Raw genomic sequence first — 111,335 nt, 5'->3', positions numbered from 1 at the left:
ATCGCGATTTCTTCCAGCGTTTCCAGGCAGTCGCCGACAAAGCCGGGGCAGACGACGTCCACCTTGGCGGTTTTAGCCTTGCCCAGCTCCGCCAGCACTTCGCTGGTATACGGTTTCAGCCATTCGGTGCGGCCGAAGCGGCTTTGAAAACTGATGACGTATTGATCCGCCCGCAGCTGAAGCGCTTCCGCCAGCAGTCGCCCGGTTTTCTGGCATTCGCAATGGTATGGGTCACCCTTGTCGCGGGTGAAGCGCGGCACGCCGTGGAAACTCATCACCAGCTTGTCCGGCTGTTGCCCGTATTGCAAGTGCAGGCGTATCCGGGCGGCCAGCGCGGCGATATAGCCGGGATCGTCGTGGAAGTGCCGCACCGTGCGCACGTCAGGCATATTGCGCAGCCGGGTCAGCGCGCGGAAGGCTTCGTCCAGGGCGGTGCCGCTGGAGGAGGCGGCGTATTGCGGATACAGCGGCAGCAGCAGCAGCCTCTCCACGCCTTGTTCCCGCATCTTGCCGATCACGCTTTCGATGGATGGATTGCCGTAACGCATCGCGTAGTCGACCACCAGGTCGCGCATGCCCATTTCGCCCAACTGCCCCTTCAACAGCTTGGCCTGGCTACGGGTGTGGGTCAGCAGCGGCGAGCCTTCCTTGGTCCAGATGCTGGCGTATTTTCGGGCCGACTGTTTGGGGCGGGTGTTCAGAATGATGCCGTTGAGGATCAGCCACCAGGGCAGGCGCGGAATCTCGATCACGCGCGGATCGGATAGAAATTGCTTGAGGTAGGGCCGCAGCGCCTGGGCGGTGGGCGCGTCCGGCGTGCCCAGGTTGATCAGCAGCACGCCGGTCTTGGGCGTGTAGTCGTGGCGGAACGCGGGTTCGGGCAGATAGCGGGGCATGGCCATCCTTTATTATGGGAAAGCGGGCGCCGCGGCAACGGCGCCCGTGGAGGTCTCAGTCTTCTCTGGCCGGCGCCAGCACGGTGCGGTTGCCGTTGCTTTCCATCGAGGATACCAGGCCGGCGGCCTCCATCTGCTCGATCAGACGGGCCGCCCGGTTGTAGCCGATGCGCAGGTGGCGCTGGACCGAGGAAATCGACGCCTTGCGGGTTTTCACCACGATGGCGACGGCTTCGTCGTACAGCGGGTCGGATTCGCCGTCCGATTCGCCGTCCAGGCCGCCGGAACTGGCGTTGTCGTCGCCGTCGGCCTGTCCGGTGAGGATGCCTTCGACGTAGTTCGGCTCGCCGGTGGTTTTCAGGAATTCCACCACGTGGTGCACTTCCTCGTCGGAGACGAAGGCGCCGTGTACGCGGTTGGGGTAGCCGGTGCCCGGCGGCAGGTACAGCATATCGCCCTGGCCCAGCAGCGCTTCCGCGCCCATCTGGTCCAGAATGGTGCGGCTGTCGATCTTGCTGGATACCTGGAAGGCGATCCGTGTCGGGATGTTGGCCTTGATCAGGCCTGTGATCACGTCCACCGACGGACGCTGGGTGGCCAGGATAAGGTGGATGCCGGCGGCGCGGGCCTTTTGCGCCAGGCGGGCGATCAGTTCCTCGATCTTCTTGCCGGCCACCATCATCAGGTCGGCGAGCTCGTCTATCACCACCACCACCAGCGGCAGGGTGTCCAGCGGCTCCGGCGTTTCCGGCGTCAGGCTGAACGGGTTGGGGATCTTCTCGCCGGCCTTGTCGGCGTCCTTGATCTTTTGGTTGAAACCGGCCAGGTTGCGCACGCCTAGCTTGGACATCAGCTTGTAGCGGCGCTCCATCTCGCCCACGCACCAGTTCAACGCGTTGGCGGCCTGCTTCATGTCGGTGACCACCGGGGCCAGCAGGTGCGGAATGCCTTCATACACCGACAGTTCCAGCATTTTCGGGTCCACCATGATCAGCCGCACTTCCTGCGGCGTCGCCTTGTACAGCAGCGACAGGATCATCGCGTTGATCGCCACCGATTTGCCGGAGCCGGTGGTGCCGGCCACCAGCACGTGCGGCATCTTGGCCAGGTCGGCCGACACGGGCTGGCCGGCGATGTCCTTGCCCAGCGCCATGGTCAGGCGCGAGGCCATGTTCTGGTAGCCGTCCGAGCCGATGATCTCGGTCAGCTTCACGATCTGGCGCTTGGGATTGGGCAGCTCCAGGCCCATGTAGGTCTTGCCCGGAATGGTTTCCACCACGCGGATGGAAACCAGCGACAACGCGCGCGCCAGGTCCTTCATCAGGTTGACGATCTGGGCGCCCTTGACGCCGACCGCGGGCTCGATCTCGTAGCGGGTGATCACCGGGCCGGGATAGGCGGCGATCACCTTGACGTCCACGCCGAAGTCGGCCAGCTTGCGCTCGATCAGCCTGGATGTGTATTCCACCGTTTCCTGCGACACCGTTTCCAGCAGCTCCTTGGGCGTGTCCAGCAGGCTCAGGCCGGGCAGGGCGGCGTCCTTGGGATCGGCGAACAGCGACTGCTGAACCGGCTTCTGGGCCTTGGCCGAGACCGGCACTTCCAGCACCGGCGGCTCGATGCGCACCGGTGCGGTTTCCTCGATCTTCTTCTTGGCGACCGACACCTTTTCCTCGCGCTTCTGCGCGGTTTCCTTGCCGATCTCGCGGTCCTTCTTCGCCTGCCAGCTCTGCCACAGGCCGACCACGCCTTCCTCCAGCCACGTGCCGATGCGCTCCATCAGATTGAGCCAGGACAGGCCGGTGAACAGCGAGAAGCCGATGGCGGACAGCACGCCCAACAGCAGGTAGGAGCCGGACAGGCCCAGGCCGTGGGCGATGCCCTTGCCGATGAAGTGGCCGAACATGCCGCCGGCGTCCAGCGGCAGCTTCAGCGCCTTGCCGTCCAGCACGATGGCTTCGAAGCTGGAGCTGGATACCAGCAACAGCACGAAGCCGCCTACGGCGGCGGCGGTGATGGGATTGAACTTGAAGCCCAGGCTTTCGATGCGGCGGTAGCCCCAGCCTATCGCCACCAGGCAGAACACCACCAGCCACCAGGTGGAAAAGCCGAACACGTACAGCAGCATGTCCGACAGCCAGGCCCCGAACGCGCCGCCGTAATTGCGGACGGTGGGGTCGGAGGAACTGTGCGACCAAGAGGAGTCGAGCGGGGAGTAGCTGGCAAGCACCAGTACAAGGTAGACGGCCGCCACCGCCATCAGCAGCCACCATGCTTCGCGAAGCAGGGAGACCAGCTGAGGCGGCAGCGGCGTCTGGTTGTTCTTGACTACGGCTTTGCGCTTGAAAAATCGCATTTTTTTCATATTTGGCTATGACAGCTGATGATTATAGCCTGATGCGAAGCTTTTCACCTTACCGAGGATACAGCGCGCCCAGCACGCGAGGCCCCTGCGCGCCGGTGACGGAGGGCAAGTTGCCGGCTTGGCGATGGTCGAAACGCCATCCTAGCCAGGCGAAGGCGATCGCCTCGATCAGCTGAGCGGGCAGTCCCAGCGCTTCGATCGCGCTCACCTGCTGCCCAGGCAGCAAGCGGGATATCTCGGCTATCAGCGCGCCGTTGCGGGCGCCGCCGCCGCAGGCGTAGACCGCCTGGTTGCCGGGGCAGTGCTCGAGAATGGAGTCGGCGATGCCGCGGGCGCTGAAGGCCAGCAAGGTGGCTTGCACATCTTGGGCAGAAGGCGCGGACGATAGCGCGGCCAGCTTTCCGGCCAGCCATTCGTTGTCGAACAGGTCGCGGCCGGTGCTTTTGGGCGGCGGCTGCGTCAGATAAGGCTCGGCCAGCATCGCGGCCAGCAATGGCGCGTGGACCGCGCCGCCGGCGGCCCAGCGGCCGTCGTCGTCGAAGGGTTGGCCGGTGTGGCGCAGGCACCAGGCATCCATCAGCATATTGCCGGGTCCGCAGTCGAAGCCGATCGCCTCTTGGCCGGCATGAAGCCGGGCGATGTTGCTGATGCCGCCGATATTGAGGATCACCCGTTTTTCGTCCGGGTTCGAGAAAGCGCTTTGCTGGAACGCGGGCACCAGCGGCGCGCCATGGCCGCCGGCGGCGACGTCGCGGCTGCGGAAGTCGGCGATCACGTCGATGCGGGACAGTTCGGCCAGTTTGGCCATATTGCCGATCTGAACCGTGTAGCCGTCGTGCGGCGCGTGGCGAACGGTCTGGCCGTGGCAGGCGATGGCGCGGATGTCGTTTGGATGGCGGTCCGACTTTGCCAGCAATTCGCTGGCGGCCTGGGCGTAGATCTCGGCCAGCCGGTTGGCCAGCGTTTCCGCGCGGTGCAGTTCGTCGTGGCCGCGCGGCTGCAGCGCCAGCACGGCGCTCTTCACATCCGCAGGATAGGGCACGACATGGTCGGCCAGCGGCTGGGGCCGGCCGGCGTCGTCAAAGCGCACCAGCACGGCGTCTACGCCGTCCAGGCTGGTGCCGGACATCATTCCAATGTATAGGTCAGTCATCAATCGATCTGGGCAACGTTGACCGGGATGTTCTGCAGCAGGTCGAGCCGCGCGCTCAGCACCTGTTTCTTGGCGTCGAACTGCGCGAGCTGGGTCTTGCTCAGGCCCGGAGTGGGCAGGGCGTTGGTGGCCGGGTCCACTGGCTGGTCGTTGACCCGCACCTCGAAGTGCAGGTGGGCGCCGGTGGAGCGGCCCGTGCTTCCAACATAGCCTATCACATCGCCGGCCTTTACCTTGCCGCCGGCCTGGATGCCCTTGCCGAAGCCGCGCATATGGGCGTACAGCGTGGTCAGCTTGGCGTTGTGGCGTATCATCACCACGTTGCCGTAGCCGTTCTCGCGCGCCACTTTGACCAGGTCGCCGTCGGCCGGCGCCACGATGGGCGTGCCGGCGCTGGCGGCGTAGTCGATGCCGGAATGCATGCGCAGCGAACGCAGGATGGGATGCATGCGCAGGCCGAAACCCGAGCTGATGCGGGCGCCGGCCACCGGCTGGCGGCTGAAGCCCTTCTTGACCGGCTTGCCTTCGCTGTCGTAGTAGGCGCCGCTTTCGCTGTCATGGGCGAAATAGAACGCTTGGTGCAGCTTGCCGGCGCGTTCGATAGACACCGCCAGCAGGTTGCCGCTGGCGATGGAGCTGCCGGCGTAGACCATGGTCTCGTAGACCAGGTTGATGCGATCACCGGGCTTCAGGCTGGACAGTTCGAACTGGTCGGAGAAAACTTCGGACAACTGGTTGCGGATGTCGGCTGGCACGCGGGCGGTGGCCAGCTCGGCGGCGGCGCCGCGCTTCAGCGTGATCGAGCGTACGGTTTCCACGCTCTCAGCGGCCACCGGATCGGCGCTGGCCTGCCATTTGCCGTCGCGCTTCTCCAGCGCCACCAGCAGTTGCTCGCCGTTGTCGTCGTCTTGCAGGAAGCGCAGGCCGAACAGCTCGCCGGCGTCGTTGGTCTGCACCGTCAGCGTGGCGCCGACTTTCAGCTTGAGCAGATCCTTGGCCACCGGGCTGGTATACAGGAAGGCGCGGGCTTCGTTGTCGCGGACGCCCAGGCGGTTCAGTACCCGGGCCACGGTGTCGCCGCGCTTGACCGCTTCGTCGCGCCAGTAGCGGGTCTGGCTATCGGCGAAATGGAATTCCGGCAGCGCCAGCCGTTCGATCACTTGTTGCTGCCTAACCTGCTCGGGCAGGGTTTCCTTGGCGCCGTTGGCCACGGCGAAGGCGGTGGCCGTGCCCAGCAGCGGCAGGCAGGCGGCGATGCCGAGCCAGCTCAGGTGGTGGTTGACCAGCCGGCTGGCGCACTTTTGCGGGATGTGTAGCAGTTTGCGATAATCCATCACTTTTCCGGGCAGGCGCCGCCTGCCTATGCAAAATATTGATCCGATTCCAGCGCATGCATGCGCCAAAATCATGTTTGGTAGGCGGCTCGCGCGATAGTTCCGGCAAAAGACGTCAGTGTGCCGCAGAATGATGCTCGAGCCAAATGACCAGCGGCCAAAATGGCCGCCATCCCCAACCCATCTGGCAAGAATATGAAATTAACCCTGTTGTTACCCGGCCTATGCTGGCTGGACGCCCATGACGGCGCGGAGGTCGGCAAGGGGCTGAGTGTGCCGGCGTTGCAACAATTGCTGGGCAAGGGTGTGCTGCAGCGGCGCGAGCAGAGCCACGCCGAATGCCTGGGCCGGCTGTGGGGCGCCGCGCCGGCCGGTTTGGCGCGGATAGCCGCCGCCGAAGCCGGCCTGGACGCCGAAAGTGGCGACTGGCTGTTCGCCGATCCGGTGCATTTGAGGGTGGATCGCGACCGGGCATTGCTGGCCGATGTGGGCGTGATGCAGGTGAGCCAGGACGAAGCCGTCAAGCTGACGGATGCCTTGAGCCGACACTTCGGCGAAGATGGCCTGAGTTTCCACCCGGCGGCGCCGGGGCGCTGGCTGTTGCGATCCGACAAGCCGCTGCATGCGCGCTTCACGCCACTGTGGGACGTGGTGGGCGAAGACATCAACCGCCATCTGCCGCAGGGCGACGACGGCCTGGCCTGGAGCCGGATGCTGAACGAGCTGCAAATGCTGCTGTACACCCACCCAGCTAACGACGAGCGCGAAATGCGCGGCGAGCTGGCCGTCAACAGCGTGTGGCTGTGGGGAGAGGGCGAGCCCGGCGCCTGGCGCGCTCCCGCGGCCAGACTGCTGGCCGATGACGAGGCGCTGCGCTTGCTGGCGGAGCGATCGGGCATGGGCATCGACGCCGCGCCGTTCGCCTTTGGCGGCCTGGAGCCTGGCGATGATTGCCTGCTGGCGCTGGACGCGCTGCAGGCGGCCGCGCAATACCGCGACGCCTGGGGCTGGCGCGAGACGCTGGAGCGGATGGAGCGCGACTGGTTCGCACCCATGCTGTCCGCGCTGCGCCGGGGCCGGCTGGAGCAACTGACGCTGATCGCCACCGGCCCGGCCGGCTTCGAGCTCACGCTGAAGCCATCGGACTTGTGGAAGTTCTGGAAACGCGCGCTGCCGCTGGCGGCGCTGTACTAGAAGAAAACATGTCGCAAATCGTCACTCGAGAAGTGCCCGCCGAACTGCAGCACAAGCTGCTTGGCCAAGGGCTGACTCCGCTGCAGGCGCGGCTGTACGCCGCCCGCGGCATCGCCGACAGCGAAGAGCTGGATTACGGTCTGAAAGGCCTGCTGCCGTATCAAAACCTGAAGAACGCCGAAGCGATGGCCTGCCGCCTGGCCGACGCCATCGCCGCCAAGCAGCGCCTGCTGGTGGTGGCCGACTACGACGCCGACGGCGCCACCGCCTGCGCGGTGGCGGTTAAGGGCCTGTCGATGCTGGGCGCCACCATCGGCTTCATCGTGCCCAACCGTTTCGAATACGGCTACGGCCTGACGCCGGAGATCGTCGAACTGGCGGCGCAGAAGCGGCCTGACATCATCGTCACAGTCGACAACGGCATCGCCAGCGTGGCCGGGGTGGACGCCGCCAAGGCGCGCGGCATCGAGGTGCTGGTGACCGACCACCACCTGCCGGGCGACACCTTGCCGGATGCCTTGATCGTCAATCCCAACCAGCCCGGCTGCGAATTTCCGTCCAAGAATCTGGCCGGCGTCGGCGTGATGTTCTACGTGCTGATGGCCCTGCGGGTGGAAATGCGCCGGCGCGGCGTGTTCGACGAGCAGACCCAGCCCAATCTGGGCGTGCTGCTGGATCTGGTGGCCTTGGGCACGGTGGCCGACGTGGTGCGGCTGGACCGCAACAACCGCACCCTGGTGGAGAACGGCCTGAAACGGATGCGGGCCGGGCGGATGGCGCCGGGCATCGCCGCCTTGTTCCGCGTCGCGGGCCGCGCCCACTATAAAGCCAACACTTTCGATCTGGGCTTCACGCTGGGTCCGCGGCTGAATGCCGCCGGCCGGCTGGACGACATGAGCCTGGGCATCGCCTGCCTGTTGGCGAGCAATGAAGAGCAGGCGGTGCGGCTGGCGCAGGAGCTGGACAAGCTCAACCGCGAGCGGCGCGGCATCGAGGCCGGCATGCAGGACGAGGCGCTGGCGGCATTGTCCGGCATCGACGCCGGCAACCGCTACACGCTGACCCTGTACCGCGACGACTGGCACCAGGGCGTAGTGGGGATTGTGGCTTCCCGGTTGAAGGAGCGTTTCCACCGACCCGTCATCGTATTCGCGCCTGGCGACGAGGGCGAGATCAAGGGCTCCGGCCGCTCGATTCCCGGTTTTCACCTGCGTGACGCGCTGGACCTGGTCTACAAGCGCCACCCGGGCCTGATCTTGAAGTTTGGCGGCCACGCGATGGCGGCCGGCCTGAGCTTGGATGAAAGCCGCTTCGCGGAGTTTCAGCAAGCATTCGAGGCGGTGGCGCGCGAGCTGATGGATGAGAAGCAACTGACCCGGATGATAGAAACCGACGGTAGCCTGCCGGCGCGGGACGTCAATCTGCAGTTGGCCGAGACGCTGGCGGCCGAGGTATGGGGGCAGGGCTTCCCAGTGCCGTACTTCCACGACCAGTTCATGGTGGTCAACCAGAAACTGGTGGGCGACAAGCACCTGAAGCTGCGCCTGGCGCGCGAGGGCTGCGAATTCGACGCCATGCTGTTCAACCACGCCGACTGGCTGCCGGACCGCATCCAGGCGGTGTATCAGCTGATCGCCAATGAATGGCAGGGGCGCAAAGAGCTGCAAGTGTATCTGCAGCATTGGGCGGCCGCTTGAGCGGCAAGTTGAGCGGCAAGGACGGGACCGCGCTGGCTAAATTGCTGGTCCTGACCGGCGGGCCCGGCGCGGGCAAGACGTCATTGCTGGAGACGCTGCAAACCATGGGCTACCCGGCGCTGGACGAAGCGGGGCGGGCCATCATCCAGGACCAGCAGCGGATAGGCGGAAACGCGCTGCCGTGGGTGGACCCGGGCGCGTTCGCCGAACAGATGCTGGGCTGGGACATGCGCAATTTCCGCATGGCCGAGCGGGAGGCTGGGCCGGTGTTTCTGGATCGGGGTATTCCGGACATCATCGGGTATCTCGAGCTGACCGGGCTGCAGGTTCCCGCTCACTTGGAGAAGGCCGCTAGCGTTTTTCGTTACGATCAAGTGTTTCTATTGAGGCCTTGGCTGGAGATTTTCGCGCAGGACAGCGAGCGCCGGCAGAGCCTGGAAGAGGCGGTGCGCACCTGTGAGGCGATGGAGCGTGTTTATGCCCGCCTGGGATATCCATTGACGGAAGTGCCGCAGGGCACGCTGGAGCAACGGGCGGCTTTTGTAATCAATCAGCTGGGCGACTAGCGCGGCTGGCGCGATGGGGTGTTTCGATGGAAATGTTGGTGATCGGCCTGCTGCTGGGCCTGTTGGGCGGCGGCGCCGCGGCTTGGGCAGCGCGCGGAAGAAGCGTCAGGGAATTGGATGCGTTGCGGCAACAGACTGCGGGATTGCAGGCGCAGCTGGATGCGCTGCGGCCGCAGCTGGAAGAAGCGAGAGGTCGGGAGCAGGAGGCGAACAGGGCTTTGCAGGCGCAAAGCCAGCAATTGGCCGACAGCCAGACCCAGCTGGGCGCTTATGTCGCCCGCGCCCAGCGTGTGCCGGAGCTGGAAGGGCAGCTGCAGGAGCGCGGCCAGCAGCTGGATGGATTGCAGCTGGAGCTGCGCCGGCTATCGTCGCAGCTGGCGGCCAGCGAGGAGCAGGGGCGCTTGCTGGACGCCTTGCAGCAACGCAGCCAGAAGCAGGGCGAGGACATCGTGCGCCTGAGCGCGCGCGAGCAGGAACTGGCCACGCAACTGGACAATGAGCGCCGCCAGAGCCAGGAAAAGCTGGCCTTGCTGATGGAAGCGCGCCAGACGTTGTCGGACCAGTTCAAGGCGCTGGCCGGCGACATTCTGGAAGAAAAATCCAAGCGCTTCACTGAGCAGAACCAGCAAAACCTGGGCACGCTGCTGAATCCGCTGCACGAGCGCATCCAGAACTTCGGCAAGCTGGTGCAGGACACTTACGACAAGGACAGCAAGGAGCGGTTGACGCTGGAGACCGAGCTCAAGCGCCTGCAGGAGCTGAACACCCGCCTGGGCGACGACGCCGTGGCGCTGACCAACGCCCTGACCGGCGCCAGCAGCAAGGCGCAGGGCACCTGGGGCGAAATGGTGTTGGAAAAAGTGCTGGAAACCTCCGGCCTGACCAAGGACCGCGAGTACCGGGTGCAGGTGTCCGATACGCTGGAAACCGACGACGGCGGCAAGCGCTATCAGCCGGACGTGGTGATAGACCTGCCAGAAGGCAAGCAGCTGGTGGTGGATTCCAAGGTGTCGCTGAATGCCTATGTCCGCTACACGGCGGCGGAAGACGACGCGGCGCGCGAGGCCGAGCTGAAAGGCCATATCGCCGCCATCCGCGCCCACATCCGCTCGCTGTCGGAAAAGCGCTATCAGGATCTGTACAAGCTGAACACGCTTGATTTCGTGTTCATGTTCATCCCGGTGGAGCCGGCCTATCTGTTGGCGGTGCAGCACGACATGAGCCTGTTCAACGAGGCTTTCGAACGCCGCATCATGATCGTCGGCCCCAGCACGCTGCTGGCCACGCTGCGCACCGTCGCCAGCATCTGGCGCTACGAATACCAGAACCAGAACGCGCAGGAGATCGCGCGGCAGGGCGGGGCGATGTACGACAAGTTCGCCGGCTTTGTCGCCAATATGGAGAAGCTGGGCAAGCAGCTGGATACCAGCCGCGACACCTTCTCCGACGCGATGAAACAGCTGTCCAGCGGCCGCGGCAACTTGATGACCAGCGCGGAGAAGCTGCGCAAGTTGGGCATACGCAACAACAAGCAGCTATCGACCCAGTTGCGGCTGGAAAGCGGCGAGGACGCCGAGGAAGAGCCGGTAGAGGAGTGATAGAGGGGCAGGGCGGCGGCATCGAACACGTTGCAATGCCGCCTTGTAGGTCTGATTTTCAGAAACAGCCGACGATCGCCCACGCGAAAATCCCATACAGGCCGCCAACCATCACCAGCGCCCGGCCGTCTACCGCGCCGCGCCGGAAATTCAACCAGAGAAAAGCGACAGCCAGCGCCGTGATCGCGCCGGCGACAAGCAGCGGGCCATCAAACAGCCAGGGGGTGAACATCAGCCCCAGCGCGCTGGGAATGGTGGCTTGGATCATCATCGCGCCGGAAATGTTGGCCAACGCCAGCCGTTCCTTCCCTTGGCGCACCCAGATCAGCGCATTCATGATTTCCGGCAGTTCAGTCGCAACCGGGCTGAGCAACAAGGCAGTCAAATGCGGGGACCAGCCCATGGCTAGGCCAATCGCCTCGAGTTGGGCCACGAAGAGATGGGAAGCCAGGCCAATGACGCTCAAAGCCAGCAGAGTCTGGAGACAGGGCCAGGTCAGCGAGGTTTCGCCAGCGGAAGGGCGGATTTTCAACGGCTCCAGGTCTTCCTCGTCCGCGGCGGTTTCCGCGTCCCGTATCTCACGCCAGACATAAACGACGTAAGCAGCCAAGAACGCCAAGCCAAGCCAGGGCTTGATGGAAAAGGCAAACAAGCCCAATCCCACCTTCAGCGCGAACACGCCGAAGAAAACAGCCTGATCCCGGCTGAGGCTGGCATGATCCGCCTGTGTTCGCCCGGAGGCGCGCCCCAGTCGTTTTCGGTTCAAGAGAAGGGCTAGCCCGACAACGGCGTAAGCGAGGGTGGCCAGAACCAACGGCCCGCCCATCGCCGCGCCGACGCCAAGACTTTTCTGTTCAGGCGTGTTGCCGAATGCCACGGCCATCAGCGTTACCGCGCATTCCGGCAGCGCGGTCCCGAATGCCGCGAGCACCGAACCGATCGCCGTAGCGCCCAAATTCAAGCGGCGGCCAAGCCATTCGACGCCGTTGACGAAATACTCGCAGGCGATATAGATCGCGCCGGCGGACAGAAAGAACAGAACAAGCGTGACAAACATGAAAGCAATCCGGCCGGGCAAGCGAATACCGATGGCGCGCAATGCGGCTTGCCCGGCTGGCAAACGCATCGCGGCCAAAGGTCTTGCCTGACCTGTCTTGCTCAAGTGACGCAAAGACAGAGCCGCCCGCACCATGAGGCATGCGGCCTCAAGTTTGTTGACGCGGGCTGTCCAGACTGGCCGGAAATGGCTACTCCCCAATGACTGAGGGAGAAATGCTACCAGCTTCCTCGCTTATGATCCGCAATGAGATTGTTTGGTGGCTGTTACATTGAGGTAGTTTCATGGGTACTTATAAGTTCGCATAATCTATATTATGTAAAATCCTGACGACACCCCCGATGGTACGATTTGATGAATGGATGCAAATTCGCGAATACAGGCGCACAGCGCAGCGCAGCTCGCAACCGAGCAAGCAGACCTAATTGAACGGTTGATGACCGAGCGAGATTTCTACCGTGAGAACTACCACAGACAAGCGCGATGCGAGTAGACTAAAAATCCATTTTGAATAAAGGGGCTGGCATGAAGAAGCGGATGGCAATTCCACTCGCACTGATTGCAGCAAGTACGCAAGCAGCCGTAATCGAATGCAAAGTGAACGACACTCAATCCATCTATACGACAGCGCAGTTCTGCCCCATGGGAACAACCTACAGGCGAATGATGCTAAACGTAGACGATCCGAACATAGCCGCCCTAAAAGCACAAGGAGAGAGCCGGCGCCCTGCTCCACCTCCATCGCCTTCATGCGAACAGCTGCGAAACCAGCGCAACTACTACGACCTCGCTCTAGAGCCAAACAGCCCGTATCACGTAGACCAGCCACTAACCAAGCGGCAGCAAGTCATTAACCAAATGACAGAACAAGGTTGCAGAATCTAGCCCTCGCCGGGCAGGCGTCCCCGGGATCACCCGGGGCGATTACAGGGTGCATGGCCGTAGGGAGTCAAGCCCCGGCCGCCGCGCTTAGCGCGGTCTCCCGAGCCGGGTCTTGACTCCCTGTAAATGTGGTATCTAACGAAAAATGAGGGTAGGTGAAAATGAATGAAACATGTGAGTTTGAAGCAGATTTCAATGATAACTATGTCGCATTTTGCGATATTCTTGGGTTCGCAAGTAGAGTATCCAATGAGTTTGAATCTACACATAATTCCTAATCAGCAGTTAGAAATTTATGGTTTTACGTGCTATTTCAAAATTTTATGTTGCGAGGAGCTATAAGCAAAGGTAAGCATTGGGAGAAAAGCCAGGGAAGGAATTTATTTGTTGTTAGCGAAGCTTTAATTCGTGCCGTAAGAATAGAACAAATGATTGGCATTCCCGCAATTGTCATGTCTGATGACATGGTGATTGAAGATGAGTCGAGCAACAGGCCACTCTGATTGAGGGGCTGATGTAGGCAAAATACATCATTGTCATAAATTTCTTGATTCCAGGCCAACCAATATCATGCTCAGCTTCTTTGTGATCTCTATCATCCTCGCCGGTGCCGCTGCTCTCGTGCTGAGGCCGGGAAAGCCCAAGACAGCGAAAAGGATTCAAAGAGAACAAAAAATCCAGCCTCAAGAGCCTGAGCCACAAGAGGTAGAAAAAACAAACAACTATGGCTCAGCTCGATTTGTACTAAAGCGCCCCACTATCCTGACGCCCCGCGAAATTGAATGCTATCGGCGACTAGCCCTCAGCCTTAGTCCCAATTTTCTAGTTTTCCCGCAAGTTGCGTTCAGCCAGATACTAGACACCAAGGGAGGAAGCTGGCGGCAACGAGAGTGGCTGCGCAGGACCATGAACCAAAAAGTTGCTGACTTCCTCATTTGCAAGAGTGATCTGACCATGATCGCGGTCATAGAGCTGGACGATAGCAGTCACATAGGAAAAGAGGAAAAGGACAAGATGCGGGATGCTGTTATTCGGCAAGTCGGTTTGATGCCGCTGCGCATTCCAGAGACTCCGTCTCAGGAATTGCTTGATCGCTACGCAAGTGTTTTGTCCAAAATGTACCTGCCTAGCACCGCCTCGGATGTACAAAATCAAAGACTAAAGCCAGCGGAAAAAATCTCAAATTGAGAAAAGATGGGTAATGTCAGTTACCCGTCTAGGCCGGAGCCTGTGGCGTGGAGCTTTACGGCGGCTGCGATGTCACCACATCACCGGATTGCCCAAGCACTTGAAGGACATCTTCTCCAAGATGGCCCAGCTTGCCTCGTCTTCCGTCCACTCGAGCGGAACGGCAAGGGCATGAACCGTTCCGTCCTTGTCGCGTGTAGTCAAATACGCCCGATACCCTAAACGATCTAGCTCTGCTTCCTCAGCCACGACCCGGTGCTGCTTATCAGACGCGCCGCCGACGAAGTCAACGATCAAACCCAGCATGGCGGCCACCTTCCGTGAGGACATACCCCAAATCTAGCGTTGCTGAAAGCATAAGGATGTACGAGGAAATACTTACGAAAGACCTGCTAAAGAAGGTTTTTTGCTTTCAAATCACCGATCGGTGTTGCGCCAGGATCTTTATATTGGCCGGCCTTGAAGGACAAGCGAACCCGATTGTTTTAGAAAGCAAGCATCTTTGTCTCTGCTTGTCCGACTCGTTCATCTAGTCGTTGCGCCAAAAGCGTCCGGAGACCTTCCGGCTCAAGATGCCTGCACCACTCCCTGGCGGTGACGGCGTCGTTATAGTCGCCCAAGGCCTGCAGCAAACCGCGTAACTTGCTCAAAAAATGCTTGTGGGCGCCATCCAGCTCCAGGTCTGAAAAGAACTCTATGGCGTAGCGCAGTTTTTTACCTTGCTTGCGTAGTTCGTGCAGTTGCTCGGCGGAATGTCCTTTTTGTTTCCATAGTTTGCGCATGTCCGCCCGCTGGCGTTTCAGCGTGTGGCTGGCGAATTGCGGCAGATTGTCGAGATGCGAGGGCGACAGGCTGTCGAGGCCATCCAGCATGCGGCTTGGAAGCGTGCGCCAGCGGCGGGAGGCCAACGCTACGCGGCAGGCCGCCCGGCCATCCCGCCGGGCGGCGTTCAGGGCGGCCAGGGCGGGTTTCATCGTTTCGCTGGATAGGCCGACCTGAATGGCCGGCAATGTTTCCAGCGCCAGAACATCCAGATCGCGCGCTTTGCCGAATATGCCCGCCAACCATTTCAGGTCGCCGGATATGGTTTTCCACCTCCGGCCGCGAACTAGCGGCGCAAAGGTTTTGAGAGCGGTTCTCAGCCGCCGGATGGCCACCCTGCCCTGATGGATAGGCTCGGCGTCATCCCCTTCGCAAATGCTTGGCGTGTTGGCCATGAGTTGGCGCAAGCACTCAAGAACGATGCGTTTCAGCGCCGCCGCGCAGCTCATTGCGGGGCGCAAGCGCGGGATGCGCGCCTGGGTGCGGCTGCGCACCGAGCAGGGAAATGGACGCTGTTGTCGTGCGGAGTGTTTTTTTGCCATGCGCATGTCTCGATTGATCGGCGATGCAGGTATTCATGACGGAGCTTGCGCCCCCAGGAGGCGCTTCCTGTCCTCATTTTGATTCATGAGTAATTTTCACGGCATTGCAATTCTTCGCTGGCGGCTACATGGCCGCGCGGCCGAAAACAATGCTTAAAACCATAAGAATAATCCCGCAACTGTACTAATTGACAGTCATGATGATTGGCATTGCCTGTCAGCGGTTTACTCTGGATTTGTCGCTATGTTCATATGGTTTTGATATGGATTGGCTTGTATTGGAATGTTGCAATACATGAAAATGCAAGCAAATCTAAATTGTACCTTGAACCTGAATGAATTTGATTGCAACCGGCAAGGCGCTGCCAAGCCAGCTCGTCACCGCTGATGACCTCGATATGAAGCTTGGCTGCCGCCGCGGCCAAAGTTTGAAAAAAAGCGGCGTCCACACCCGGCATTTTGCCGGCGATCACGAATCCCAAAGCCAACTTGGCGCCCGCGCGCTGAAGGATGCGCTGGACCGCGCGGAAATAAGCGTATCCGGCATCGATCTGCTGATCGGCGCTTGCGGCATTCCCGAGCAGGCCTTGCCTGGCACCGCCAGTTTCATCGCCCATGCGGCCGGCTTGCCCGCCGGTTTGCCCGCCTTCGATGTCAACGCCAGCTGCCTCAGCTTTCTGTCCGCGCTGCAAGTGGCGGACAGCCTGCTGCTCTCCGGCGCGTATCGTCGCATCGCCATCGTCTCGGCCGATCTGGCCTCGCGCGGGCTGGACTGGGCCAATCCGGAGGCCTCGCTTATTTTCGGCGACGGCGCGGCGGCCGCCATCGTCGAGCGCGGCGCGCCAGACCGCGGCTTGCGGACTTTCAAGCTGTCCACCTATCCGGAAGGCCGCAATTTCTGCGAGATTCGCGCCGGCGGCACCCAGCGCAACCCGCGCCGGGGCGTCGTCGAAGGCGATTTCCTGTTCGACATGAACGGCAAGGCCGTTTTCAAGCTGGCGTCGCGGCTGATGCCGGATTTTCTGGATGCGTTGATGGACGCCACTCCGGGGGGGCTGGACAGCATAGACTGCGTGGTGCCGCACCAGGCCAGCCACCTGGGCATGCAGCATATGGCCAAGCGGCTGGGCATCGCCGCCGGCCGCATCGTCGACATCTACGCCTCGCACGGCAACCAGGTGGCGGCCTCCCTGCCCACCGCCCTGCATGAGGCTTTTGTCGACGGCCGCGCCCGCGCCGGCAAGCGCCTGTTGATGGTGGGCACGGCGGCGGGATTGAATCTGGGCGGGTTGGTATGGGACCTGTGACGCGGGTGCTGGTCACCGGCGCTACGGGCGGCCTGGGGCGCAATGCTGTCGCTTACCTGTTGGACAAGGGCTGCGCGGTGCGCGCCACCGGCCGCAATCGGCAGGCGGGCATCGAGCTGACGGGCCTGGGCGCGGAATTCGTCGCGCTGGACCTGGCTGCCGCCGCCGAAGGCCAGTTGGAAGGCCTGCTGGAGGGCGTGGACGCGGTATGGCACTGCGCCGCCCTTTCCGCGCCTTGGGGCCGGGACGCCGATTTCGTCGCCGCCAACGTTCATGCTACCGACAAGCTGCTGAAAGCCGCTGGGCAATCGCGCGCCAGCCGCTTCATCCACATTTCCACGCCGGCGCTGTATTTCGACTTCCGCCATCGTTACGACGTGCCAGAGGTGTTCCGCCCGCGCCGCTTCGTCAACGCCTACGCCCGCACCAAGGCGCAGGCCGAAGAAAAGGTGCTTGAGGCTGCGCGCGCCTATCCCGCGCTGCGGACCACGATCTTGCGGCCGCGCGCCATTTTCGGCGAGCACGACCAGGTGTTGATGCCCAGGCTGGCGCGCATGCTGAGCCAACGCGGCGGACGCCTGCCGCTGCCGCGCGGCGGCGCGGTGACGCTGGATCTGACCTATGTCGGCAATGTGGTCCACGCGATGTGGCTGGCCACGATGCATCCCAGCCTTGCCAGCGGCCAGGCATTCAACATCACCAATCAGCAGCCGGCCGTGCTGCGCGATGTGCTGACGCGGGTGTTCGCCCAGGAATTGGGCCGGCCCTTGCGCATCGTCAGTCTGCCCTACCCCTTGCTGCGCGCGGCCAGCCGCCTCGCGCAGCTGTGGGCCGCGCTCACGGGCAAGGAGCCGGCATTGACGCCTTACAGCCTGGGCGCGATCCATTTCGACATGACGTTGGACAATACCCGCGCGCGCGATGTGCTGGGTTACCTGCCGCCGTACAGTCTGGACCAGGGCCTGGCGCGCACGGCGAACTGGCTGAGGGAGCATGGGCATGGCTAGCGTCACCGCGTTCAGCGTTGGGCATTGCACCCATCCGGCCTGCATGGCGCTGAAAGGCGCGGGGCTGGCTAGCCGCTGCTTCCCTTCGCGCGCCTATTTGATCGAAACCCGGGATCGCCTATTGCTGTGGGATACCGGTTATTCCGAGCATTTTTTCGATGCCAGCCGCCGCGGCGCCTATCGGCTGTACCCGATGGTGACGCCGGTGCATTTCGACAGCGCCCGATCGCTGCGCGAGCAGCTGCGCGGGCGCGGCATAAGCCCAAACGATATACACACATTATTGTTGTCGCACTTCCACGCCGACCATATCGCCGGCCTGCGGGACTTTCCCCAGGCCCGGGTCATGGCCTCGGAGCAAGGCTGGCGCGCGGTGCGCGGCCTGAGCGGGCTGGCCGCGGTGCGACAGGCCTTTCTGCCTGGCCTGCTGCCGGCCGATATGGAGAACCGCCTGTCCTTTATCGAGGGGCTTCCCTTGCAGGCGCTGCCCGCCGAGCTGGCGCCGTTCCGCCATGGCCGCGATGTCAGCGGCAGCGGCGAAGTGTTTGTGGTGGATCTGCCGGGACATGCGGCGGGGCACTTGGGCGCTTTCGTGCTGGGCGATTCAGGCTGGACGCTGCTGGCGTCGGACGCGGCCTGGGCGCAAGAAGGCTACCGGGAGTTGCGCGGCCCGTCCGAGCTGTCTTTCCTGGTGCAGCATAGCCGCCGCGCTTATTACGACACGCTGGCCAGACTGCACGCGCTGCACCGGGGCGGCCGCGTGGAGATCTTGCTGACGCACCAGGAGGCCGACACCGCATGCTGAGACTGATCCGCATCCTAACCGCGTACTGGCGGACGAGGCGGCTGGGCTTTCGCGACCGAGCGGCGCTGGAGCGCCATCAGGCCCGGCAGATGGGGCGCTTTCTGGCTGGGTTGCGCCGGCGCAGCCCCTATTTCGCCAAGCTGGGCGCCCTGCCCTTCGCGCAATGGCCGCGGATGGACAAGGCCGCGATGCTCGAGCATTTCGACGATATGAACACCGCGGGACTGAAGCTGGCCGACGTGATGGACACCGCATTGCGCGCCGAGCGCAGCCGCGACTTTTCCGCCACGTTGAACGGCCATACGGTTGGCCTGTCGTCTGGCACGTCCGGCCAACGCGGCGCTTTTGTCGTCAGCAAGGGCGAGCAAGCGCAATGGGCCGGCATCATGCTGGCCAAGGCGTTGCCTGATGGCTTGCTGGCCGGCGAGAAAGTGGCGCTGTTCCTGCGCGCCAACAGCAATCTCTACGGCGCGGTGCGCAGCCGCTGGCTGACTTTCCGTTTTTTCGACCTGTTCCAGCCGTTGGACGGGCATTTGCCGCCGCTTGACGCTTACGCGCCCACCATTTTGCTGGCGCCGGCCCAGGTGTTGCGCGCGCTGGCGCTGGCGCAGCTGGACGGACGGCTGCGACTGTCGCCCAAGCGGGCGTACTCGATCGCCGAGGTGCTGGAGCCGCAGGATCGCGCGGTGATCGAGCAGGTTTTCGGCTGCGTGCACGAAATCTACCAGGCGACCGAGGGCTTTCTGGCCAGCAGCTGCGAATACGGCACGCTGCATATGAACGAGGAGTACATCCATGTCGAGCCCGAATGGCTGGATGAGGAAAAACGTCGTTTCGTGCCGGTGATCACCGACTTCAGCCGCCGCACCCAGCCCATCGTCCGCTACCGGCTCAACGACGTGCTGCAGGCGCGCGCCGAGCCCTGTCCGTGCGGATGCGCGGCGATGGCGCTGGACGCGGTGGAGGGCCGCTGCGACGACATGCTGCGGCTGCCGGGCCGCGATGGCGGTGAACTGACGGTGTTCGCCGACGTGATGGGCCGCGCGCTGGCGACCGCTTTGCCGCTTGAGGCCGATTACCGGCTGCGCCAAACCGGGCCGGCCGAACTGGCGCTGGACGCCGAGGTGCCGGCGGCGGCATTGCCGGCCATCCGCCATCGCCTGGAGCGGACGCTGGCGGGCCTGGGCGTGGACGCCGAGTCGTTGCGGTGGACGCTGTCGGACCGCGTGCCGGCGATGGATGCCACCCGCAAGCGCAGGCGCATCGTCAGGGAGCTGGCATGAGGCGCGCGCTGGACTGGCTGCCGCCCAGGCTGCGCCACATGCTGCTGGGCTGGGCATCGGTAGGCTGCGCTTACTCGCTGGGCAGTTTGTGGCCACGGCGCGCGATCGTCCTGCCCGAGCTGGCCGTGGATCGCTGGATTCCTTTCAATCCGGCGGCGATCTGGCTGTACGCGTCGTTTTTCCTGATCGTGCCCGCGGCCTATTTATTCACCAGCCCGGGGCGGCTGCTCTGGCTGCAGCGCGCGATGCAGTGGTGCGCGCTGGCGGCGGGCGCGGCGTTCCTATTGTGGCCGACCACGCTGGCGTATCCGCCCATCGCCGGCGACGGGGGACATGCCGAGGCGCTGCGCTTCTTCCTGCGCTTCGATACGCCGCACAACTGCCTGCCCTCCTTGCACGGCGCGCTGACCGCGCTTGCCGCCTGGGCCTTGTGGGATGGCGTCCGGCGTTGGCGATCCTGGCTGGCGCTGGCATGGGCGCTGGCGATTCTGTTCTCCGTGATCCAGCTGCGCCGCCATCTGTTCATCGACTTGTCCTCCGGCGTGGCGCTGGGGCTGCTCTGCGGTCTGCTGGCGGCGCGGCCGGTCACTGTTCCCCCCCTTTCTTATCGACGCACATGAACGTATTCGCCCTCACCTTCACCGTCATGCTGGCTGTCGTGCTGCTGGAGCTGCTCGCCCTGCGCCATTGGCGCCGCGAGGCCATCCCCTGGCGCGAAATCATCTTCAACCTCAACTCCGGCCACATCGTGATGTGGGTGTTTCGCGGCGTGGAGGTGGCTGGCTTCGGCTTGTTGCTGCAATACGCCAACCTGCATTTGGTGGACCGGCTGCCGGTGTTCTGGCAGTGGGTATTCGCCTTCGTCGCCTGGGACCTGAGCTTTTACTGCATGCATCGCGCCCACCACACCTGGCGCATCTTCTGGGCGGTGCACGTGGTGCATCACCAGGGCGAGCATTTCAGCCTGTCGCTGGGTATCCGCAACTCCTGGTATTCGTCGCTGACCTCGTTTCTATTCGTCGCGCCGCTGGCGGTGCTGGGCCTGCCGCTGGAGATGTTCGTCGCCGCGTCGTCCTTCCATTACGCGGTGCAGCTGTACAACCACAATGCCTTCGTCGGCAAGAGCGGCTGGCTGGACCGGGTGCTGGTGACGCCGTCCAATCATCGCGTCCACCACGCCACTCATCCGGTGTACCTGAACAAGAATTTCGGCGGCACCTTTCTGATCTGGGACAAGCTGTTCGGCAGCTATCAGCCCGAGCGCGACGACATCCCGCTGCATTATGGCGTGAACGGGGCTTCGCCCGGCTACAACCCGTTCTGGGCCAGCAACCAGGGGCTGCAAGCCTGGTTCCGGCGCCGTTTCGCTCCGTCCGGGCAGCGCGCGATGCGGATGCCCGCCGCCTACATCGCCACCGGCGGGATTTTGCTGTTCGGCATGGTGATTTATTACGTGGAGCGGGTGGCCGGCTGGGACGCCATCGGCCAATGGAGCGTATTCGCCTGCCTGGTGGCCGGCACCATCGCCATCGGCGGCATGTCGGATGAGCGGCGCTGGGGCTGGCTGGGTTGGCTGGCGCTGACATTGGCGATGCCGGCGCTGTGCGCCGGCATGTTCGGCATGCGCGACGGCTGGGCATTGGCCTTGCTGGCGTTGTTGCTTGTCCATGGCCTGGCCGGGTTGCGCCTAAGGGAGGCTGCATGGGCAAACTGAGATTCCAGTCGTCGGCAAAGCTGCCGTTCCGCATCGACCTGCAGCGCGCCGCCCAGGCTTATCTGGCCGAACGCGGCGACCATCGCCACGCAGATTGGCGCGTGGGGCTGAAAGGCGCGGCGCTGGCGGCGCTCAGCCTGGTTTGTTATGCGCTGGCTTTGCGCGCGACGACGGCGTGGTCGTTCGCGCCGCCCTACATCGCAGCCATCGTCATGGCGATGCTGCTGGCGATGAACACCTTGCACGACGCCGCCCACGGCGCCCTGTTCCGCAACGCAAGGCTCAACCGCTGGCTGACCCGCGCCACCAGCCTGCCGATGGGCATAGACGCCGACATCTGGACCCGGCGGCATGTGCATCTGCACCATACCTACCCCAATGTCGACGGCTATGACCTGGACATCGAGCCCAACCCGTTCCTGCGGCAGACGCCATTCCAGGATTGGGCCCCGCAATTTCGCTTCCAGCATCGCTACTGGCCGCTGGTGGCGGCCTTATCCCTGCCCTATCTGTGCTGGTATGGCGATTGGCTGGACCTGCTGGGCAAGAGCAAATTGCGGCAATACGACAATCAGCCCGTTCCAGTCGGTGGATTCTTGCTGAGCAAGCTGGGGCACCTGGTTTTGTTGCTGGGTTTGCCTTGGTATTGCCTGCCTGGCGACGTCATCGGCTGGGGAGGCTTGCTGCTGTGCTACTTGGCCGGCCTGATGGTGGCTTCCTGCATTTTGGTAGCGATGATCCTGGGCACCCACTGGGCCGAAGTGGAGTTTTTCCGCCCCGAAGGCACGGAAATGCCGCACACCTGGCATGAGCACCAGTTCCTGACCTGCTGCGACTGGCAGCCCAGGCCGCGGGCGTTGGGGCATTTGCTGGGCGGCTTGCATCTGCACCTCACCCACCACCTGTTCCCGGCCTACAGCCATCGCCACTATCCGGCGCTGGCCCGAATCGTCGAAGAGCAGGCGCGCCGACATGGCCTGCCCTATCGCCGCATCGGCTATCAGGGGCTCTGGCGCGCGCAGCAGAACTTCTTGCGGGGAATGGGACGACGGCCAGGTTAAGCCGGCACGTGCAGAAAAACTAACGCCCGCAGCTCGTCGCGGGCGTTTCGTCTTCCAGCGCTGGGGGCCTTATGCGGCCGGCCCCTCGCGGTAGAACAATTTGGCGAAAATTCGCCACTTCCCATCCACCTGCATCAGGTTCAGGTAATCGACCATGATGTTGTCGAACAGCCGCAGCCTGACCTTGGCCAGTGCCATGGTGTCGGATAGCTGGTCCACCATGACCACCTGATCCTGCCGAGGGTGGCCGCCGGCCTGCGGAGATTGCCGGCCGGCGACCATCTGCCGGTACTCTGCGAAGGAGCGCCGGATGGTGGCGCCGTCCTGCTGCGAGTACAGCATGCAGTCAGGGTGGAACACGCGATCGAACAGATCCAGGTCCTGGTTCTGCAGGACATCGAAATAATCGTTCAGGAAAGCCTGAATATTTTGCTGTGCCATTTCACTTGCCTCGATTGAGCCGGTCCGTCGTGGACCGGATGGGCAAATCATAGCCAGCGCCGAGCAGGCGATGTGTGGCTTATTTTCCGTCTTCAAGTTAGTTTTTTTAACATGCGAAACCGATGCCGGCGCTCATAATGAGGAAAGTCAAGCGCCGGACGGACTGGCAAGGAGACGAATATGGGCATGGCACTTCCCCCGTTGTCGGCGTTGCGCGCCTTCGTCGCGGTGGCCCGGCTGGGCTCGGTGGTGGCGGCTGCCGAAGAGCTGCACGTCACGCATGGCGCGGTCAGCCACCAGTTGCGCTCGCTGGAGGAATATCTGGGCGTGGCGTTGCTCAACCGCAAGGGGCGCCGCACCAGCCTTACCGAAGAAGGCCGCATCTACGCCTACCAGATTCGGCAGGCGCTGGACAATGTCTCCCTTATCAGCGACAGGCTGAGGAAAAGGGGCGGCGCGCAACGGCTGCGGGTGTCCGTGCTGCCCTCCTTCGCCACACACTGGCTGGTTCCGCGACTGGGTGACTGGTTGCGGCATCACCCCGATCTTGGGCTAAGCCTGGATGCGTCGATGGCGTTTGCCGACTTCGAGCCGGAGGCGCTGGATTGCGCGATACGCTTTGGACATGGCGACTGGCCCGACGTGCATGCCAGGCGGTTGATGGGCGACAGTTTGCTGCTGGTGGCATCGCCCCGATTGTTTCCGGAAGGCGTCCCTTCGCTGGCTCGGGCGCTGGAAGCGCCCATCCTGCAGGCCAGCGAAAGCTGGGAAAGCTGGTTGGCGGGAGCGGAAGGCTGCCTCCCGCCACTCTCTCCGCCAGCGCTGGAGTTCACCGACTCCACGCAGATGCTGGAAGCCGCGCGCCGAGGCCTGGGCGTGGCGCTGACCCGCCGCTCCATTGCCGACGCGTTGCTCCGTCGCGGCGAACTGGTCCTGGCCAGCGAGCGGGAAGCCGCCCACTCATCCGCCTATTATCTGGTCTGGCCGCACCGCAGCCATGGATCGCCCCGGCTGGCGCGATTTCTGGATTGGCTGCTGTCGCAGGCGGAGGATTTCCAACGGAGCCTGCCAGGGCAGGCTCCGCCCGCCTCATCCCCTTAGCCGCGGCTGCCGTGAGGATGCGGCGCCAACAGCCGGCTCAGACGGTTCAACAGCATGCGTCCGGTGGCGTGCGCCATGCAACCCAGCGTGATCGGCACCAGCGTCAGCAAACCATGACCTTTGGTATAGCCGGGGTTGCTGTGGATGTAGAACTGGGCCGCCGAGTTGGGGCTGGCCTGCCACAGCTTGCGGTCGCCCTCGTTGTCCCGCGTCTGCCAGCCCACATGGACCACGCCCGGCTTGTCCGGGTCCACCGGCTTGAGGCCGAACAGCCGCGCCAGCTGGCCGATCACGCCGCCGTAATCCAGCTCCGAGGATTGCTGCGCGCTGGGCCATACCCGGGTGGCGTACTTGTCCAGCAGCATATAGCTGGATGGATGCACCAAAGCGCCCAGATAATAAATCCTGCGGCCAGGACGGGTCAGGCGGTAAGCCAGCACCTGGCGGCAAACGAATGGCGCGTTGCGGTTTTTGCCGCGGTAGGCGCGCATCAGCCCCGCCTCCATCCGGATCACGGTGGATTGTCGCCCTTCCAGGTTTTGTTCGAAGAAATGGATCGCGCAATAACCGACCGATTGTCCCTGCGCGTTCTTATGAATCAGAATGCGCGTTTCGTTGGCTTTGGAATATACGACATAGCTGGCGAAATCCTCCTTGCTGACGCCGTCGAATATATCACAATGCACCAGATATAACTCATCCACCAGTTTTTCCCTGTCGGGCGCATCCATCAAGGCCGGCGCAACGACAACGGATTTTCCCATTTCAGACATGTTAGCCCCTATTTTATTTGAATGGAAAATATCACTTTCACTGCTAATAACATGAAATTTATTGCAATAAAATGGCAAATATTCGCTGCAAATATTAATTCAAACGTTTGAGTGACTGAAATAGGAAAAAAGGCCAGTCAAAGACTGGCCTAGTTATATTTTTATGGGTTTAATTTTATTGATGAAAATCTGAGAGGATATATTTTCTAGGCTGAAACCATTTTGCGGATGAAATAGCCTTTCATTCTCTGGGCCGGCTTGGCGGCCGCAATGGTCAACGCTTCCAGCCCCACCGCCGCTTGGCCGGTCAGGTTGATCCAGCCCTCGTCGGTGACGGCCAGCGTATCGGAATGGCGGTAGCCTCCCTCATTCGCCAGATAGATGCCCGGCTCTATCGATACCACCATGCCGGCCTGCAATACATCGGCGCTGCCCTGCGCCAGCCAGGGCGCTTCGTGATTGCCCAAGCCCAGGCCATGGCCGCAGCGGTGCAGCCGCAAGCGCCAATCGCCGAAGCTCCGGTCTTGCAGGAAATCGTTGACCCTTTCGTCGATCTCGCCGCAGGCGACGCCAGGCCTCAGCATGGACATCGCCAGACTGCGCGCTTCGCCCATCAGCTGGAAACGCTCGCGCTGGGCGGCGGTGGGCGCGCGGGTGAAGAAGGTGCGTTCGCATTCGGCGGTGTAGCCGTCCAGGCGTACGACGGAAATCACCACGTGGGGGCCATCCTTCAGCCGTTGCGACAACTGCGGAATCGCATGCGGCTGCGCGCTCAGCGGCGCCGGCCAGGGCGCAAGCAGCACCCGGGTGCACAGCGGGTCGAAATCCGGCTCCTCGCGGATGATCCGCCGCAGCAGCTGCTGGCCGGTGGCATAGCCCTCCGCTACGGACACGCCGTCGTAAACGCCGCGCAGCAGCTGGTTCACGCCATCCGCCGCGTAGCGTCCGGCGCGAGCCAGCTTGGCGATCTCCCATGGAGATTTGACCATCCGTATCCGGTCCAGCGCGTCGTCGGCGCGGCCGCCCAGCGATTGCATGAATTCGGCGTGGTGCAGCGGCGTGGCGGGATCGAAGGCGAAGCGGTCGCAAAGCAGCGGAATCAGCGCGTCCTCCCAGCGCTGCCCCGCCGGCGCCGGGTACTCGCGGTAGCTGTGAACATCTTCTTCCGCGACATTCCAGGCCTGCTTCAGGTGCGCATGCTCAAGCTGGGGCACCAGCAGCTTGCGCTTGCCGCTGGCGGCGTCCAGCATCAGGAAGAACGGGCGCTCCAACGGTTCGTAACTGATGCCCGACAGGTAGTAGATGCTCTCCGTGCCGCTGGCCACATATTGCTGGATGCCGGCCTCCAGCAGGCGGTTGCGCAACAGTTGGTCGCGGCGCGCCATCTCCTGCTGGCGTGGCTGTTCGAAATGCGCCATATCGTCCCCCTCCCATTTCTGGATTTGAGATATCAATATGACATAAATCAAATATCATTTCCGTCTGTTATGCATGTCGAACGCCGACTGCGCCTTGCAACTGGTCGAATTGCTTCCATAGCAGCGCGGCCACCGCCAGACCCAGCACCAGATTGACTAGCGGCATCGCCAGCCAGACGCCGTCTAGCCCCATGGCCATCGGCAGCAATGCCAAGGCGGGCAGCAGCAGCACGGTTTTGCTTATGGTCACGCCCAGCGCCAGCCGGGTCAGCGCCATGGCTTGCAAGGCTGTCGCGCCGACGATGACCAGCCCATCCAGCGGCATGGCCAGCAGATGCAGGCGCAGCGCGCGGCTGCCGGCTTCTATCAGTTCGCTGCTGCCGTCGCTGTACCAGCCGGCGATCCAGGCGGGAAACAGCTGGACCGCCGCCCATGCGGCCACGCCGATGGCCAGACCCACTTTCAATCCATGCAGCAAAGCCGCGCGCGCCCGTTCGGGCTGACCTGCGCCGATGGCGTGCCCCAGCAGCGGCTGCATGCCCACCGCCAGGCCGTGGATCACCAGCGTGAACAGCGACTCGCTATAGCCCGCTACCGCATAGGCGGCCACGCTCAGGTCGTCGCCCCACACCAGCAGCTGGCGGTTGTGCGCGAACAGCAGCAGCGCCAGGTTGAGCTCCATCAGCAGGCTGGGGGCGCCCAGCGCCAGGATGGGCCACAAGCCCTGCCAGTCCGGCCGCAGCCGCCCCAGCTGGATGCGCAGCGCCGCGCGCGGGCTGAAAAAATACGCCAGGGCAAGAAGCAGCACCACGGCCTCGGCCAGCAGCGTGCCGACGGCCGCGCCGGCCAGGCCCTTGCCCATCACGCCGACGAACAAATAATCCAGGCCGATGTTCAGCAGCGCGCCCAGCGTCATCAAAGCGGTGGACAGCTTGGGCCGTCCGTCGTTGCGCACTAGGTAGGTCAGGAGCATCGGCCCCATGGTCAGGCCGGCGCCGGACAGCATCAGCAGCAGATAGCCGCGCGCCTGTTCCGCCACCTGAGGCTGGACATCGGCCTTCAGCCAGGACAGCAGCATATCGATATTGGGCAGGCCCAGCGCGGGGATCAGCGCGCTCAGCAAAATCAGCAGCGCCAGCGCCGCCAGCAAGGTGCCGCGCGCGGCGCGCATGTCGCCGGCGCCTTGCTGGATCGCGATCCGGGTGGCGGCGCCCATGCTGATCATCGCGCCCAGGCCCACCTGCAGCATCACCAGCGGATAGGCGAGGTTGATCGCGGCCAAGCCGTGGCTGCCTACGTAGTGGCCGACGAAAATGCCGTCTATCACCGCATACAGGCCGGTTACCAGCATGCCGGCGATGGAGGGGATGGCGTAGCGCCAGAACAGCGTGGAGACGGGAAGCGTGTCCAGATCACGGATGTGGGTATTGGTATTCTGCATGGCGTCGTTACAGTAAAGAGCGATGAGGAATGGCCATTCTAGCATTTAATTAATCACGCATGATTGATTAAATAATGACACAATGTGACGGACAATGACATGAAAGAAGAGACGGATGGCCCGCAAAACCAAGGAAGACTCGCAGAAAACCCGGGACGCGATACTGGATGGCGCGGAGCGGGTGTTTCTGGACAAAGGCATCGCCAACGCCACCATGGCCGAGATCGCCGATGCGGCGATGGTGTCGCGCGGCGCGGTGTATGGGCATTACGACAACAAGATGGAAGTGTGCCAGGCGATGATAGACCGCGCGTTCGCGCTGGACGCGCTGCGCTTCCCCTCTCAAGGCGAATCCGCCGGCGATACGCTGCTGGCGGCCGGCGTTTACTACCTGGCCCAGTTCCTGGAGCCGGGTTCGCCGCAGCGGGTGTACCAGATCCTGTATCAGAAGTGCGAGCAGATCGAGGAAAACCGCAGCGTGCTGCGGCGACGCGAACTGGCGGACCGCTTGACCACGCACTACGCGCGCAGACAGCTGCGGCGGGCCATCGCCCAGAACGAGCTGCCCGCGTCGCTGGACATCGGGCTGGCGGCGGACTATCTGGTCTGCCTGTTCCTGGGCTTGTACGAGCTGCTGGAGGCCAGTCCCGATGCCCTACCCCGCTGCGAACGGATCTTGCGCGGCGCGCTGCAGGGGCTGCCGCACGCGGCCAGCATCATGCGCCGGCCGCCGCTACTCGACATGGCGCCGGAAACGCCATAGCGCCAGACTCAGCGTGGCCACGGCGATCAGCCACAGCGGCAGCAGCCACGGCCAGGCGTCGGCGAAGCCATAGTCTTTCAGGAACACTCCCTTCAGGATGGGGATGAAGTAGCTGAGCGGATTGATCCGCGCCAGCCATTGCAGCGCGTCCGGCATGTTCTCGATCGGCGACACGTAGCCCGACAGGATCACCGCCGGCACCATGAAGGAAAACACGCCCAGAAACGCCTGTTGCTGGGTTCGGCAGATCGACGAAATGAACAAGCCTACGCCCGCCAGCGCCAAACCGTAGCTGGCCATGCTGATCAGCAGCAGCGCGATGGAGCCGCCAAAGGGCACTTGGTAAATCCAGGCAGCGGCGATGGCGATCAACCCTCCCTGCAGCAAAGCCACCAGCACGCCCGGCACTGCCTTGCCCGCCATCACATAGGCCGGCGTAAGCGGCGACACCAGCAGTTGGTCGTAAGTGCCCTCCTCGCGCTCCCGCGCCACCGACAAGGCGGTGACGATCAGGCAGCCTATGGTGGTGATGATGGCCACTAGGCTGGGCAGCACGTGCCACTGGAACTCCAGATTGGGGTTGTACAGATTGCGCACCGACAGTTGCGGCCCCGGGCCGGCGCGCTCCTGTTGGTAAGCGGCGACCACTTGCCCGATATAGGCGCTGGCGATCTGCCCGCTGTTGGAGCGGCGGCCATCCACGATCACCTGCAGCGCGGCCGGCCGGCCGGCGGCCAGCGAGCGCGAAAAATCCTGCGGAAACACCACCGCCAGCAGCGCGCACTGCCGGTCGATGCAGTCTCGCAGCTCATCGTAGCTGCGCATCGGCGCCACATGGTCGAAAGTGGCGCTGGCCGCCAGCCGCTTCACCAGCTCTTGCGAGGCCGCGCCGGCATCCTGGTTGTACACCGCCAGGCTGGCGTGCTTGACCTCCAGCGTGGCGGCGAAGGGGAATACCACCAGTTGCAGCAGCACCGGCACCACCAGCAACAGACGCCCCTGGCGATTGCCTGCCAGCGCCTGCAGTTCCTTGATGATCAGCCACAGCAATCGTTGCCACATGGCTTCAGTCCAGCGTGCGGCGGGTTTTGCGCACGGTCTGCCCCAGCCAGAACGCGCCCAGCAGGATCAGGCTGGCGGCGTTGAACCACAGCAGCGATGGAATCACCCCGGCCTGGAACAGCGTCTGCAGCGTGCTGGCGAAATAACGCGCCGGCAGGATGCGCGTTAGCCATTGCAGCGGCGCCGGCATGCTGGAAATCTCGAACACGAAGCCGGACAGCATCAGCGCCGGCAGGTAGCCGGCGGTCAACGCGGCCTGGGCGGCGTCGAACTGGGTGCGCATCACCGTGGACAGGAACAGGCCCATGCCCAGCGCGTTGGCTAGGAACAGCGAGGACATCAGCCACAGCAGCCACAGCGGCCCGCGGAACGGCACCCGCATCACGAACACGGCGACGATCAGGCATAGCAGCATGGCTGCGATGCCCAGCGCGTAATACGGCAATATCTTGGACAGCAGCAGCTCGGCGCGGCTCACCGGCGTGGCCAGCAAAGCTTCCATCGTGCCCCTCTCCCATTCCCGCGCCACCACCAGCGAGGACAACAGCGCGCCGACGATGGTCATCACGATGGCGATGGTGCCGGGTACCAGGAAATTGGGGCTCTCAGCGCTGGGGTTGAACCAGAAGCGCTGGCGGATATCGATGGCTGGCGTGATGGCTTGGGCGCGCTCGTCGCCTTCGGCCTGTTGCCAGCGCAGCCAGGCGCCCTGGACATAGGCGGCGACGAAGTTGGCGGTGTTCGGCTCCGCGCCGTCAGTCAGCAATTGAACCGTTCCCCGCCCGGCGATCCAGTCGCGGGAAAACCCCTCCCGAATCACCACCGCGCCGCGTATCTTGCCATGGGCCAGTTTTTCCTCCATTTCCGGACGGGAGCGCAGCGGCTGCACGTCCAGCGCCGGCGTCGCGTACAGCGTCGCGGCCAGCCGTTGCGCGGCGCCGCCGCCATCCTCGCGCAGCAAACCCAGCCGGATGTGGGCGGAGTCCAGATTCACCGCGTATCCCAGGATGAACAACAGCGCCACCGGCAGGATGAAGGCGATCAGGATGCTGCTGGGGTCGCGGACGATCTGATAGCTCTCCTTGCGGCACAGCGCGGCCAGGCGGCGCAGGTTCATCGGTCGGCCTCCTCCACCAGCTGGATGAAGGCATCCTCCATCGTCGGATCGGTCAAGGCCGCGCTCTCCACGCGGCGTTTGAGCGCGTCCGGCGTATCCAGCGCCAGCAGCCGGCCGCGATAGACCAGCGCGATGCGGTCGCAGTATTCAGCCTCGTCCATGAAATGGGTGGTCACCAGCACGGTGACGCCCTTTTCCGCCAAACCGTTGATGTGAGTCCAGAACTCCCGGCGAGTGACCGGATCGACGCCGGAGGTGGGTTCGTCCAGAAACAGCAGCGGCGGCTCATGCATCACCGCGCAGGCCAGCGCCAGCCGTTGCTTGAAGCCCAGCGGCAGCTCGCCGGCCGGGCTGTCCATGTGCGGCCCCAGGCCGAATACCCGCTCCATCTGCGCCACCTTGTCGCGCTGCGCCTTACCCGCCAGGCCGTAGACGCCGGAGAAGAACATCAGATTGCGCCGCACCGTCAGCTGCGCGTACAGCGAAAACTTCTGCGCCATATAGCCCAGCTGCTGGCGGGCGGCGCTGGGGCTGGCTTTCAAGTCCAGCCCCATGACCAGCGCCTGCCCCTCGCTGGGCTTGAGCAGGCCGCACTCCATCTTGAAGGTGGTGGACTTGCCGGCGCCATTCGGCCCCAGCAGGCCGAACACCTCGCCGCGGCGCACCGCGAAGCTGATGTCGTCGGCGGCGCGGAAGTCGCCGAAGCGCTTGCTCAGCCGCCGGGCCTCGATCACCGCTTCGTCGCCGCGGCGCGGCAGGTCGGGCATCACTTCCGCCAGCGCCGAGTCTCCGCCCGGGCCGCCGCCCAGCAAGCTGATGAACGCGTCCTCAAGCCTGGGCCGGGCGGGCTGCAGTCTGGCATCCGTGCCCGCCTCCGCCGCGGCCAGGTCGGGCCAGCGATTTTCGTCGCGCAGCAACAGGCGCAGGCTGTGGCCCTGTATCGTGCCGTCCATCAGCTCCGGTTGGCGCAACAGGCGCTGCAGCAGACGCCGGCGGTTGCCCGCGATGCCGGCCAGTTGCAGGCAGCGCCCGGCCAGCGGCGCGGTCAGTTCGGCGGGCGGCCCGCCGGCGCGGATCCGGCCGCCGGCCATCAGGTAGACCCTGTCGCAGGATTCCGCCTCGTCGAGGTAGGCGGTGCTGAGCAGCACGGTGATGCCGTCAGTCGACAGCGCGCGGATCAGCTTCCACAACTCGCGCCGGGAGATGGGGTCGACGCCGACGCCGGGCTCGTCCAGCAGCAAGGCGCGCGGCCTGCCCAGCAGCGAGCAGGCCAGGCCCAGCTTCTGCTTCATGCCGCCGGACAGCTTGCCGGCGTGGCGGCCCGTGAACGGCGCGAGGTCGGTCAGCGCCAGCAGGCGCGCGAAGTCCCGCTCGCGCTCGGCGATGGGCACTTCCCGCAAATCGGCGTACAGATCCAGGTTTTCCTGCACGGTCAGATCTTCGTACAGGCCGAACTTCTGCGGCATATAGCCTATGCTCCGCCGCAGCGCGTCCCTATCGGCGACGGGGTTCAGCCCAGCCACGCTCGCCTCCCCCGCGCTGGGCGTCAGCAGGCCGGCCAGCATGCGCAGCAACGTGGTCTTGCCGGCGCCGTCCGGCCCCACCAATCCGGCCACGCAGCCGGGCGGGATGTCCAGATCCACGCCGGACACCGCATCCGCCGCCGCGCCGGGAAAACGTTTGCCCAGGCCCGCGGCGCGGATGGCGGCGCTCACTGCGCCAGCCTCACCATCACCGGCATGCCCTGGCTGAGCGCGGCGTCGGCATCCCCGACCACCACGCGTATCCGATAGACCAGCGCTGTGCGCAGATCGGGCGTCTCCACCGACTTGGGCGTGAACTCGGCAGTCGGGGACACGAAACCCACCACGCCGCGATAGGTCTTGTCCGGGCGGCTGTCGCTGGATACGCGCACTTCGGTTCCGGCGGCGAACTTACCTAGCTGGGCTTCGCCCACATAGGCGCGGACCCATACCGGCTGGCGCAGCGACAGCGTGAACGCCGGGGTGCCGGCCTGGACCATGCTGCCGGCCTCCACCGCGCGGGCGAGGATGATGCCGGCGCTGGGGGATTGCAGGCTGGCGTCTTTCAGGGCCAGCCGCGCGGAGGCGACGCTGGCCCGGGCCTGTTTCAATTGGGCGTCGGATTCGGCGATCTCCTCGGGCCGAAAACCGGCGACCAGCGCTTTCAGCTGCTGGGCGGCGGCGTCGCGCTGGGCGAGCGACTGATCGCGCTGCGAGCGGGCGGCCTCCAGCAATTGCCGGCTGCTGCCGCCAGCCGGCACCAGATCACGCTGGCGCCGGTATTCGCTCTCGGACTGGATCGCGGCGGCCTGGACCGCCTCCAGCCTGGCGCGCGCCTGGGCGATGTCTTCGCTGCGGTTGCCCTTGCGCATCAGCGCGTTGCGCGCCGCCAACGCGGCCTCGTTGGCCAGGGCGGCGTTTAGGCTGTTCTTCAGCGGCTCCACGTCCAGCCGCGCCAGGATCTGCCCCGGCTGTACGCTGTCGCCTTCGTCCGCCTGGACGGAAGCCAGCCGGCCGGAAACGCGGAAGGCCAGCGCCACTTCGCGAATGTCGACGTTGCCGTACAGCGTGCCCTGGCGAGCGGCCTCGGCCTCCCGCTGGTAAAGGTAATAGCCCCCGGCCAGCGCGGTCGCCAGCAACAGCGCCGCGGGCGCCATCCATTTTTTCATTCCGTCCCCTGTTCCGGCCGGCGGCAGGCGCATCCGCCATTCGGCCTCGCCGCCCAAGCAGTCAGGATGCGGCGGCTACCCGATAGCATACCCGCGCGGAGCCGCCGCGCATGGCATTCCGCGCGCGATCCGGAAGCCGGAACGATTTCCGGGGCGCGGATGCAACAGCTAGAGCGCGCGCGACATCAGGAAACCCGCCCCGAACCACAGCAGCACCGTCATGATGGGTTCGGCCATTTTGGGGCGCAGCAGCATCAGCGGCGCCCGGAAACGCACCCGGATCGGCCACAGCAGCGGAATGCCGGCGGGCGTCAGCCAATCGCCCACCAAGTGGGAGGCGTAGCCGACGCACAAGCCCAGCACCATGGGCATCGCATGGCCCAGCCGCACGTCCCAGCCATGCAGGCAGGCGGCGCTGGCGTAAAACACGCCGACCACCGCCAGCAGGCTATGAGTGATGCCGCGATGGCCGAACAGATAGGCGATGGGGCGGGAAAGAAAGGGAATGCGCCGGCCGAGCCAGCTCTGGGGGTGGTCGATGTCCGGCAGCAGCGAGCCGGCCAGTCCGCCGGCCAGCAGCAGCACCGCCATCATGGCGGGCAAGTGCAGGATCAGCGCCGCGGACACCGCGCAGAACGCGCCGAATGCGACGTGGGTGGCCACCATCATGGCGCCACCCCGCCGCGGAAATTGTCAGTCATTATTGTTGTTGCCTTTGCGGCCTGTTGCTTCGTTGTTCTGCCGCGCGCTTGCGCGGGGCGCACATGCTACTGCAGTCCCGCGGCGGAAGCAAAAGCGGCCATCTGAAAAGCCCAGTCTGAGCCGTTGCGGCAAGGCAGGCTGCGCGAAATCCGTCAGTAAGGCAGGAACAGACCGTCCGCCGAGGAATTGGTTGCTGAAAATCGACGGTCTAGAATGAATTCAGCGGCCTGGACGCCGCGTGGAGTGTCGATGCTCGTGTTCCCGCCCGCCATCTCGTGGCGCAATCTGGCTCGTTTCGCCCTATTGGCGCTTGCCGCCGCCGCGGCCCAGGCGGGCGAGCCCTACCAGATCACCTGGGTGCTGTCCGACTGGGCGCCGAACTTCATCATTCGCGACGGGAAGCCCACCACCGGCCAGAACGACATTTATCTCAAGCTGATCATCGCGCGCTGGCCGGAGGCCGAGCATAGTTTCATGGTGATGAGCACCGCGCGCAGCACGCTGGAGCTTCAGCGCGGCAGCCAGTTATGCAGGATGAACCTGATTCCGACGCCGGAGCGGGAGAAGTACGCCTTTTTCACGCTGACCCACATGCAGTTGCCGCTGCGGCTGGTGATCCGCAAGGAGGCGGCGGCGCAAGCGCCGCTGAACGAGGCGGGAGATGCGGTGCTGGACAAGCTGATCCGCAAGCCCGGGCTGCGCGGCATCACCGCCGCCGGTAGAAGCTACACCGCTGAAATCGACCGCCTGCTGGCGGAGCGCAAGGGCGGATCGAACGTCAGGGAGATTCCCAATCTCCCGTCCAACGACGGCTTGTTCAAACTGCTGGAATTGGGGCGCGCCGACTACACGCTGGATTACGAACCCAACTTCAAATACCGGGATGAACAGAGCCGGGAGCACCCGCTGACCAGCCTGCCTATCGCTGGCGCGGCGCTGATTCCGGTGGGCATCGCCTGCCCGCGCACCCGCTGGGGCAGGATGGCCGTGATGAAGATAGACCAGCTGCTTAGCGAAATCGTTGCCGATCCTGCCTACCGACAGGCGCAGGACCGCTGGCTGTCTGCCGAATCCGCTCAGCGCTACCGCGCCGAGCTGGACCGTTTCTACCGCCAGCGCGCGCGGGCTGCCGACCCCGCGCGTTACTCGCTGGCCAGGCCCTGAGCGTCACACCTGGAATTGCGCGACCGATAGCCTGAGGTTGCCGGTCACTTCGTCTATCCGCTGTATGCTTTCCGACGCCTGGGTAGCGGCGACCGCGTTGCCGGACGCCACCTGCGCGATCTGTTCGACGTGGCGGGCGATGTCCTGGCTGGCGGTGCCCTGCTCTTGCAGCGCGTGCGAGATGTCGTTGACCACCTGCACCACCTGGCTGGCGCTGCCGCGGATCTGCTGGATCAGCTCGCCGCCCTGCTCCGCCAGCTCCAGGCCGGTTTTCACCTTGGCCACCGTATCGCTCATATTCCTGCGCGACAGGTCGGAGCTGGCCTGGATCTCCGCGATCATGTCCGCCGTCTGCTCGGTGGCCTTGGCCGTGCGCTCCGACAATTTGCGCACCTCGTCAGCCACCACCGCGAAGCCGCGGCCGGTTTCGCCGGCGCGCGCCGCCTCGATCGCGGCGTTCAGCGCCAGCAGATTGGTCTGATCGGCGATGTCCTTGATTACCTGCATGATGTTGGAGATGGTGGAGGTCTTGCTGGCCAGCTCGGAAATGGCGGCCTCGGTCAGGTCCACGGTGGCGCTGATGCCTTGCATTTCCTCCACCGCGCGCGCGATCACCTGGCTGCCGGCTTCGGACAGGTGGCCGGAGTCCTGCGATACCGCGCGGGCGTCGGACGCGTGCTGGGCGATATGGTTGATGCTGACGGTCAGCTGCTCCACCGAGGCCGCCATCGCCGCGGCGCCTTCGCTCTGCCCCTGGGAGTTGCCGGCCACCATGCGCGCGCCGTCCACCACGTCGGCGTTCAGACGGCCCAGCTCTTCGGCGTCGCGCATGATGTCGCCCACCAACTGGCGAAGCTGCCCCTGCATTTCCCGGATATGGGCCAGCAGGCTGTCCTGATGACCGGCGCCCACCAGTATTTCCCGGTCAAGCTTGCCGGCGGCGATCTCGCGCACGATGTCGGCGGCTTCGGACGGCTCCGTGCCCAATTCCCGCATCACGCTGCGATACACCCACCAGCCAAGCGACAGGCTTACCGCCATGAACAGCAGCACCTGCGCGCCCACGCTCAGCAGCTGCCGCGTCAACGTGGCGTTGATGTCGTCTAGGTAGAGGCCGGTGCCCACGACCCAGCCCCAGCGCGGCGTGCTTTGGAAATAGGCGAGCTTGGGCTGGGGCGAGCTGGCGCCCGGCTTGTCCCATACGTAGTTGACAAAGCCCTTGCCGCCGCCGCTGCGCATGGTTTGTTCGAACAGCGCGCCGATATTGGCGCCGGCGCCGTCCTTGACGCTATGCATGTCTTTGCCGACCAGCTTGGGATTCATGCCGTGGGACAGCCACTTCAAATTGCGGTCCAGCGTGAAGAAGTACTCGTCGCCGTCAAAGCGCAGCCTCGCCAGCTCCTGCAGGGCCATTTTCTGCGCCTCCGCCTCCGGCACCAGTCCGGCGGCGGCCTGCTCCTCATGCATCGCCACCAGGCTGGCGGCGTTTTCCACCTGGGTGCGCACCTGATCGTGCCGGTCATCCATCATCTGCTGACGCAGGGCGTTCATCAACAAGGCGCCCAGCACGCAGACCAGGACGATCGCGCTGACGGTCTGCAGCAACAGCCGCCGTTTCAAGGAAAGGGTTCTGGCCATGTTTCGCTCACGGAATTTGTAAACAACTGCCAACGATAACCGATGCCATTATTCAATTTCAATATTCAAATGTATTTTATTGATTTTTGTCATGGAAACGGCGTTCGGATTTAAGCTGCGCGGCGAATCAACTCTTCCGCTTGACTTTGTATCTTACGATATATATCGTAAGACATATTACCCAGTGAAGAGGGCCAGCCATGCCATGTAATCCATACCGACATCCGATTCGCCGCATGCTGCGGGCGATGCGCGGATCGCACCGTCGCGGCGGCGATGACGGCGCGCTGGCCCGCGGACGCAAGTTCGGTTCCGACGATCTCCAGCTGCTGTTGCTGGCGCTGATCAATGAGCGCTCCTGTCATGGCTACGAACTGATCAAGGAGCTGGCCTCCCGCTCCAACGGCTATTACAGCCCCAGCCCGGGCGTGGCGTATCCCGCCCTCACCCGGATGGAGGAAGCGGGCCAGGTTACCGCCGCCAGCCACGGCAAGCGGAAGTGCTACGCCATCGCGGAGGCCGGCCGGGAACGGCTGGCTCTCCATCGCGAACACGTGGAGCTGACGCTGGCCAAGCTGACCCATATCGGCCGCAAGATGGAGCTGGCGCGGCGCGCCTACGCCGGCGAGGAAATCGGCGAGGACGGCGTAGCCGGCTGGACCCGCGAGCTGATCGAGGCCAGGCGTGCGCTGAAGCACGCGTTGCTGCTACGAGACCAGGCGGAGCCTGACGAACAGCGCCGCATTGCGGCCATCTTGCAACGCGCCGTCGCCGAAATCGCCGGCGCGGAAAAATCCTGAGGAAATCTTATGAATACCGAACTTGAGATCCAACGCCTGCGCCATCCGCTGCGCTTCCGCCTGTTGCAGGTGGCGCGCGTATCGCGGCTGTCGCCTTCCATGCTGCGCATCACCCTGGTTGGCGATGAGCTGGACGGCTTCATCTCCGCGTCTTTCGACGACCATGTGAAGCTGTTCTTCCCCGAGCCCGGCGCCGAGCAGCCGACCTTGCCCGCCATTTCCGAAGACGGCGGCATCCGCTTCCCGGCCGACAAGCCCAAGCCGCCGATGCGCGACTACACCCCGCGCCGCTACGACGCGGCTGCCGGAGAGCTGGATATCGACTTCGTCGTCCACGCCGGCGGCATCGCCGCCGACTGGGCCTTGAGCGCCAAGCCTGGCGACAAGCTGGGCATCGGCGGTCCGCGCGGTTCGCGCGTCATCCCCTCCGGTTTCGACTGGCACTGGCTGCTGGGCGACGAGTCCGCGCTGCCGGCCATTGCCCGCAGGCTGGAGGAATTGCCGGACGATGCGCGAGGCTTGGCGCTGATCCTGGCGGATAGCCCGGATTGCCGTTTCGAGCTGGCCGCGCCGGCAGGCGTGGAAGTCGTCTGGCGCTACCGGAGCCGGAGCGAGGGCCTTGAACAAGCGCTGGACGGGCGCGACCTGCCCTCTGGCGCCGGCTTCGTCTGGGCGGCGGGCGAAAGCGGCGAGATGCGTCCCATCCACCAGCAACTGAAGCAGCGCGGCCTGTCCAAGGACAGAATGCGGGTGGCGGGCTACTGGAAGCGCGGCGACGCCGGCGCGCATGAAAGCATCAGCGAGGAATAGCGGCCGCGATGCGATCCGCATCGCGGCGCGCGCGGGGCGATCCGCATCGCGGCGCGCGCGGGGCGAATGCCGAAAGGCTGATCCGGCGGTTTTTGCGCGCGTTTCGTCTATATTGGTTTACACGAGGGGTGGCGCTGGGTAGAATTTCGCCGCTTCAATGGGCGGGTTGCATGCGCGGTCGTAAGACGGTGCGGCGCCCGCCTCGTCGCATCCTGCCGCGCGAGGCCTCCCTCTCCCCGGCACGGCATGTCCCCTCGTTGAAGCGCCCGCGAAAGACTCGCGGGCAAGCCATCTCGAAAACTACTACTAGAAAAGCTGATGAAAATGACGTTTGCGATCAAGACCGCAGGATGCGCCGTAGCCGCCGCCCTGCTCGCCGGCCCCGCGCTGGCCAAGGACTTCAACGTGGCCGTGGTGTACGACCAGGCTGGCAAGTTCGACAAGAGCTTCAATGAAGCGGCCTATACCGGCGCCGAACGCTTCAAGAAAGAGTTCAAGATCAATTACCGCGAAGGTCAGCCCAGCAACGACGCGCAGAAGGAGCAAGTGCTGCGCAATATGGCGCGCAAAGGCGCCGACCTGGTAGTGGCCGTGGGCTTCGCCTACACCCAATCGATCGAGACGGTGGCCAAGGAATTCCCGAACACCAAGTTCACCCTGGTGGACTCGGTGGCCAAGGGCGCCAACGTGCAGAGCATCGCCTTCAAGGAACAGGAAGGCTCCTTCCTGGTGGGCATGGCCGCCGCGCTGAAATCCAAGACCGGCAAGGTGGGCTACCTGGGTGGCATGGACGTGCCGCTGATCCGCGCCTTCGGCTGCGGCTACGCGCAAGGCGCGCGCTACGTGAACCCGAAGGCCGTTGTGCTGCAGAACATGCTGGGCACCACCCACACCGCCTTCAACGATCCGTCGCGCGGCAATGAGCTGGCCAAGAGCCAGTTCGACCGCGGCGCAGACGTGATCTTCGCCGCCGCGGCGCTGTCGAACGTGGGCGTGATCCAAGCCGCCAAGGCCTCCGGCAAGTACTACATCGGCGTGGACAGCAACCAGAACTACATGCAGCCTGGCACCGTGCTGACCTCCATGGTCAAGCGCGTGGACAACGCCGTGTACGAAACCATGCGCGACGCCAAAGACGGCAAGTGGAAACCCAGCACCAAACTGATGGGCCTGAAGGAAAACGGCGTGGACTGGGCGCTGGACCAGTACAACCGCGCGCTGATCACGCCGGAAATGGAAAAGAAGATCGTCGCCGCGCGCAAGGACATCATCGCCGGCAAGATCAAGGTGGTGGACTACCGCGCAGCCAACAGCTGCCCGGTGAACTGAGCCTTGCCGGATCCGATTTGCAAAAAGCCCCGCATGCGGGGCTTTTTTTATTGCCCAGTCGTTTCGGCTTTCTGCGCAAATGCCCTGTTTATGGTATTCTTGCGCCCCCTCGTTTATTTTGCCGTGACCTGTCACTCATCAATGAAAGACCCTTGCGATCACTACACCTTCGACCTGATAGGCGGGGTGGCCAAAAAACCGGGCCGCAAACCGCTGGGCGAACGGGCGATGACGGTGGCCGAACGCAAGCGCCGCAGCCGTGAGCTGCGCCGAAACCGGTTGCAGGAGTTGTCGGTGACCGTGGAGCTGAGCCGGGACGCGCAGAAGTCTTTGGACAAGATGATCGAGTGGTGGGGCGTCAGCAAGAAAGAGGCGATCAACCGCGCGCTGATGATCGCCTGCCAGTCGCAAACCGGCCGCACCGGCAGCCTGTTCGAGCTGGAGCTGGGCATGCAGTTGCCCGCCAAGGCGTCGCGCCGCAAAGCGCCGCGCTGATGCTCAGATAAACTCCCCCGGCGGCAAATCCAGATTGACCGCCGCGCCGCGGAACGACGCTTCCGCCGCCCTCGCCCGCTCCGACAGCAATTCCAGCACCACGACCTTGCCCAGTGCGTCGCTGCGCAAGGCGTTTTCTTCGTTGTTGGCAATCAGCACGACGTCGGCAGCCTCCCATTCCGCCGACCGCCGGTAAAACGGCAACAGCTTCGCATCGCAGGAGAACGCGGCGATGTCGTAGCGGCCACAGGCTCTGAGCCAATCTGAAGCGGCGGCCACCACGCGCTCGCCCAGGCCGCGGCCGCGCATTTCCGGCAGGGTGGCGACGCAGCTGAGGGTGCCCAGCGAGAATTCCGCCGCCTGATGAATGATGGTTTTGCCAAATACCGACGCGTAGGCGGCAAGCCGGCCATTGTCCGCAAGCCAGAACGCGCGGGCTTCCAGCGCCGGCCGGTGCAGCGTTTCGTCCGGATCGGGCTCGCCCTCGCATTGATAGGCCAGATGCAGCATGGCGTTGATCTCCCGGCGCAAGGCCGGCGGCAGATCCTGATACGGCGCGCTTGTGACTTCCATATTGGCTTCGTTTTCTTGACGCATTGCGACGGACGGGTTGGTCCGCAGAATCCCCAGCCAAGTTCCCGTAAAAAAACGCCGCCCGCCCTCACGGGCGAACGGCGCTATCACCAAGGCAATCGATTCGGCTATCAGGCCTTGCTGGCGGCCAGCTCCTGATATTCGGCGATCTGGTCGAAGTTCAGGTACTGGTAAACTTCCGCGCTCTTCTCGTTGATGATGCCGATATTAGCTTGGTACTCCTCAACGGTCGGGATCTTGCCCAGCTTGGAGCAGATCGCGGCCAGTTCCGCCGAGCCCAGGAACACGTTGGAGTTCTTGCCCAGACGGTTCGGGAAGTTGCGGGTGGAGGTGGACATCACCGTCGCGCCTTCGCGCACCTGAGCCTGGTTGCCCATGCACAGCGAGCAGCCCGGCATTTCCATGCGGGCGCCGGCGCGGCCCAGCACGCCGTAGTGGCCTTCTTCGGTCAGCTGCTTGGCGTCCATCTTGGTCGGAGGAGCGACCCACAGCTTGACCGGGATGTCGGCCTTGCCTTCCAGCAGTTTGGACGCGGCGCGGAAGTGGCCGATATTGGTCATGCACGAACCGATGAACACTTCGTCGATCTTGGTGCCGGCCACTTCGGACATGAATTTCACGTCGTCCGGGTCGTTCGGGCAGGCGACGATAGGTTCTTTCACATCGGCCAGGTCGATGTCGATCACCGCGGCGTATTCGGCGTCGGCATCGCCCTTCAGCAGCTGGCCGTTGGCGATCCACTCTTCCATCGACTTGATGCGGCGCTCCAGCGTGCGCGCGTCTTGATAGCCGTCGGCGATCATGGTCTTCATCAGCGTGATGTTGGAACGCATGTATTCGACGATCGGCTCTTTGTTCAGGTGCACGGTGCAGCCGGCGGCGGAGCGTTCGGCGGAGGCGTCGGTCAGCTCGAACGCCTGCTCGACCTTCAGATCCGGCAGGCCTTCGATTTCCAGGATGCGGCCGGAGAAAATGTTCTTCTTGCCGGCTTTGGCCACGGTCAGCAGGCCTTGCTTGATCGCGTACAGCGGAATAGCGTTGACCAGATCGCGCAGGGTCACGCCCGGCTGCAGCTTGCCCTTGAAGCGCACCAGCACCGACTCCGGCATGTCCAGCGGCATCACGCCGGTAGCGGCGGCAAAGGCCACCAGGCCGGAACCTGCCGGGAAGGAGATGCCGATTGGGAAGCGGGTGTGGCTGTCGCCGCCGGTGCCGACGGTATCCGGCAGCAGCAGACGGTTCAGCCAGCTGTGGATCACGCCGTCGCCCGGACGCAGCGATACGCCGCCGCGGGTGGAGATGAAGGCCGGTAGTTCCTTGTGCATCTTCACGTCCACCGGCTTGGGATAAGCGGCGGTGTGGCAGAACGACTGCATCACCAGGTCGGCGGAGAAGCCCAGGCAGGCCAGATCCTTCAGCTCGTCGCGGGTCATCGGGCCGGTGGTGTCCTGCGAGCCGACGGTGGTCATCTTCGGTTCGCAGTAGGTGCCCGGGCGCACGCCCTTGCCTTCCGGCAGGCCACAGGCGCGGCCGACCATTTTCTGGCCCAAGCTAAAGCCCTTGCCGGAATCGACCGGAGCCTTCGGCAGGCGGAACACGGTGGAGGCCGGCAGGCCCAGCGCTTCGCGCGCTTTCGAGGTCAGGCCGCGGCCGATGATCAGGTTGATGCGGCCGCCGGCGCGCACCTCGTCCAGGATCACTTCGGACTTCAGCTTGAATTCGGAGACGACAGCGCCGTTCTTCTCGATCTTGCCGGCGTACGGGTAGACGTCGATCACGTCGCCCATTTCCAGCTTGGACACATCCACTTCGATCGGCAGCGAGCCGGAGTCTTCCTGGGTGTTGAAGAAGATGGGCGCGATCTTGCCGCCCAGGGTCACGCCGCCGAAGCGCTTGTTCGGCACGTAGGGGATGTCCTGGCCGGTGGCCCACACCACCGAGTTGGTGGCGGATTTGCGCGAGGAGCCGGTGCCGACCACGTCGCCGACGTAGGCGACCAGATGGCCCTTCTTCTTCAGATCATCGATGAACTGCATCGGGCCGCGCTTGCCGTCTTCTTCCGGTTTGAAGGCCGCGTCGGCGCGGGTATTCTTCAGCATCGCCAGGTAGTGCAGCGGGATGTCCGGGCGGCTCCAGGCGTCCGGAGCCGGCGACAGATCGTCGGTATTGGTCTCGCCCGGCACCTTGAACACGGTGACGGTGATTTTCTGCGCCACTTCCGGGCGGCTGGTGAACCACTCGGCGTTGGCCCAGGACTCGACCACTTCCTTGGCGACGGCGTTGCCCTTGTCCATCTTCTCCTTCACATCATGGAAGGAGTCGAACATCAGCAGGGTTTTCTTCAGGCCGGCGGCGGCGATCTTGGCGACGGAAGCGTCGTCCAGCAGGTCGACCAGCGGCTTGATGTTGTAGCCGCCCAGCATGGTGCCCAAGAGCTCGGTGGCCAGTTCGCGCGAAACCAGCGGCGACTTCACGCTGCCTTCGGCGACGGCGGCCAGGAAGGAGGCCTTGACCTTGGCGGCATCGTCCACGCCCGGCGGCACGCGGTGGGTGATCAGGTCGACCAGCATGGTTTCCTCGCCCTTGGGCGGGTTCTTCAGCAGTTCGACCAGTTCTTCAACCTGCTTGGCGGACAGCGGCAGGGGCGGAATGCCCAGCGCGGCGCGCTCGGCTACGTGCTGACGGTAAGCTTCTAACATGACTCGAGACCTTCTTGGCTTAAGGTTGTCGCAGGCCTGGCGGTTTGCCGCCAGTCTCCACTTGCAGGGTCTGCATCGCTCCCGGCTCATCGCGCCGGAATATGCACTTTGTAGTGACTGAAGATTACGCTGTTCGGCGCTTGCATACAAACGAGTAATCGCAACATGGATTGTGAGATAAAATCACAACATGAGCACCTACCCCCCTCTTAATTCATTGCGCATTTTCGAGGCTGCGGCAAGGCTGGAAAGCTTTTCCGCCGCCGCCGGCGAACTCTTCGTCACCCATGGCGCTGTGAGCAAACAGATTAAGCAGCTGGAAGATTGGCTGGGCGTGCCGCTGTTCGAGCGCAGCGGCGGACGCGTCAGGCTGACCGACGCCGGCTGGCGCTATCTGGTGCAGGTGCAGGACGGCCTGGATCTGATCGCCAACGCCACTGCCCAGTTGCTGCAGCCCAACCGCCAGCGGCGGCTCTCCATCAACTCCACGCCCACTTTCGCCGCCTATTGGCTGCTGCCAAGGTTGGAGCGTTTTCGCGAGCGTTTTCCTGATCTGGAGCTGCATCTGGCCACTTCGGACCGCGATCTGAGCCGGCTGGATTCGCCGTTCGACATCGCCATCCGCCGCGGCCCCGGCGATTGGCCGGGCTACATCGCCAAGCCATTCCTGAAGGAGTGGGAGCTGCCGCTGTGCAGTCCGGCGCTGCTGGACAAGCTGCCGCTGAATCGCCCGGACGACCTCATCACCCATACGCTGCTGCACGCGGACACTCGCCCCACCGCCTGGCCGCGTTGGCTGACGCTGGCCGGCGTCCCGGAGCTGAAACCGGCCAGCAGCATGCATTTCGACAAGTTCTCGCTGGCGCTGCAAGCTGCGATAGACGGGTTGGGCGTGGTGTTGGGGCCCATGCCGATGGCGCAGGCGCTGATAGACGCGGGCCGGCTGGTGTCTCCGCTGCCGGCGCCGGTGGTGACGGTGCGCGACTATTGCTGGGTGGCGCCGCGCATGTCGGCGGAAGATGCCGCCGTGGCGACCTTCTGCCGCTGGCTGGAAAGCGAAGCGGACAAAGTCGGAACTTCGCCGCGCTGAGCCCGGGCTTGCCTCTGCATCGTTTCGGCCAGTACAATCGGCGCAAGCGGAGATGGCATGCCTCCCGTAACCGCCTCGCAAAGAGGCTGATGATGCCTACAGTATTCCTGGACCGGGAAGCTGTAGGCCTGCGCCTCAAAGCATGCCCGTCCAGACGATTGCCATCACAACGCATTGGACGCCCATGAAACACCCTCTTCTTTCGGAAAGATTTTCCGCCCTGCCCCATATCGGGAAATGGCTGCTGTTGTCCGCGCTGGTCGCCGCGCTGACCGGCAGCGCTTCCGCTCTGTTTCTGTTTTCGCTGGATTGGGCCACGCAAACCCGCCTGAGCCACCCCTGGCTGATCTGGCTGCTGCCGCTGGCCGGTTTCATGGTCGGCTTGGCCTACTGGCGGCTGGGGCGCGAGGTGGAGGCCGGCAATAATCTGTTGATCGACGAGATTCACGATCCGAAAAAAACCATCCCGTTGCGGATGGCGCCGCTGGTGCTGATCGGCACCGTCGCCACTCATTTGTGCGGCGGCTCGGCTGGCCGGGAAGGCACCGCGGTGCAGATGGGCGGCGCGCTGGCCGACCAGGTCCACAAATGGCTGCCCCTGCGGCGGGAGGATAGGCGCATTCTGCTGATGGCCGGGATCAGCGCCGGCTTCGCCTCGGTATTCGGCACGCCGCTCGCCGGCGCGATCTTCGGTCTGGAAGTGCTTGCCATCGGGCGCCTGCGCTACGACGCGATTCTGCCCTGCTTGGCGGCGGCCATCCTCGGCGATCAGGTGGGACTGTTCTGGGGCGTGCATCACACCTACTACCGGATTCCCTTCATCCCCGCGCCAAGCGCCTGGGGATTGAGCGCGGCGGTGCTGGCGGGCATTGCCTTTGGCCTGGTCGGCAAGCTGTTCGCCGAGTCCGTTCATGGTTTGGCCGGCGGTTTCAAGCGCTTTATCGCTTTCGCGCCGCTGCGGCCGCTGATCGGCGGCGGCGCGGTCGCGATCGCAGCCTCGCAGATGGACGCGCAGGCCTATCTGGGCCTGGGCATCCCCACCATCGTGTCCGCCTTCCAGCAGCCGCTGCCTGCCTATGACTTCATCGGCAAGCTGGGCTTCACCGTGGCGACGCTGGGGTCGGGATTCAAGGGCGGGGAGGTCACGCCGCTGTTCTATATCGGCGCGACGCTGGGCAACGCGCTGGCGCCGTGGCTGCATTTGCCCTTTCCCTTGCTGGCGGGCATGGGCTTCGTCGCGGTGTTCGCGGGCGCGGCGAATACGCCGCTGGCCTCCACGGTGATGGCGATGGAGCTGTTCGGGCCGGAAATCGGCGTTTACGCCGGGTTGGCCTGCGTGGTCAGTTATTTGTGCTCGGGACACTCGGGCATCTACCGCTCGCAGCGGGTGGGCGTGGCCAAGCGGCGCGGCGTGCCGGAAAACATCCGGCTGGCGGAGTGGCCGGCATTGCGGCGCGCCGCGAGCCAGAAGGCGCGCGCGTCGGAGCGCGGCGCCGGTTAGCGCGCCGGCCCGGGAGGCAGGCCGATCAGCTTCACTTCCATCGGCGCGACGTCCCGCGGCAGCCACTTGTTATAAGTGCGCTTGTAGGTGCCGTCTTTCTTGATGGCCGCGAAACCGTCCTGCCAGCGTTTGACCTCTTCGGCCGGCGTGCCGCGGGAAAAGGCGAGGTAGAGTTCCAGCGACTCCAGCACGCGCACCACCTCCACCGAATCGGCTGGTTGATGGATGTCCTTCAACACCGAGGAGACCACGAAGCCGCCCTCCACCCACATGTCGTAACGGCCCATCAGCATCTTTTGCGCGGTCAGTTGGGGCGTCGGCGCCAGGTCCACCTCCACGAAACCGGCGGCGGAGGCCGCATCGGCGAAGATGCTGCCGCGATAAGCGCCCACCGGACGCTGGTAGATGCCGGCGCCCAGCGCCAGCAGCTTGGCTGCCTCGCCCTTGCGCGCCAACAGCACGGTTTGCGACACGGCGATCGGCCCCAGCAAGGTCATCTGTTTTTCCCGCGCCTCGCTGCGGCCGACAGTGAACAGCATCACGCCGGGATTGGTCAGCAGTTCCTTGTAGCCGCGCGCCCAGGGCACGACATCGATCGGACTGTTGTCGTGGATTCGGGCCTGAATGCTTCGCACCACTTCTACTGCCATGCCGTCGGCGATCCCGTTATGCTGGAAGGTGATGGGCGGCCATTCTTCGGTGTAAATGGTGATCGCCGGCGCTTGAGCCGACCAAGCGGACAAGCTGAGCAGCAGCAAGGCAAGGATAAAGGCGCGGACCGGCATGGCATTCTCCTACGTATAACTATCATTTTCTTGATAGCCGCCGGCCGCCCCGCCTGCCGGCTTATTCGCTATAATGCCGCGTTGTGCCGCCAATCCGACGGCATTATCATTCGCGCACCTACCCATCCTAAGGAACGTCATGAGCCGCATCACCCTCTCCCGTTTTCTGATCGAACAACAGCGCAAGGCGGGCACGCTGCCGCCGGAACTGCGTCTGCTGATCGAAACCGTGGGCCGCGCCTGCAAGGCCATCAGCTATTCGGTGAACAAGGGCGCGCTGGCCGACGTGCTGGGCGAGGCCGGCACCGGCAACGTGCAGGGCGAGGCGCAAAAGAAGCTGGACGTGATCGCCAACGACTTCCTGTTGGACGCCAATGAATGGGGCGGCAGCCTGGCCGCCATGGCGTCGGAAGAGATGGAGCTGCCCTACCACATCCCGGGCGAATACCCGAAGGGCGAATACCTGCTGATGTTCGATCCGCTGGATGGCTCGTCCAATATCGACGTCAATATCTCGGTCGGCACCATTTTCTCCATCCTGCGCAGCCCCGAAGGCGTGACGCAGCCGACCGAGGCGGACTTCCTGCAGCCCGGCACCCACCAGGTGGCCGCCGGCTATACCGTCTACGGCCCGCAAACCATGCTGGTGCTGACCTTCGGCAGCGGCGTGCACGGCTTCACGCTGGATCGCGAGCACGGTTCCTTCGTGCTGACCCATCCGGACATGAAAGTGCCGGAGCGCACCGCCGAATTCGCGATCAACATGTCCAATATGCGCCACTGGGAGGCGCCGGTGCGCCGCTACGTGGACGAGATGCTGGCCGGCAAGACCGGTCCGCGCGGCCGCGATTTCAATATGCGTTGGGTGGCGTCGATGGTGGCGGAGGTGCATCGCATCATCACCCGCGGCGGCATCTTCATGTATCCGAAGGACGCGCGCGATCCGTCCAAGGCCGGCAAACTGCGCCTGATGTACGAAGGCAATCCGATGGCCTTCATCATCGAGCAGGCCGGCGGCGTCGCCACCAACGGCCATCAGCGCATCATGGACATTCAGCCGACCAAGCTGCACGAGCGCGTGGCGGTGTTCCTGGGTTCCAAGGAAGAAGTGGATCTGGTGACGCGCTACCACGCCGAGCAGCAATAAGCCGGCAGTCGTTTCCCAGAAAAAGCCCGCGTTCAGCGGGCTTTTTCTTTGGCTCAGTCGAATAGCGACCCTTGCTGGGGCGGATTCGGGATTTCGCCTTCCGCGCGCATCGCCTCCGCGGAAAACAGCTGCAGAAAAGCCCGCGCCTGCTCGGGATTGCGGCAATGCAGCCACTCTTGATGCAGCGCCGAGGGGATGATGACCAGCGAGCGCTTCTCGTCGCCTGGCCGGTGCATTCGGCCCATCACTCCGTGGCCGTCGGCATTGATGGTGATCTGAGTGAAGGCCAGGCTGATCGAGCCGTCCGTCTCGCGCCATTCACGCCACAGGCCGGCCACTGCGAACGGCGCGCCATCGGCCATGCCGATCTTGGTGCGCACCGCCCTCCCGCTCTCATAGCAGGGTTCGTAGAAGGCCCGCATCGGCACCAGGCACTGCTGGCAGTTGCGCCAGGCGTCGCGGTAGCTGCGCAGCTGGCCTATGGTTTCAGCGCGCGCGTTCATGGTGCTCAGCCGCATGCCTTCAGGCTGATGGCGCTTGGGGATGAAGCCGTAGCTGGCCATTCGCAACCCGTCGCGGGTCAGGATGGGCGCCAGATAGTCTTGCCAGGCTTCGTCCTGCCATTGCCATTCGCCCGGATCGCAGCCGAACCATTCGCGCAGCTGGCCGTGGCTGGGCGGGGTGAAATTGACGCACATGTTCAGGCCTTATTCTGTCTTCGGCGTCGAAATAAAAACGGCCGGCACTGCTTCGGCAAGCCAGACGCCGTTGTCGGAGAGATAAAGCGTCAAGCCCGCCTCCCGCATTGCGCGGGCATCGATGTTCAGCACCACCGGCTTGCCGTGGCGGGCGCCCACCTTGCGCGCGGTTTCCCAGTCGGCGGACAGGTGGACGTGCTGGCGCTGTCCGGGCCTCAATCCTTCCGCCAGGATGGCGTCCAGAAAACGGGTGGCGGTGCCGTGGTAAAGCAAGCCAGGCGGTTCGCTGGCCGCGAGTCCCAAATCTATTTTGATCGAGTGGCCCTGATTGGCGCGTATGCGCAGGCCATCCTCGCTGATGGCAAAGCGTTGCTTGTCGCTGTCGCGGACAATATCCTCCAGCTCTCTGCGGCTCAGCCGTCGTCCTTTGGAGGCAAGCCGAGCCAGCAGCTCGGCAATATCGGCCCAGCCTTGGGCATCCAGTTTCAATCCTATGGTTTCCGGCTGGTGCCGCAGCACCAGGCTGAGGAAGCGGGAATGGTCGTCTTGCTTGTTGCGCATTGAATGATCTTGCTTGATGGAGCCTGGCGCAATCATACCGTGTCAGCGGCAGCCGGACGACCTGCAAGCCCGAGGCTCCTCTCTTTGCAAAACGCCGACATGCCCCCATGTCATCCCTTCCATTCCCAAGCCAGGAAGCGAACGATGATAGACCTCTATTACTGGACCACGCCCAACGGCCACAAGATCACGATCTTCCTTGAAGAAGCCGGCCTGCCCTACCGTGTCGAGCCGGTCAACATTTCCATCGGGGATCAATTCAAGCCGGATTTCCTGCGGATCGCGCCCAACAACCGCATTCCCGCCATCGTGGATCACGCGCCGCAGGGCGGCGGCGAACCGATCAGCCTATTCGAGTCCGGCGCCATCCTGCTGTACCTGGCCGACAAGACCGGGCGCTTCATTCCGCAAGATTTGCGCGGCCGCAACGAGACATTGCAGTGGCTGTTCTGGCAGATGGGCGGCCTGGGGCCGATGGCGGGCCAGAACCACCATTTTTCCCAGTACGCGCCGGAGAAGCTGCCATATGCGATAGACCGTTACGTGCGCGAAACCGCTCGCCTCTATCGCGTGCTGGACACGCATTTGTCCGATGGACGCGAGTTCATTGCCGGCGAATACTCGATCGCCGACATGGCCTGCTATCCGTGGATCGTGCCGCATCAGCGCCAGCAGCAGGATCTGGACGATTTCCCGTCTCTCAAGCGCTGGTTCGACCGCATCGCCGAACGGCCCGCCGTACAGCGGGCCTACGCGCTGGCGGAAACCATCAATACGGCGCCCTCGGTCACCGACGCCTCGCGCGCCATCCTGTTCGGCCAGGACGGCAAGCCGCGCGGCGGCTGACCCACCGCGCCTACTCATGCGCGGCGGCCGGCAGGCCGCCGTTTGTCTTGCTAGTGCGAGGTCATCGTCTCGCCGCGCCGCTCATGGCTGAAACGGATCAGGATCGCGATCGCCAGCGCGACGAGGCCGGCGACGATGGCCATGGCCAGGCCGTAGTCGCCGCCGTTGGTCTTGGCCATATGGGCTTGCAAGGGGCTGTTGACCGACGCGAACAGATTGCCCAGCTGGTAGACCAGGCCGGGAAAGGTGGCGCGCACCGCCGCCGGCGATATTTCGTTCAAGTGGGCCGGAATCACGCCCCATGCGCCCTGGACCGATATCTGCATCAGGAACGCGCCGATGGCCAGCAGCAACGGCGTGCTGGTGAAAGCCCATAGCGGCAATACCGGCAGCGCGAACAGCGCGGCCAGCGTGATCGCGTTGCGCCGGCCGATTTTCTCGGACAGGCTGCCGATGGCCAAGCCGCCGACGATGGCGCCGACATTGAGGCAGATGGCGATCATCTGCACGGTATGCGGATCGAACTTATGCTGCACGCGCAAGAAGGTTGGATACATGTCCTGGGTGCCGTGCGAGAAGAAATTGAAGCAGGTCATCAAGACGATGGCGTACAGCGACAGCCGCCATTGCGCCGATATCGCCTGCAGCAAGCCGGGCTTTTCGTGATGGCGCGAAGCTTCCCAGCTGGGGCTTTCCGGCACGTTGCGGCGGATGTACAGCGTCAGCAGCGCCGGCAGCAGGCTGAGCATGAACATGCCGCGCCAGCCTATGTGCTCGAACAGTTGCCCGAATGCCAGCGTCGCCAGCAAGTAGCCGCTGGGGTAGCCCGCCTGCAGCAGGCCGGAGACGAAGCCGCGCGACTCCTTGGGTATGCTTTCCATGGTCAGCGAAGAGCCCACGCCCCACTCTCCGCCCATCGCCACGCCGAACAAGGTGCGCAGCACCAGCAGCGCCATCAGGTTGGGCGCGAAGGCCGATGAGAATCCCAGTATCGAATACAGCGCGATATTGGCCATCAATACCGGTCTGCGGCCGAAACGGTCGGCCAGCCGGCCGAATATCAGCGCGCCGATAGGACGCGCCGCCAGCGTCAGCATGATTGCCCAGCTGACCGCCTCGATGTCGGCGCCGAATTCCTTGGCGACATCCTTCAACACAAACACCATCAGGAAAAAGTCGAACGCGTCCAGCGTCCAGCCCAGATAGCAGGCGAACACCGTTTGTTTCTGCTCCTTGCTCCAAGCCATGCCTCTTCTCCAGCTCTAGTTATTGTCAGGTCATCCATTCATGATAAATGTATTTCATGCGGGGGCCTGGCGTCGCAAGAAATAGCAACAAACTTCCACGCGCCATGCGGCGTCACGCAAGCTCATCCCAATCTCCGGGCTCCCGGCGGAGTCGATGAAGAAATACCCATGCGCGCTTGCCGATTGACTAATCTGGGAGCACGGCAGGATGAACTGTGGGGGTAAAGGAATGAGAATTCATCGCGCGTTTCTTGGGCTTGCCTGCTGCATCGCATTGGTTTCATGCGGTGGGGGCGGAGGCGCAAGCACTGGCTCCAGCACGCTATCCGGCACGGTCGCAGTCGGCGCGCCAATGCAGAACGCCACGCTGACCATCATGGGAAGCAACGGCCAGACTGTCAGCGCCAGCATCAATAGCGACGGCAGTTACAGCAATCTGAGCCTGAGCGGGCTGACGGCCCCCTACCGCCTGCAGGCTTGCGGGCTGGTCAATGCCGTCTACACCTGCCATTACGCCGTCGCTCAAGGAGGCGGCGTCGCAAACGTCACCTCGCTGACTACTGCGCAGGTCACGCTGGCCAATGGCAGCGACGCCTCCAACATCATGACGTCCGGCGCGCCATCGTCCAGCGCGCTGAGCGGCAGCCAACAAACTCTGCAAACCGCGCTGACCCAGGTGTTGGCCGCGGTGGGGCTGAGCGGCAGCGCCGACTTCACCACTACCGCTTTCAATGCCGACCGCACCGGCATGGATAAGATGCTGGATGTGATCGCCGCCAGCACCGGCGTCAACAATGGCCACACTTTCGTGCAACTGGAAGGCCGCGTCGGCAGCGGCAATTTCTACGTCGATAGCAGCGGCGCCCAAACGGGCAGCCTTGGAGACAGCGCGTTGATCAGCGGCCTGGGGCTCGATCTGACCAGCATCAGCCAGATTTTTGCCGCGCTGAACTCCGCGGCGGGCAGCGGCACGGTCAGCGCATGCGCCGCGGTGCTCGGCAACAACGCCAGCATGCTGGATGCCCAATTCACGCTATCCATCAATCAACAGACTTTGAATGCCGGCAATTTCGCCGCGCAGATTTGCAGCTTTCTGTCCCAGGGTGGTTTGCTTGGCGGCAGCGTCGCCAATCCCACGCTGCGCGACTGCGACTTTTCCGGAAGCGATAAGCTCTGCACGGTCGGTTTTGACGTGCTCAACGGCAGCGCCATACAGGAAGGCGCGGAAATGGCGGTGGTGCTGAGAAGCGGCAGCGCCGCGTGGAAACTGCTGGGCCAGGCGACGCCCTATGAAATCCATGTCAACGCCAACGTGCAGCGCACGCTGCGCGCCAATGTGAGCAGCCCCCAGCCGTCTTACTACCGCGCGATCTCATTCGAAATCCACACCGCCGCCAACGGCGTAAGCAATGCGGTGCAATCGGCGAAGGTATATCAGCGCAATGCCGCCGGCACCGGCTGGGATAGCGCCCCCATCGCGACGCTCAGCAACGCGGGCTGCGCCAGCCAGTCCTGGCTCACGATCCAGGGCAGCAACTGCGGCAGCACCTGGCTGGGGCTGGACAGCTTCAACAACGGCAACCTGGCTTCGGGCGACGCCCTGATTTCCGCATTCTTCCAGCGCGGACGGCAAGTAAAGATAGATCTCTATTCCGACAATGCCTTCGCCAGCCTGATCACCAGCGTCATCACCCGCATCGACGGCGTGCCGCCGCAATCGGCCCAGCTGGCCACCCTGCCTTGGCTGACGCTGGATAGCGCGAGCCAAAGCGCGCTGGTCAATTATGCCAGCCCGCTGGGCAGCGTCTTGAGCTTCTCGTGGACCGGGAGCAATGCCATCGTTCCTCATGACGCTTCGTTCTGCAATGCGGGCAGTTGCAACAGTCCGGTGCACATCGACCTGGGCGGCAAGCTCGGCAGCGCCGGCAGCGCAAGCTTCGATTTGTCAGGGCTGACGCTCTCCGCCAGCGACTTCAAGGAGATCGCGCTCTACGGGCGAGACCGCAGCGACGTGGGCTATCAAAGCAATTACGTCAGTTGCGTCACGGGCAGCAACAGCTGCCCGTGATCCGTCGCAGAGCCTGAGCAGGCGCTGATTGTCCGATCCCCGCCAGGGCTTGCTGGTTGGCAGGTCCTGGCGGTAGCGGCCGTCTATCAGCACGTCGACGAAGTGCAGAATCTCCAGTTCCCGGACCTCTTCGTAGTCATAGCCGGTCCATAGCCAGATGTTCTTGTCCGGGTAGCGCTGCTTGAACATCCGGCACAAAGTCAGAATCTCGCCTCGGTTGGCCGGCAGCAGCGGGTCGCCGCCGGACAGGCTGAGGCCGTCATGGCCTGCGCAACGGCTCAGCAGTTCTTCCCTCGCCTCCGGCGTGAAGGGCCGCCCGCTCTTGCGATCCCAGGTCGAGCGGTTGTGGCAGCCGTCGCAGGCGTGCGCGCAGCCGGTGACGAAGAGCGTGACGCGCACGCCCTCGCCGTTGACCAGATCGCAGGTGTAGTAGCGATCGTAATTCATCCCGCGCTCAGTGCTCGCCGCCGAAGTGCTTGACCCGGCGCATCACTTCCTTCTGCTTGCCGGCATTGAATGGGCGCGAATTAGGACTGCCCAGATAGCCGCACACGCGGCGCGTCACCGACAGCGAGGCGCTATCGCGGTTGCCGCACTGCGGGCAGCAGAAGCCGTCCGCGTCCGCCTTGGCCTCGCCCATGAAGCCGCAGGCGCCGCAGGAGTCCACCGGCGTGTTGCTGCCGAAATAAGGCACCCGCTCCAGCGCGTAATCCCAGATCCGCTCCAGCGCCTGCAGATTGTGCTTCATATTGGGCAGCTCGACATAGGTGATGTGGCCGCCGGTGGCGAGTTCGGCATAGCCGGCCTCGAAGTCTATCTTTTCGAACGGATTGACCTTGCGGAAGACATCCAGATGGAAGGAGTTGGTGTAATAGCCCTTGTCCGTCACCTCGGCGATATCGCCGAAGCGCTCGCGGTCCAGCTTGCAGAAGCGGTGGCACAGCGACTCGCTGGGCGTCGAGTACAACGAGAAGCCGAAGCCGGTCTCGCGCCGCCACTCCGCCGCCGCCGCGTTCATGCGGTCGACCACTTGGCGCAGGAAATCGCGGATCTCCGGGCTGTCCGCCGGGTGCGAGCCAAACAGCAGCGCGCCCACCTCATGCAGGCCGATATAGCCCAGCGAGATCGAGGCGCGGCCGCCCTCGAACAGCGTCATGATGTCCTCGTCCGGCTGCAGCCGCATGCCGAACGCGCCCTCGGTGTAGAGGATCGGCGCCACATTGGCCTTGACGCCCCGCAGTCGGTCGATCCGCAACATCAGGGCGCGGAAGCACAGGCCGAGGCGAGCATCCAGCAGCGTCCAGAATGCCTGAGCATCGCCTTGCGCCTCGATGGCGATGCGCGGCAGATTCAGGCTGACCACGCCCAGATTGTTGCGGCCGTCCAGCGCTTCCCTGCCCGCCTCGTCCCGCCACGCGGGCAGGAAGCTGCGGCAACCCATCGGCGAAACCGGCGTCGATGAGCCGGTGATGCGCCGGTTCAGCTCGGCAGAGATGATGTCCGGATACATGCGCTTGGACGTGCACTCCAGCGCCAGCTGCTTGATATCGTAATTGGGGTCTTCAGGCCGCAGATTGACGCCCTTGTCGATGAACATCACCAGCTTGGGGAAGACCGGCGTGATGCCTTCCTTGCCCAGTCCCTTGATTCTCACTTTCAGGATGGCCTGTTGGATGATACGCGCTTCCCAGGCGGTGCCCATGCCGAAGGAGAAAGTGACGAAAGGCTGCTGGCCGTTGGAGCTGAACAGTGTGTTGATCTCGTATTCGCAGGCCTGGATGCCGTCGTAGCACTCTTTTTCCGTACGCTCGCGCGCGTAGCGTTCCGGATCGGCGATGCCGTACTGCTCCGCCACGTCCAGATTCTTGCGATAGCTTTTCAGCACGTAGGGGGCCAGGGTCTGGTCGATATTGGGAATGGTGGTGCCGCCATATTGGTGGCTGGCCACCTGGGCGATGATCTGCGCGGTGACGGCGCAGGCCACGCCGATCGAGCGCGGGCTTTCGATCTGCGCGTTGCCCAGGCGGAAGCCCTGCTCCAGCATGCTCTTCAGGTCCACCAAGCAGCAGTTGGTGAAAGGCAGGAACGGCGAATAATCCAGATCATGGAAATGGATGTCGCCGGCGTTGTGGGCGCTCAGGATGTCTTTGGGCAAAAAATTGCCGGCGAACTGCTTGGACACGATGCCGGCCATCAAATCGCGCATCACAGGGAAAACATTGGCGTCCTTGTTGGCGTTCTCGGTGGTGGCTTCTTCGTCGGTCTTGTGCACCAGTCCCATCAACTTGGCGTGTAGCTCGGAGCCGCGGGCGCGCACCATTTCACGGTCGTGGCGGTACTCGATGTAAACCCGAGCCACCTCCGGATAGCGCTGCATCAGCGCGTTCTCCACCCGTTTCTGGATGGCCGGAATGTCCAGCCGGCCGTTCTGGGCCAGCTCTCGGCATTCGCGCTCCACCTGGGCGGCGATTTCCAATGCCAGCCTGGCCGGCTCCGCGTGCCTGGCGGCCATGGCCGCCCTTTGGCAGGCATTGGCAATCTTGCCGATATCGAATCCCACTACCGCGCCGTCGCGCTTGCTCACTTGCAGCATCGCCTGGTTCTCTCCCGACTCTTGGCCGCTTCCGGCCATATGCAACACGCCTGCGCTGAGCAGGCCCTGAAACCGTCGATACTTTAGGCGATTTGCGCAGATTGCGGGGCGGTTTTTCTTCAAAATATGGTGATCAATCTTGAGTGTGATCAATATATTGTGCTCATCGTCTAAAAATGAGGCGGCGCCGGTCAAGGTTGCAATCGTCATTGATTTCGGATTGAATGTCATGTCATTGTTTTGATGGGAACCGCCAATGAAACGCCTATTCTGCTTGCTGCCGCTGACGTTCTGCCTGGCGGCCTGGGCTGCCGATAACGAGCAAATACAGGGCCAGGGCGGCCGCATCCTGCACTACAGTTCCACTCAGGTGCGGGTGGAGCCTTCGAGCGAAGATATGCGCAACTATCTGCAAGCCCGGGATGCGCGGCTGGAGGGCGCCAACGCGGCGGCGGCGCTGCAGGCTGGCCGCAAGGCGTTCGAGCGTTTGGGGTACAGGCGGGTGGATGTCGATGCCGATTATGGCGTGATCCGCGCGGAGAAAGACGAGACCTTGATCAGCGAAGCGCGCCAGGTGTTGCGCGGGCTGCTGAAATTGAAATTCCCGCTGCCGGGAAAGCCGGATCATCAGACTACCGAGGTGCTGCTGACGCTGAAGCCGGGCAGTCAGCCCCGGCAGGTGCTGCTGCGGGCGAATATCCGCCAGACCGTTTGGGACAGCAACGGCAATTCGCGCACGCTGCTGTGCAGCGATCAGGCGGTCTATCGCCAGCTGTTCGACCAGTTGAACGACGCTCTGGCCAAGCCGAACTAGCGCGCAAAAAAAGCCCCGCTTGCGCGGGGCTTGATTCATGCTAGCAGCGGAAACCGGATCAGACGTTTTCCACCTTGGCCATCTTGCGGCGCTCATGCTCTTGCAGGTAGCGCTTGCGGATGCGGATGGACTTCGGCGTGATTTCCACCAGTTCGTCGTCGTCGATGAACTCCACGGCCGATTCCAGCGTCAGCTTGATCGGGGTGGTCAGGCGAACCGCTTCGTCAGTGCCGGAGGCGCGAACGTTGGTCAGCTGCTTGCCCTTGACCGGGTTCACCACCAGGTCGTTGTCGCGGCTGTGGATGCCGATGATCATGCCTTCGTACAGCTTGTCGCCCGGGGACACGAACATGCGACCGCGGTCTTCCAGCTTCCACAGCGCGTAAGCGACGGCTTCGCCGTTCTCTTGCGAGATCAGCACGCCGTTGTGGCGGCCCGGCAGATCCGGCTTCACCGGCGCGTAGTCGTCGAACACGTGGCTCATCAGGCCGGTGCCGCGGGTCATGGTCATGAAGTCGGACTGGAAGCCGATCAGACCGCGCGCCGGAATATGGTATTCCAGGCGAGTCCGGCCCATGCCGTCCGATTCCATATTGGTCAGCTCGCCGCGGCGGCGGCCGATTTCTTCCATCACGCCGCCCTGGTGGTCGTCTTCCAGGTCGATGGTCAGGTTTTCGTACGGCTCGGACTTCTGGCCGTTGATTTCCTTGAACACCACGCGCGGCTTGGCCACGGCCATTTCAAAGCCTTCGCGGCGCATGCTTTCCAGCAGGATGGTCAGGTGCAGCTCGCCGCGGCCGGACACGCGGAAGATGTCGGCGTCGCCGGTATCTTCGACGCGCAGCGCCACGTTGGTCAGCAGTTCTTTGTTCAGGCGGTCGCGGATCTGGCGGCTGGTGACGAACTTGCCCTCGGTACCGGCCAGCGGCGAGGTGTTCACCATGAAGTCCATGGTCAGCGTCGGCTCGTCCACGGACAGAACCGGCAGGCCAACCGGCTGCTCTTTGTCGCAGATGGTCACGCCGATGCCGATATCCTCGATGCCGGAGATGATCACGATGTCGCCGGCTTCGGCTTCAGGCACTTCCACGCGCTCCAGGCCCTTGAAGCCCAGCACTTGGTTGATGCGGCCGGTGGCTACTTGCTCTTCATGGTTCATCACCACGACTTGCTGGCCGGACTTGATGCGGCCGTTCAGGATGCGGCCCAGGCCCAGGCGGCCGGTGTAGGTGGAGTAGTCCAGAGCGGAGATTTGCAGCTGCAGCGGGGCTTCCGCATCGCCGGCCGGAGTCGGCACGTGCTTCAGCACGGTCTCGAACAGCGGACGCATGTCGTTGGACTCTTCTTCCAGCTCATGCTTGGCGAAGCCGGACAGGCCGGATGCGTAGATGATCGGGAAGTCCAGCTGCTCGTCGGTGGCGCCCAGTTTGTCGAACAGGTCGAAGGTTTGGTCCACAACCCAGTCCGGACGGGAGCCCGGACGGTCGATCTTGTTGATCACCACGATCGGACGCAGGCCCAGGGCCAGCGCCTTCTTGGTTACGAAACGGGTCTGAGGCATCGGGCCTTCGACCGCGTCGACCAGCAGCACCACGCCGTCAACCATGCCCAGCACGCGTTCCACTTCGCCGCCGAAGTCGGCGTGTCCCGGGGTGTCGACGATGTTGATGTGCACGCCTTCGTAGTTGATGGCGGTGTTCTTGGCGAGAATGGTGATGCCGCGTTCTTTTTCAAGATCGTTGCTGTCCATTACGCGTTCGTCGACCTGCTGGTTTTCGCGGAAGGTGCCGCTTTGTTTCAGCAGTTGGTCGACCAGGGTGGTCTTGCCATGGTCGACGTGGGCGATGATGGCGATGTTGCGGATTTGTCGGGTCATGTTTAGCGTGTTTCGGCTGGAATTCTGAAAACAGAAAAATCGAAAGATTATAGCATGGTAGAACCACACCGAGAAAATTTCAGTAAAGACAGATGACAATCCTGTAAAGGCCGCATGTATTTTTCAGGGATTAGTCCGGGCCGCGGTTTGGCGCTACACTTCCGGCCATCTAGCAACAAGGAACACGCAATATGTACGACTGGAACGCACTGTGGCATGAGCGCGAGGCCTACCGCACCGGTTACGACATCCACCATGACGACGTGAATGAGCTGGCCGGCGCGTTGCAGGCCCGGCTGATTCACCCCGCCGCCGCCGGGCAAGTCGCGGTGTATGAAGACGATAACCGCTACATCCTGGCTGGCCACGATGGCGGCCTGCAGCTGCTGGAGGTGATGAAGCACGGACTGTTCGACATCACGCTGCGCTTCGTCAGCGAGGACGAAGGCCAGGGCGTCGCCCTGCCCTATGTCGAAATCCATGTCGACAATCTGGCCACTGAAGAGCAGGCGGTTTGGCGCGCGGAAACCCGCGTCGACGACGAGGGCCGCATCTGGGTCGGCAAGCGCACGCTGGATGAGAACGTGCTGCCGGCAATGCCGTTCGACGACCTGTCTTTTACCGACAACGCCGAGTTCCGCGAAGAGCTGGCGCGCGTCTGGCATGAGGACTTGCCGCAGCTGCGTCCGCTGATCGAAGCCTGGTTCCACCATGGCGGCGAAATCAGCGAGGTCGACGAGCCTGCGCATTACGGCGACGCGGAGCGGGTGCAGCAGATGTGCGACCGCTACGCGGAAATCGTCCGCCGCGAGCAGGCCCAGCTGTCGCGGATGTTCAGCGATGATGAGCTGCGTTTGATCGCCGGCGTGATCGCGGGCATCCATTTCGACAGCGCCGCCTCCTGCCGCGGCGTCTGGCTGGCGGTGGAGGCCAGAATCATCGAAGAAGAACTGGACCAGCAGCATCAGATCGACGCCGAAGCGCTGCTTTCCAAAATGAAGAGCCTGAGTTACGCCCAAGAAGTGGCCTTGATCGAGGCCTTGTCCCCGCTGGGCTGACATCTCTCCTGCCTCGCCGGCGCGTTTCGTCGGCGAGACTGCCATGCCCTTGGCAAAACCATCAGCCTAGCGGCGCAGGCATCAGCAAAAATTCGTGCGAGTCTGAACCATCGGACAGGTCTTTCTCAAATTCGGCCATCTACTCTCATTCAAGAGCGCAGCCCGGAAACCGGATTGCTCCAAAGGGAGAGACGCATGAAGCTGCTGACAAGCCTGCTGAACCGCATATTGCTGCTGATGGCCGCCCTAGTGGCCTCATCCGCATGGGCGGCGTCGCCGACCATGGCAGACGCGGGGCCTCATCCCGCCGGCGTGCCGCAGAACTATGTCATCACGCCCTTCGGCTACTTCCACCCCTCCTGCGTCCGCGAGGCGACGGGCGGCGTCAGATTGACGGATGCCGATGCTCCGCTCGCCTGCGCCGGCCGCGCGCGTTACGACGCGCAAGGAAGGGCTGTGGCGGCGACCGGTTTCGCGGCAAAGTCTCCGCGCGCGGCGAATCCTTTGGCGGCAATCAACGGCTGGGTGGAAGATTCGGAGCTGGTCGCCTCGTCTCCCTATGCCGGAATCAGCGCCAGCTGGCCGGTTCCCGCCGCGCCGGCGAGCCGCGGCGGACAAGTGGTCTACTTCTTTCCCGGCCTGCAGGACAGCCGCAATGTGCAAAGCATCCTGCAGCCGGTGCTGGGCTGGAATGCTTTTGGCGATCAGGCCTGGACGATCGCCAGCTGGAATTGCTGCAGGAACGGCGCGGCAAACTACAGCTCGCCGCGCACGGTGGCCAGCGGCGACTTGATTGCGGGGCGGGTCTGGCATGACTGCCCGGCTGGCGCGGCCGCTTGCGGCTCCTGGAATGTAGAGACGCGCGACGTCACGCAAAACACTCTGACCACGCTGAGCCATACCAGCAACTATGGCCAGAGTTTCAATTGGGCATTCGGCGGCGTGCTGGAAGTGTATGGCGTCGCCAATTGCCAAAACTATCCGGCCGACGGCGCGATCAGCTTCAGCAATATCCAGCTGTTGGATATCAACAAGCAGATCATTTCGAACCCGGCCTCGCTTGCCTGGAGCGCAAATGTTCTGCAGCAGGGAGGCGGCTGCAACTACCACGCGGCCGCTAGCGCCGCCGCTACCGCTCTCAGCTATTGATCATCGCGCATTTCGACTTTGCCGCCGCCATGGTTATGCAGCCCCCCTGTCTCCATGGCGGTTTTTTATTCTTCCTTGCCCGCATCCTGACGGGCATAGACCATGCGTCCATCGCCATCGACCACCTCTAGCTTGCCGTCTTTCCGCACCGTCAGGGTCAGGTTCTGGAATGGCGGCTGCCTCAGATAGGCGGCATCGTCGATGGCGAAGGCGGCCAGGCGCTGGGCGGAGCGCTCCTCGGGCACATCGAACCATTGCGGCTGATCCTTGCCGCCATTCCGGCGCAAGCCCGCTCTGCTCCAAGCCTCTCCCTTAGGCGCGCTGACCATGGCATCGCCATTGCGGTCGGTGACTGCCGTCAGCACCTTGCCGGATCGGCTTTGGAAGCTGACCTCCACGCCGGCCATCGGGCCCACACTGGGCATGCCGACGATCGCCAGCCGGCTTCCCTCTTCCGCAGGCCGGCGAATGCGAAGCTCCTCATCGCGGAACAGGCGGAAAACCGGCGCTTTTTCCGGTGCGGCGCTATGCAGCTCCACCTTGCCGCCTTGCGCTTTCTTGCCGCCTTGCGCTTTCCAGTTTCCTTGGGCGTACTGATCGACGGCGCCGTAACTCATTCCCCATTCGAAGCTGCCATCCGGCTTCAGCAATAGCTCCGCGCCGACCTCCCTCACGTCCTGCAGGTAGTAATGCCCGCTCAGCGGCGGCGCTTCCGGGCTCGCGGCCGAAGCTAGGTCGCACCATGCCAATATGCACGCCAATATCGTTTTTTTCATTGCCGACTCCGAAATGATGAGGTGGAAATTCTATCGCACTCGGCAAGCATTCCGAATTTGGCGTTGCCATTCTTTTGGCAAGAGGATGTCTGGACAGAAAAAAGCCCCGGCCAGGAGGTCGGGGCAGATTCAACCGACCGCCCTGAGGCCGATTGAAACTTGTTCCATATTCAGCATAGTCCGTCTGAGGGCGATCGTAATGGTTTTGGCGGGTAGCGCTGTTTGGGCGGCGCTTGTCAGTCGCGAAATTGCCGGCGGAGTTCGGCTATGCTCTCTCTGCGAATCTTCACCGGCATCAGCGCCCTGCGGGTTGGACGCTCCCGGCCCAGGACGAGCTCTTCCAGTTGCAATGTGGTCGCGCCATCTTCGCCGGCCTCGCATTTGATGCCCATCCGATTGAGGCGCAGCGTCACGTTCTCCAGGCTGAAGTAATCGCCGGGGTGCTCAAGCACATGGCGAACCGTGTCCAGGGCCCCTTCCAAGCTATTCAATTCCCGCAGGCTTTCCAGTTGCGGGCGCACTTCCGACAGGCGCTTGTCCAGATCGGCCAGCGTATCGGGAAGATCGTCGCCGCCCTGTCCATCCACCACGATCCGCGACGGGGATTGCAGCGTCAGCCTGCGCAATTGCAAGCGCCCCAATTCCGCCTCCAGCTGGAGCCGGGTCTGCTCCAGCAAGCCAAGCTGGCGGGCGATGACCGCTGTCAGCACGTGCAGCGCCCGCTCTCCGGATTGCTTGCGAAACGCCTCCTCGCTGGCGCAAGGCAGTTGCAATCCATGGCCATCGAAGCTGACGACGGTCTGGGCGACATCATTGCGCAGCTCGCCATTTTCCATGGCGACGCCGAATCTCGCGGTTTCGCTGCGCTGCATGGTCATCAGCGCCCAGGCCTCGTCGCCGTTCGAAGCGGATGAGAAAAACGTCCGCAAGGACTCGCTGCCCTCAAGGACGTCAAGCAGGCTGGAGGGGCCGGCAAATAGCAGGCCCAGTCTGGGATCGCGGGAAAAGCTCTGCAGCGACAACTCCAGCGCGGGGGGTAATTTGTCGCTCAACGTGGCGAGGTAGGACTGGGCGATGCGCATGCCGGGCATCAGCGCGTGCTGATGGTCGGGCAGCAGGCAAAGCTTTCGGTCGCAGGCCTCCAGCAATTGCTCGATCTGCCGCGCCAGCTCTCGAGCCTGTTGCCGGCTGGCCGCATCCCATCCCAGCTTGCGCAGCAAATACTCGAACATTCCCACCCTCCTGCTTCCGGTCAGAATTGCTCGTCGTCCCTGAGATAGCGCCATTGCCCGGTGGGAAGGTTGCCCAGCTTGACCTTGCCGATGGAGATGCGCTTCAGTCCGACGACCCTCAGGCCGACCAGTTCGCACATGCGGCGGATCTGGCGCTTTTTGCCTTCGCGCAGCACGAAACGCAGCTGGTCATCGTTCTGCCAGCTGACTTTTGCGGGAAGCAGCTTCTTGCCGTCCAGGGACAGTCCGTGGTTGAGCAGCTTCAGGCCGTCGGCCGACAGCTCGCCTTCGACGCGCACCAAGTATTCCTTTTCCACCTCGGAATGCTCGCCGATCAGCTGCTTGGCGATGCGGCCATCCTGGGTCAGCACCAGCAGACCGACGGAGTCGATGTCCAGCCGGCCCGCAGGAGCCAGGCCGCGCAGATGCGACGGCTGGAAGCGCTTGTGGCTGCCATCCTCGGCCCAGCGGTTTTCCGGTTTCACCAGCGTCACTGCGGGCAGATAGCCATCCTCGGCCTGGCCGGAGACGTAGCCGACCGGTTTGTTCAGCAGGATGGTCACGCGCGCGGATTGCGCGTCCTGCGCCTTCCTGTCGACTTCTATCTGGTTATGCGGCAGGACTTTTTGGCCCAGGATGGCGACTTCGCCGTCCACTTTGACCCAGCCCTGCTCGATATAGCTGTCGGCTTCGCGGCGCGAACACAGCCCTAATTCGGCCATTCGCTTGGACAGTCGTACAGGTTCCATTTGGTCTTTCCGTAATGAAAAAGCGGACTCCGGGCACGCGTTCGCGCATGGAGACCGCCATTGAATCGACCGTTATTGTAAGAGATTGCCGCCCGGCTGACCATGCGGGGCGGCAAATTTGGCCCGTCGGGCGACTGGTTTCAGGCCGGGACGGCCGGCGTGGATGGCGGGGCGCCTGCCGGACCGCTCGCTTGCTGCGCCGGGATGGGGGCGGTCTGAGCGGCCTGAGCGCCGCCTTCCCTCGATTTCATGCCGACATAGGTGGCGCTGCTCAGGCCCAGGACGACCAGCCAGCTCGCGTCTATCGGGTAGAAGCTCTGCAACTGCACCGACTTGTACAAAAACGCGACGCCTATGCCGACATTGGCCAGCAGGGCCTGGTAGCGATGGATGGACACGCCCTGCCCGTCGTCCAGCACATCCTGCGGCCAGCCGCGGGAGTGTCGCGCCGATGCCGGCGTTGCGCCCGACGGAGCGTCTATCAGCGAGGCTGCGCCAGAGGTGGCCACGCTGATGCCCAGCAATCCCAGCAGCTCGAGCGTCGGCGCGGGCAGGTTATTGGTGGTGAGCAACGTCCAGCCGGAAATCACGGCGACCAGGAAGGTCCACCAGATCAGCTGGCTACGCGCCAGGCTGAAGGTTTGCTGCCCGTTGGCCACGCCTGGGGCGAGCGGGCCGCGATCGCGCAGGATGTCTGTTTTCCAGACGACGGCGGCGAAGAGCGCGATGACAAGCGCTGAGTAGAGTACGGCATAGCCTTGCATGGTCATATCGACTCCCTGCTGTGAGTGGGCTGAAACTCATTCAGCATAGACAAGGAATGCGAGATTTCCGTCGCTCCTGCCTGTTCCGACGGACAGGCGGCTCGGTCAATCCGCGAGCTGTTCGCCCAGCCAGTCGCGCAGGGTTTGCTGCGGCGCCGGCCGCCCTCCCGCCTCCCAGGCTGCGCATGCTCTCTCCATGCTCCTGGCGCGCTCTTGCCTGCCCCGCTCTTCCAGGCGGGCGCATTGGGCGGCCAGCTCCTGCAGCTGGGCGTTGCCGGCATCCAGCGCCTGCTGACGGGCTTGCGCCTCTTGGCGCAGGGCTTCTTCTCTTTGCGCCATCAGCTCCAGCCGCGCCTGCAGTCCGCCGTTCTCCCGCTCCCGCTCCAGCAGGCGCTCGCGCCACAAATTCTCCACTGTGGCGGCGTCCTGCCTGGCCTGGCTCAGCGCGTCTTCCAGTTTTTGCGTCTGCAGCTTCATGTCCCGACGCTCTTCTTCCACTTGCTGGTACAGCCTGACGCGCAGTCCCTCCAGTCGCTCGTAGGCAAGCGCCTCTTTCCGCTCCGACTCTTCCCGCTCGGCCTGCAGTTGCTGCTGATGTTGGTTTTCCTGCTCCTCCAGCCGCTCATTTGCGCGCTTGCGCTCCTGCTTCAGCTCGTCGCGCAGTTGCGCGGCCGCGCCTTGCAGCTCCGCCCGCTCCTTTTCCAGCGACTCGGTCAGCAGTTTTTCCCGCTGCAGCAGGCTGTCCAGTTCGACTTGGCGCGCGGCGCGCAACTCCAGCTCATGCCGCAGCGACTGCGTCTCGGCCTCGGCCAGCTCGTGCCTGTGCGCCAGATCCGCCAACTGCTTGTTCAGTGCTTTCGTCTCGGCCTCTGCCTCCTCGCGAACCGAGGCCAGCTGTTGATCGGCTTCATCGCAGGCTTTCTGCCATATCTGATCAAACGCTTCAGCCAACGCGGGAGGCCAGTCTGGTCTCCTTGAGGAAACGGCCACTTTGCTCAGGAATTCCTGCCGCCAGGTTTTCAGCGTGTTGTTGATGGTGGTGTTGGAGCCGCTGCCGAGGCGGGCTCGGACATCCACCACGGTGGGCCAGACCCCTTCCGCCACCAGTTCGAACGCCGCTTGGCGTATCCGCGAATAAATATCGGCCGTCACTTTGGCTTTCCTTTGCGCACTCTTGTTCGGGCTGAAGTGTAGCAGATTCAAGTTGATAAATATATTACGTATAACATTTTAAATTTATCAAATTCGCCGAGTTTTTCCTATAATTATACTTATCGGAATATTTAAGAGTTCGTGTCGATGAAAATGACCAAGCCAGCAAGCCCTATTCGATGCGAAATCATTGCCTGATCCATAACCGGCCCTCCTCTCCCTCTTGGACGTGCGTCGGCATTGCGCGCCTCCACTCATGAAGAAGGCGCGCCAGGGAGTGGGAGTGGGTTTGCTTCTCGATCTGAGCAGGATTGAATGGTCCGAATTGCCGGACGCTCGAGGCTATTTCACGGCCAGCTGATGGCTTCGTCATTACTGCCGCGACAAGCCAAATTTATGGTCTCAGGGAGTCCGGGCTGATGCCGCTGCGCCCTGCCCCGCTGTTTGAAGGCCATGCCTAGCAACGCAAAGGGGCGCGGAATGGAATCAGGCAGCATCGTGCTTAGTAGCCATGCGGCCCCGGCGCTACTCCCGTAGCGCCACATCCCGCAGCCGACGCCCAAGCGCCTCCAGCTCTCTCATCTGTCGGAGTTGCAGCCTGTCCAGCGAGTCTTGCGTCTCGTCCACCAGGGCCAGCAAGGATGCCGTCAGAGGCTGATTGCCCAGCATGTCTTCCATCCGGGCTCGCATCGCGCCCAGCAGCGCCCGCGCGTCGGCCTGCCCCCCGCGCTGACTCGCGATGATGGCGGCCAGCGCGGCTCCGGTCTGATCCAGCCCTGCCGCCACGCCGTCCTGGATCATGGCGCTGGCACGCTCCGCCGCGCCCTCCGCCATCAAGGCCAGATAGTCCTTCAGCTTGCCGCAGCGCTCGATGTCGTACACAGGCATATTGTTGATCAGCAAGGACACTGGCCCGTAATTGAACGCGCAGCGGCTGTCGTAGCAGACGATGTGTTGCCGATCCGCGGACAGGTCTTGCAGCAGCAACGATTCCAGCTGGCTATTGCCGGATTCGGAGCTCAGGGTTTTCACTTCGCCGTTGTCGCGAAATTGCACTGACGCGTCCAGTCCGAACTCCTTGAGCGCGTCCAGCGTGGTCCGCATCAGCTGCCCGGAATCCCCAGCCTGGAACAGCCGGCGAAAATACTGCAGGCAGATGCCCAGCGCGCTGCTGTCGGTCATTGCCGACATGGCAACCGACATCGCGCCCCGCGCCTGGCTTTTCAGCTCATGTATCTCGCGACGGTAGCCCAAGGCTTGCTCCACTTTGCGCACCAACTCCTGGGGTTGCAGCGGCTTGCTGACGAAATCCTCGCCTCCAACGCTGTATGCGGCCAGCCGCTTCACCGGGTCGCTGTGCGCGGAAACGAATATGATATAAGGCTGGAGAGGCAAATCCAGCTGGCGAATGCGCCGGCAGGCTTCGTATCCATCCATTCCTTCCATTTCAATGTCCAGCAAGACGATCTCCGGCTTTTCCTCCGCGACCGCTTTCAAGCCCTCTTCGCCGGTTACTTTGCAAGTCAGCTGCAGTTCCGTATCGAACAGCATCTGCATGACTTGGCTAACGATGGGGTCGTCATCGATCACCAGCATCCTGTGTTTTTCCATTTCGCCCACCCTTTCGCTTGTCTAAGCTTTAACTTATCGCGTTCGCGGCTCCCGGCCGCAGCGTTGTCCCGGTATTACAGCTATAGCTCTTCCTCCGGCTTGTGGCATCGGCGTCTGAATGATGCGGGCAGCATTTTGTCGGGAATGGAACGAGCGCTGTTTTGGAGGGCTTATGGAACAAGGGCATTCCGCTGGGGCGGAGCGTGTTCGGCTGCATGTCCTGCTGGTGGATGACAGCCAGATCAACCAACTGTTCATCGCCAGCTTGGCTGACGATTTGGGCATTTCGCTCGATTGCGCCAACAATGGCGCCGAAGCCCTGCAGCGGCTACGCGAGGACAGCCTGCGCTACCAGTTGGTGCTGATGGATCTGCAGATGCCTGTGCTTGACGGGCTGGGGGCGACCCGCGCGATCCGCGAGGAGCTGAAGCTGAAACTGCCCATCATCGCGCTGACGGCCAGCGCGGAGCCGAACCATCAGGAGAGCTGCCGCCAGGCCGGCATGAACGGTTTTCTGCGCAAACCGGTGGATGGCGAAGCGCTGCAGCGGATTCTTGATCATTACCGCGCCCGCAACGGCAACGGCGGAGAGTACGGCAAGCTGAAGCTGGATACGCTGAAGCTGCTGCACCGCGCCTCCGCGGTCCGGCTGCGCAACACGCTGCAAGAGGCCATCGACACCTGCAGGGAGGACTTTGACCAGGCTCGCCTGCAATGGCGGCAAGGCGACGCGGAGACAGCCGCTCGGCTGATACACCGCTATCGCGGCTCCTTGGGCACGTTCGCCCATGACGGCTTCGTGCGGCTGACGCTGGATCTGGAGCATGCGGTTCGTCAGGGCGACAAGGGCCTTGAGTCCCATTTCGACGCCTTCAGGGCGGAGCTGGACACGCTGCTTGTCCAGCTTCAGCGATGGCTGGAGGAGCATGGGGGCTAATAAAGCGCCGCAGCGTGCCCCGACCGCCGCATTTTGTTAGAATTACGTCTCATTAGCCGCTATGAACGCAAGCCACCCATGAGCATACAGATCAAAGACGCGCAAGATATCGAAAAAATGCGCATTGCCGGCCGCCTGGCGTCGGAAGTTTTGGATTTCATCACCCCGCATATCAAGCCCGGCATCACCACCGAAGCCATCGACAAGCTGTGCCATGATTACATGGTCAATGAGCAGGGCACCATACCCGCCCCGCTGAACTACGCACCGGATGGCCATAATCCCTACCCCAAGTCGGTATGCACCTCGGTCAACCACGTGATCTGCCACGGCATCCCCAATGACAAGCCGCTGAAGAACGGCGACATCATGAATCTGGACATCACCGTGATCAAGGACGGCTATCACGGCGATACCAGCCGCATGTTCTTCGTCGGCGACGTGAGTCCGCATGCCAAGCGCCTGAGCAAGATCACCTATGAGGCCATGTGGAAAGGCATCGAGAAGGTGAAGCCGGGCGCCACGCTGGGCGACATCGGCTACGCGGTGCAGAGCTACGCCGAAAGCGCCGGCTACAGCGTGGTGCAGGAGTTCTGCGGCCACGGCATCGGCAAGAAATTCCACGAAGAGCCGCAGATCCTGCACTACGGCCGTCCGGGCACCGGGCTGGAGATTCAGGCTGGCATGATCTTCACCATCGAGCCGATGATCAACCAGGGCAAGCGCCACCTGCGCATGCTGGCCGACGGCTGGACCGTGGTCACCAAGGACCGCAGCCTGTCCGCCCAGTGGGAGCACACCGTGCTGGTCACCGAAACCGGCTACGAAATCCTCACCCAGTCCGCCGGCACCCCGGCCAAGCCCAGCTTCAAGTAATCGCAGAAGGCCGCCCGCTCCCGCGGCGGCCCTTTCCCGCCATGCTGCCAGATGTCTTCCGCGCCGACCCCGGCTCCCATTCGCTGATACAGGCGCAGTCCGACGCCCAGGCGGTGCTGACCTGGCTGGCCGAGCACGCCGATCGCCCGGCCACGCTGGCGGCTTATCGCAAGGAAGCGGAACGGCTGCTGCTGTGGCTGGACGGCCGCAGGCAGGGGCTGGCCCAGGTCAAGCGCGAGGATGTGCTGGACTATCGCCGCTTCCTCGCCTCGCCCCACCCCGCGGAACAATGGCTGGGCCCGGCGCGGCCGCGCAGCCATCCGGACTGGAAGCCGTTCAGCAAGCCGCTGTCTCCCGCCAGCGTCGAGCACAGCCTGACCGTGCTGGGCGCCTTGTTCGCCTATCTCAACGACGCCGGCTACCTGAACGGCAACCCGTTCAAATTATTGCGTCGGCGCGGCGTCAGAAAAGCCTCGCAGGAGATCGAACGCTTCCTCGACGCCGATTGCTGGGGCCACCTCCAATCCACGCTGAACAATCTGCCGCGCGATACCGACAGGGAGATCCGCCATGCCGAACGCGCGCTGTGGCTGTTCACCCTGCTCTACCTGACCGGCGCGCGCCGCGGCGAGGTTGCCGCCGCCCGCGCGGGCGATCTGGCCCGCCGCAACGGCAACTGGTGGTGGCATGTGGTCGGCAAGGGCGGCGTTTCCGCGCGCATTCCGCTGTCGGACGAGCTGATGGACGCCATGGCCCGTTACCGGCTGAGCCTGGGCCTGCCGCCGCAGCCATCGGTCGGCGAGGATGCTCCGCTGGTTTGCCGCGTGGGCGGCAAGGGACAGGCCAAATCATTGTCCGACAAGGCGATCTACCTGATCTGCAAGGAAGTGTTTGCCCGGGCGCAGGCCGGCGCGCCCAGCGACGAAGTCCGCGCCAGGCTGTGCTTGGCCAGCACCCACTGGCTGCGCCATACCGCCGCCAGCCATCAGCTGGAGGCGGGCGTGCCCTTGCTGCTGGTCAGCCAGAACCTGCGCCATGCCAGCATCCAGACCACGCGGCGCTACCTGCACAGCGAGGAAGACGCCCGCCACGAGGCCAGCCGCCTGCACAAGCTTAAACGCGATTCGTGAGCGCTTCGCCCTTCCCTTTCCGCGCCATTCCGCGTACCATCGCGCCTCTTTTATTTTCAAGGAGATGCTGAATGACTGATCAAACTGCCGCCCGCGCCTGCGGCATAGACTTTGGCACCTCCAACTCCACCGTGGGCTGGCTGCGTCCTGGCCACGACACCTTGCTGCAGCTGGAAGACGGCAAGATCACCCTGCCCTCGGTGGTGTTCTTCAACTACGAGGAAGACCATTCCCGCTTCGGCCGCGCCGCGCTGGCCGAGTATATCGACGGCTTCGAGGGCCGGCTGATGCGCTCGCTGAAAAGCCTGTTGGGTTCTAGCCTGATCGACAGCCAGACCGAAGTCCAGGGCAAGGCGCTGCCGTTCCGCCATCTGCTGAAGCTGTTCATCCAGGAGCTGAAGCTGCGCGCCGAAGCCACCGCCGGCCGCGAGTTCGAGCAAGTGGTGCTGGGCCGCCCGGTCTATTTTGTCGACGATAATCCTCAGGCCGACAAGCTGGCTCAGGACACGCTGGCCGACATCGCCCGCCAGGTGGGCTTCAAGGAGATTTCCTTCCAGCTGGAGCCGATCGCGGCGGCGTTCGACTACGAATCCAACATCGAGAAGGAAGAGCTGGTGCTGATCGTCGACATCGGCGGCGGCACCTCGGACTTCACGCTGATCCGCCTGTCGCCGGAGCGCCGCAGCCATGCAGAGCGCCGCGACGACATCCTGGCCACCGGCGGCGTGCACATCGGCGGCACCGATTTCGACCGCCAGCTGAGCCTGCACGGCGTGATGCCTTTGTTCGGCTTCAAGACCCGGCTGCGCAACAACGCCGAGATGCCGTCCAGCCAGTATTTCAACCTGGCCACCTGGCACACCATCAACTTCGCCTACACCCGCAAGGCCTGGATGGATCTGCAGGACGTGCATCGCGACGCCGCCGAACCGCAGAAGCTCGATCGTCTGTTCAAACTGATCCAGGAGCGCGCCGGCCACTGGCTGGCGATGGAAGTGGAAGCCGCCAAGATCGCCCTGTCCGACCAGAGCAGCCACCGCCTGGCGCTGGACACCATTGAGCGCGGCCTGCATTGCGATCTCAGCCGAGCCGATTTCGAAACCAGCATCGGCTCGCTGCTGGACCGCGTCGGCGGCACTGTCAGCAAGCTGCTGGCCGACTCCGGGCTAAAGGCTGAAAACGTGGACACCGTGTTCTTCACCGGCGGCTCCAGCGGCGTGCCGGCGCTGCGCGACGGCATCCGCGCGCTGCTGCCCAATGCGCGCCACGTGGAAGGCAATCTGTTCGGCAGCATCGGCAGCGGCCTGGCCATCGAGGCGAAGAAACGCTACGGCTAAGCCGCCGGGCAAGCTGATAAAAAAACGCCGCGTATCATCGCGGCGTTTTTTATTGGGGAGAGGAATCAGAAGTCCCGCTGCGGCACCAGCACCGTGCGGTTGCCGTTGCTCTCCATCGCGCTGACGATGCCCGCGGCCTCCATCTCCTCGATCAGCCGCGCGGCGCGGTTGTAGCCGATGCGCAGATGACGCTGCACGCCAGAAATGGATGGCTTGCGGGTGCGCAGCACGATCTCCACCGCTTCATCGTACAAGGGGTCGGTTTCCGTCGCCGCCTGAGCCTTGGCGGTGGCGTCCGCCGAGGCGTCGTCGGCCTCGCTTTCGCCGGTCAGCAGGCCTTCCACGTAATCCGGCTCGCCGAACTGCTTCAGATGCTCGACCACCGCGTGCACCTCGTCGTCGGTGACGAAGGCGCCGTGCACCCGTTGCGGATAGCCGGTGCCCGGCGGCAGATACAGCATATCGCCCTGGCCCAGCAGGCTTTCCGCGCCCATCTGGTCCAGAATGGTGCGGCTGTCGATCTTGCTGGACACCTGGAAGGCGATTCGCGTCGGGATGTTGGCCTTGATCAGGCCGGTGATCACGTCCACCGACGGCCGCTGCGTGGCCAGGATCAGGTGGATGCCGGCGGCGCGCGCCTTTTGCGCCAGGCGGGCGATCAGTTCCTCGATCTTCTTGCCCGCCACCATCATCAGGTCGGCAAACTCATCCACCACCACCACGATGAACGGCAGTTTGTCCAAAGGCTCCGGCGTTTCCGGCGTCAGGCTGAACGGATTGGCGATGCGCTGGCCGCGCTCGGCCGCCTCCCGCACCTTCTGGTTGTAGCCGGCCAGGTTGCGCACGCCCAGCGCGCTCATCAAACGATAGCGCTTCTCCATCTCGCCAACGCACCAGTTCAGCGCGTTGGCGGCCAGCTTCATGTCGGTGACCACCGGCGCCAGTAGGTGCGGGATGTCGTTGTAGACCGACAGCTCCAGCATCTTGGGGTCGATCATGATGAAGCGGACTTCTTCCGGCGTAGCCTTGTACAGCAGCGACAGGATCATCGCGTTGACGCCCACCGACTTGCCGGAGCCGGTGGTGCCGGCCACCAGCAAGTGCGGCGCCTTGGCCAAGTCGGTCACCACCGGTTCGCCGGTGATGTCCTTGCCCAACGCCATCGTCAGCCGCGATGCGGAATGCTGGAACACGTCGGCGGAGAAGATTTCCGACAGCCGTATCATCTGCCGCTTGGGATTGGGCAGCTCCAGGCCCATGCAGGTCTTGCCCGGAATGGTCTCCACCACGCGGATGGAGGCCAGGCCCAGCGCGCGCGACAGATCCTTCATCAGGTTCACCACCTGGTTGCCGCGCACGCCCACCGCCGGCTCCACCTCGTAGCGGGTGATGACCGGGCCGGCGTAAGCATCCACCACGCTGACCTTGACCTTGAACTCGGCGCACTTCTCCTCGATCACGATGCCGCGCTCGAGCAACTCGTCCTGATTGCAGGCTTCCTGGGCCGCATCCGCCGGGTTCAGCAGGCCCAGGCCGGGCAGCATGGAGTCGTCGTAGCTGTGGCGCGCCGGGGCATCCTCCGCCTCCGCTGACGTGGGTTCAGGCTCGGATTCAGGCAAGGCGACAGACGCTGTTTCAACAACGGCTGAGGCGGGTTGCGCCGCCGGCTTTTCCTCAACCAGTATCCAAGGCATGGGATTGCTTGCCAACTGGGCCGCAGTGGCCGCCAGGGATGGCGCTGCCGGCTCAGGCAACACGGTCTGCTGAACGATGGCGGAGCTTTCATCGGCCTGCTGAACCAGCACTTCGCGCGTTTGCGGCCAGCGCCATGGCGCGCGCGAGGCGGGGGAAGCGTCGCTGGCGGCGATCACCTCTTCCGCGGGTCCGTCTGCCGCATCTGGCGCGTCTGCCGCCGCGGGCTCGGGCACGGGCTCGGCAAGCACTAGCTCGACTGGCTCGAACGGAGTGGATGCAGGCGCGGCCGGCTCAGGGTTTGCCGCCAACTGCGGCGGCGAATGATTGGCTTCCTGCGCCGGGGCTTCCGCTTCGCCGATTGCCGGCCAGGACTGCGGCTCCAACGCCTCGGCGTCTATAGGGGGAAATTCAGTCGCGGCCGGCTCTGGCGCCGTTACGGGCTGAATCGGCGGTTCTTCGACGTGAACGTCCGCCATCGGGGCGGGAACAGGTTCCGCCACGACCGGCTTGCTGGCAGGAGTTGGTTCAGGCTTGCGCAGCGGTTCCAAAATGACCAGCGGCTTTTCTAGCTCCGGCGCGGCTTCAGGCTTCGTCCGAGGGATCGGAACCAGCTCGACGCGGGGCAGCGGCGCGCTGGCGGGCTGCGGACTGCGACGATGCGCATGAAGATTGGCCACCGCGGCGCGCACTTCTCCGCTGCCGATCAGCGGCAGCGCGTCTTCGCCGCGCTCGCCCGGTTCGACTCCGCGGACGCGCTGGCGGCGGAGATAGTCCTGCTGCATATTGCTCTGCATCTCGGACAGGCCGATCACCGGCAAGTCGTCCGCTTCCGACGGCTGCTGCGGCTGGCGGTTTTTGCGGCGGTACTCGCGCGACAACTCCAGCACCGGCAACTCGGCCGGCGGCTCCTGGCTGGCCGTCGGGGCGCGCCTGGGCAGCACGATGGTTTCGCGCGGAGGCTGGTCTTCGGCTGCAGGCGCAGCCTGCTTGGCCTGCCGGCCCTGGGGCGAGATGCGAACGGGTTGAGCCTGCTCCTCCCGGCGCGGGGTTTCTTCCCGATGGGCAGTCGGCAAAGGCTCAGGCTCCGCGTCTGGCCGATCATCAGCCTGGACTGCGGGCGGCGCTTCCTCTTCCGGCACCTTAGGCCGCGGCGGCTGCTCGGCGAAGTAGTCGGGTTCGTAGCGTTCGCTGCGCCCCTCCACGCCAAGCAGGCCATCCAGCTTGCGCATCAACTGCGGCATCTTGCCGCTTTTTACCAGCCAGCCGGCCGCGGCCAGCGCGGACAGCAATAGTACGACGACAACCCACACGGTCGAGAACCCCGAAATTTAGCTGCCCGCGGCAAGCGCGGGCGTGTTTTTCATGGCAGTGCGCTAGACTGAGTCAAGCGTCAAACTGTCTGTCACTTTAAGATCTGATTGTAACTGTTTTGTGCGCCCGCATCACAACCAATGCCAGATCAAGGCTTGCGCGGCCAGCGCGAACAGCGCGGCGATCACATCGTCCACCATCACGCCGAAGCCGCCGCCGACGCGCTGGTCGAACCAGCGTATCGGCCAGGGTTTGACGATGTCGAACAGGCGGAACAGCGCGAAGGCCAGAATCCAGCCAGCCCAGCTCGCCGGCGCGAAGGCCAGCACCATCAGCATGCCCACCACTTCGTCCCAGACGATGCCGCCGTAATCATGCACGCCAAGCGCTTTGCCGGTGATGCCGCAGGCGTAAACGCCGAATAGGAACAGCGGCAGGCACAGCGCCATCAGCATCCAGCCGTTGACGCCCAGCGCCAGCAAGGGAAAGAAGATGGGATAGGCAACCAGCGTGCCCCAGGTGCCGGGGGCCTTTTTCATCAGGCCGCTGCCGAAGCCGAAAGACAGCAGGTGAATCGGATTGCTCAGCAAAAAACGCCAGTTGGGCGTGATTTTGGGAGTGTCAGCCAAAATGGTCATAACCTTTCTTGTCCAGCGCCACGGCCTGTCCGGCGGCGTTCAGCAGCCTGCCGTCCCGCCCTTCCAGCACGCGGCCGATGCGGGTGACGCGGCAGATTCCGGCCGCCGCGGCCTCGATGGCGGCGCGGCGCGCCGAGGGCGCCGTGAAAACCAGTTCGTAATCGTCCCCGCCGGCCGCCAGGCAGGCGAGGCATTCTTCGCGGCGGGCTTCCAGCGCGGGGTGCGACGGCAAGGCATCGGCCCACACTTCGCCCGCTACGCCGGATGCGGCCAGGATGTGGCCAAGGTCGGCCATCAGTCCATCCGACACGTCGGCGGCGGCATGCGCCAGCGGCAACAGCGCGGCGCCCAGCGCCAGCCTCGGCTCCGGGCATTCCAGTTTGTGCGTCGCTGCGGCCAGCAGTTCCATATCGTTTACATTCAGCCAGCCCAGCCGATGGCGCACCGCCAGCGCGCCCAGGCCCAATTCGCCGGACACCCAGATGTCGTCGCCCGGCTTGGCGCCGTCGCGGCGCAAGGCCTGCCCGGCCGGCGTTTCGCCTATGATCGTCACCGACAGCGTCAGCGGGCCGCCGGTGGTGTCGCCGCCTATCAGCTCCACGCTGTGCGCGTCCGCCAGCGCGAAGAAACCGGCGGCGAATTCCGCCACCCAGGCTTCGTCGGCGCGCGGCAGCGCGATGGAAAGCAACGCCCAGCGCGGCCGGGCGCCCATCGCGGCCATGTCGGACAGGTTGACCGCCAGCGTCTTGTGGCCCAGCGCGCGCGGCGACACGTCGGCGAAGAAATGGCGCCCTTCCACCAGCATGTCCGCCGAGAGGTGCAGCTCATGGCCCGGCGTCGGCCGGACAATGGCGGCGTCGTCGCCGACGCCCAGCACCGCGGATGGCGTGGGCCGCTTGAAATAGCGGCCGATCAGTTCGAATTCGTTCATGGCACCTCACGCAAAAACACCCGCCGGCGGCGGGTGTCGTCGACAGCGGCACGCCAACAGGCGTGACCGGCTCAGTCTTGTTTGCGGCGCTGCTTCTGCGCCAGCACTTCGTCGCCGCGCACTTCGGCGGCCAGCTTGTCCAGCACGCCGTTGACGAATTTGTGGCCATCGGTACCGCCGAAAGTCTTGGTGATTTCGATGGCTTCGTTGATGATCACCGGGTACGGGGTTTCCGGGCTTTGCGTCAGTTCCAGCGCGGCCATCAGCAGCACGGCGCGCTCCACCGGGCTGACTTCGTCCTCGGCGCGCTCGTAGTAACGGCCGACCTGAACGGACAGCAGTTCCACATCTTTCAGCACGCCGTACAGGATGCTGCGGAACAGAGCTTCATCGGCCTTGGCGAAGTATTCATTCTCGCGCAGGTGTTTTTCAATCAGCGAAGCCGGACGGTCCGGATTCAGTTCCCATTCGTAAATGCCTTGCACGGCAAATTCACGGGCGCGGCGGCGGGCGGTTTTCATGGTGGCGGTTCCTTGAAAGAGCAAAGGAAGCGGCGCGATGGCCCGCTTCCCGTTGGACGGCTTGGCGGCGGACGGCTCAGCCGCGCAGCGTCTTGTGCAGATTGGCCATCTCGACCGCGACGCGGGCGGCGTCGCCGCCCTTTTCCTGCATGCGGACTTCCGCCTGCTCGTCGTTTTCAGTGGTCAGGATGGCGTTGGCTACCGGAATGTCGAAATCCAGGCCGACGCGGGTGACGCCGGCGCCGGATTCGTTGGATACCAGCTCGAAATGATAGGTTTCGCCGCGGATCACCGCGCCCAGAGCCACCAGCGCGTCGAAACGACCGCTCTTGGCCATGGTTTGCAGCACCAGCGGAACTTCCAGCGCGCCAGGCACCGTGGCCAGGGTGATGTCGCCGGCGGCGACGCCCAGTTTTTCCAGCTCGGCGAGACAAGCGTCGCGCAGGCCATGGCATACAGGCGTGTTGAAACGCGCCATGACGATGCCGATTTTCAGGCCCTTGCCGGAAAAATTGGGTTCAATACACTGGATGGCGTCAAGCATGTTGGGTCCTCGCGGCGAAAACACTAAGGAAAGCCGGCAATTGTAACGCAATCGCCGCGATTAGGCCACGCCCGGGCCGTTCCCGGCATCCACGTGGAAGTGGCCCGGCTGGCAGAATCCGGTGACTTCCAGCTCGAAGCCGGCCATCGATGGCAGGCTGACCGGGCTGGACATCAGCTTCATCTTGCCGACGCCCAGCGCCTTCAGCATTTGCGCGCCGACGCCGAAGGTTTTGCTGTCCCATTTCTGCCGCGGCTGCTCCAGGTCCAGCGCCCGCTGCGCCAGGTCGACGCCGGTTTCATCGCGATACAGCAGCACCATCACGCCGCTGCCCTCCTCGTCTATGGTTTCCAGCGCGTTGGGCAGCGTCCAGGAGTGATGGCTGCACAGCGGCGCCAGCACGTCGATCACCGACAGCGGCTCATGCACCCGAACCAGGATTTCCTTGTCCGGCCTGATTTTGCCCTTGCTCAGCGCCAGGTGGGTGGCCGAGGTGGTGATGTCGCGGAACACGTGGAGGTCGAAGCTGCCGAACGGCGTCTCCACCGGGCGCTCGCCCACCTTTTCCACCAGGGACTCGGTGCGGCTGCGGTACTGGATCAGGTCGGAAATGGTGCCGATCTTCAGGCCGTGCGTTTTCGCGAACTCCAGCAGTTCCGGCAGGCGCGCCATGGTGCCGTCGTCATTCATGATCTCGCAGATCACGCCGGCCGGCTCCACGCCGGCCAGCATGGCCAGATCGCAGCCGGCCTCGGTATGGCCGGCGCGGATCAGCACGCCGCCGTTCTGAGCTTTCAGCGGGAACACATGGCCAGGCTGCACCAGATCGCTGGCCTTGGCCAATCGCGCCACCGCGGTTTTGATGGTGTGGGCGCGGTCGGCGGCGGAAATGCCGGTGGTCACGCCCTCGGCGGCCTCCACCGATACGGTGAAGTTGGTGCCGAAGCTGGTGCCGTTGTTGGTCGCCATCATCGGCAGATTCAACAGCTTGCAACGCTCTTCGGATAAGGTCAGGCAGATCAGGCCGCGGCCATGCTTGGCCATGAAGTTGATCGCTTCCGGCGTGACGAATTCGGCCGCCATCACCAGGTCGCCTTCGTTCTCGCGGTCCTCGGCGTCCATCAGCACCACCATCTTGCCGGCCTTGATGTCGGCGATGATGTCTTGAATCGGGGATATCATGCAAATCTCCAAATCATTAAGTTTAAGGCTCAAATCCTAAGCAGTCTTGCCGAGTGTAATTGACAATACACAAGCCCGCGCCGAATGGCGGGCTCCATATATTTTGCAATAAAAAAGGCCAGGATAAGCAATAAAAATATCGGAAACCACGGAAGGGCAACGCTCGGCAAGCCCACTCCTCCCAATTTCACAATCATTGATATCATTGCATTTTCATGAATCAAATACAGGGGATAGCTGACAAGCCCCAAAAATTGCAATACTGGTGAGTTGAGGAGGTTGCGAAAATAACCTGCCAAGGATAGCGCAAAAACAAAAACAAGCAACAGAACAAAAAAGGCAGCGGTCAAGTCATATTTTTTCGATATAAAAAAAGCTCCAAGCAATGCAATGGAAAAACCAAAAAGCAGCCAGCCTCGCGACCTTTCCTTATGAAATACATAGAGGCTGGCCCCTGCTGCAAACCAGCAAAACTGATCAAGGGACATTAATGATGATGCCTTCGTAAGGTATTGAAAGATAGCGCCATCAAAGCCTTTAATTTTCAAAAACTGGGAAGCAAAATACATCGCAGACAAAGCGACAATCATGAAAAATCTTCCAAAGGAAAAATACAACATTGCCGCAACAACGTAGAATTTAAATTCAACATATATAGACCAAAAGCTACCCTCCAGCGGTAAGACAGCAACACCAAAAACCTTGGACCACCAAGCTGGCTCAATAAATGTCAAGCCAGGGATTAGTCCCAAAAGCTGAGGATTGCCCGCAGGCCTTCCTTCAAAGAAGGGCGCTGTAAAAAAAATTAGAAAAGAACAAAAAAACATCGCCGGAAAAAGGCGAAGCCATCTCTTTTTCAGAAAAGAAAAAATGCCCTTCTCTTTCTCAAGGGTCATAAGTATGACAAATCCAGATATCAAGAAAAACAACTGAACACCAAGAAATCCATACTTAAACAAGGGGAAGGCTTTATAATCATCACCATAAGGGACCACATTTGACCACCCCGCATATGCATGAAAGAGTACGACAAGCGCTATCGCCAGCCCTCTATGTCCATCAATGTAAGAAATACGATTGCTATTCATACGCCATTTGAATTTAAATTTTTATGAAAGAGGCCGCCAGCCATCCTCTCAACAGTTTCCACTATAACTTGCGTCTGAGGGTCAATTTCAATATTGACCAAATCGCCACTCTGCCTACTATGCATATTGGTACGCATCAATGTCTCGGGTATCAAGTGCACGCAAAAGCGGCAATCGTCAACATTTCCCAAAGTGAGGCTAACACCATCGATTCCAATGTAGCCCTTTTTAAAAAGATACTTTGCCAGCGCAATCGGCAATTCGAACCAAATCGTGCGGTTGTTGGGAGACTCGATGACTTCAGTCACTGTGGCCAAGCCCATGATGTGGCCCGACATCGCGTGGCCGCCGATGTCGTCGCCGAAGCGCGCCGCGCGCTCCACGTTCACGCCGTCGCCGGCCTTGAGCGCGCCCAGATTGGTGACACGCAGCGTTTCCTGCATCAGGTCGAAGTGAACCAGATCGCCGTCCACGCGGGTGACGGTGAGGCAGCAGCCGTTATGGGCCACTGAGGCTCCGAGCTGCAGGCCGGGCAACATTTCCTGAGGCAGACGGACGATATGAGTGCGGAAATCCTGTTTTTCTTCGATGGCGACCACTTCGGCCACGCCCTGGACGATACCGGTGAACACGGCAAGCCTCCTTGGTTTGAATTGTCGTTTAGACGATATTGTAGCCGAATGATCGTTTTCCAATCCGCTGGCGTCATAAAAAAACCGGCCAGAAGCCGGTTTCAGGATATTTGGAGCGAGGAGTCAGAAGCGCCACGACAGGCTGGTGCGGACTGAGCGGCCCATGCCTTGAATGCCCTCCGTCAGATAAGGGCTGTAGCTTCTGTTGAACAGATTATCTATCGACACGCGCGCCTCCAGATGCTTGAAAGCGCCGCTCTGCGGCTGCCACACAGTGAATAGATTGATCAAGACATATCCTTTGCTGGGCGGCATGGAGTAGGCGGTGCGCGTTCCCTCGAAATACGGTATCCGGTCCTGGGTGCGGACGAATTTGCCCTGCCCGCCGAATGTCAGCCCCAGCCGAGCCACGCGATAACCGGTGGTCAGGACGGCTTTGCGCGGCGGAATGTCCACCACCGGCTCAGAGTTGCCCCACGGATCGCGAAGGCTGTTGCGATGGTCGCCGCTGGTCGCGGAGAGCGCTGCAGACGCGAACCAGCCGCGCAGCTGGTAATCCAGCGTCAGATCATAGCCATGGATTTCGTAGCCGCTCAAATTACGGTAGAAACCGGTGCCGGCGGGCGGCGTCTGGCCCGGCGCGTCGCCGGTATTGCCATTTCCGAGGCGCATATAGATGTTGTCGCGCACCAGTTGCCGGTACGCGAGCAGAGACATGCTCAGCCTGTCGCCGGCCGACAATACGCCGCTGCGTTCGAAATCCAGGCCATAGTAAAACCCGCGCAGCTTCTCCGGCTTCAGATACCGGCTGGTGCCGGACAAATTGGACAGCGGGGTTTGCGCGGCATATACCTCGTCCACTGTCGGCGCGCGCCAGGTGTCGACATAGCTGAAACTGGCATTCCAGCCCGGCGAGAAGCCCCAGGCGATGGCCAGCCGCGGCGACCAGCCGGTGAAGCTCACCGGGCGATAATCGTGGCCGGCGCTGGCGACATTGTAGATGGGCGCGAGATTGGGCTTGCCGTACAAGGCCACCTGGTCGTAACGCAGCGAGGGCGTGATTTTCCAGTTGGGCAGCGGCTTCCACTCATGGATCAGGTAAGCCGAACGCATGGTTTCCTCGCCGCGGTTGCCGCCATAGGCGTTTATCCAGCCGAAGTTGTAATCCGGGTCTTTGGCCTTGGTGGCCAGGAATGACCGGGGGTCCCAGTCCTGCTTGCTCCAGGACAGGCCCGTTGTGAAACTATTGGCATCGCCCAGCTTGGCGACGTTGCGAATATCCAGCGAGCGGCTGTTCTGGGTCACCCAGCTCTCATGGCCATAGGATGAACGGTAGTCCACCTTCCAGGCGGACTCCGGACGTTTATCGTGCTGATAGCGGCGGGATTGCGCATAATTGACGCTGAGGTCCAGCCAGGCGTTGTCGGGACTGGCGTAGCGCCATTCGCCATTGAGCGAATCAATTTTCTGATCCCGCATCACAGTTTTTCTCAGCCAGGCCTCCGTCTCGCCATAGCGCTTGATGTCAGAGCTGGAGGGCGCCTCGACCTGCCCGCTGCGCGCCGCCCAAGGCGTGCGCATCTCCGACTCCTGCCTGACCATGCCTAACCGGAACTGATGGCCGGCCCAGGGGCGGAACGCCAGCTTCAACATGCCGGCCTTTTGTTCACCGCCCGAAAACAGATAAGTGAGGTCATCGCCGGTCTTGCCGTCGCCCGAGCGGGACTGGGATATGTAGGCGAGAATATCCGCCGAGTGTTCGCTGCCGCCAGCGTAAGCGGCTACGCTCTTGCTGATCTGGCCGCCATTGCTCTGGCGGCCGATCTTGGCGAAGCCTCCGACTGACTGGCCCGGCATCAGCAACTCATCCACCGACTTGGTTTCCGCCCGGATCACGGCGCCGAATCCGCCATTGCCGTACAGGGCCGACTGCGCGCCCTTGATCACCTCCACCTTGCCCAGCAATTCCGGCTCGATGAAGCTGGTGCCTTGCTGGTATTTCGAGAACACCTGGTTGGCGCCGTCCAGCTGGACTTGCACCTGCTCCACCGAGCGATAGCCCCAGACATTGATTACCTGTCCGCCGGGGCGCGGGGAGCCGCCGGCGTTCACGCCGGGCAAAACGTCCAGCACTTCGGCCAGGGAGCGCGCCTGGGGCCTGGCGATCTCCTCCGCGCTCAGCTTGTCCACGCCCGGCTGCTTCTGTATGGCGGTGGATTGAACCTTGATGGTTTGCAGCTGCTGATCCTCGGCCGTCGCCGAAAAATGGACCAGGCTCAATGCCAGCGCGGAAAGGCAAAACGGAAAGGCCGCTGCTTGCGCGCGGCCGTTTTTTGGTTGTTGTTGCATCACGGAACTATTTATTATTGATAATCATTATCAATTGTAACATGGAATTTCCTGAAACCCGTAACTCCGGTAAAATGCTCGGCTTTATTGAATTTCAAGCAAGCCATCCATGTCCGCCGATCTCGCCCGCATCGCAGAAGAAGTTTCGCACCGCCGCACCTTCGCCATCATCTCCCACCCCGACGCGGGCAAAACCACGCTGACGGAAAAGTTGCTGCTGTTCTCCGGCGCCATCCAGATGGCGGGCACGGTGAAAGGCAAGAAAGGCGGCAAGTTCGCCACTTCGGACTGGATGGAAATCGAAAAGCAGCGCGGCATTTCCGTCGCCTCGTCGGTGATGCAGTTCGACTATCGCGACCACACCGTCAACCTGCTGGACACCCCGGGCCACCAGGACTTCTCCGAGGATACCTACCGCGTGCTGACCGCGGTCGACAGTGCGCTGATGGTGATCGACGCCGCCAAGGGCGTGGAAGAGCAGACCATCAAGCTGCTCAATGTCTGCCGCCTGCGCAGCACCCCTATCGTCACCTTCATGAACAAGTGCGACCGCGAAGTCCGCGACAGCCTGGAGCTGCTGGACGAAGTGGAAAACGTGCTGAAGATCCGCTGCTCGCCTATCACCTGGCCGATCGGCATGGGCAAGACCTTCCGCGGCGTGTACAGCCTGTTGAACGACGCGGTGATCCTGTTCGAGGCCGGCACGGAAAAGCTGGTTTCGGACATCGAAGTGATCCAGGGCATAGACAACCCGCGCCTGGATGAACTGTTCCCGCTGGAAATGGAACAGCTGCGGATGGAGATCGAGCTGGTCAAGGGCGCGTCCAATGAGTGGAACCTGGAAGAATTCCTGGCTGGCGAACTGACCCCGGTGTTCTTCGGCTCCGCCATCAACAACTTCGGCGTGCGCGAAATCCTGAACGCGCTGATCGACTGGGCCCCTGCGCCACAGGAGCGCGACGCTACCGTGCGCAACGTGGCGCCGACCGAAGGCAAGTTCTCCGGTTTCGTGTTCAAGATCCAGGCCAATATGGACCCGAAACATCGCGACCGCATCGCCTTCTTGCGCGTGTGCTCCGGCAAGTTCGAGCGCGGCATGAAGATGAAGCACCTGCGCTTGAATCGCGACATTTCCGCCTCCAGCGTGGTGACCTTCATGTCGCACGACCGCGAGATCGTCGAGGAGGCGTTCGCCGGCGACATCATCGGCGTGCCCAATCACGGCAACATCCAGATCGGCGACAGCTTCTCCGAAGGCGAAGACCTGTCCTTCACCGGCATTCCCTTCTTCGCGCCGGAACTGTTCCGCTCGGTGCGCATCAAAAACCCGCTGAAGCTGAAGCAGCTGCAAAAAGGCCTGCAGCAACTGGGCGAAGAAGGCGCGGTGCAAGTGTTCAAGCCGCACAGCGGCGGCGATCTGATCCTGGGCGCCGTGGGCGTGCTGCAGTTCGAGGTGGTGGCCAGCCGCCTGGCCGCTGAATACGGCGTGGACGCCATCTTCGAATCCGCCAGCATCTGGTCCGCCCGCTGGTTCAGCTGCGACGACCGCAAGAAGCTGGACGAATTCATCAAGACGCTGCAGATGAATATCGCGACGGACGCTGGCGGCAACCTCGCCTACCTCGCGCCCAACCGCGTCAACCTGCAGCTGACCCAGGAGCGCTGGCCGGACATCGTCTTCCACGAAACCCGCGAACACGCGGTGAAGCTGAACGACTGAGGAGTCCATGCACACCCTGCTCGACCTGATCGCCTTTCTACGGGAGAACTACGCCCACGAGATCACCCGATCGCTGCTGCTGGTGCTGACGCTGCTGATCATCCGCGTCGCCGTAGACCGGTTGCTGGCGGCCAATAGCGGCGTGCCGGTCGAGGAGCGCCGCCGCTGGTCGGTCAACACCCGCAACGGCTTGTTCCTCGCCGGCCTGGCAGGCATCGGCCTGATCTGGGCCAACGAGCTGCAGACGCTAGCCGTGTCGATGCTGGCCTTCGCCGCCGCGCTGATCCTTGCCACCAAAGAGTTGATCATGTGCCTGTCCGGCGGCGTGGTCCGACAAATGTCCAACAGCTACGGCCTGGGCGATCATATCGAGTTGGGCGCGGTGCGCGGCCGGGTGGTGGATATCGGTCTCTTGTCCACCACCGTGATGGAGATCGGCCCCAATCACAGCTCGCACCAGATGACCGGCCGCGCCCTCACCTTTCCCAACAGCCTGCTGCTGTCCACGCCGGTGATCCGGGAAAATTACATGGGCGAGTACGTGATGCACATCATCAACGTGCCGCTCGCCTACACGGTCCCGCCAGTCCAGGCCGAGCGCCTGCTGATGGGGGCGGCGGAAGAAGCTTGCGACTGCCATGTGGATGTGGCCCGGCGCCATATGGAAGACATGGCCAAGCGCTATCTGGTGGACATCCCGTCGGTGGAGCCGCGGATTTCCATCCAGCCGATCGATGAAAAACGCTATCAGTTGATCCTGCGCATCGCGATACCGGCCAGGGAAAGGCAACGTATCGAGCAAGCCATCCTGCATAAATTCATGTCGGACTGCTATCCCATCATTGAACAGCAATAAATAGAGCAAGAACTCCAAACATCGTATACAATTGCGCTATGCGAAGTCACTATCAGCCGGTGCTACATGAGTAAAACCAGAATCAAGACCTACGACCGCATCATTCAAGAAAGCCTTAAGCTGTTCAACGAACAAGGCGAGCGCAGCATCACCACCAACCACATCGCCGCGCATCTGGGCATCAGCCCGGGCAATCTCTACTATCACTTCCGCAACAAGGAAGAGATCGTCTACCAGATCTTCCTGATGTACCGCGAGTTCATCAATCAGCGCCTGGCGGTGCCGGAAGACCGCAAGATGACGGTGGACGACCTGGTCAACTATCTGGACACCGCCTTCCTGGCCATGTGGCAGTTCCGTTTCATGTTCTATGATCTGCCGGGCCTGCTGGCGCGCAATCCGCAGATGCAGTCCGAGTACCATCAGTTCGTGAATACCGAGCTGAAAAACATCCTGGGCGAGCACTTCCGCGAATTCATCCGCCTGGGGCTGCTGCAAATGGACGAAGAGGACATCGAGGCAGTCAGCATCAACATCTGGCTGGTGGTGAAGTTCTGGTTCGCCTTCGAGCAGACTTCGCGGCCGAAGGCGCCGATCACCGAAGAGTCCGGCCACCGCGGCGTGCTTCAGGTGCTTGCCCTGCTCAAACCCTATGTGCAGCCGGAATACCGCCACGCCTTCCATTCGCTGTACGAGCGCCACGGCGGCTGATCAAGCTTTCGTCGCCCAAAACAGAAAGGCCACTGCATCGCAGTGGCCTTTTCATTTCACCCAGAGGCTGGCTTACGCCGCCTCGGCAAGATTTTGCGTCAGATAGCCGTACAGTTCGCCGTTGGCGAGCATCTTGCGCAAATGATTGCCCGGAGCATTCCCTACGTACTGCACCTGGCCAAGCTTGCAATGCGCAACCTTGGCTTCGGCGCATACTTCCATTTCAGCTTCCAGCGTCCACTGCGTGGGCTGCGGATCGGAGCCGACCGGCTCCAGCGATACGGTCAGATGATACCGGCCGTCGCGCGAATACACATCCAGCAGGCCGAGCAGGCCCAGGTTGTTGCGGACATCGGCGTCGTCCGCGTCGAAAGCGCCCGCAGAAATGGCCTGCGGAACCAACACTTCAGGAAAAGTCGCAGTCATGGCATCTACCCCGAGGGTCTCCCCTCAATAAACGAATTATTGGATTATTGTCATCGCGCGCCATCGAGATGGTTTGCGATCAGACATTCATTGATGTCTGGTTCCATCATGGGGATGTTTGTCGGGCCGGACAATGCTGAAATGGGAAAAAGCGCGGAGTGGTGAAGAAACCTGTACTTTTGGACACTCAACCGGTGGTGGAGCCATCACAAGTGCAAGGGAAAAATGATGAATAAATTTAGCATTCTGTTGAATGCTTCATTTGACCAAGGTCATGATATGATTTTTTCTCATCAAATGAGCAAGCCCCGGTCATGCCGGGGCTTGCCTATCCCACAACCAAGTCAGCCTTAAGCCTGAACTACCTTGGCGATGGCGGCGGCGACGTAGTCTACATTCTTGCTGTTCAACGCAGCCAGGCAGATGCGGCCGGTGGAAACCGCGTAAATGCCGAACTCCTCGCGCAGCCGGTCCACTTGCGCGGCGCTCAGGCCGGTGTAGGAGAACATGCCGCGCTGGGCTGTGATGAAGGAGAAGTCCGCGGCGACGCCGTTCGCCTTGATGGCATCCAGCAGCGCCAGCCGCATGCCGCGGATGCGCTCGCGCATGCCGGCCAGCTCGTCTTCCCACTGCTGGCGCAACGCCGGGCTGGACAGTACGGCGGCGACAATGGCCGCGCCGTGGATCGGCGGATTGGAGTAATTGGTGCGAATCACGCGCTTCAGCTGGGACAGCACGCGAACCGATTCATCCTTGGCGGCGGTGACGATGGACAGCGCGCCCACGCGCTCGCCATACAGCGAGAAGCTCTTGGAGAAGGAGCTGGCGACGAAGAACTGCAAGCCGGAACCGGCGAACAGGCGCACGGCCAGCGCATCGGCGTCGATGCCATCGGCAAAGCCCTGATAGGCCATGTCCAGGAACGGCACCAGGCCGCGCTCGCGGCAAACCGACACCACCTCTTCCCATTGCGAGGCGGACAAGTCCGCGCCGGTGGGGTTATGGCAGCAGGCGTGCAGCACAATGACGGAACCTGCGCTCAGAGACGCCAGGTGAGCCTTCATCGCGGAGAAATCCACGCCGCGGCTGGCTGCATGGTAGTACGGGTAGTTTTCCACCTCGAAGCCGGCGGACTCGAACAGCGCGCGGTGGTTTTCCCAGGACGGGTCGCTGATATAGACCTTGGAAGCCGGATTCAGCCGCTTCAGGAAATCCGCGCCGATCTTCAGCGCGCCGGTGCCGCCCAGCGCCTGGGCGGTCACCACGCGGCCGGCGGCCAGCAGCTCGCTGCCTTCGCCGAACAGCAGCTTCTGCACTGCGGAGTCGTATGCCGCCGGGCCTTCGATGGGCTGGTAGCCTCGAGCCGGCAAGGCCTCCAGACGCGCCTTCTCGGCGGCCTGCACCGCGGTCAGCAGCGGAATCTTGCCGTTGTCGTCGGAATAAACGCCCACGCCAAGATTGACCTTGGTGCTGCGGGTGTCAGCGTTGAACGCTTCATTGAGTCCGAGGATAGGGTCGCGCGGCGCCAGTTCCACGCCGGCGAAGATCGAAGAGGTCATACCAGGCTCCATTAGCTTTACAAATGAACCGGCCGGGCGGCCGATCAAAAAATCCTGATGCTGCTTGTTGCCTTCCGAAGGAAGGCTGTTCGCTGTCGAACATAGTCTAACATGTATCCACTGGCCCCACAGGCAGGATATTGCCGCCAGCCATCGACAAATCGACCCTGATAGCGTAATCAGAATCCTGCAAGGCCCGCCAGGCGATTTTCTGCCCGTGCTTTTATTCTAAAACGGAGGCATCCATGAAAAAGGGAATACTGCTGCTTTGGCCGTCCTTCATGATCGCGATGATTGCGACCGCTGTGTTTTTCTCGATCTTCGAGCCAACCGAGCTCAAGCTTCACGGCAACGCCCTGTTCTCCGACAAGCTCAGCGCTTATTCGGTGTTCTTTTTCGTCAGCTGGGCATTCGGCGCGCTCAATACTTCCATCGTACTGCTGCTGGAGAAGAGCGCCAGGGATATCAACGGCTTTACCCCGCCGCCGGTGGTGGCGCCCGATGAAGATACGCCGCTTCCCTGATCCGCCGAGTCCGAAAAAAAGCCGGACTGCGCGTCCGGCTTTTTTCGCCTCAGATAATTTTCAAACCCTTCAGCATCACATACAGGATCAGCAGCGGCGACACGTAGCGCAGCACGAAGAACAGCGGCTTCAACACCCGCTCGTTATTCAGCGCGCCCTCATTGCTCAATGCCGCCCGGAAGCGGTCGTAGCCCCACACCCAGGCGGTGAACAGGCACAGGCAGATGCCGCCCAGCGGCATCAATACATTGGACGTGATGAAGTCGAACAGGTCGAACATCGTCATGCCGAAGATCTTGAAGTCCGCTGTCAGGCTGTTGGACAGCGCGCATGCAGAGCCCACCAGCGCCAGCAACAGCAGATTGATCACCGTGGACTTGACGCGGCTGATGCCGAAACGCTCGCTCAGCACCGATACCGGCACCTCAAGAATGGACAGCATGGCGCCGGTTGCGGCGATGGCGGTCAGGACGAAGAACACCACCATGAAGAAGTGTCCCAGCGGCATGCTGGCGAACACGGCGGGAATGGTGATGAACAGCAGCGACGGGCCGGCGGCTGGCTGAAAGCCAAAGGCGAACACCGCCGGGAAGATGGCGATGCCGGCCAGCAGCGACACGAACAGGTCGGCGCACATGACGCGGAACGTGGTCAGCGGAATATTCTGATCATCGCGGAAATAGCTGCCGTAGGTGATCATGGTCCCCATGCCGATGGACAGCTTGAAGAAAGCCAGTCCCATCGCGGTCAGCACCACCGTGGCGCTGATCTTGGAGAAGTCGGGAGCGAACAGGAAAGCCAGGCCTTGGCTGGCGCCCGGCAACATCAGGCTGCGCGCGCCTATCACCACCAGCAGCACGAACAGCAGCGGCATCAGCTTCTTGGTCACCGCCTCGATGCCCTTGGACACGCCCAGCAACAGGATGCCGCCGATCAAGGCCAGCACCAGCCACTGCCACAGCAAGGACTGCACCGGATCTGAAATCAGCGCGGAGAAAGCGTCGGATGTCACCTTGGGGTCGCGCGACAGAATCTCGCCGCCGATCGCTTTGAAAATGTAGGCGAATACCCAGGCGGCCACCTCGGAATAGAAAGCCATGATCAGGAAGGCGGCAAGCACGCCGAAGGCGCCCACCAGCCACCAGGGCTGCCCGGCCGGCGCCAGTTTGACCAGGGAGGTCACCGCGTCGCGCTTGGCTTTCCGGCCCAGCATGATTTCCGAAATCATCACCGGCAGGCCCACCACCAGAGTGGCCAGCACGTAAACCACCAGGAAACCGGCGCCGCCGTTGGTGCCGGTCAGATAAGGGAATTTCCAGATATTGCCCAGGCCGACCGCCGACCCCAGCGTCGCCGCCAATACGCCAAAGCTGGAGGTAAAACCGTCCCGCGCCTTCAGGTCTCCACCCGTTTCCGACTTGTTCTGACTCATTGTTTTTTTGAATCCCAATAAAACGAGCCCGCGCGGAGGTCCGGGCGGGCTCAATTGACCTTCATTGCTAAGGGCCAGGATTTTGAAGCCTAATGCTTATGGATGCAAAGCATTTCTGACAGTTATTTGATTAAGTTGTTAGTCAGCAGCCCCAGCCAATCGTAGCAAGCCTGCAGTTGGCTGGCCTCGATGAATTCGTCCGGCCTGTGCGCCTGCGCTATCGATCCCGGCCCCAGCACCACGCAGGGGATTCCGGCCTCGCTGAACAAGCCCGCTTCCGTAGTGTAGGCGACTCCCTCTCCAGCGCAACGGCAAAGGCTGTGAACGTAGCGGCTGATGTCCGAATCCGGCTCCGCCTCGAACGCGGGGCTGTACACCACGCGTTCGATCTCTATCTCCGCCTCTTCCGCCACCGCGCGCATTTCCTGCAGCAGGTTCGCCGCATAATCGCTCACGGAGGCGACCAGCCGCTGGGGATCGTCCCCCGGCAGCCAGCGGCACTCAAACATGAACTCGCAGTCGGCCGGCACGATATTGCAGGCCACACCGCCATGGATCAGTCCGGTTTGCATGGTGGTGAACGGCACGTCGTACAAGGGTTGGCGATGGCCGAACGAAGCTTCGGCGTCCGCCAGCTTGCGGATGTGGGTAATCAGCCTGGCCGTGTATTCAATGGCATTGACGCCATAAGGCGTCAGCGAAGAGTGGGCGGCTCTGCCTTTGACCCGGCAGCGGTAATGGGCGATTCCCTTGTGCGCCACCACCGGACGCATCGAGGTCGGCTCCCCCACCAGGCATCCAGCCACCGTCACGCCCTGCGAGGCCAGGTCGTCAATCAGCCTGCCTACGCCCAGGCAGCCGACTTCTTCGTCGTAGGACAGCGCGATGCCGATGCCCTGCCGCAGCGAGCCGGCCTGGGCCAGAGCGATGAAATCCGGCACTCTCGCCAACACGCAGGCGATGAAGCCTTTCATGTCGGCGCTACCCCTCCCGTATAGCCGGCCATCGCCGGCGTCAGTCAGCTTGAATGGCGGATAAGACCAGTCCTGGCCATCCACCGGCACCACATCGGTGTGGCCGGACAATACGATCAACGGCAAATCGTCGCCGCCGATGCGGCAAAACAGATTGGCCTTGCCGCCATCGTCATTGTGGGTCAGCCGGCTGGCCAGGCCATGTCCGGCCAGGTAATGACGAACCCACTCTATCAATTGCAGGTTGGAATTTCGGCTGGTGGTATCGAAGCCGATCAGCTCGGCCAGCAAGGCGGCGGGTGTGGTATTCATGGCGCTTGGCATATGTAGGGGGCTGGTTGTCGAGTCTGCACCGGCTCCCTTTGGCAATCAATAGCCACCAGACATGCGGATGTCGATCCTCACGGCGGCGCACCAAAAACTTATAAAAATGCTTGTCAAATAGATAGGTATTGGATAGAATCCGTTTTCTCTATGGCGGGCCTCCCCGCATTGCACGGTAGCGAACCTGGTCAGGTCCGGAAGGAAGCAGCCACAGTTACTTAGTGCAAGTGCCGGGGGTTGGGCTCGCCACCCCTCCCCTTCTATGCATTCCGCAAGGACAATTGCAATTTTGCGACACTTTTGCGCCTATGCACAGTCTCGCATGCTGATAACATTGTCCTGCATGATAAGAATCCGCTAACATTAGCAAAGTTGAATTTTCAAATTCATGGAACTTCACTAAATTCCCTGCATCAAAAATATTCCTGTTGAATTTTTTTTGCTATTTTTAGTAGGCAGGGCGAAGTCCTAAAAAAATACTAGAACCATTTGTTTCAGATACGAGAGGAACACTCATGAAACTGTTTGAAAAGATCCCGAATCCCCGGGAAATCCGTCGCAAGCTGGGCCTGAACCAACAAGAGTTCTGGAGCCGCATCGGCGTTACTCAATCCGGCGGCTCCCGCTACGAAAGCGGCCGCAACATGCCGAAACCCGTTCGCGAATTGCTGCGTTTGGTTCACGTCGAGCAGATCGATCTGTCCAAAGTGCGCCGCGAAGATTTCGAGATCGTCGAATACCTGAAGGAAACCCACCCCGATCTGTACAAGAGCCTGCGCAAGGCCGTACGCACCAAGATCGAGGCACAGGAAGGCGGCGCAGAAGCCGCTGCCAGCTGATTGCCAGCTCCTCGAAAAAGCCAGCCGCGGCATGCCCGGCTGGCTTTTTTCATTCAGGCGCGGCGGCGCGCTGCCGGCCTTGCGGCCGGATGACAAAACCATCTCGCGTTCAATCGCCGGGGTTGCGCACCAATAGCACAGGCATATCCGCCACCTTCAGCACGCCCTCAGCCACGCTGCCCATCAGCAAGTGCATCAGCCCGCCCAGGCCATGGGTGCCCATCACGATCAAGTCCGCTCCCCAAGCGCTGGCCTCGTCGGACAGGACGGCTGCGATCTTGTCTCCCCAACTCTCCAGTATCTTGCATTCCGGCGTGACGCCCTGCGTCCGGACGCGGTCTCCCGCCAGCCCCAGCACCTGCTCGCCGGCCTGCTTGATCGATTTCTGCAGCTCGGTGGCATCCAGAAACTCGGTGCCGCCCCAGCCGAACTGGGCCAGATCCACCACATGCACCAGCCGCAGGGTGGAGCCGAACGCCTTGGCCAGCTTGCACGCCTCATCCAGCGCCATATTGGACGTATCGCTGTCGTCCACCGGTACGAATATCCTTTGATACATGACGTTCAGCTCCTCTATGATCTTGGCTTGCGCCACCAGTCTATCAAAATCGCCGCACCCGCATTTGACACAGCTTAGGCAGTTTTGACATAAAGGCCATATCGTCATTCCCTTCTGCCAGTATACGCCATGGCCAGGATTCGAATCGAAGCGCCCCAACCCATCGTCTACGACACGCTTCTGGAGGTCAGGATAGGCGATATCAACTACGCCAATCACCTATCCAACGACGCGCTGCTGCGAATGGCCCAGGAAGTCCGGCTTCGCCTGCTGCGGCACTGGGGCCATGCCGATGAGCTGCATATCGGCGATGTGGGGATCGTGGTGGCGGACGCGGCCATTTCCTATCTGTCGGAGGCCTTTCATGGGGATGTCCTGCGCTTCCTTGTCGGCATTGCCGATGTCCATGGCAAGGGGCTGGATTTCATTTATCAAGTGATCAATGACAACAGCGGCAGAGAAGTGGCAAGATTGAAAACGGGCATCGTGTTCTTTGATTACCACGCGCGCCAAGTCGCCCCCATGCCGGAATCGTTTTCGGCACGGCTAGGTCAATAAGCAAGAAGGAATCGCGCCATGAGAAACTACTCGCCAAACAGTCCGGAGGCGATTGCCAGACTCCTCGCCATATTCATGATCGCGGACGGCAATATGGACCCCCGAGAGCTGGAGCTGCTTGAAAAGCTGCACGTCTACCACCTGATCAGCCTGCCGAGAAAGCAGTTCGCCCAGGTTCTGCGCGACGTCTGCGACGATATTTCCGACGAAGCGGCCGACGATGGCTCGATCCAGCTGCTTGAGCGCGAGCGCATCGACAATCTGCTTGCCGACGTCACCGATCGCCGCAAGCGCATCCTGACTTGCGTGCTGGCCATGGACATCAGCAAGTCGGACGGTACAATCAGCGACAGCGAAATGGCCTTGCTCAGCCACATGATGAAGAGCTGGGACATTTCGCTGGAAGACCTGGAAAGAGAATTCGCCCGATGACCGGCTCCGGCCGCTGGTACGGCGGCCCGACACCTCCCAAGCAACCATACTTGCAATAAATAATGAACACTCGCTTTACTGGAACAGAACGCTATATCGCCACCGACGACCTGATGATGGCCGTCAACGCCTCCATTACGCTCCAGCGCCCGCTGCTGATCAAGGGCGAGCCCGGCACCGGCAAGACCATGCTGGCCGAAGAGGTCGCGGCCAGCCTGGGCCGGGAGCTGATCGTCTGGCCGATCAAGTCCACCACCAAGGCCCAGCACGGCCTGTACGAATACGACGCGGTATCCCGGCTGCGGGATTCCCAGCTTGGCGGCGACAAGGTGCACGACATCGCCAACTACATCGTCAAGGGCAAGCTATGGCAGGCATTCGAGGCCGAGCAAGCCCCAGTGCTGCTGATCGACGAGATAGATAAAGCCGACATCGAATTCCCCAATGACCTGTTGCGCGAACTGGACCAGATGGAATTCTTCGTCCACGAAACCCAGCAGTTCGTGCGCGCCCGCCAGCGCCCCATCATCATCATCACGTCCAACAACGAGAAGGAATTGCCGGACGCTTTCCTGCGCCGCTGCTTCTTCCATTACATCCGCTTTCCCGACGCGGAAACGATGCAGAGCATCATCGATGTCCACTTCCCGGACATCCGTCAACAGCTGGTGAGCCAGGCTTTGGAAGTATTCTTCTCGATCCGGGAGCTGCCCGGGTTGAAGAAGAAACCCACCACATCCGAATTGCTGGACTGGCTGAAGTTGCTGTCCGGCGAAAATATCGGCGCCGACGAGCTTGCGGATGTTCATCAACGCAACGCGCCGCCGCCGCTGGCAGGCGCGCTGCTGAAGAACGAGCAGGACTTGCAGCTGTTCGAGCGACTGATGCAGATGGCGCGCCTGCGCCGCAACTGATATGGAAGAGCTGATCCGCCGCTTCATTGATCACTTGGCCGTCGCCGGTCGCAGCCCGCACACGCTCGCCGCCTACCAGGCGGATATCGAGCTGCTGCAGAAAACGATGCAGGCGAAGCCAGCGCACGAGGCATCTCCGATGGATCTGCGCAAGGCGCTGGCCAAACTGCATGCTCAGGGATTGAGCGGCCGCAGCCTGGCCAGGCGGCTATCCTCTTGGCGGCAGTTCTACCACTGGTTGCAGTTGAATGGCGGGCGGGAAGACAATCCCGCCGCCGGACTGCGCGCGCCCAAGCGGGAAAAACTGCTGCCCAAGGCCTTGCCGGTGGACGGCGCCGCGGCGCTGCTGGACAGGATAGACGGCGATGACAGTCTGGACACCCGTGACCGCGCGATTTTCGAGCTGGTCTATAGCTGCGGCCTGCGCTTGTCGGAAACGGTGGCGTTGAATCTGGATGACGTGGACTTTTCCGACCAGCTGCTGCGGATACGCGGCAAGGGCGGGAAGGAAAGGCTGGCGCCGATCGGCGCCGAGGCCATGAGCCGGCTACGGGCCTGGCTGAGCGAGCGCCCCGCGGGAGAAGGCGAACCCGCCCTGTTTCTTGGCCGACATGGCCGGCGGCTGGGCGGCCGCCAGGTTGAGAAGCGGCTGCGCGACTGGGCGGTCAAGACCGGAGCCGGCCAGCACGTCCATCCGCACATGCTGCGGCACTCGTTCGCCTCCCACCTGCTGCAGTCATCCGGCGATCTGCGCGCGGTGCAGGAATTGCTGGGCCATGCCAATCTGTCCAGCACCCAGATTTATACGGCGCTGGATTTCCAGCATCTGGCCAAGGTGTACGATGGCGCGCATCCGCGCGCGCGCAAGCGCGGCAAAACGGACGACGGCGAACCGTCCTAGCCGTTGCGGGAATGGTCCTCGGACTAACCTCCCTTGTGCACATCCCGGCATAGCAACATGGCCTGGATGTCGTCAGCCTTGTCCTCGTCAAAGCCGAGCCGCTCCACTCTTCTCTCCGGATTGCTCCAGGTGCCGAACATCAAGTCCCATAGCGGCAGGCCGTAATTCTGCGCATGGTGGCCGTGAGCGTGGTGAACGGTGTGCATCTCCGGACGCTGAAAAAAATAGCCGAGCCAGCGCGGCGTATTCATGTCGCCGTGCAGAAACAGATCGAAAGCGCTGGTGAAGAACAACGCCCAGGCTGCGGCGATGGGCGAGGCTCCCAGCGCCAAATAGCTGGAAAATGCGCTGATCAGCACGGCTGCGGCCGAGTCCAGCGGGTGGGCGTAAAACGCGGTCAGCGCCTCCACGCGGCTCGGGCTGTGGTGAAGCTGGTGAAACACGCGCCAAAGCCAATCCGAAGCATGCGTCGCGCGATGCCACCAATAAAAGACGAAGCTGGTCAGCAGGAAGCTGGCGGCTCCCACCGAGATATCCGGCCAGTCGCGCGCGGCCGGAATCAGCGCTGCCCTGCCGATCTGGGCGGAAAACAAATAGCCCAGCGCAAGCGTCACCGCCGCCGTGCACGCGCCCAACGCGCCGGCCATCAACAGCCAGCGCCGGTCGCAACGATTTTTCGACGCCGGCGCGATCACTTCGCGGGTAAAGATGCCGACGAACAAAATCGCCAGCGCGGGAAAAGCGTATAACTCCATATGTCTCCAGCGGCAGGGCTATCCAGACTCAGGCCTGGGACGCGCCGGCATGGACGCGATCCAGCAGCCGAGCCAGCGCGTCCTCCGTCGTTTGCTGGCGCACCGCCTGGCGGTCGCCGGCGAAATGCCGGCTCCAGGCTTCGGTTTGCCCGCCCGGATGCGCGATGGCCAGCCACACCAAGCCAACCGGCTTGTCCGGCGAACCGCCGTCCGGCCCGGCGATGCCGGATACCGCCACCGCCCAATCGGCGTTGGCCAGCGCTTGCGCGCCGGCGGCCATCTCCCTGACCACCCGCTCGCTGACCGCGCCGTGATCCATCAGCGACGAGGCCTGCACTTTCAACAACTGCTGCTTGGCCTGGTTGCCATAACTGATCACGCCATGGCTGAACCAGCCGGAGCTGCCTGGAACATCGGTGATGGCGGCCGCTATCATGCCGCCGGTGCAGGATTCCGCAGTGGAGACGCTCTCGCCCCGCGCCAGCAAGGCGGCGCCGAGGTCGGCGGCCAATTGTCTGCTATTTGCCATGGCGTTCCCTGTAGTGTCGGATCAGGCCGTTGGTGGAACTGTCGTGCCCCAGCGCGCCGGCATCGCCGGACAGCTCCGGCAGAATGCGCCGAGCCAGCTGCTTGCCGTACTCGACGCCCCATTGATCGAAGGAATTGATGCCCCAGATCACCCCTTGCACGAACACCTTGTGCTCGTAAAGCGCCATCAGCATGCCCATGCTGTACGGCGTGACCCTGTCCAGCGCCAGCGTGTTGGACGGCTGGTTGCCGGGAAACAGCTTTTGCGGCAGCAGCATGTCCAATTGCTCGCCGGACAAGTGGCTCAGTTCCTGCATCGCCTCGGCCTCGTTCTTGCCGCGCATCAGCGCCTCGGTCTGAGCCAGGCAGTTGGCGACCAGCACGTCATGCTGATTGCCCAGCGGATAATGGCTGTTCAGAGGCAGGATGAAGTCACAGGGCACCAACCGGGTGCCCTGATGCAGCAGCTGGAAGAACGCGTGCTGGCTGTTGGCGCCCTCTTCGCCCCAGATCACCGGGCCGGTGTCAAAATCCAAAGCCTCGCCCAGGCGGCCCACCCGCTTGCCGTTGGATTCCATGTCCAGTTGCTGGATATGGGCCGGCAGGCGGCGCAGGCCATGATCATAGGGCATGATGGCATGAGTATGCGCCCGGTAGAAGGTGTTGTACCAGATCCCGATCAGCGCCAGCAGCACCGGCATATTGGCCTCGAACGGCGACTCGAAGAAATGCTTGTCCATCGCGTGGCCACCGTCCAGAAAGGCGCGGAAATTGTCATAACCGATGGATAGCATCACCGGCAAGCCGATCGCCGACCAGACCGAGTAGCGGCCGCCGACCCAGTCCCAGAAACCGAACATGTGCTGCGGATCGATGCCGAAGGCGCGCACCGCCGGCTCATTGGTGGAAACCGCGACGAAATGCCTGGCGATATCCTCTTCGGCGCCCGCCTGCAGAAACCAGGCGCGGGCGGCCTGGGCGTTCAGCAGGGTTTCCGGCGTGGTGAAAGACTTGGAGGCGATGATGAACAGCGTGGAGGCTGGGTCCAGCTCCCGCAACGTTCGCGCCAGATGCTGGCCGTCGACGTTGGACACGAAGTGCACCTTAAGCTCCGGATGGGCATACGCGGCCAGCGCGTCCGCCGCCACCAGCGGCCCCAGATCCGAGCCGCCGATGCCAAGATTGACCACGTCGCGGATCCGCTGGCCGGCGAACCCCTGCCAGCGGCCGTCCCGCACCTGTTCGCTGAAATCCTTGAGCCTCGCCAATACCTGATGCACATCGGCCGCCACGTCGCGCCCATCCAGATTCAGCGTCGCGCCGGCGGGCAGGCGCAAGGCGGTGTGCAATACCGATCGATCTTCGCTGACATTGATGCGCTCGCCGTGGCGCATCCGGTCCATCCAGGTCCGCAGATCCGCCTTGTTCGCCAGTTCGAACAACAACTCCAGCGTGCGTTCCGTGATGCGGTTTTTCGAATAATCCAGCAGCAAGCCGTCCAGTTCCAGCGAAAAACGCTGGAACCGCTGCGGGTCCAGTTCGAACAGCTCGCGCATGTGCATGTGGCGCGTCGCGCGCTGGTGCTGATGCAGCCTGGCCCAGACCTGGGTGGAGTTAATGTCGATGTGGCGATGTGCGGCCATGTTTCCTGCCAATGGAATACAAGGTGAATGTGAAAAAGCCGGCCCCTTGGAGCCGGCTCGTCGCGGCGGGGCTTATACCTTGAGGAAGTGCTCTCGGTAGTAGCGCATTTCCTCGATCGACTCCAGGATGTCGGCCAGCGCTTCGTGCTTGCCGCGCTTGACCACGCCCTTGGCGAGTTCCGGCCGCCAGCGCTTGCACAGCTCCTTCAGGGTGGATACGTCCAGATTGCGGTAATGGAAGTAAGCCTCCAGCCGCGGCATCCAGCGCGCCATGAAGCGGCGGTCCTGGTGGATGGTGTTGCCGCACATCGGCGTCACGCGTTCCGGAATGTATTGCGCCATGAAATCCAGCAATGCCTGCTCGGCTTCCGCCTCGCTGACCCTGGAGTTCTTCACTTTCTCGATCAGGCCGCTCTTGCCGTGGGTATTCTTGTTCCAGTCATCCATGCCGTCCAGGATGGCGTCCGGCTGGTGAATCACCAGCACCGGGGACTCCGCCAGGACGTTCAGATTGCTGTCGGTTACGATCATCGCCACTTCGATGATGCGGTCCTGATCCGGATTCAGGCCCGTCATCTCCATGTCGAGCCAGATGAGGTTATTGGTATCTTGTGCCATACTAGCCAATCTTTAGAAAACCCTGCCATTTTCCTTCATTGCCGCGCCGTCGGCAAACTCCATACGGACATCCATGACCGACGCCTTTTCCCTGCTGTTCGCCGCCGCGCTGACGCTGACGCTCTGCCTGAAGTTGTGGCTGGGCTGGCGCCACATCCGCCATGTATCGCGCCACCGCGCCCAGGTCCCGGCCGCCTTCCGCGACAGCATCACCCTGGAACAGCACCGCCATGCCGCCGACTATACCGTCGCCAAGACCCGGCTCGGCCTGTTGTCCGCCTGGGTGGACACTGCGCTGATCGCGGCGTTCACTTTCGGCGGCGGACTGCAATGGCTGGCCGTCCACAGCCTGGAATGGTTCGCCAATCCGCTATCGTCGGGCATGGCGCTGATCGTGGCCGTCACCGTGATCGGCAGCCTGGTCTCGCTGCCGTTCACCCTGTACGGCACCTTCGGGATCGAAAGCCGATATGGCTTCAACAAGACCACATTCGCACTGTTCATGGCCGATATGGTCAAAGGCACCCTGATCGGCGCCGCGATCGGCTTGCCGCTGCTGGCGCTGGTGCTGTGGCTGATGGAAATATCAGGCCCCTTGTGGTGGCTGTGGGTATGGCTGGTCTGGTCAGGCTTCCAGCTCCTGATGGTGGCGCTGTATCCGACGCTGATCGCGCCGCTGTTCAACAAATTCAAGCCGCTTGAAGACGAGGCGCTCAAGGCGCGGATCGAGGCGCTGCTGCAGCGCGCCGGCTTCAAAAGCCAGGGCGTGTTCGTGATGGACGGCTCGCGCCGCTCCAGCCACGGCAACGCCTACTTCACCGGCTTCGGCGCAGCCAAGCGCATCGTATTCTTCGATACTTTGCTGTCCCAGCTCAGCCACGCCGAAATCGAAGCCGTGCTGGCGCATGAGCTGGGCCATTTCAAACGCCGTCACATCGTCAAGCGCATCGCCATGGCGTTCGCGCTGTCGCTGGCTTTGCTGTGGCTGCTGGGTCAGCTGCTGCACGCTCCCTGGTTCTATGCCGGCCTCGGCGTCGCCGCGCCCAGCACCGCGATGGCCCTGATCCTGTTCTTCACCGCCACGCCGGCCTTCACCTTCCCGCTGACGCCGCTGTCCAGCCGGATGTCGCGCGTGCACGAATACGAGGCCGACGATTTTGCGTCGGAACAGACCCGGGCGGAGGATCTGGTCTGCGCGCTGGTCAAACTGTACCGCGACAACGCGTCCACGCTGACGCCGGACCCCGTCCATTCCGCCTTCTACGATTCGCACCCGCCCGCGGCGCTGCGCATTCAACATCTGAAAGGAAATCAGGCATGAACCTGCTGGAGCTCTCCTGCACCCCGCAACACGGCCAAAGCCCGCTGGCCGACAATACCGTCAAGCAGCTGCTGTCCACGCTGCCGGACTGGGAAATCGACGGCATCGAGCTGCGCAAGACCTACCGCTTCGCCAACTACCATGAAACCATGGCCTTCGTGAACGCCCTGGCCTGGATCGCCAATCAGGAAGACCATCATCCGGACATGTCGGTCCACTACAATCGCGCAGTGGTGAATTTCAGCACCCACGACGCCGGCGGCCTGACCCTCAACGACTTCATCTGCGCGGCCAAGACCGAAGCCCTGTTCCGCCGCCCATGACAGCCAGCACCGGACAAATCATACGCAGCCACGGCCGGCGCTTCATCGTGGAGGCGGATGGCCAGACTTTCGATTGCACCACCCGCGGCAAGCGCGTCGACTACGCTTGCGGCGACATCGTCGATATCCTGATCCAGAATCGCGAGCAGGCAGTGATCGAGCGCGCGCATGAGCGCCGCAGCCTGCTCTATCGCCAGGACGACTGGAAAGCCAAGAAGATCGCAGCCAACGTCACGCGCATCCTGTTCGTGATCGCCGCCGTGCCCACGCCCAATGAGGAATTGCTGGGACGCTGCCTGATCGCGGCGGAGGCCGGCGACATCGACCCGGTCATCGTGGTCAACAAGAGCGACCTGCCGGAAACCGCGGCGCTGCTGGGGAAATTGCAACTCTATGTGAACCTGGGTTACAAGCTGGTCACATTGTCGGCCAAGCAGGACTTCTCCCCGCTGAAACCCTTGCTCAGCGGGCATACCAGCGTGCTGGTCGGCCAGTCAGGCATGGGCAAATCCACGCTGACCAATGCGCTGCTCCCCGAGGCCAATGCCCGCATCGGCGACATCTCGGAAGCGCTGGATTCCGGCCGGCACACCACGACTCACGCCACGCTGTACCATCTCGATGAAAACAGTCATCTGATCGACTCTCCGGGCCTGCAGGAATTTGGCTTGAAACATCTGAAATCCCCGGATTTAATTCACTATTTCCCTGAAATGCGCAGGTATATTGGCCAGTGTCGGTTCCATAACTGTTCGCATTGCGTCGAGCCTAATTGTGCAATCATTACGGCTGCAGAACAGGGCGCAATTTCCAAGCATAGACTGGATTTGCTGCAAAGGCTCAGCCGAGAACTAGGCTAAAGTATTGTAAATAAAGTAGCACATGCTATTTATTTACTTTTTATGGCGTCCTGCATATTCTGTAACAAAAGGAAGTAAAGATAATTCAAGCATAGATTCCAAACCCGACAGAGGAGCCAGCATCATGACGAAAAGGATTGCATTAGTCACCGGGGGCATGGGCGGCATCGGAACCGCCATCTGCAAGGCACTGGCCGAAGCGGGATATGCCGTGGTGACCACCTACAGCAAACCGGGCCGCGAGTCCGCCTGGCATGCCGACATGAAAGGGCTGGGTTTCAGCGACATCCACAGCTATCAATGCGATGTCACCGACTTCGCCGCCTGCCAAGAGTTGATTGCGCGCATATCCAAAGATGTTGGCCAGGTCGGCATTCTGGTCAACAACGCCGGCATCACCCGCGACGCCAGCTTCAAGAAGCAAAGCAAGGATGACTGGGACGCCGTGATCCGCACCAATCTGGATTCGGTGTTCAACATGACCAAACCGGTGCTGGACAATATGCTGGAGACCGGCTTCGGCCGCATCATCAACATCTCGTCCATCAACGGCCAGAAGGGGCAGTTCGGCCAGACCAACTACTCCGCGGCCAAGGCCGGCATGCACGGCTTCACGATGGCGCTGGCCCAGGAAGTGGCCAAAAAGGGCGTGACCGTCAACACCATCTCTCCCGGCTACATCGCCACCGAGATGGTGATGGCGGTGCCGGAGGACGTGCGCAACAAGATCGTGGCCCAGATCCCGGTGGGCCGCCTTGGCCGCCCGGAAGAGATCGCCGCGCTGGTCACCTTCCTCTGCTCCGACAACGCCGGCTTCATCACCGGCAGCAACATCGCAATGAATGGCGGCCAGCACATGATGTAAGCCCGCCATGGCTCCGCAATACTGTTCGCGCCGCCCTCCCTGGGCGGCGTTTTCTTTTCCCGCCCGGCATGGTGTATGCTGTCCGGCCCGCACTCACTCGCAAGCAATACCCGCCATGGCAGAAAACCTCATCATCGAAGGCGATAGCAAGGAAGAAAAATATCAGACCCTGCTGCCGCAAGCCCATGCGCTGATCATCGGCGAAACCGACGTCGTCGCCGCGCTGGCCAACCTGTCCGCCGCGCTGACTTCGACCTTCGGCTGGCTGTGGACCGGCTTCTATCTGGTCAAGGGCGAGCAGCTGGTTCTAGGGCCGTTCCAGGGGCCCATCGCCTGCACCCGCATACCGCGCGGCCGCGGCGTCTGCGGCAGCGCCTGGGCGCAGAACCGCACGCTGCTGGTGGATGACGTCGATGCCTTTCCCGGACATATAGCCTGCTCGTCGAGCGCCCGCTCCGAAGTGGTGGTGCCGATCCGCGACTCCGCGGGCACCGTCGTGGCGGTGCTGGATGTCGATTCCGATCAGCTTGGCAGTTTCGACCAGACCGATGCGCGCTATCTGGAACGCATCGTTGAGCCGCTGGCCGGGCTGTTCGGCCAAACCGGCTGAATTTGGCCGGATTCAAAAAAACAGGCCCGGAATCCCGGGCCTGTTTTCATTCGCGGCGGCTATTCACTTCTGAATGGCGAGCAGCTCCACTTCGAAATACAGCGGCGTGTTCGGCGGAATCACGCCCGGCACGCCGCGGCTGCCATAGGCGGTATTCGCCGGGCAAGTCAGCTTGGCCTTGCTGCCCACCGTCAGCGCGCTGACGCCCTGGGTCCAGCAGGGAATCACGCGGTTCAGCGGGAAGCTGATCGGGCCGCCGTTCTTGTAGGAGCTGTCAAACTCCTTGCCGTCTTTGAATGTGCCGCGATAGTTCACCTTGACGGTGTCGCTGGTCGAAGGCTTGGCGCCCTTTCCGGGCACCAATACTTCGACCTTCACGCCGGAAGGCAAGGTTTGCGAAGCCGGCTCGGCCATTGCCGCCGCCGCGCATATGGACAAAACCAGGGCAGGAATCATTCGATAAGGAAACATAGGCTCTTTCATCGTAAATACGCGGGACACCGACAGCGCCGAGTCCTCACTTGTGCATCAGGGAAAGGAATTCCTTGCGCAGATCCGGGTTGGTCAGGAAGGCGCCGCGCATCACGCTATTGGTCATCTTGCTGTTGCTGTCCTTCACGCCGCGCCAATGCATGCAGAAATGATCCGCCTCCATCACGATGGCCAAACCATCGGGGTGCAGTTTCTTCATCAACAGTTCGGCGATCTGCGAAACCGCCTCTTCCTGTATCTGCGGCCTGGTCATGATCCAATCGATCAGGCGAACGTATTTGGACAGGCCGATCAGATTCGAATTCTCATTGGGCAGCACGCCCACCCAGACTCTGCCGATGATGGGGCACAGATGGTGCGAGCAGGCGCTGCGCACCGTGATCGGACCGATTATCATCAATTCGTTCAGATGCTCGACATTTGGAAATTCGGTGCTGGCCGGCATGGAAACGTAACGGCCGCGGAACACCTCGCGCACGAACATCTTCGCCACTCGCTTGGCGGTGTCCTGGGTATTGTGATCATTCGCGGTATCGATCACCAGGCTTTCCAGCACGCCTCTCAACTTGGCCTGCACCTCTTCCTGCAACTCGTCCAGCTCGCCCTCCTCGATGAAGGCCGAAATATTGTCGTTGGCGTGGAAGCGCGCTCCCGCCTTTTGCAGACGATAGCGGATACGCTGCGACACGGCTTCCCGCTGGCCCTGCTTGTCGGTTTTGCTCATTGTTGATTACTTGTTCGCAAGAAAATGGAAATCATTCCGAAATATACAGCAACTTGCACAATCCCTGGCCGGACGAGCCGGAAATAAACCAGCCCCGCGCGGGCCAGCCGGCCCTCGCGCAATGATCGCCCAGAAAGGGAATGGCATTGAGAGAAAAAGATATCAATGCTATATAAATGGCCGCCCGACATCAACACCCAAGCCCAACCCTTTTCCACCTGAAGCGCCAAATGAGAAAAGGCAGCCGAACCGGAAGCTCGACTGCCCATTTGCAAAGCTCAAAAGCGGGGACGCGCGTCACCCTGCCATCAGGCACTCCTCCCGCCGCGGCAGGGCGATCTTGTTATCCTTGCTGTGCTGATAATCGAGGAACACATGCTCGGCGCTCAACAGCTGATAGCTGCCGTCGCTGCGAAGATTGGTCGTGTCCTTCAGGCGATACGCGTAGTGGCCGCAGGTCCAACAATCGAAATTGCGCATATGGGTGCACAGACAGGTTTTTTCCCAAACCGGCACGCGGCGCTGGCCCGGATTTTCCGCATGCGCCTTGTGATAGGCGTCAATGTAGGAACAGCCGCCCTTGGCATCCAGCAGATAACCATAGGCTTCGCAATTCGGGCGGATGCTGTCGCCGATCGCCGGGCAATGCTTGATCATCCGCATCGGATAGCCGGTCGGCGATAGCTGGTTGACCTCGATATCCTCTTCGCTGGACTTGAAGTACTCCTGCTGCACCTTCTCCGGCAGTCCGCACTCGCGCGCCACGGTGAAGCGGGTGGCCACCTGCACCGCGCCAGCGCCCGCCTCCAGGAAGCCTGCCGCATCGCTGCCGGTGAAGATGCCCCCGGCCGGAATCAGCGGGATGTCCAATTGCTCGGCCCGCAGCCAATCGCGAATCTCGGTGAAAATGCTGGCCAGGTCGTACTCGGCCCAGTCCATGCCGAAGCCCAGATGGCCGCCGGCCAACGGACCTTCCACCACGACGTAATCCGGCATGCGTCCGCAGCGGCTGTTTTTCTTCAGGAACAGCTGTAGCGCGCGCAGCGAGGAAACGATGATGCCGAGCTTGACGTCGCGGAAGCGCGGGTGGTCTTCGATCAGGGAAAAGGAGCCCAGATGCAGGCCCGCCGCCAGCGTGATGCCGTCGATGCCGGCATCCAGCGCCGCGCGCATCCGCACCCGCAGGGTTTCCTTGGGCGCGTTCATCGTCAGCTTTTCCATGCAGTTGATGAACACCAGGCCGCTGCCCTGCTTCTGCTGCATGGTATTGCCCACATGCAGACGGGTGGCCTCTTCCAGCATGCCCAGGTCGAAGCGGACGACCGACTTGTCCGGATTCTCGACGTTGAATTTGTACTGGGCCAGCTTGTTCTTGACGAACTTGGTATTGAAACGGCGGTCCGTCACGGTGGGCACCATCGCGTCGGAAATATGGCCGACGCCGCCTAGCCGAGCGGCCTCCAGCGCCAGCTGGGCGGTGGAAATATCGACGCCCATGCCTCCAATGACGATTGGCACCAATTCGTGTTTGCCCAACTGCAGGCGGAAATCATCAACACACTTCATCGTGACGGGTCTCTCCATAGAACTGGGCAAATTATCACCCGCGAAACGATGGAAATCCACATTTTTAGAGTTTTTGCTCATGGCTGAGCAAGGCACTCCCATCTATCGCCCCAACACCTCCGCTACGCGCTGCCGCAGCGCAGGCAACAATTCGGTCTCGAACCATCGATTGCGCGCCAGCCACATCTGATTGCGCGGACTGGGGTGCGGCAATGGAATCACGCCTGGATAATACTCGCGCCAGGCCGCAACCGTCTCAGTCAGCGTGCGCTTGCGCGAAGGCAGATGATAAGCCTGCGCGTAGCTGCCCACCGCCAGCACCAACTCCGTCCGCTCAAGCAAGGGCAGCAGACGCGGATGCCAGAGCTTGCCGCATTCCGGACGCGGCGGCAAATCGCCGCTGGATCCCGTGCCCGGATAACAGAAGCCCATCGGCACGATGGCAAAGCATTCCGGATCGTAAAACACATCCGCCTCCACGCCCAGCCATTCCCGCAAGCGCTTTCCGCTGGCGTCATCCCAGGGGATGCCGCTCTCGTGCACCTTGCGGCCCGGAGCCTGGCCTGCCAGCAGGATGCGGGAGCCTTCCGCGGCCCGCAGCACCGGCCGGGGGCCGCACGGCAAAGACGCTTCGCACTCCCGGCAAGCCGCGATCTCAGCCAGCAAGCCTCTCAACGCGCTCACGCCGCTGTGTCCGCCAGCAACTCGCTCCACCCCGCGACTTCATCATCCGACCAGGCCGCGCAGTCCAGCATCAAGCCGCAAGCGCCGGCAATCAGCGCCGCGCGGGCCAGCGACAAGGCCGGAGCCAGGCCGCCGGTCTGCGGAGCTGAGACGATCAGCGGCAGATGGGTCCGCCGGCGCAGGCTGGCCAACCCTCCGACATCCAGGCTGACCGATTGGCCGTCGCCGCCGCATTCGCACAGCACGATCTGGTGATTGCCGCCGAGCGCGACATGCTCGGCCGCGGTCAGCCACTCATCCAGCGTCTGGCGATTGTCCCGCTGCAAGATGACAGCTTTATTGATGCGGCCGACTTCCCGCAGCAATTCGATATTGTTCAGCGATGGCGGGGGCAGCAGCAAGGCTGCGGTTTGCAGTTCCAGATGCGCGTCGAGCAGGCGCACATCGCGCAGCTCGGCCACGGCGCCCAGTCCGGACTCGCCCGCCACGTCGCAGAGCCGCTCCAGATCGGTCACGCCCAAGGCCTGATAATGGTAAGGGCTGGCGTGGCTGCGCCCGCCGCCCGCATACAGCAGGCTTCCACCGGCGAGCGCCACCTTGCTCGCCGCAGCGCGCAGCGCGCCTTCGCTCCAGTCCTGCGCGCTGCCGCCCAGCCAGGCCGCGCCGCTCGCGCCGAATGCCGCTCTTCCCACTCTTACCCGCGAATCCGCCGGCTGAGCCTCCCGCGACACGATGCGGTAGTCGCCGACGACTCTGAGCGCGCGCTCGACGCCTGCCATCGCCTCGAATACGCCGGCTTCCAGCCCGCGCTCCTCGCCCACCGCGCCGATCACCGTGCGCTCCATGCCACGGGATACGTGCGCGGCCAAGCCGGCGCTTTCAATCCTGGCCACCACGTTCCGTACTTCGGCCTCGCTCGCGCGGGCGCTCATCACGATAATCATCCGTCCATCCCCTTGTCTTCTTTCGCCGGCGGGCCCTCGCGGCGCCAACGACCGGCCAGCCGCCGCGCGAGACGCGTCAGCGGCGACGGCCGCGACCAGAACCGCCGCGCCCGCATCTTCGCCAGCCTGGCCCAGCGCCACGGCAAGGAGGCGCGCAGCCGTTCGAACACCCATGCGCGAAGCCGCTCGAAGCGCCGGTGCCAGCGCACGAACCACGGCACAGACATCAGCGCCGGCCGGGTCAGCGTGAACAGCCAGGCCACCAGCGCGGTGCCCCCGAGCTTGGCCAGCAGGATCACAGCCAGGCCCAGCAGCGCATGGCCCTGTTCGATCAGGAACAGCGCCGCCAGCTTGACCGGCAGCAAGGCCAGCGCCGGAGCCAGGAACAAAGCCAGAGCCGTTCTAGGAGAACGTCTCGCCACCCAGCGCTCCAGCGCCGCGAACGGCGGCCAGCGGCCAAACCGGGCAAGGGCCGCGGCCAGCTCGTCCCAGGCGAACTCCTCGAAAACGATGATCGCCGCCAGCAGCAGCGCCAGCGGCCAGGCCATCGCCCGCCGCGCGCGCAGCCATGGCGACGCTTGCGTATCCCGCTTTCCCATGCGGACCGCTCAGGTGCGGGCCAGATCCAGCCACTTGGCGACGTGGCGGGGCTGGTATTGCCGCATCCAGTCAAGCAGCGCCGGCAGGTCGCGCTCGATGCGGAACAGGTCCAGATTGCCCTTGGGGACGAAGCCTTCGCTCACCGCATGCTCCACCAAGGCCTGCAACGGCTGGTAAAAGCCGCCGGCATCCAGCACGCCCACCGGCTTGTTGTGCACCGACAGCTGCGCCCAGGTCAGAATCTCGAACAACTCATCGAAGGTGCCGAAGCCGCCCGGCAGCGCGACGAAGCCGTCGGACAACTGCGCCATCATCGCCTTGCGCTGATGCATGGTCTCGGTGACGTGCAGCTCGGTCAGGCCCATATGCGCCACTTCCTTGGCTTTCAGGAATTCCGGAATCACGCCGATCACCTTGCCGCCGGCCTCAAGGGCCGCATCGGCGGCCACGCCCATCAGCCCCACATTGCCGGCGCCGTACACCAGGGTGATGTTCTGCTCGGCCAGCGCGCGGCCGAATGCGCGGGCCGCGTCCTCGTATTCCGGATTGCCGCCTTTGTTGGAGCCGCAGAACAGGCAGATCGATTTCATTTTCTTCATCCATTTCTTGCAAAAAAAACAAGGGCCGGAAGATTCCGGCCCCAGGTCATTCCAGTCGGCTCACAACACCGCCATCGGGTAGGAACCCAGCACCTTGACGAAGGACGTGCGCTCGCCCAGGCCGGCCAGCGCCTTCAGCACCCGCTCGTCCTGGCGGTGGCCTTCCAGATCGATGAAGAACACGTAGTCCCACAGGCCTGCGCGCGAGGGGCGCGATTCGAACTTGCTCATCGACACGCCGTTGGACGCCACCGGTTCCAGCAATTGGTGCACCGCGCCCGGCCGGTTGGGGGCGGAGACCACGATGGAGGTCTTGTCCTGCCCGCTCGGGCCGACATCCTGCAGGCCCAGTACCAGGAAACGGGTGGTGTTGTTGGGCTCGTCTTCCACGTTTTCCGCCAGTTTGAACAAGGCGTAGCGCTCGGCCGCCGCTTGTCCGGCGATGGCGGCCGCGGTTTCGTCCTCGGCCGCCAGGCGGGCGGCTTCGGCGTTGCTGGCCACCGACACGCGTTCCACGTCGGCCGGCAGATTCTTGTTCAGCCATTCATGGCATTGCGCCAGCGCCTGGGCGTGGGCGTAGATCCGGCGAATGCCGTCCAGCCCCTCGGTCTTGCGCAGCAGGTGGTGGTGAATGCGCAGCACCACTTCGCCGCAGATCTTCAGCGGCGAGGTGACCATCAGATCCAGGGTGCGTCCCACCGCGCCTTCGGTGGAGTTCTCCACCGGCGCCACCACGTAATCCAGCGCGCGCGACTCCACCAGCCGGAACGCCTCGTCTATCGAGCTACAGGCGATGGTGCGCGCCGCGTGGCCGAAGTGCTTGATGGTGGCCAGCTGGCTGAATGTGCCTTCCGGCCCCAGATAGGCGATGGACAGCGGCTTTTCCAGCGCCAGGCACTCCGACATCACTTCGCGGAACAGGCGGGCGATGGACTCGCTGGGCAGCGGGCCGGGATTCAGGTCCTTCAAACGGCGGAGCACCTGGGCTTCCCGCTCCGGGCGGTAAATGACGCCGCCGCCCTTGATCTCGCCGATCTCGCGGGCATGGCTGGCGCGCTGGTTCAGCAGCTTGAGGACTTCGACGTCGATGGCGTCGATGGCGTTGCGGTGTTGCTTGAGACGTTCTTCAGACACTGGTTTCGGGCTCTCTGACGATGGCGAACTGGCTTTTTCGATATCTTACAGTTTCCGCGAGATAGCCGCCGCTCGCAAGCGCCATGCGCCGGATGCGGACCAAATGCCGTGCCGGTCCGGCGCGCCAGATGCCCTCAACTCCAGCCGCCCTCCTCCAGCCTGGCCAGCAATTGCTCGATGCGCTCCGCCGTTTCCAGCGGCTTTTCCAAAGGAAACAGGTGGCTGCCCGGCTGTTTGTCCACCATGACCGCGAAATGCTTGCGCATGAAAGCCAGGTCGCTGCCGCGCAGCACATCCGACGCCGAGCCGGCCAGCAAGGCCGCCGGCACCGTCAGCCGTCCGCGATGCCGGGGAAAATCGTGCGGCAGCGTCGCGTAGATGTCGTACTCGACCTGCGGGCGAAACTTGAGCCGGCGGCCGCCCTTGCCGTCGTCCTGCGTGCCATGCAGGGCGTAATCGGCCAGGCAGTCGGGATCGAAGCGGGCGAACTTGGGCTTGCGCGCGAAATAGTCATGCGCCATCTCCACCGTGGCCCAGTTGTCGCGGCGCGCCAGCGTATTGCCGCCTGGCGTCACACGCTGGATGAAGCCCAGCCGCTTGGCCAGCCAGATGCCGAAGGAGCGCGACGGCCCCATCAGCGGCGAGTCCAGAATGATGATGGCGCGGAACAGATCCGGCCGCTTCAACGCCGCGTAGAACATCAGGAAGCCGCCGAGCGAATGGCCGACGCCCACCACGGAGCCGCGGTAGCGCCCTTCGATGAAGCGGATGCTCTCGTCCACCAGATGCGGCCAGCAATCGGTGATGGGAAAATCCGGATCGTGGCCTATCGTATCCAGATAACCGACGTCGCGGCTTCCGGCCAGCTTGCCCAGCATCTTGCCGTACACCGACGCGGGAAAGCTGTTTGCATGAGCGAAATGAATGGCTTCTCGCATAACCCCTCTTGATATCCTCGTTCTTTTTTTTCATAAGCGGAACGCTGTCTGCGCCCCGTCTGCCCAGCTATACTAGCCGCTTCCCGAACATCAGGACGCGGCGGCCTCCGTTTGCCGGGCGATGCGATTTGATGCATATTGCATCACGCATCGTAAAAACGGAACCGCAAACCGTTTACATCGTCACAGTTCCATCGCCAACCGCAAAAAGAGTCTGCACGTGCAAGCATACCTCCATTCCTTTTACCGATCGGCCTGGCTATGGCTGGCGTCCGTGATCGCCTGCCTTGGCCTCGCCCTGCCCGCCCACGCGGTCAACCAGGAAGACCTGCTCCCGCCGGAACAGGCCTTCGCCGCCCAGGTCAGCCGCAGCGGAGACCAGCTGCAACTGACGCTGGACGTCGCTCCCGGCTACTACCTGTACCGCGACCGCATCAGCATCAGCACCACGCCGGCCGACCTGGCCGGCAAGCCAACGCTGCCCGTAGCCCAGGAAAAGAACGATCCTTACTTCGGCAAGCAGCAGATTTACCACGGCAAGCAGCTGATCACCATCCCGCTGGCCGCCGGCGCGCCGGCGGATTTTCAGCTGAACGTCAAGCTGCAAGGCTGCGCGGAAGCTGGCGTCTGCTACCCGCCGTACACCCACAAGCTGAAGGTGGGCCAGGCGGGCGGCTCGAGCAACAAGCTCAGCGCCTGGACGGAGGTCGACCCGTCGGGAAAAGCGTCGGCCGGTAACAGCGAGTTGGCCGCCCAGGGTTGGCTGGCCACACTGGGCACCTTTCTGCTGGCGGGTCTGGGCATGGCGTTCACCGCCTGCATGTACCCGCTGCTGCCCATCGTTTCATCGCTGATTGCCGGCCAAGGCGCAACCCTCAGCCGCGGCCGCGGCTTCCTGCTGTCCCTGCTCTACGTGCAAGGCCTGGCGCTCACCTATACCGCGGTCGGCGTCGTCGCCGGCCTGACCGGCTCGCTGCTGACGGTATGGCTGCAGCAGCCGGCGG

The 111,335-nt window shown here is 62.8% G+C and carries 105 protein-coding genes, 1 other RNA gene and 2 riboswitches (2 of these 108 cut by a window edge); of the genes, 46 read left to right on the top strand and 60 right to left on the bottom strand.

Annotated features, from left to right (window positions below; translation table 11 throughout):
• The 4 genes in view from hemH to ACX17K_RS02115 are tightly spaced (at most 58 nt apart) and all read right to left on the bottom strand, a layout consistent with a single transcriptional unit that may run on beyond the window.
• Nucleotides 1-896, bottom strand: partial view of a ferrochelatase gene (gene hemH / locus ACX17K_RS02130; protein ID WP_493773488.1) — the 5' portion only. The gene continues 193 nt to the left of window position 1, outside the view; 896 of the gene's 1,089 nt are visible here — the first part of the coding sequence; its start codon is at nucleotides 894-896; its stop codon lies beyond the left edge, outside the window.
• Nucleotides 897-951: 55 nt separating this feature from the next.
• Nucleotides 952-3,252 (bottom strand): DNA translocase FtsK, encoded by a 2,301-nt coding sequence (locus ACX17K_RS02125; RefSeq protein WP_269209047.1) that lies wholly within the window; start codon nucleotides 3,250-3,252, stop codon nucleotides 952-954.
• Nucleotides 3,253-3,310: 58 nt separating this feature from the next.
• The gene (locus tag ACX17K_RS02120; protein ID WP_493773487.1) at nucleotides 3,311-4,414 is read right to left on the bottom strand and encodes an anhydro-N-acetylmuramic acid kinase; all 1,104 of its coding nucleotides are present in this window, start codon (nucleotides 4,412-4,414) and stop codon (nucleotides 3,311-3,313) included.
• Entirely contained in the window at nucleotides 4,414-5,748 is a 1,335-nt protein-coding gene (locus ACX17K_RS02115) for a M23 family metallopeptidase (protein WP_493773486.1), read from the bottom strand. Before ACX17K_RS02115 ends, ACX17K_RS02120 begins: the two co-directional genes overlap by 1 nt.
• 195 nt (nucleotides 5,749-5,943) lie before the next feature.
• On the opposite strand from ACX17K_RS02115, the gene ACX17K_RS02110 reads away from it, so the two are divergent.
• Genes ACX17K_RS02110 through ACX17K_RS02095 form a run of 4 tightly spaced genes read left to right on the top strand, consistent with a single transcriptional unit; the run spans nucleotide 5,944 to nucleotide 10,803 of the window.
• The gene (locus ACX17K_RS02110) at nucleotides 5,944-6,942 is read left to right on the top strand and encodes a hypothetical protein (protein ID WP_493773485.1); all 999 of its coding nucleotides are present in this window, start codon (nucleotides 5,944-5,946) and stop codon (nucleotides 6,940-6,942) included.
• 8 nt (nucleotides 6,943-6,950) lie between these two features.
• Nucleotides 6,951-8,639, top strand: a complete 1,689-nt coding sequence (gene recJ / locus ACX17K_RS02105; protein ID WP_231163169.1) for a single-stranded-DNA-specific exonuclease RecJ — start codon at nucleotides 6,951-6,953, stop codon at nucleotides 8,637-8,639.
• A complete protein-coding gene (locus tag ACX17K_RS02100) occupies nucleotides 8,636-9,205 on the top strand; it encodes an AAA family ATPase (RefSeq protein WP_493773484.1) in 570 nt (189 codons plus the stop codon). The genes recJ and ACX17K_RS02100 overlap by 4 nt, the downstream gene beginning before the upstream one ends.
• Before the next feature lie 26 nt (nucleotides 9,206-9,231).
• Entirely contained in the window at nucleotides 9,232-10,803 is a 1,572-nt protein-coding gene (locus ACX17K_RS02095) for a DNA recombination protein RmuC (protein ID WP_493773483.1), read from the top strand.
• 58 nt (nucleotides 10,804-10,861) lie between these two features.
• Here the strand turns inward: ACX17K_RS02095 and ACX17K_RS02090 are convergent, their stop codons facing one another.
• Complete coding sequence (locus ACX17K_RS02090; RefSeq protein WP_493773601.1) at nucleotides 10,862-11,929, bottom strand: sodium:calcium antiporter; 1,068 nt, start codon at nucleotides 11,927-11,929, stop codon at nucleotides 10,862-10,864.
• A gap of 8 nt (nucleotides 11,930-11,937) precedes the next feature.
• Nucleotides 11,938-12,071: riboswitch (yybP-ykoY riboswitch) on the bottom strand.
• A gap of 1,241 nt (nucleotides 12,072-13,312) precedes the next feature.
• On the opposite strand from ACX17K_RS02090, the gene ACX17K_RS02085 reads away from it, so the two are divergent.
• Nucleotides 13,313-13,930 carry a DUF2726 domain-containing protein gene (locus ACX17K_RS02085; RefSeq protein WP_493773482.1) on the top strand — a complete coding sequence of 206 codons (618 nt, stop codon included), beginning with the start codon at nucleotides 13,313-13,315 and terminating at the stop codon, nucleotides 13,928-13,930.
• Nucleotides 13,931-14,002: 72 nt separating this feature from the next.
• On the opposite strand, the gene ACX17K_RS02080 is transcribed toward ACX17K_RS02085, so the two are convergent.
• The 3 genes from ACX17K_RS02080 to ACX17K_RS02070 form a co-directional block, all read right to left on the bottom strand.
• Nucleotides 14,003-14,236 (bottom strand): hypothetical protein, encoded by a 234-nt coding sequence (locus ACX17K_RS02080; protein ID WP_493773481.1) that lies wholly within the window; start codon nucleotides 14,234-14,236, stop codon nucleotides 14,003-14,005.
• A 179-nt stretch (nucleotides 14,237-14,415) separates the two neighbouring features.
• Nucleotides 14,416-15,294, bottom strand: a complete 879-nt coding sequence (locus ACX17K_RS02075) for a CHAD domain-containing protein (protein WP_493773480.1) — start codon at nucleotides 15,292-15,294, stop codon at nucleotides 14,416-14,418.
• A gap of 248 nt (nucleotides 15,295-15,542) precedes the next feature.
• Nucleotides 15,543-15,911 (bottom strand): hypothetical protein, encoded by a 369-nt coding sequence (locus ACX17K_RS02070; RefSeq protein WP_493773479.1) that lies wholly within the window; start codon nucleotides 15,909-15,911, stop codon nucleotides 15,543-15,545.
• On the opposite strand from ACX17K_RS02070, the gene ACX17K_RS02065 reads away from it, so the two are divergent.
• From ACX17K_RS02065 to ACX17K_RS02035, 7 genes are read left to right on the top strand one after another with little or no spacing between them, the layout of a single operon-like run.
• The gene (locus ACX17K_RS02065; protein WP_493773478.1) at nucleotides 15,882-16,601 is read left to right on the top strand and encodes a 3-oxoacyl-[acyl-carrier-protein] synthase III C-terminal domain-containing protein; all 720 of its coding nucleotides are present in this window, start codon (nucleotides 15,882-15,884) and stop codon (nucleotides 16,599-16,601) included. The genes ACX17K_RS02070 and ACX17K_RS02065 overlap by 30 nt on opposite strands.
• Nucleotides 16,589-17,608 (top strand): NAD-dependent epimerase/dehydratase family protein, encoded by a 1,020-nt coding sequence (locus ACX17K_RS02060; RefSeq protein WP_493773477.1) that lies wholly within the window; start codon nucleotides 16,589-16,591, stop codon nucleotides 17,606-17,608. Before ACX17K_RS02065 ends, ACX17K_RS02060 begins: the two co-directional genes overlap by 13 nt.
• Complete coding sequence (locus tag ACX17K_RS02055; protein ID WP_493773476.1) at nucleotides 17,601-18,413, top strand: MBL fold metallo-hydrolase; 813 nt, start codon at nucleotides 17,601-17,603, stop codon at nucleotides 18,411-18,413. The genes ACX17K_RS02060 and ACX17K_RS02055 overlap by 8 nt, the downstream gene beginning before the upstream one ends.
• Nucleotides 18,407-19,696: a F390 synthetase-related protein gene (locus tag ACX17K_RS02050; RefSeq protein WP_493773475.1), complete on the top strand. Its 1,290-nt coding sequence runs from the start codon at nucleotides 18,407-18,409 to the stop codon at nucleotides 19,694-19,696. Before ACX17K_RS02055 ends, ACX17K_RS02050 begins: the two co-directional genes overlap by 7 nt.
• A complete protein-coding gene (locus tag ACX17K_RS02045) occupies nucleotides 19,693-20,316 on the top strand; it encodes a phosphatase PAP2 family protein (protein ID WP_493773474.1) in 624 nt (207 codons plus the stop codon). Before ACX17K_RS02050 ends, ACX17K_RS02045 begins: the two co-directional genes overlap by 4 nt.
• Nucleotides 20,313-21,410: a sterol desaturase family protein gene (locus ACX17K_RS02040; RefSeq protein WP_347371988.1), complete on the top strand. Its 1,098-nt coding sequence runs from the start codon at nucleotides 20,313-20,315 to the stop codon at nucleotides 21,408-21,410. Before ACX17K_RS02045 ends, ACX17K_RS02040 begins: the two co-directional genes overlap by 4 nt.
• Nucleotides 21,398-22,471 carry an acyl-CoA desaturase gene (locus ACX17K_RS02035; protein WP_493773473.1) on the top strand — a complete coding sequence of 358 codons (1,074 nt, stop codon included), beginning with the start codon at nucleotides 21,398-21,400 and terminating at the stop codon, nucleotides 22,469-22,471. The genes ACX17K_RS02040 and ACX17K_RS02035 overlap by 13 nt, the downstream gene beginning before the upstream one ends.
• A 69-nt stretch (nucleotides 22,472-22,540) precedes the next feature.
• Here ACX17K_RS02035 and ACX17K_RS02030 read toward each other — a convergent pair whose 3' ends face one another.
• Nucleotides 22,541-22,912 carry a nuclear transport factor 2 family protein gene (locus tag ACX17K_RS02030; protein WP_231163208.1) on the bottom strand — a complete coding sequence of 124 codons (372 nt, stop codon included), beginning with the start codon at nucleotides 22,910-22,912 and terminating at the stop codon, nucleotides 22,541-22,543.
• A 180-nt stretch (nucleotides 22,913-23,092) separates the two neighbouring features.
• On the opposite strand from ACX17K_RS02030, the gene ACX17K_RS02025 reads away from it, so the two are divergent.
• A complete protein-coding gene (locus ACX17K_RS02025; protein WP_493773472.1) occupies nucleotides 23,093-24,013 on the top strand; it encodes a LysR substrate-binding domain-containing protein in 921 nt (306 codons plus the stop codon).
• On the opposite strand, the gene ACX17K_RS02020 is transcribed toward ACX17K_RS02025, so the two are convergent.
• The 3 genes from ACX17K_RS02020 to ACX17K_RS02010 form a co-directional block, all read right to left on the bottom strand.
• Nucleotides 24,010-24,717, bottom strand: coding sequence for a hypothetical protein (locus tag ACX17K_RS02020; RefSeq protein WP_493773471.1), 708 nt, complete (start codon nucleotides 24,715-24,717; stop codon nucleotides 24,010-24,012). The two genes, ACX17K_RS02025 and ACX17K_RS02020, sit on opposite strands and share 4 nt — an antisense overlap.
• Before the next feature lie 275 nt (nucleotides 24,718-24,992).
• On the bottom strand, nucleotides 24,993-26,204 hold the full coding sequence (locus ACX17K_RS02015; protein WP_493773470.1) for a M24 family metallopeptidase: 1,212 nt from the start codon (nucleotides 26,202-26,204) through the stop codon (nucleotides 24,993-24,995).
• Nucleotides 26,205-26,271: 67 nt separating this feature from the next.
• On the bottom strand, nucleotides 26,272-27,645 hold the full coding sequence (locus ACX17K_RS02010; RefSeq protein WP_493773469.1) for an MATE family efflux transporter: 1,374 nt from the start codon (nucleotides 27,643-27,645) through the stop codon (nucleotides 26,272-26,274).
• Nucleotides 27,646-27,760: 115 nt separating this feature from the next.
• Here ACX17K_RS02010 and ACX17K_RS02005 point away from each other — a divergent pair, with 115 nt between their 5' ends.
• The gene (locus tag ACX17K_RS02005) at nucleotides 27,761-28,408 is read left to right on the top strand and encodes a TetR family transcriptional regulator (RefSeq protein ID WP_493773468.1); all 648 of its coding nucleotides are present in this window, start codon (nucleotides 27,761-27,763) and stop codon (nucleotides 28,406-28,408) included.
• Here ACX17K_RS02005 and ACX17K_RS02000 read toward each other — a convergent pair.
• The 5 genes from ACX17K_RS02000 to ACX17K_RS01980 all read right to left on the bottom strand — a co-directional run bounded on the left by ACX17K_RS02000 (nucleotide 28,379) and on the right by ACX17K_RS01980 (nucleotide 33,948).
• Nucleotides 28,379-29,470 carry an ABC transporter permease gene (locus ACX17K_RS02000; RefSeq protein WP_493773467.1) on the bottom strand — a complete coding sequence of 364 codons (1,092 nt, stop codon included), beginning with the start codon at nucleotides 29,468-29,470 and terminating at the stop codon, nucleotides 28,379-28,381. The two genes, ACX17K_RS02005 and ACX17K_RS02000, sit on opposite strands and share 30 nt — an antisense overlap.
• A 4-nt stretch (nucleotides 29,471-29,474) precedes the next feature.
• Nucleotides 29,475-30,587: an ABC transporter permease gene (locus tag ACX17K_RS01995; RefSeq protein ID WP_493773466.1), complete on the bottom strand. Its 1,113-nt coding sequence runs from the start codon at nucleotides 30,585-30,587 to the stop codon at nucleotides 29,475-29,477.
• Nucleotides 30,584-32,302 carry an ATP-binding cassette domain-containing protein gene (locus ACX17K_RS01990; RefSeq protein WP_493773465.1) on the bottom strand — a complete coding sequence of 573 codons (1,719 nt, stop codon included), beginning with the start codon at nucleotides 32,300-32,302 and terminating at the stop codon, nucleotides 30,584-30,586. Before ACX17K_RS01990 ends, ACX17K_RS01995 begins: the two co-directional genes overlap by 4 nt.
• On the bottom strand, nucleotides 32,299-33,279 hold the full coding sequence (hlyD, locus tag ACX17K_RS01985; RefSeq protein WP_493773464.1) for a secretion protein HlyD: 981 nt from the start codon (nucleotides 33,277-33,279) through the stop codon (nucleotides 32,299-32,301). Before hlyD ends, ACX17K_RS01990 begins: the two co-directional genes overlap by 4 nt.
• Nucleotides 33,280-33,447: 168 nt before the next feature.
• Complete coding sequence (locus ACX17K_RS01980; protein WP_046158107.1) at nucleotides 33,448-33,948, bottom strand: metal-dependent hydrolase; 501 nt, start codon at nucleotides 33,946-33,948, stop codon at nucleotides 33,448-33,450.
• A 282-nt stretch (nucleotides 33,949-34,230) separates the two neighbouring features.
• On the opposite strand from ACX17K_RS01980, the gene ACX17K_RS01975 reads away from it, so the two are divergent.
• Entirely contained in the window at nucleotides 34,231-35,145 is a 915-nt protein-coding gene (locus ACX17K_RS01975) for a TIGR02285 family protein (RefSeq protein WP_493773463.1), read from the top strand.
• A 3-nt stretch (nucleotides 35,146-35,148) separates the two neighbouring features.
• On the opposite strand, the gene ACX17K_RS01970 is transcribed toward ACX17K_RS01975, so the two are convergent.
• Nucleotides 35,149-36,783: a methyl-accepting chemotaxis protein gene (locus tag ACX17K_RS01970; RefSeq protein WP_493773462.1), complete on the bottom strand. Its 1,635-nt coding sequence runs from the start codon at nucleotides 36,781-36,783 to the stop codon at nucleotides 35,149-35,151.
• A 200-nt stretch (nucleotides 36,784-36,983) separates the two neighbouring features.
• On the opposite strand from ACX17K_RS01970, the gene ACX17K_RS01965 reads away from it, so the two are divergent.
• The 4 genes from ACX17K_RS01965 to ACX17K_RS01950 all read left to right on the top strand — a co-directional run bounded on the left by ACX17K_RS01965 (nucleotide 36,984) and on the right by ACX17K_RS01950 (nucleotide 40,217).
• Nucleotides 36,984-37,583, top strand: coding sequence for a PadR family transcriptional regulator (locus ACX17K_RS01965; protein WP_493773461.1), 600 nt, complete (start codon nucleotides 36,984-36,986; stop codon nucleotides 37,581-37,583).
• Between the two features lie 9 nt (nucleotides 37,584-37,592).
• The gene (locus ACX17K_RS01960; RefSeq protein WP_493773460.1) at nucleotides 37,593-38,393 is read left to right on the top strand and encodes a siderophore-interacting protein; all 801 of its coding nucleotides are present in this window, start codon (nucleotides 37,593-37,595) and stop codon (nucleotides 38,391-38,393) included.
• A gap of 318 nt (nucleotides 38,394-38,711) precedes the next feature.
• Nucleotides 38,712-39,722 carry a BMP family lipoprotein gene (locus ACX17K_RS01955; protein WP_343478837.1) on the top strand — a complete coding sequence of 337 codons (1,011 nt, stop codon included), beginning with the start codon at nucleotides 38,712-38,714 and terminating at the stop codon, nucleotides 39,720-39,722.
• Between the two features lie 141 nt (nucleotides 39,723-39,863).
• Nucleotides 39,864-40,217, top strand: coding sequence for a hypothetical protein (locus ACX17K_RS01950; RefSeq protein ID WP_347372004.1), 354 nt, complete (start codon nucleotides 39,864-39,866; stop codon nucleotides 40,215-40,217).
• 3 nt (nucleotides 40,218-40,220) lie between these two features.
• On the opposite strand, the gene ACX17K_RS01945 is transcribed toward ACX17K_RS01950, so the two are convergent.
• Together ACX17K_RS01945 and acnB are read right to left on the bottom strand one after the other, a co-directional pair.
• Nucleotides 40,221-40,901, bottom strand: a complete 681-nt coding sequence (locus tag ACX17K_RS01945; RefSeq protein WP_493773459.1) for a GNAT family N-acetyltransferase — start codon at nucleotides 40,899-40,901, stop codon at nucleotides 40,221-40,223.
• 20 nt (nucleotides 40,902-40,921) lie between these two features.
• Nucleotides 40,922-43,510, bottom strand: coding sequence for a bifunctional aconitate hydratase 2/2-methylisocitrate dehydratase (acnB, locus tag ACX17K_RS01940; protein WP_493773458.1), 2,589 nt, complete (start codon nucleotides 43,508-43,510; stop codon nucleotides 40,922-40,924).
• 190 nt (nucleotides 43,511-43,700) lie between these two features.
• Here acnB and gcvA point away from each other — a divergent pair, with 190 nt between their 5' ends.
• Together gcvA and ACX17K_RS01930 are read left to right on the top strand one after the other, a co-directional pair.
• Nucleotides 43,701-44,600, top strand: a complete 900-nt coding sequence (gene gcvA, locus ACX17K_RS01935) for a transcriptional regulator GcvA (RefSeq protein WP_493773457.1) — start codon at nucleotides 43,701-43,703, stop codon at nucleotides 44,598-44,600.
• A gap of 39 nt (nucleotides 44,601-44,639) precedes the next feature.
• A riboswitch (Fluoride riboswitch) is annotated at nucleotides 44,640-44,706 on the top strand.
• 78 nt (nucleotides 44,707-44,784) lie between these two features.
• Nucleotides 44,785-46,101: a voltage-gated chloride channel family protein gene (locus ACX17K_RS01930; RefSeq protein ID WP_493773456.1), complete on the top strand. Its 1,317-nt coding sequence runs from the start codon at nucleotides 44,785-44,787 to the stop codon at nucleotides 46,099-46,101.
• Here ACX17K_RS01930 and ACX17K_RS01925 read toward each other — a convergent pair.
• Nucleotides 46,098-46,886 (bottom strand): substrate-binding periplasmic protein, encoded by a 789-nt coding sequence (locus ACX17K_RS01925; RefSeq protein ID WP_493773455.1) that lies wholly within the window; start codon nucleotides 46,884-46,886, stop codon nucleotides 46,098-46,100. The two genes, ACX17K_RS01930 and ACX17K_RS01925, sit on opposite strands and share 4 nt — an antisense overlap.
• A 139-nt stretch (nucleotides 46,887-47,025) precedes the next feature.
• On the opposite strand from ACX17K_RS01925, the gene ACX17K_RS01920 reads away from it, so the two are divergent.
• Nucleotides 47,026-48,033 (top strand): class 1 fructose-bisphosphatase, encoded by a 1,008-nt coding sequence (locus ACX17K_RS01920; RefSeq protein ID WP_231155245.1) that lies wholly within the window; start codon nucleotides 47,026-47,028, stop codon nucleotides 48,031-48,033.
• Between the two features lie 53 nt (nucleotides 48,034-48,086).
• On the opposite strand, the gene ACX17K_RS01915 is transcribed toward ACX17K_RS01920, so the two are convergent.
• Complete coding sequence (locus ACX17K_RS01915; RefSeq protein ID WP_493773454.1) at nucleotides 48,087-48,731, bottom strand: SOS response-associated peptidase; 645 nt, start codon at nucleotides 48,729-48,731, stop codon at nucleotides 48,087-48,089.
• 9 nt (nucleotides 48,732-48,740) lie between these two features.
• The gene (locus tag ACX17K_RS01910) at nucleotides 48,741-49,292 is read right to left on the bottom strand and encodes an RNA 2'-phosphotransferase (protein ID WP_493773453.1); all 552 of its coding nucleotides are present in this window, start codon (nucleotides 49,290-49,292) and stop codon (nucleotides 48,741-48,743) included.
• Nucleotides 49,293-49,436: 144 nt separating this feature from the next.
• Between ACX17K_RS01910 and ACX17K_RS01905 the strand changes: the two genes are divergently transcribed.
• Nucleotides 49,437-50,138, top strand: coding sequence for a glutathione binding-like protein (locus ACX17K_RS01905; RefSeq protein WP_493773452.1), 702 nt, complete (start codon nucleotides 49,437-49,439; stop codon nucleotides 50,136-50,138).
• A 50-nt stretch (nucleotides 50,139-50,188) separates the two neighbouring features.
• Here ACX17K_RS01905 and ACX17K_RS01900 read toward each other — a convergent pair whose 3' ends face one another.
• From ACX17K_RS01900 to nrdD, 3 genes are all read right to left on the bottom strand, one after another.
• A complete protein-coding gene (locus tag ACX17K_RS01900) occupies nucleotides 50,189-51,385 on the bottom strand; it encodes an MFS transporter (RefSeq protein ID WP_493773451.1) in 1,197 nt (398 codons plus the stop codon).
• A gap of 1,945 nt (nucleotides 51,386-53,330) precedes the next feature.
• The gene (gene nrdG / locus ACX17K_RS01895) at nucleotides 53,331-53,900 is read right to left on the bottom strand and encodes an anaerobic ribonucleoside-triphosphate reductase activating protein (protein ID WP_493773450.1); all 570 of its coding nucleotides are present in this window, start codon (nucleotides 53,898-53,900) and stop codon (nucleotides 53,331-53,333) included.
• Between the two features lie 7 nt (nucleotides 53,901-53,907).
• Nucleotides 53,908-56,085, bottom strand: a complete 2,178-nt coding sequence (nrdD, locus tag ACX17K_RS01890; RefSeq protein ID WP_493773449.1) for an anaerobic ribonucleoside-triphosphate reductase — start codon at nucleotides 56,083-56,085, stop codon at nucleotides 53,908-53,910.
• A gap of 217 nt (nucleotides 56,086-56,302) precedes the next feature.
• On the opposite strand from nrdD, the gene ACX17K_RS01885 reads away from it, so the two are divergent.
• Nucleotides 56,303-56,860: a hypothetical protein gene (locus ACX17K_RS01885; RefSeq protein ID WP_493773448.1), complete on the top strand. Its 558-nt coding sequence runs from the start codon at nucleotides 56,303-56,305 to the stop codon at nucleotides 56,858-56,860.
• A 58-nt stretch (nucleotides 56,861-56,918) separates the two neighbouring features.
• On the opposite strand, the gene typA is transcribed toward ACX17K_RS01885, so the two are convergent.
• Nucleotides 56,919-58,736 (bottom strand): translational GTPase TypA, encoded by a 1,818-nt coding sequence (gene typA / locus ACX17K_RS01880; RefSeq protein ID WP_493773447.1) that lies wholly within the window; start codon nucleotides 58,734-58,736, stop codon nucleotides 56,919-56,921.
• A 191-nt stretch (nucleotides 58,737-58,927) separates the two neighbouring features.
• On the opposite strand from typA, the gene ACX17K_RS01875 reads away from it, so the two are divergent.
• A complete protein-coding gene (locus tag ACX17K_RS01875) occupies nucleotides 58,928-59,794 on the top strand; it encodes a hypothetical protein (RefSeq protein ID WP_493773446.1) in 867 nt (288 codons plus the stop codon).
• A 195-nt stretch (nucleotides 59,795-59,989) separates the two neighbouring features.
• Nucleotides 59,990-60,943, top strand: coding sequence for a hypothetical protein (locus ACX17K_RS01870; protein ID WP_493773445.1), 954 nt, complete (start codon nucleotides 59,990-59,992; stop codon nucleotides 60,941-60,943).
• A gap of 65 nt (nucleotides 60,944-61,008) precedes the next feature.
• Here the strand turns inward: ACX17K_RS01870 and ACX17K_RS01865 are convergent, their stop codons facing one another.
• The 6 genes from ACX17K_RS01865 to ACX17K_RS01840 form a co-directional block, all read right to left on the bottom strand.
• Entirely contained in the window at nucleotides 61,009-61,719 is a 711-nt protein-coding gene (locus ACX17K_RS01865; RefSeq protein ID WP_493773444.1) for a hypothetical protein, read from the bottom strand.
• A gap of 236 nt (nucleotides 61,720-61,955) precedes the next feature.
• On the bottom strand, nucleotides 61,956-62,951 hold the full coding sequence (locus tag ACX17K_RS01860) for a hypothetical protein (protein ID WP_493773443.1): 996 nt from the start codon (nucleotides 62,949-62,951) through the stop codon (nucleotides 61,956-61,958).
• Nucleotides 62,952-62,971: 20 nt separating this feature from the next.
• On the bottom strand, nucleotides 62,972-63,700 hold the full coding sequence (locus tag ACX17K_RS01855; protein ID WP_493773442.1) for a pseudouridine synthase: 729 nt from the start codon (nucleotides 63,698-63,700) through the stop codon (nucleotides 62,972-62,974).
• 140 nt (nucleotides 63,701-63,840) lie between these two features.
• On the bottom strand, nucleotides 63,841-64,470 hold the full coding sequence (locus ACX17K_RS01850; RefSeq protein WP_493773441.1) for a hypothetical protein: 630 nt from the start codon (nucleotides 64,468-64,470) through the stop codon (nucleotides 63,841-63,843).
• 99 nt (nucleotides 64,471-64,569) lie between these two features.
• Complete coding sequence (locus ACX17K_RS01845) at nucleotides 64,570-65,616, bottom strand: DNA-binding protein (protein WP_493773440.1); 1,047 nt, start codon at nucleotides 65,614-65,616, stop codon at nucleotides 64,570-64,572.
• 525 nt (nucleotides 65,617-66,141) lie between these two features.
• The gene (locus ACX17K_RS01840; RefSeq protein ID WP_493773439.1) at nucleotides 66,142-67,212 is read right to left on the bottom strand and encodes a response regulator; all 1,071 of its coding nucleotides are present in this window, start codon (nucleotides 67,210-67,212) and stop codon (nucleotides 66,142-66,144) included.
• 187 nt (nucleotides 67,213-67,399) lie between these two features.
• Between ACX17K_RS01840 and ACX17K_RS01835 the strand changes: the two genes are divergently transcribed.
• From ACX17K_RS01835 to ACX17K_RS01820, 4 genes are all read left to right on the top strand, one after another.
• The gene (locus ACX17K_RS01835) at nucleotides 67,400-68,164 is read left to right on the top strand and encodes a response regulator (RefSeq protein ID WP_493773438.1); all 765 of its coding nucleotides are present in this window, start codon (nucleotides 67,400-67,402) and stop codon (nucleotides 68,162-68,164) included.
• A 78-nt stretch (nucleotides 68,165-68,242) separates the two neighbouring features.
• Nucleotides 68,243-69,040, top strand: a complete 798-nt coding sequence (gene map, locus ACX17K_RS01830) for a type I methionyl aminopeptidase (protein ID WP_493773437.1) — start codon at nucleotides 68,243-68,245, stop codon at nucleotides 69,038-69,040.
• A gap of 41 nt (nucleotides 69,041-69,081) precedes the next feature.
• On the top strand, nucleotides 69,082-70,170 hold the full coding sequence (locus tag ACX17K_RS01825; protein WP_493773436.1) for a tyrosine-type recombinase/integrase: 1,089 nt from the start codon (nucleotides 69,082-69,084) through the stop codon (nucleotides 70,168-70,170).
• A gap of 71 nt (nucleotides 70,171-70,241) precedes the next feature.
• A complete protein-coding gene (locus tag ACX17K_RS01820) occupies nucleotides 70,242-71,507 on the top strand; it encodes an Hsp70 family protein (protein WP_046166668.1) in 1,266 nt (421 codons plus the stop codon).
• Nucleotides 71,508-71,572: 65 nt separating this feature from the next.
• Here the strand turns inward: ACX17K_RS01820 and ACX17K_RS01815 are convergent, their stop codons facing one another.
• The 9 genes from ACX17K_RS01815 to ACX17K_RS01775 all read right to left on the bottom strand — a co-directional run bounded on the left by ACX17K_RS01815 (nucleotide 71,573) and on the right by ACX17K_RS01775 (nucleotide 82,398).
• Nucleotides 71,573-74,512 (bottom strand): DNA translocase FtsK, encoded by a 2,940-nt coding sequence (locus ACX17K_RS01815; RefSeq protein WP_493773435.1) that lies wholly within the window; start codon nucleotides 74,510-74,512, stop codon nucleotides 71,573-71,575.
• Nucleotides 74,513-74,644: 132 nt separating this feature from the next.
• Nucleotides 74,645-75,151 carry a phosphatidylglycerophosphatase A family protein gene (locus tag ACX17K_RS01810; protein ID WP_046156523.1) on the bottom strand — a complete coding sequence of 169 codons (507 nt, stop codon included), beginning with the start codon at nucleotides 75,149-75,151 and terminating at the stop codon, nucleotides 74,645-74,647.
• Nucleotides 75,135-76,082 (bottom strand): thiamine-phosphate kinase, encoded by a 948-nt coding sequence (gene thiL / locus ACX17K_RS01805; RefSeq protein ID WP_493773434.1) that lies wholly within the window; start codon nucleotides 76,080-76,082, stop codon nucleotides 75,135-75,137. The genes ACX17K_RS01810 and thiL overlap by 17 nt, the downstream gene beginning before the upstream one ends.
• 71 nt (nucleotides 76,083-76,153) lie before the next feature.
• Nucleotides 76,154-76,603 (bottom strand): transcription antitermination factor NusB, encoded by a 450-nt coding sequence (nusB, locus tag ACX17K_RS01800; RefSeq protein WP_021476205.1) that lies wholly within the window; start codon nucleotides 76,601-76,603, stop codon nucleotides 76,154-76,156.
• 76 nt (nucleotides 76,604-76,679) lie between these two features.
• A complete protein-coding gene (ribH, locus tag ACX17K_RS01795; RefSeq protein WP_231155221.1) occupies nucleotides 76,680-77,147 on the bottom strand; it encodes a 6,7-dimethyl-8-ribityllumazine synthase in 468 nt (155 codons plus the stop codon).
• 60 nt (nucleotides 77,148-77,207) lie between these two features.
• A complete protein-coding gene (gene ribBA, locus ACX17K_RS01790; RefSeq protein WP_493773433.1) occupies nucleotides 77,208-78,329 on the bottom strand; it encodes a bifunctional 3,4-dihydroxy-2-butanone-4-phosphate synthase/GTP cyclohydrolase II in 1,122 nt (373 codons plus the stop codon).
• A 29-nt stretch (nucleotides 78,330-78,358) separates the two neighbouring features.
• Nucleotides 78,359-79,417 (bottom strand): acyltransferase family protein, encoded by a 1,059-nt coding sequence (locus ACX17K_RS01785; RefSeq protein WP_493773432.1) that lies wholly within the window; start codon nucleotides 79,415-79,417, stop codon nucleotides 78,359-78,361.
• Entirely contained in the window at nucleotides 79,414-80,049 is a 636-nt protein-coding gene (locus ACX17K_RS01780; protein ID WP_493773431.1) for a riboflavin synthase subunit alpha, read from the bottom strand. Before ACX17K_RS01780 ends, ACX17K_RS01785 begins: the two co-directional genes overlap by 4 nt.
• A gap of 123 nt (nucleotides 80,050-80,172) precedes the next feature.
• Entirely contained in the window at nucleotides 80,173-82,398 is a 2,226-nt protein-coding gene (locus ACX17K_RS01775) for a TonB-dependent receptor domain-containing protein (protein ID WP_493773430.1), read from the bottom strand.
• 109 nt (nucleotides 82,399-82,507) lie between these two features.
• On the opposite strand from ACX17K_RS01775, the gene ACX17K_RS01770 reads away from it, so the two are divergent.
• From ACX17K_RS01770 to ACX17K_RS01760, 3 genes are all read left to right on the top strand, one after another.
• Nucleotides 82,508-84,118 carry a peptide chain release factor 3 gene (locus ACX17K_RS01770; protein ID WP_493773429.1) on the top strand — a complete coding sequence of 537 codons (1,611 nt, stop codon included), beginning with the start codon at nucleotides 82,508-82,510 and terminating at the stop codon, nucleotides 84,116-84,118.
• 7 nt (nucleotides 84,119-84,125) lie between these two features.
• Nucleotides 84,126-84,974, top strand: a complete 849-nt coding sequence (locus tag ACX17K_RS01765) for a mechanosensitive ion channel domain-containing protein (RefSeq protein WP_021476212.1) — start codon at nucleotides 84,126-84,128, stop codon at nucleotides 84,972-84,974.
• A 66-nt stretch (nucleotides 84,975-85,040) separates the two neighbouring features.
• Nucleotides 85,041-85,685, top strand: coding sequence for a TetR/AcrR family transcriptional regulator (locus ACX17K_RS01760; protein WP_021476213.1), 645 nt, complete (start codon nucleotides 85,041-85,043; stop codon nucleotides 85,683-85,685).
• 72 nt (nucleotides 85,686-85,757) lie between these two features.
• On the opposite strand, the gene ACX17K_RS01755 is transcribed toward ACX17K_RS01760, so the two are convergent.
• Together ACX17K_RS01755 and ACX17K_RS01750 are read right to left on the bottom strand one after the other, a co-directional pair.
• On the bottom strand, nucleotides 85,758-86,111 hold the full coding sequence (locus ACX17K_RS01755; RefSeq protein ID WP_493773428.1) for a hypothetical protein: 354 nt from the start codon (nucleotides 86,109-86,111) through the stop codon (nucleotides 85,758-85,760).
• A gap of 350 nt (nucleotides 86,112-86,461) precedes the next feature.
• Nucleotides 86,462-87,670, bottom strand: a complete 1,209-nt coding sequence (locus ACX17K_RS01750) for an amino acid aminotransferase (RefSeq protein WP_493773427.1) — start codon at nucleotides 87,668-87,670, stop codon at nucleotides 86,462-86,464.
• A 245-nt stretch (nucleotides 87,671-87,915) separates the two neighbouring features.
• Between ACX17K_RS01750 and ACX17K_RS01745 the strand changes: the two genes are divergently transcribed.
• On the top strand, nucleotides 87,916-88,194 hold the full coding sequence (locus ACX17K_RS01745; RefSeq protein WP_493773426.1) for a hypothetical protein: 279 nt from the start codon (nucleotides 87,916-87,918) through the stop codon (nucleotides 88,192-88,194).
• A 49-nt stretch (nucleotides 88,195-88,243) separates the two neighbouring features.
• Here the strand turns inward: ACX17K_RS01745 and ACX17K_RS01740 are convergent, their stop codons facing one another.
• Together ACX17K_RS01740 and argE are read right to left on the bottom strand one after the other, a co-directional pair.
• Nucleotides 88,244-89,626, bottom strand: coding sequence for a sodium-dependent transporter (locus tag ACX17K_RS01740; RefSeq protein ID WP_493773425.1), 1,383 nt, complete (start codon nucleotides 89,624-89,626; stop codon nucleotides 88,244-88,246).
• A gap of 122 nt (nucleotides 89,627-89,748) precedes the next feature.
• Nucleotides 89,749-90,912, bottom strand: coding sequence for an acetylornithine deacetylase (gene argE, locus ACX17K_RS01735; protein WP_493773424.1), 1,164 nt, complete (start codon nucleotides 90,910-90,912; stop codon nucleotides 89,749-89,751).
• A gap of 164 nt (nucleotides 90,913-91,076) precedes the next feature.
• Between argE and ffs the strand changes: the two genes are divergently transcribed.
• An RNA gene (ffs, locus tag ACX17K_RS01730) (signal recognition particle sRNA small type) lies at nucleotides 91,077-91,175 on the top strand.
• A 264-nt stretch (nucleotides 91,176-91,439) separates the two neighbouring features.
• Nucleotides 91,440-91,763, top strand: coding sequence for a helix-turn-helix domain-containing protein (locus ACX17K_RS01725; protein WP_021476219.1), 324 nt, complete (start codon nucleotides 91,440-91,442; stop codon nucleotides 91,761-91,763).
• Between the two features lie 109 nt (nucleotides 91,764-91,872).
• Here ACX17K_RS01725 and ACX17K_RS01720 read toward each other — a convergent pair whose 3' ends face one another.
• A complete protein-coding gene (locus ACX17K_RS01720) occupies nucleotides 91,873-92,322 on the bottom strand; it encodes a universal stress protein (protein WP_493773423.1) in 450 nt (149 codons plus the stop codon).
• A gap of 129 nt (nucleotides 92,323-92,451) precedes the next feature.
• Between ACX17K_RS01720 and ACX17K_RS01715 the strand changes: the two genes are divergently transcribed.
• From ACX17K_RS01715 to xerC, 4 genes are all read left to right on the top strand, one after another.
• Complete coding sequence (locus ACX17K_RS01715) at nucleotides 92,452-92,880, top strand: thioesterase family protein (RefSeq protein ID WP_493773422.1); 429 nt, start codon at nucleotides 92,452-92,454, stop codon at nucleotides 92,878-92,880.
• Nucleotides 92,881-92,898: 18 nt separating this feature from the next.
• Nucleotides 92,899-93,312: a TerB family tellurite resistance protein gene (locus tag ACX17K_RS01710; RefSeq protein ID WP_463087272.1), complete on the top strand. Its 414-nt coding sequence runs from the start codon at nucleotides 92,899-92,901 to the stop codon at nucleotides 93,310-93,312.
• Between the two features lie 62 nt (nucleotides 93,313-93,374).
• Nucleotides 93,375-94,226 carry an AAA family ATPase gene (locus ACX17K_RS01705; protein ID WP_493773421.1) on the top strand — a complete coding sequence of 284 codons (852 nt, stop codon included), beginning with the start codon at nucleotides 93,375-93,377 and terminating at the stop codon, nucleotides 94,224-94,226.
• 1 nt (nucleotide 94,227) lies between these two features.
• Nucleotides 94,228-95,127 carry a tyrosine recombinase XerC gene (gene xerC, locus ACX17K_RS01700; RefSeq protein WP_493773420.1) on the top strand — a complete coding sequence of 300 codons (900 nt, stop codon included), beginning with the start codon at nucleotides 94,228-94,230 and terminating at the stop codon, nucleotides 95,125-95,127.
• 23 nt (nucleotides 95,128-95,150) lie between these two features.
• Here the strand turns inward: xerC and ACX17K_RS01695 are convergent, their stop codons facing one another.
• From ACX17K_RS01695 to orn, 4 genes are all read right to left on the bottom strand, one after another.
• A complete protein-coding gene (locus tag ACX17K_RS01695) occupies nucleotides 95,151-95,882 on the bottom strand; it encodes a sterol desaturase family protein (RefSeq protein WP_493773419.1) in 732 nt (243 codons plus the stop codon).
• Between the two features lie 28 nt (nucleotides 95,883-95,910).
• Nucleotides 95,911-96,411, bottom strand: a complete 501-nt coding sequence (locus ACX17K_RS01690; RefSeq protein WP_493773418.1) for a CinA family protein — start codon at nucleotides 96,409-96,411, stop codon at nucleotides 95,911-95,913.
• Entirely contained in the window at nucleotides 96,401-98,053 is a 1,653-nt protein-coding gene (gene pgi / locus ACX17K_RS01685) for a glucose-6-phosphate isomerase (RefSeq protein ID WP_493773417.1), read from the bottom strand. The genes ACX17K_RS01690 and pgi overlap by 11 nt, the downstream gene beginning before the upstream one ends.
• A 72-nt stretch (nucleotides 98,054-98,125) precedes the next feature.
• The gene (gene orn, locus ACX17K_RS01680) at nucleotides 98,126-98,671 is read right to left on the bottom strand and encodes an oligoribonuclease (protein ID WP_493773416.1); all 546 of its coding nucleotides are present in this window, start codon (nucleotides 98,669-98,671) and stop codon (nucleotides 98,126-98,128) included.
• 73 nt (nucleotides 98,672-98,744) lie between these two features.
• Between orn and ACX17K_RS01675 the strand changes: the two genes are divergently transcribed.
• From ACX17K_RS01675 to ACX17K_RS01655, 5 genes are all read left to right on the top strand, one after another.
• Entirely contained in the window at nucleotides 98,745-99,992 is a 1,248-nt protein-coding gene (locus ACX17K_RS01675) for a M48 family metallopeptidase (protein WP_493773415.1), read from the top strand.
• Nucleotides 99,989-100,315 (top strand): 4a-hydroxytetrahydrobiopterin dehydratase, encoded by a 327-nt coding sequence (locus ACX17K_RS01670; protein ID WP_021476230.1) that lies wholly within the window; start codon nucleotides 99,989-99,991, stop codon nucleotides 100,313-100,315. The genes ACX17K_RS01675 and ACX17K_RS01670 overlap by 4 nt, the downstream gene beginning before the upstream one ends.
• Complete coding sequence (gene rsgA / locus ACX17K_RS01665) at nucleotides 100,312-101,175, top strand: ribosome small subunit-dependent GTPase A (RefSeq protein WP_231155206.1); 864 nt, start codon at nucleotides 100,312-100,314, stop codon at nucleotides 101,173-101,175. The genes ACX17K_RS01670 and rsgA overlap by 4 nt, the downstream gene beginning before the upstream one ends.
• 124 nt (nucleotides 101,176-101,299) lie before the next feature.
• Entirely contained in the window at nucleotides 101,300-102,040 is a 741-nt protein-coding gene (phbB, locus tag ACX17K_RS01660) for an acetoacetyl-CoA reductase (RefSeq protein WP_493773414.1), read from the top strand.
• A 115-nt stretch (nucleotides 102,041-102,155) separates the two neighbouring features.
• On the top strand, nucleotides 102,156-102,650 hold the full coding sequence (locus ACX17K_RS01655) for a GAF domain-containing protein (RefSeq protein ID WP_493773413.1): 495 nt from the start codon (nucleotides 102,156-102,158) through the stop codon (nucleotides 102,648-102,650).
• A 63-nt stretch (nucleotides 102,651-102,713) separates the two neighbouring features.
• On the opposite strand, the gene ACX17K_RS01650 is transcribed toward ACX17K_RS01655, so the two are convergent.
• From ACX17K_RS01650 to ACX17K_RS01610, 9 genes are all read right to left on the bottom strand, one after another.
• Entirely contained in the window at nucleotides 102,714-103,064 is a 351-nt protein-coding gene (locus ACX17K_RS01650; RefSeq protein WP_493773412.1) for an FKBP-type peptidyl-prolyl cis-trans isomerase, read from the bottom strand.
• Nucleotides 103,065-103,167: 103 nt separating this feature from the next.
• Nucleotides 103,168-103,866, bottom strand: a complete 699-nt coding sequence (gene folE, locus ACX17K_RS01645) for a GTP cyclohydrolase I (RefSeq protein ID WP_493773411.1) — start codon at nucleotides 103,864-103,866, stop codon at nucleotides 103,168-103,170.
• Nucleotides 103,867-104,163: 297 nt separating this feature from the next.
• A complete protein-coding gene (locus ACX17K_RS01640; RefSeq protein WP_493773410.1) occupies nucleotides 104,164-105,432 on the bottom strand; it encodes a nitronate monooxygenase in 1,269 nt (422 codons plus the stop codon).
• 102 nt (nucleotides 105,433-105,534) lie between these two features.
• Nucleotides 105,535-106,116, bottom strand: a complete 582-nt coding sequence (locus tag ACX17K_RS01635) for a uracil-DNA glycosylase family protein (protein WP_493773409.1) — start codon at nucleotides 106,114-106,116, stop codon at nucleotides 105,535-105,537.
• Complete coding sequence (locus ACX17K_RS01630; RefSeq protein WP_493773408.1) at nucleotides 106,113-107,048, bottom strand: 3-deoxy-7-phosphoheptulonate synthase; 936 nt, start codon at nucleotides 107,046-107,048, stop codon at nucleotides 106,113-106,115. Before ACX17K_RS01630 ends, ACX17K_RS01635 begins: the two co-directional genes overlap by 4 nt.
• An 8-nt stretch (nucleotides 107,049-107,056) precedes the next feature.
• Entirely contained in the window at nucleotides 107,057-107,659 is a 603-nt protein-coding gene (locus tag ACX17K_RS01625; protein ID WP_493773407.1) for a hypothetical protein, read from the bottom strand.
• Between the two features lie 9 nt (nucleotides 107,660-107,668).
• Nucleotides 107,669-108,259, bottom strand: a complete 591-nt coding sequence (locus tag ACX17K_RS01620; protein WP_234004387.1) for an LOG family protein — start codon at nucleotides 108,257-108,259, stop codon at nucleotides 107,669-107,671.
• Nucleotides 108,260-108,319: 60 nt separating this feature from the next.
• Complete coding sequence (gene pheA / locus ACX17K_RS01615; RefSeq protein ID WP_231155199.1) at nucleotides 108,320-109,393, bottom strand: prephenate dehydratase; 1,074 nt, start codon at nucleotides 109,391-109,393, stop codon at nucleotides 108,320-108,322.
• Between the two features lie 134 nt (nucleotides 109,394-109,527).
• On the bottom strand, nucleotides 109,528-110,331 hold the full coding sequence (locus ACX17K_RS01610; protein WP_493773406.1) for an alpha/beta fold hydrolase: 804 nt from the start codon (nucleotides 110,329-110,331) through the stop codon (nucleotides 109,528-109,530).
• Nucleotides 110,332-110,551: 220 nt separating this feature from the next.
• On the opposite strand from ACX17K_RS01610, the gene ACX17K_RS01605 reads away from it, so the two are divergent.
• Nucleotides 110,552-111,335: the 5' end (the start) of a protein-disulfide reductase DsbD gene (locus tag ACX17K_RS01605; protein ID WP_493773405.1), read on the top strand. It continues 1,007 nt past the right edge of the window; 784 of the gene's 1,791 nt are visible here — the first part of the coding sequence; the start codon lies at nucleotides 110,552-110,554; its stop codon lies off the right edge, out of view.

The sequence above is a fragment of the Chromobacterium sp. INPA-IVC genome, from assembly GCF_059047085.1.
The sequence above is the reverse complement of the archived record's forward strand: the minus strand, read 5'-3'. Positions and strand labels throughout refer to the sequence as shown.

Excerpts from the sequence above, each read along its gene's own strand:
- ACX17K_RS02125 (WP_269209047.1), bottom strand. The coding sequence starts at position 3,252 with ATGCGATTTTTCAAGCGCAAAGCCGTAGTCAAGAACAACCAGACGCCG.
- ACX17K_RS02120 (WP_493773487.1), bottom strand. The coding sequence starts at position 4,414 with ATGACTGACCTATACATTGGAATGATGTCCGGCACCAGCCTGGACGGC.
- ACX17K_RS02115 (WP_493773486.1), bottom strand. The coding sequence starts at position 5,748 with ATGGATTATCGCAAACTGCTACACATCCCGCAAAAGTGCGCCAGCCGG.
- ACX17K_RS02110 (WP_493773485.1), top strand. The coding sequence starts at position 5,944 with ATGAAATTAACCCTGTTGTTACCCGGCCTATGCTGGCTGGACGCCCAT.
- recJ (WP_231163169.1), top strand. The coding sequence starts at position 6,951 with ATGTCGCAAATCGTCACTCGAGAAGTGCCCGCCGAACTGCAGCACAAG.
- ACX17K_RS02095 (WP_493773483.1), top strand. The coding sequence starts at position 9,232 with ATGGAAATGTTGGTGATCGGCCTGCTGCTGGGCCTGTTGGGCGGCGGC.
- ACX17K_RS02090 (WP_493773601.1), bottom strand. The coding sequence starts at position 11,929 with ATGCGTTTGCCAGCCGGGCAAGCCGCATTGCGCGCCATCGGTATTCGC.
- ACX17K_RS02085 (WP_493773482.1), top strand. The coding sequence starts at position 13,313 with ATGCTCAGCTTCTTTGTGATCTCTATCATCCTCGCCGGTGCCGCTGCT.
- ACX17K_RS02080 (WP_493773481.1), bottom strand. The coding sequence starts at position 14,236 with ATGCTGGGTTTGATCGTTGACTTCGTCGGCGGCGCGTCTGATAAGCAG.
- ACX17K_RS02075 (WP_493773480.1), bottom strand. The coding sequence starts at position 15,294 with ATGGCAAAAAAACACTCCGCACGACAACAGCGTCCATTTCCCTGCTCG.
- ACX17K_RS02070 (WP_493773479.1), bottom strand. The coding sequence starts at position 15,911 with ATGGGCGATGAAACTGGCGGTGCCAGGCAAGGCCTGCTCGGGAATGCC.
- ACX17K_RS02060 (WP_493773477.1), top strand. The coding sequence starts at position 16,589 with ATGGGACCTGTGACGCGGGTGCTGGTCACCGGCGCTACGGGCGGCCTG.
- ACX17K_RS02055 (WP_493773476.1), top strand. The coding sequence starts at position 17,601 with ATGGCTAGCGTCACCGCGTTCAGCGTTGGGCATTGCACCCATCCGGCC.
- ACX17K_RS02050 (WP_493773475.1), top strand. The coding sequence starts at position 18,407 with ATGCTGAGACTGATCCGCATCCTAACCGCGTACTGGCGGACGAGGCGG.
- ACX17K_RS02045 (WP_493773474.1), top strand. The coding sequence starts at position 19,693 with ATGAGGCGCGCGCTGGACTGGCTGCCGCCCAGGCTGCGCCACATGCTG.
- ACX17K_RS02040 (WP_347371988.1), top strand. The coding sequence starts at position 20,313 with ATGAACGTATTCGCCCTCACCTTCACCGTCATGCTGGCTGTCGTGCTG.
- ACX17K_RS02035 (WP_493773473.1), top strand. The coding sequence starts at position 21,398 with ATGGGCAAACTGAGATTCCAGTCGTCGGCAAAGCTGCCGTTCCGCATC.
- ACX17K_RS02030 (WP_231163208.1), bottom strand. The coding sequence starts at position 22,912 with ATGGCACAGCAAAATATTCAGGCTTTCCTGAACGATTATTTCGATGTC.
- ACX17K_RS02025 (WP_493773472.1), top strand. The coding sequence starts at position 23,093 with ATGGGCATGGCACTTCCCCCGTTGTCGGCGTTGCGCGCCTTCGTCGCG.
- ACX17K_RS02015 (WP_493773470.1), bottom strand. The coding sequence starts at position 26,204 with ATGGCGCATTTCGAACAGCCACGCCAGCAGGAGATGGCGCGCCGCGAC.
- ACX17K_RS02010 (WP_493773469.1), bottom strand. The coding sequence starts at position 27,645 with ATGCAGAATACCAATACCCACATCCGTGATCTGGACACGCTTCCCGTC.
- ACX17K_RS02005 (WP_493773468.1), top strand. The coding sequence starts at position 27,761 with ATGGCCCGCAAAACCAAGGAAGACTCGCAGAAAACCCGGGACGCGATA.
- ACX17K_RS02000 (WP_493773467.1), bottom strand. The coding sequence starts at position 29,470 with ATGTGGCAACGATTGCTGTGGCTGATCATCAAGGAACTGCAGGCGCTG.
- ACX17K_RS01995 (WP_493773466.1), bottom strand. The coding sequence starts at position 30,587 with ATGAACCTGCGCCGCCTGGCCGCGCTGTGCCGCAAGGAGAGCTATCAG.
- hlyD (WP_493773464.1), bottom strand. The coding sequence starts at position 33,279 with ATGAAAAAATGGATGGCGCCCGCGGCGCTGTTGCTGGCGACCGCGCTG.
- ACX17K_RS01980 (WP_046158107.1), bottom strand. The coding sequence starts at position 33,948 with ATGATGGTGGCCACCCACGTCGCATTCGGCGCGTTCTGCGCGGTGTCC.
- ACX17K_RS01975 (WP_493773463.1), top strand. The coding sequence starts at position 34,231 with ATGCTCGTGTTCCCGCCCGCCATCTCGTGGCGCAATCTGGCTCGTTTC.
- ACX17K_RS01970 (WP_493773462.1), bottom strand. The coding sequence starts at position 36,783 with ATGGCCAGAACCCTTTCCTTGAAACGGCGGCTGTTGCTGCAGACCGTC.
- ACX17K_RS01965 (WP_493773461.1), top strand. The coding sequence starts at position 36,984 with ATGCCATGTAATCCATACCGACATCCGATTCGCCGCATGCTGCGGGCG.
- ACX17K_RS01960 (WP_493773460.1), top strand. The coding sequence starts at position 37,593 with ATGAATACCGAACTTGAGATCCAACGCCTGCGCCATCCGCTGCGCTTC.
- ACX17K_RS01955 (WP_343478837.1), top strand. The coding sequence starts at position 38,712 with ATGAAAATGACGTTTGCGATCAAGACCGCAGGATGCGCCGTAGCCGCC.
- ACX17K_RS01950 (WP_347372004.1), top strand. The coding sequence starts at position 39,864 with ATGAAAGACCCTTGCGATCACTACACCTTCGACCTGATAGGCGGGGTG.
- acnB (WP_493773458.1), bottom strand. The coding sequence starts at position 43,510 with ATGTTAGAAGCTTACCGTCAGCACGTAGCCGAGCGCGCCGCGCTGGGC.
- gcvA (WP_493773457.1), top strand. The coding sequence starts at position 43,701 with ATGAGCACCTACCCCCCTCTTAATTCATTGCGCATTTTCGAGGCTGCG.
- ACX17K_RS01930 (WP_493773456.1), top strand. The coding sequence starts at position 44,785 with ATGAAACACCCTCTTCTTTCGGAAAGATTTTCCGCCCTGCCCCATATC.
- ACX17K_RS01925 (WP_493773455.1), bottom strand. The coding sequence starts at position 46,886 with ATGCCGGTCCGCGCCTTTATCCTTGCCTTGCTGCTGCTCAGCTTGTCC.
- ACX17K_RS01920 (WP_231155245.1), top strand. The coding sequence starts at position 47,026 with ATGAGCCGCATCACCCTCTCCCGTTTTCTGATCGAACAACAGCGCAAG.
- ACX17K_RS01915 (WP_493773454.1), bottom strand. The coding sequence starts at position 48,731 with ATGTGCGTCAATTTCACCCCGCCCAGCCACGGCCAGCTGCGCGAATGG.
- ACX17K_RS01910 (WP_493773453.1), bottom strand. The coding sequence starts at position 49,292 with ATGCGCAACAAGCAAGACGACCATTCCCGCTTCCTCAGCCTGGTGCTG.
- ACX17K_RS01905 (WP_493773452.1), top strand. The coding sequence starts at position 49,437 with ATGATAGACCTCTATTACTGGACCACGCCCAACGGCCACAAGATCACG.
- ACX17K_RS01900 (WP_493773451.1), bottom strand. The coding sequence starts at position 51,385 with ATGGCTTGGAGCAAGGAGCAGAAACAAACGGTGTTCGCCTGCTATCTG.
- nrdG (WP_493773450.1), bottom strand. The coding sequence starts at position 53,900 with ATGAATTACGATCGCTACTACACCTGCGATCTGGTCAACGGCGAGGGC.
- nrdD (WP_493773449.1), bottom strand. The coding sequence starts at position 56,085 with ATGGCCGGAAGCGGCCAAGAGTCGGGAGAGAACCAGGCGATGCTGCAA.
- ACX17K_RS01885 (WP_493773448.1), top strand. The coding sequence starts at position 56,303 with ATGAAACGCCTATTCTGCTTGCTGCCGCTGACGTTCTGCCTGGCGGCC.
- typA (WP_493773447.1), bottom strand. The coding sequence starts at position 58,736 with ATGACCCGACAAATCCGCAACATCGCCATCATCGCCCACGTCGACCAT.
- ACX17K_RS01875 (WP_493773446.1), top strand. The coding sequence starts at position 58,928 with ATGTACGACTGGAACGCACTGTGGCATGAGCGCGAGGCCTACCGCACC.
- ACX17K_RS01870 (WP_493773445.1), top strand. The coding sequence starts at position 59,990 with ATGAAGCTGCTGACAAGCCTGCTGAACCGCATATTGCTGCTGATGGCC.
- ACX17K_RS01865 (WP_493773444.1), bottom strand. The coding sequence starts at position 61,719 with ATGAAAAAAACGATATTGGCGTGCATATTGGCATGGTGCGACCTAGCT.
- ACX17K_RS01860 (WP_493773443.1), bottom strand. The coding sequence starts at position 62,951 with ATGTTCGAGTATTTGCTGCGCAAGCTGGGATGGGATGCGGCCAGCCGG.
- ACX17K_RS01855 (WP_493773442.1), bottom strand. The coding sequence starts at position 63,700 with ATGGAACCTGTACGACTGTCCAAGCGAATGGCCGAATTAGGGCTGTGT.
- ACX17K_RS01850 (WP_493773441.1), bottom strand. The coding sequence starts at position 64,470 with ATGACCATGCAAGGCTATGCCGTACTCTACTCAGCGCTTGTCATCGCG.
- ACX17K_RS01840 (WP_493773439.1), bottom strand. The coding sequence starts at position 67,212 with ATGCTGGTGATCGATGACGACCCCATCGTTAGCCAAGTCATGCAGATG.
- ACX17K_RS01835 (WP_493773438.1), top strand. The coding sequence starts at position 67,400 with ATGGAACAAGGGCATTCCGCTGGGGCGGAGCGTGTTCGGCTGCATGTC.
- map (WP_493773437.1), top strand. The coding sequence starts at position 68,243 with ATGAGCATACAGATCAAAGACGCGCAAGATATCGAAAAAATGCGCATT.
- ACX17K_RS01825 (WP_493773436.1), top strand. The coding sequence starts at position 69,082 with ATGCTGCCAGATGTCTTCCGCGCCGACCCCGGCTCCCATTCGCTGATA.
- ACX17K_RS01820 (WP_046166668.1), top strand. The coding sequence starts at position 70,242 with ATGACTGATCAAACTGCCGCCCGCGCCTGCGGCATAGACTTTGGCACC.
- ACX17K_RS01810 (WP_046156523.1), bottom strand. The coding sequence starts at position 75,151 with ATGACCATTTTGGCTGACACTCCCAAAATCACGCCCAACTGGCGTTTT.
- thiL (WP_493773434.1), bottom strand. The coding sequence starts at position 76,082 with ATGAACGAATTCGAACTGATCGGCCGCTATTTCAAGCGGCCCACGCCA.
- nusB (WP_021476205.1), bottom strand. The coding sequence starts at position 76,603 with ATGAAAACCGCCCGCCGCCGCGCCCGTGAATTTGCCGTGCAAGGCATT.
- ribH (WP_231155221.1), bottom strand. The coding sequence starts at position 77,147 with ATGCTTGACGCCATCCAGTGTATTGAACCCAATTTTTCCGGCAAGGGC.
- ribBA (WP_493773433.1), bottom strand. The coding sequence starts at position 78,329 with ATGATATCCCCGATTCAAGACATCATCGCCGACATCAAGGCCGGCAAG.
- ACX17K_RS01785 (WP_493773432.1), bottom strand. The coding sequence starts at position 79,417 with ATGAATAGCAATCGTATTTCTTACATTGATGGACATAGAGGGCTGGCG.
- ACX17K_RS01775 (WP_493773430.1), bottom strand. The coding sequence starts at position 82,398 with ATGCAACAACAACCAAAAAACGGCCGCGCGCAAGCAGCGGCCTTTCCG.
- ACX17K_RS01770 (WP_493773429.1), top strand. The coding sequence starts at position 82,508 with ATGTCCGCCGATCTCGCCCGCATCGCAGAAGAAGTTTCGCACCGCCGC.
- ACX17K_RS01765 (WP_021476212.1), top strand. The coding sequence starts at position 84,126 with ATGCACACCCTGCTCGACCTGATCGCCTTTCTACGGGAGAACTACGCC.
- ACX17K_RS01760 (WP_021476213.1), top strand. The coding sequence starts at position 85,041 with ATGAGTAAAACCAGAATCAAGACCTACGACCGCATCATTCAAGAAAGC.
- ACX17K_RS01755 (WP_493773428.1), bottom strand. The coding sequence starts at position 86,111 with ATGACTGCGACTTTTCCTGAAGTGTTGGTTCCGCAGGCCATTTCTGCG.
- ACX17K_RS01750 (WP_493773427.1), bottom strand. The coding sequence starts at position 87,670 with ATGACCTCTTCGATCTTCGCCGGCGTGGAACTGGCGCCGCGCGACCCT.
- ACX17K_RS01745 (WP_493773426.1), top strand. The coding sequence starts at position 87,916 with ATGAAAAAGGGAATACTGCTGCTTTGGCCGTCCTTCATGATCGCGATG.
- ACX17K_RS01740 (WP_493773425.1), bottom strand. The coding sequence starts at position 89,626 with ATGAGTCAGAACAAGTCGGAAACGGGTGGAGACCTGAAGGCGCGGGAC.
- argE (WP_493773424.1), bottom strand. The coding sequence starts at position 90,912 with ATGAATACCACACCCGCCGCCTTGCTGGCCGAGCTGATCGGCTTCGAT.
- ACX17K_RS01725 (WP_021476219.1), top strand. The coding sequence starts at position 91,440 with ATGAAACTGTTTGAAAAGATCCCGAATCCCCGGGAAATCCGTCGCAAG.
- ACX17K_RS01720 (WP_493773423.1), bottom strand. The coding sequence starts at position 92,322 with ATGTATCAAAGGATATTCGTACCGGTGGACGACAGCGATACGTCCAAT.
- ACX17K_RS01715 (WP_493773422.1), top strand. The coding sequence starts at position 92,452 with ATGGCCAGGATTCGAATCGAAGCGCCCCAACCCATCGTCTACGACACG.
- ACX17K_RS01710 (WP_463087272.1), top strand. The coding sequence starts at position 92,899 with ATGAGAAACTACTCGCCAAACAGTCCGGAGGCGATTGCCAGACTCCTC.
- ACX17K_RS01705 (WP_493773421.1), top strand. The coding sequence starts at position 93,375 with ATGAACACTCGCTTTACTGGAACAGAACGCTATATCGCCACCGACGAC.
- xerC (WP_493773420.1), top strand. The coding sequence starts at position 94,228 with ATGGAAGAGCTGATCCGCCGCTTCATTGATCACTTGGCCGTCGCCGGT.
- ACX17K_RS01695 (WP_493773419.1), bottom strand. The coding sequence starts at position 95,882 with ATGGAGTTATACGCTTTTCCCGCGCTGGCGATTTTGTTCGTCGGCATC.
- ACX17K_RS01690 (WP_493773418.1), bottom strand. The coding sequence starts at position 96,411 with ATGGCAAATAGCAGACAATTGGCCGCCGACCTCGGCGCCGCCTTGCTG.
- pgi (WP_493773417.1), bottom strand. The coding sequence starts at position 98,053 with ATGGCCGCACATCGCCACATCGACATTAACTCCACCCAGGTCTGGGCC.
- orn (WP_493773416.1), bottom strand. The coding sequence starts at position 98,671 with ATGGCACAAGATACCAATAACCTCATCTGGCTCGACATGGAGATGACG.
- ACX17K_RS01675 (WP_493773415.1), top strand. The coding sequence starts at position 98,745 with ATGACCGACGCCTTTTCCCTGCTGTTCGCCGCCGCGCTGACGCTGACG.
- ACX17K_RS01670 (WP_021476230.1), top strand. The coding sequence starts at position 99,989 with ATGAACCTGCTGGAGCTCTCCTGCACCCCGCAACACGGCCAAAGCCCG.
- rsgA (WP_231155206.1), top strand. The coding sequence starts at position 100,312 with ATGACAGCCAGCACCGGACAAATCATACGCAGCCACGGCCGGCGCTTC.
- phbB (WP_493773414.1), top strand. The coding sequence starts at position 101,300 with ATGACGAAAAGGATTGCATTAGTCACCGGGGGCATGGGCGGCATCGGA.
- ACX17K_RS01655 (WP_493773413.1), top strand. The coding sequence starts at position 102,156 with ATGGCAGAAAACCTCATCATCGAAGGCGATAGCAAGGAAGAAAAATAT.
- ACX17K_RS01650 (WP_493773412.1), bottom strand. The coding sequence starts at position 103,064 with ATGGCCGAGCCGGCTTCGCAAACCTTGCCTTCCGGCGTGAAGGTCGAA.
- folE (WP_493773411.1), bottom strand. The coding sequence starts at position 103,866 with ATGAGCAAAACCGACAAGCAGGGCCAGCGGGAAGCCGTGTCGCAGCGT.
- ACX17K_RS01640 (WP_493773410.1), bottom strand. The coding sequence starts at position 105,432 with ATGAAGTGTGTTGATGATTTCCGCCTGCAGTTGGGCAAACACGAATTG.
- ACX17K_RS01630 (WP_493773408.1), bottom strand. The coding sequence starts at position 107,048 with ATGAGCGCCCGCGCGAGCGAGGCCGAAGTACGGAACGTGGTGGCCAGG.
- ACX17K_RS01625 (WP_493773407.1), bottom strand. The coding sequence starts at position 107,659 with ATGGGAAAGCGGGATACGCAAGCGTCGCCATGGCTGCGCGCGCGGCGG.
- ACX17K_RS01620 (WP_234004387.1), bottom strand. The coding sequence starts at position 108,259 with ATGAAGAAAATGAAATCGATCTGCCTGTTCTGCGGCTCCAACAAAGGC.
- ACX17K_RS01610 (WP_493773406.1), bottom strand. The coding sequence starts at position 110,331 with ATGCGAGAAGCCATTCATTTCGCTCATGCAAACAGCTTTCCCGCGTCG.